This window comes from Actinomadura sp. NPDC049382 (assembly GCF_040677125.1).
Taxonomy (GTDB): Bacteria; Actinomycetota; Actinomycetes; order Streptosporangiales; family Streptosporangiaceae; genus Spirillospora; species Spirillospora geliboluensis.
On record NZ_JBFARO010000001.1, the window covers coordinates 112,974 to 223,885 of the forward strand.

The window sequence follows — 110,912 nt, forward strand, 5'->3', positions numbered from 1 at the left end:
CGGTGAGATGGATGATCTCGGGGAGGTCGTCCAAGAGCGGGTGTGAGCGCGCCCGGTCTGTGCGGTAGGCCCCGCAGAGTGTGACTGCGTCCGCGTCCTCGTCGTCGTGGGCGGTCACCTCGTTCAGGGCGATCCGCTCGTAGGACTGCAGCGGCCTGGACGGGTCGTCGGTCAGGCCGTGGGGGCTGCCCTGGGGCAGGAGCACCACGTCGCCGGGGCTGACCCGCACCGGCTCGCCGGTCGGCGGCACCAGCCAGCCCGTCCCGGCGAGCATCACATGGAACCCGGCGGCGGGCGAGGCGTGGAACCAGCCGCCCCACGGCGCCCGCTTGGCGGACCGGGCCGAATGCGGGAGGCCCGTCCGGACGGAGGCGATCACGTCACTGAGCACGTCCATCTGAGACGCTCACGTATCTAAGGGAGATTGTGGATTATTCACAGTCTCATACCGGGCCCCTAGCTTCGGACCCATGAAGAAGATCGCAATCTACGGCGCGTACGGCTACCAGGGGCGGCTCGTCCTCGACGAGCTGGAGCGGCGCGATGCCGAGGTCGTCCTGGTCGGGCGTAACGCCGAGCGGCTCGCCGCCGTCGGCGCGGGCCGTGAGACCCGTACCGCCGGGATCGACCATGACGAGCTCGTCGCCGCCTTCCGGGGCGTGGACGCGGTCGTCAACTGCGCGGGGCCGTTCACCCCGGCGGGGACGACCGTCGTCCGCGCCGCCATCGCCGCCGGGTGCCACTACGTCGACACCTCGGGCGAGCAGCTCCACATCAAGAGCGTCTATGACGGTTGTTCGGAGGACGCGCGGCGCGCGGGAGTGATCGTCACGCCTGCGATGACCGACGGCGGCGTTCCCGGAGACCTCCTCGCCCGCCTCCTGGCCGATCATCTCGGCGGCGGGCCGCTGGACGAGGTCCTGACCGGGCACTCCGCGGTCGGCGGCGGAGGGATGTCCCGTGGTTCGGTGCGGTCGCTCCTTGGGACGGCGGACGTCGTCAAGTCCGGCGGCCTCGTCTATGAGGGCGGAGTGTGGAGCGCCGATGCCGCGCCTCGGCTCGCCGACCTGGAGTTCCCCGGCCGAGGCGTGGTGCCGATGTCCAGGTTCGCGCTGCCGGAGGTCGCCAGCATCCCCCGGCATGTCCGGGTCGAGAACGTCCAGGGGTTCGTCGAAGCCGATCTGGCCGCGCGGTTCTCCGGGGCGGCCGTGCCCGAGGAGGCCGTCAACGCGTTCCCCGAGGGCCCGGACGCCGTCGCCCGGCAGGGGCAGCGGTGGGCGGTCGTCGTGGTGGCCACGACCCCGGACGGCCGCCGCGCCACAGGGATCGCCCAGGGCTTCGACACGTACGGCACGACCGCGGCGATCGCCGCCGAGGGCACGCTCAGGCTCGACGGTCCTGCCGGGGTCCGGGCGCCTGCCGAGGTGCTTTCGGCGGCTTCGTTCCTGGACGCCCTCGCCACCCACGGAGTCACTTGGAGGATCACATAGCGGCTTCGAGGAGATCGCGCATGGGAGGTGGCACCGGGACGGCCTTCTCCGGGGTGTGCGGGTCTACGCAGACGAGGGTGAGGGTGGCCGTGCTGGCTCGCGTGCCGTCCTCGCAGATGAAGTCGCCGCGCATGGTGAACGACGTGCGGCCCACGCGGGACGCGTAGAGGCGGCATTCGACCTGGTCGAAGAGGGTGATGGTGCGCTCGTACTCGGCGGACGCGGCGCGGGTGACGACGGCGACGCCGAGGCGGGACGGGAGTTCGTCGAAGCGGAGGCCCCGCAGGAACCACCACTCGGTGTGGGTGCGTTCCATCCAGCGCTGGTAGTTGGCGTAGTAGACGATCCCGGCGGGATCGCAGTCGCCGTACGACAGGCGGAACGTCACCCGGTGCAGCGGTTCGTCCGGCACAGTTGCTCCCTTTGCAGATGCTAAGATTTAGATGTTAAGGGCCGTTCGGCCCATCTCACTCATCACCGGGGGAATGGTGAACGGAACGCGCCCGGCGCGCATCCGGCAGCCCCGGCTCGCCGACATGGTCGCCTCCGTCCTGCGCGAGCGCATCGTCAGCGGCGAGCTGGCGGACGGCGAGATCATCGGCCCGCAGGACGACCTGCTCGCCGAGTTCGGGGTCAGCAAGCCGTCCATGCGGGAGGCGCTCCGGATCCTGGAGTCCGAGGGCCTCATCACCGTGCTGCGCGGCAACAAGGGCGGCGCGGTCGTGCACGTGCCGCGGACGGAGACGGCCGCGCAGGCCATCGACCTGGTGCTGCGGTCGCGGCAGTCGGCGCCCGATGACATCGCGGTCGCGCTGGTGCGGCTCGAACCGGTGTGCGCGGGGCTGTGCGCCGAGCGTCCCGACCGGGCGACCAGCGTGATCCCGGCGCTGGAGGCGGCGCAGCGGGACGTCGAGGCCAACCTGGACGACCTGATCGGGTTCGTGCGGGCGGCGCGGGAGTTCCACGCGCAGCTCGTGTTCGGGTGCGGGAACGCCGCGATGGCGGTCGCGGTGGGCGCGCTCGAACGGCTCTGGACCACCGCCGAGCAGGAGTGGGCGGGCGCCGCCGCCGGGCGCGGCGAGTTCCCCGGGCTCGACCAGCGCTCCGACGGGGTGCGGGCGCACCACCGGCTGATCAAGCTGATCGCGGACGGTGACGCCGCGGGCGCCGAGCGCGCCGCGCGGCGCCACCTGACCGCGGCCCAGTGCCACGTCCTGAACTAGTCACAGCGCCTGAACTAGTCACACCGACCAGGCGATCGGCAGCGCGGACGGCCCCCACATCATGAAGGAGTCGACGCGGGTCGGCTCGCCGTCCAGGCGTAGGTCGGGCAGGCGCTCGCCTAGGAGGCGCAGAGAGATGCGTGCTTCCAGGCGGGCGAGTGCAGCGCCGGGGCAGAAGTACTGGCCCACGCCGAAGGAGAGGTGCCGGCGGCGTAGGTCGTTCAGGTCACGGTCCAGGCGGAACGTGTCGGGGTCTTCCCACGCGTCAGGGTCTCTGTTGGCGGACGCGTAGAGGCCCTGCACCTTGGAGTTCTCCGGGATCTCCACGCCGTGCAGGACGACCGCTCGTGTGTTGGTGCGGTACAGGCCGAGGACGGGCGGGTCGTAGCGGAGGCTCTCCTCTACGGCCGCGTCCACCAGGTCGGGGTTCGCTCGGACGTCCTCCCATAGGCCGAGGTCTAGAAGGCGCCACACCGCGTTCGCTATGAGGGACGTTGTGGTCTCGTTGCCTCCTACTAGGAGCAGCAGGATGAGCGGCAGCAACTCCTCGTCGGTGAACGGGCGGCCGTCGTTCTCGGCGGTGAGGAGGGCGGTGAGCAGGTCGTCCGGCAGCGCCTCGGGTCCGCCGGCGGCCAGGGTCTCGCGGCGCTCCGCCAGGATCCCGCCGAAGTAGGCGTCGATCTTGGCTCGGGCCGCGCCCTGGACGGCCGGGTCGGCGGCGTTCTGCCCGGCCATGAACTGGTCCGACCACGCCTTGAAGTCGGCCCGGTCGGCGGACGGCACGCCGAGGATCTTCGCGATCACCAGGACGGGCAGCGGCACCGCGAACGCCTCGCACAGGTCGGCGCGGCCGTCCGCGGCGAAGCCGTCGACCAGGCCGGCGGCGGTCGCGGTGATCCAGTCCTCCAGCGCGGCGGTGCGTCGGGCCGTGAACGCCGAGGTCACCAGCTTCCGGTAGACGGTGTGCTCCGGCGGGTCGGACTTCAGCCCGCCCTCCCGCACGTAGATCGGGCCCTGCCCCCACTCCGACGACCAGAGGCCCCAGTCGTCGAAGAACGCGGTGACGTCGGCGTGCCGCGACAGCGTGTAGAAGCCGCCGTCGCCGAACCCCGCGTGGTGGTGCACCGGGCACTTCTCGCGCAGCGCGCGGTGTGCGGGGGCGGGGGCCTCCAGCACCTCCGGGGAGAACGGGTCGTACTCCCCGGAGGCGCCGGAACCCGCTGGGCGCATGACGGTCATCAGAACGCGTTCGGGTCGGCCTGGACCTCGGCCGGGACGGGGTGCCGGTACAGCTCCGCCGCGTTCTGCCAGGTGAAGCGGCGCACGTCCGCCTCGGGCAGCCCGCCGATCTCCGACTCGATGACCGCCTGGGTGTCCGGCCACGTCGAGTCGCAGTGCGGGTAGTCGCTCTCCAGCAGGATGTTCTCCACGCCGATGCGGTCGCGCAGCGCGAACGACGACTGGTCCTCGACGGCGCAGAACCAGAAGTTGCGCTTGAGGACCTCCGCCGGGGTGAGCCCGATGTCCTTCGTCCACGTCCCGTACATGTCGTGGTAGCTGAGCATGTGGTCGAGGCGGTCCATGAGCCCGGCGACCCAGCCGATGCCGCCCTCGCTCAGGCAGATCTTCAGGTCCGGGTAGCGGACGGGCAGCAGCGAGTACAGCCAGTCGACGGCGGCGAACATCGCGTACCCGAAGAACAGCACGCCGACCGTGTCCGGCGGGGCGTCGTCGGCGGTCGCCGGAGACGTCCCCGACGACCCGATGTGCAGGTTCACGACCGTGCCCGTCTCCGCGCACGCCCGCATGATCGGGTCCCAGTACCCGGTGTGCAGGGACGGCAGCCCGAGCTTCTGCGGCGCCTCGGAGAACGTCACCGCCTTGAAGCCGCGCTCGGCGTTGCGGCGGATCTCCTCCGCGCCGAGCTCGGGGTCCAGCAGCCACGGGATCTGGCACGGGATGATCCGGTCCGGGTAGGAGCCGGCCCATTCCTCCAGGTGCCAGTCGTTCCAGGCCCGCACAGACGCCAGCGCCAGCTCGTTGTCGGACGTCGTGAGCTGGAGCCGCTGCCCCGCGAACCCCGGCAGGAACGACGGGAAGTTCAGCGACGCGTAGATGCCGGCGAGGTCCATGTCCTTGATGCGGTGGTGGATGTCCCACGCGCCGCGCCGCATCTCGTCGAACCGGGACGGCTCGAAGCTGTACTCCGACACGGGACGCCCGACGACCGCGTTGAAGCCGACGTTCGGGAAGTCCTGCCCGTCGTACACCCACACCTCGGCGCCGCCGTCGCGCTCCACGACCTTCGGCGCGCGGTCGGCGAACTTCGCCGGCAGGCGGCCCTCGAACGTGTTCGGCGGCTCCACGATGTGGTCGTCCACGGAGATGACGGTGTACTTGCGGTCGCGCCGCTCGGGCTCCGGCAGCCAGGTGGGCCCCTCGGCGCCCTTGCCGCCGGTCGTGAAGCTCGTGTTGGCGGCGAGGTCGTCGATGTTGATGCTCATCAGTCCACCACCTCCGGGTGGTCGCGGAGCAGTGCGCGCACCGCCCCGTTCCAGAAGAAGTCGGTTCCGCGTTCGAGGAGCGACGCCTTCATGCTGCGTCGCAGGCTAGGGGCCACGAGCGTGTGATCGCGACCCGAGACCAGCACGTCGTACATCAGCCGGCACTGCCGGTCGAGGGTCGCGGACCGGTACGTCGCCTCCTCCACCGACGGACCGGTCACGATGACGCCGTGGTTGGCGAGCAGCACCACCGACTTGTCGCCGATCCGGTCGGCGAGGTCGGCGCCGAGGTCGGCGGTGGCGACCTCGCCGGTGTACTCGTCCACGAAGGCCAGGTCGCCGTCGAACATCGACCCGGTCTGGTGCAGGAACTCCGGCAGGACGCCGAGCGCCGCGAGCACCGTCGCGTAGTACGGGTGGTTGTGCACCACGGCCCGCACGTCGGGGCGGCGGCGGTGCAACTCGGTGTGGATGTGGATGGCGGGGGTGACGTCCCACTTGCCGTCGAGGACCTCCGCGTCCGGCGACACCCGGCAGATGTCGGACGCGGAGATCTCCTCCCACCACAGGCCCCACGGGTTGATCAGCAGGTCCTCGGTGCCGTCCACCCGGACGGTGATGTGGCCCGCGATGTTCTCGCTGAACCCCGACCGCCCGAGGATGCGGAACGCGCACGCCAGCTTCTGCCGGTCGTCGAGGTCCCTGCCGATCGGCGGCATCACCCGGGGCGTCCACTCGGCGGCGCCTCCGGCGACCGGCCGCGGCGCGGGGCGAGGCCCGACGTCCAATGTCACGGTTCCTCCCATCTGTCAGCCGCAGGCCGGCTGGTACACCGGCCACTGCCGACCCGGCTGGCTGTTCTCGAACTGCATGAGGATCAGGCCGCAGAGCCCGTCGGTGCCGCTGTGCTTGCCCGGCTTGAACGACAGGGTGTAGCCCTTCTGCCCGAAGGACGACGGGTACCCGGACACCTTCTCCAGGCCCGTGTTGATGGCCTCGCCGTCCGGCTTCGACCCGGCCTGCTCGATCGCCTTCGCGAGCATCCCGATCGCGTCGTACGCCTGCGCGTCGTAGGCCGTCACGCTGACCGCGCCGCCGCGCTTGCCGGACAGGAACTTCGCCAGCGCCGCCGTCTTCTCGTTCTCCTGCGTGATCGACCCGACGAAGACGAGCTTGTCGAGCGCGCCGGGCTTGGCCTGCTTCCACAGGTCCGGCTGGTTGCCGATGGACGCGAGCGAGAACCGGTCGGCGTCCGGGATGAGCTGGTGCGTCGTGTTGTGGACGAGCACCTCCATCTGCCCGCCGAGCGCCGCGACGAGCATCGCGTCCGGCTTCGCCTGCTTGATCCGGGTGACCTGCGCGGTGACGTCGCTGGTGTCGACCGGCGCCGTCTCCGTCGCGACGACCTGGATCCCCGCCTCCTTGATCGGGGTCATCAGCGCCTTCTCCATCCCGGCGATGGACGCGCTGTCGTCCTTGAACAGGGCGAGCCGCTTGTATCCGGCCTTCGTGAACGCCTCCGCGTAGACCTTCCCGAAGTCCTCGGTCGGGTTCGCGAGCGAGTACGTGTAGGCCGAGTTCGGGCCGTCCCCGATCCCGGGCGTGATGTTCACCGGCGCGATCGCGGGCACCTTCTGCTGCTTGAGCAGGGCCTGCACCTGCAGCACCGACTGCCCGCCGGAGTTCATGATGATCGCCTGCGCGCCCTGGCTGAGCAGCTGCCGGACGACGGTCGGCGCCTTCGTCGCGTCGTTGTCGTCGCTCTTGACGATCAGCTTGAGCTTCTTGCCGCCGATGCCGCCCTTGTCGTTGACCTCGGCGACCGCGTCCTTGATCGTCTTGCCGACGATCCCGGCGTAGGCGGCGGCGCCGCCGGAGGTGTCCTGGTCCATGCCGATGACGATCGTGCCGTCGTCGGCCTGGACGGAGCCGGAGCCGGACGCGCACGCGGCCGCCGCGAGCGCGGGCAGCAGCGCCGTCGCCAGCGCCGCGGCCTTGCCCGCTCTGCCGCGCGGCCTCGGGAAGTTTCCTGCCATGGGGTCCCTCCTAGGGGTGGGGTGGAGGCGGGGGGACGGGATCGGGAGTGATCACGACGCTGACCGCGCCGCCCGAGGCGCCGCCGGGGGCGGCGAGGGTCTCGATGGCCCGGGCCGCGTCGGGGAGGGCGAAGGTGTGGGTGACGAGGCGGTGCAGCGGCCGGTCGCCCGCCGCGATCAGCGCGACCGCCCGCCGGAACGAGGCGTGCCCCGCCGCCCGGACGCCCTGCACGCGCAGCCCCTTCAGGACCACGTCGTCGCTGACGAAGCCCGGTACGGGCCGCCCGTTCTTGAGCCCGGCGAGGACCACCGTCCCGCCGGGCCGGACGATCGCCATCGCGTCCAGCACGGTCGTGGGGTCGTTCGACGCGACGTCGACCACCACGTCCACCGGGACGCCGCCGGTCAGCGCCCGGACCCGCTCCGGGACGCCGCCGCCGTCGGCCACCACGGCGGCGGTCGCGCCCAGCTCGAGCGCCAGGTCCAGCTTGTGCCGGTCGGCCGCCAGCCCGGTGACGATCACCGGGTCGGCTCCCGCCGCCCGCGCGGCCAGCAAGCACGCCAGCCCGCGCTGCCCGGCGCCGAGCACCACCACGCAGTCGCCCGCGCGGGTGCCGGGCACCTCGACCGCCCACTCGACGCCGGCCGCGAGCGCGTTGAACGTGGCGGCGACCGTCGGGTCCACGTCGTCCGGCAGCCGGTGCAGGACGCTGTTCGGATGCAGGTACATGCGGTCGGCGAACCCGCCCCACAGCGCGGGCGGGATCTTGGCGGGGACGAACCCGTAGCTCATCGGGAAGTGCTCCCAGCCGGCGCACAGCACGTACCGGCCCGACCGGCAGTCCCGGCACGCCCCGCACGGCAGCGCCGGCTCGACCGCGACCCGGTCACCCTCCGCGAGCCCCCAGCGCGCCGCCGCCCGCGCCCCGATCGCCGCGATCCGCCCGACCGGCTCATGGCCGGGGACGAACGGCGAGGTCGGGCCGATCGTGTCGAGCAGCGCGCCGCTGTACTCCTCGACGTCCGTCCCGCAGATCCCGCACGCCTCCACGGCGAGCAGCGCGTCGTCGGGGCCGACGTCGGGGAGCGGCAGCTCCACGAGGTCGAGGGTGCGCGGAGCCCGCTGCAGCACGGCGCGGGCCGCCCCCGCTCTCGTCATTTGGCGATGCTCCGGGTCATGCGGTGATGCCGGGTCATGTGGCGATGCCGGGTCATGTGGCGATGCCGGGTCATTTGGTGATGGTCCGGGTACCGCCGAACACGCGGCGGACGCGGGGCGCGAAGTGCTCCAGCGTCGGCGTGTCGAAGCCTGGGTCGAACGCGACCTGGTCCCACTCGTCGGCGAACCGGATCGCGTCGGCGTACCAGGGCTCGTCCTTGAACATCTCCCGCTCGGCCGGGTCCCAGCCGAAGTGCTCGCCGTAGTGCGCGGCCTCGAACGTCTGGTGCGCGTGGACGATCCGGTAGACCTCCTCGCACACGTACGGCCGCAGGATCTCCGCCGCGACCGCCGCGTGGTTCGCCGTGGAGATCACCTTGCCCATGTCGTGGCACAGCGCCGCGACGACCAGCTCGTCGTCCGCGCCCGCCGCCTCCGCGTGCGCCGCCGTCTGCAGCGAGTGCTGGAGCTGGTCGACCGCGTACCCGTCGGTGAACGCCGCGAGCGCGGCCAGCATCGGCAGCACCCGCTCGGGCGCCCGCTCCTGCGTCTTCAGGGTCTCCCCGCGGATGTGCAGCCACTGCTCGCGGGTGCCCTGGTCCATTCGAGTGAACATGTGCCTCCTTACCGGTAGCGCGGCCGGAAGTCCGGATCCGCGGGATCGAGCCCGTTCTCGTGCTCGGCGAACCACCGGGTCCGCACCGCCCGGGTCAACCGGGCGTCGACGAGCACCGGGCCGGACGGGTCGGCGATCAGTCCCTTCAGGTCGTCCAGCTCACCGGGCGTCCGGACGGTCGCGGCCCGCGCCCCGAACGCCCGCGCCACCGCGGCGAAGTCGGGCCGCGGGATCAGCGACAGGCCGGTGTCCATGCCGCGGTGCAGCATGTTGTGGTACTCGTAGCCGAACGCGGCGTCGTTCATGACGACGACCACGAGCCGCACGCCGCGGCGCACCGCCGTGTCCAGTTCGGCGAGGTTCATCATCAGCGCGCCGTCCCCGGTGACGGCCAGCGTCACCCGCTCGGGCCGCGCCGTCGCCGCACCGATCGCGGACGCGAGGCCGAGCCCGATCGAGCCGAAGTTCACCGGGAACACGAACCCCTGCGGATCGGGCACCGACAGGCCGCGGGACGGCTCGGACAGCGCCGCGTGCCCGCCCTCGACGACCACCGTCCGCTCGCGCGGGACCATCCGCTCCAGCGCGGCGACCACGGTGTGCAGGTCGAGGCCGGTCTCGTCACCGCCGTCGGGGTACTCGGACCCGTAGACGTAGTCGCCGAGCCGTTTCGCGATGTCGTCCGTCCGCCAGCCGGTCTTGGGCTCGGCCGTCTCGGCGAGCATCGCGGCCAGCGCCCCGGCGTCGCCCAGGACGCGCAGGTCGGCGGGTGTCTCGAACGCTTCGGGGCGGACGTCGTTGTGCACGATGACCGGGTTCCCGGCGAGCATCCGGCCGCCGTCCAGGGTGAACGAGTTCAGGGATGCGCCGACCGCCAGCAGGAGGTCGGACTCGCGGATCAGCTCACGTCCGAGCGTCGTGGCGAAGCCTCCGCACACGCCGATGTCGAACGGCTCACCGGTGAAGAAGCCCTTGGCCTTCAGCGTGGTGGCCAGGAGGGCGCCCGTCCGCGCGCCGAGCGCGACCAGCTCGTCCCGCGCGTGCATGGCGCCCCGTCCGGCCACGATCACGGGACACTCCGCCTTCCCGAGCAGCTCCGCGACCCGCGCGACCTCCTCGGCCCTGGGCGGCGGCGCGGGCGTGCGATCCTCGCGGAACGTTCCAGGGTCGTGCCCGGCCTCGCGATCCAGCAGCGGCGTGGGGACGTTCAGCACGATCGGCCGCCGCTCGGTGAACGCCCGCCGCACCGCCCGCACGGCGTCCGCCACGGCCGACTCCGCCGAGTGCACCCACTGCACGCCCGCCCCGGTCGGGCCGACCACGTCCTCCTGGTCGATGGCCTGCGGGTTGCGCAGGTCGCCCGGCGGGGTGTCGGCGGCGACGAGCAGCAGCGGCGTCCGGGCCCGCGCGGCCTCCGTCAGCGCGGTCACCGCGTTGGTCAGCGCCGGCCCGTGCGTGACGGTCGCGACCCCGAGCCGCCCACCGGCCCGCGCGTACCCGTCGGCCATGAGCACGGCCCCGTCCTCACGCGCCGCCGCGACGTAGTCGGCCCCGTGCTCGCGGACGAGCACGTCCACGATCGGCAGGTTCCCGTCGCCGAGCACCCCGAACAGGCACGAAACGCCATGCGCCGCGAGCACCCCCGCCACCGCCTCGGCCACCCGCATCCGCGCCTCCCAGCACTCTCGGCACTGGTAGGGACTATCTTATAAAAGAAAGCATTCAGTCAAGAGTCCCCCGAGCCACAGTTGGCCGGCAAACACCCCGCTCCCACGCACGCCCAAGGGCGCATGACATGCGCGAAGAGGACGAGAAGCCGGACCAAGAGGCGCTGCACAAGGCGCGTGAGCAAGGAACTGGACGCGTGAGTGAAGAGCTGGACGCGTGAGTGGGGAGCTGGGGGCGACCGCTGGCTGAGCGCGTGGGCGCGGGGCTGGGCGCGTGATCGCTGGCTGAGCGTAGGAAGCAGGGGGTGGGTGCCGTGCGCGAGGGCTGGGCGCTGGCGTGGCGGGGAGAAAGGGGCGGGGGGTGCGCGGAGCTTGGGCCGTGGAGGGAGCGGCCGGTGGGAGCGGGGCCCTCGCCGTTGAAGGCGCCCGTCCCGGAGGCGGGGACCGGTTAGATGAGGCCCTGGGCGAGCATGGCCTCGGCGACGCGCTCGAAGCCGGCGATGTTGGCGCCGACGACGTAGTCGCCGGGGGCGCCGTAGCGTTCGGCGGTCTCGTAGCAGGTGTCGTGGATGTTCGTCATGATCGTCGACAGCTCCTCCTCCACGCGGGAGAAGGACCAGGCGGCGCGGCTGGCGTTCTGCCGCATCTCCAGGGCGCTGACGGCGACGCCGCCGGCGTTGGCGGCCTTGCCGGGGCCGAACGCGACGCCCGCGTCCTGGAAGATGTGCACGGCCTCCGGCGTGGTCGGCATGTTGGCGCCCTCGGACACCGCCTTGACGCCGTTGCGGACGAGGATCCGCGCGGCCTCCGCGTCCAGCTCGTTCTGGGTCGCGGACGGGAGCGCGATGTCGGCCGGGACGTCCCATACTCGGCCGCCGGGGACGAACCGGGCGGACGCGCCGCGCGCCTCGGCGTAGTCGGAGACGCGGCCCCGGTCGACCTCCTTGACGTGCTTGAGCAGGTCGAGGTCGATGCCCTTCTCGTCCACGACGTAGCCGCTGGAGTCGGACACGGTGACGACGTTGGCGCCGAGCTGCTGGGCCTTCTCGATCGTGTAGATCGCGACGTTGCCGGAGCCGGACACGACGATCTGCTGGCCGTCGAGGTCCTCCTTGCGGCGGCGGAGCATCTCGGCGGTGAACATGACGTTGCCGTAGCCGGTGGCCTCCGTCCGGCCGGCGGAGCCGCCCCACAGCGCGCCCTTGCCGGTCAGCATGCCCGCCTCCCAGCGGTTCGTGACGCGGCGGTACTGGCCGAACAGGTAGCCGATCTCGCGGCCGCCGACGCCGATGTCGCCGGCGGGGACGTCGGTGTGCTCGCCGACGTGGCGGTACAGCTCGGTCATGAACGACTGGCAGAACCGCATGACCTCCTCGTCGGAGCGGCCGTGCGGGTCGAAGTCGCTGCCGCCCTTGCCGCCGCCGATGCCGAGGCCCGTCAGCGCATTCTTGAAGATCTGCTCGAAGCCGAGGAACTTCACGATGCCGAGGTTCACGGTCGGGTGGAAGCGGAGCCCTCCCTTGTACGGCCCGAGCGCGCCGTTGAACTCGACGCGGAAGCCGCGGTTGACGTGGATCACGCCGTTGTCGTCCTGCCAGGGCACCCGGAACATGATCTGGCGCTCGGGCTCGATCATCCGCTCGACCATCTTGGCGGCGGCCAGCCCCGGCCGGGCCGCCAGCACCGGGCCGAGGGATTCGAGCACCTCGTGGACGGCCTGGTGAAACTCCGGCTCGCCCGGGTCCCGGTGGAGGACCCTGTCATAGGACTCCTCCAGGATGGCCAGGGTCTCGGGTGGCGCCGGCAGACGGGGGGCCAGTGGCATGGTGTGGTTCCTTCCTTCAGACCCCTCCACTCTAAAACCTGTGTTTCACCGCCTGAGACCGCCTGTCCGCAGGTCGGAACCCGTCCCCGGCCGACGAGGCGCCGGGCCGCGTCCTCCCTGGGCGGGGACGCGGCCCGGCGTGTCGCGGGGACGTTCCGGTCAGGCGGGGCACCGCTTCCACGCGAGGTGGCAGGTCGTCTTGACGCCGGCATCAAGTCGCGCCGGAAATTCAAAGCATCGTTCAGAGCGCCCGCGCGTCGGGGTGCGCCGCGGTCGCTGAAGGGGTGGGCGGTGGTCAGCCTGGGGTGCGGAGGTGGGTGGCCAGGACGGCGGCCTGGCTGTGGTCGATGTCCTTTGTCGCGGTGAGGAGGGTGATCGTGCCGCGGGCGGCGAGGGCGCGGAGACGGTCGAGGGCGGCGGCGCGGTCGGGGTCGCGCAGCTCGGCGTCGTAGCGGGCGGTGAACTCCTCGAACCTGTCCACGTCGTGGCCGTACCACTTGCGCAGCTCGGTCGAGGGGGCGACGTCCTTCTCCCACTCGTCCAGGCGGGCCTTGTCCTTCGACAGCCCGCGCGGCCACACGCGGTCGACCAGGATCCGCTTGCCGTCCTCGGACGACGCCTGGTCGTACACCCTGCGCAGCCTGACCTCCGTGCTTCCTGCCATCACGACCTCCTCAAGCCCGTCCTATACCCTGCCCGCCGCCGTGATGCGCGGATTCTGTCGGTGCCGGGCCGTAGTGTCGCCGCGTGGCGGAGGCGACGGACGCGACGCGGACGCCGTTATGGCGGCTCACCCCGGTGCAGCGGCTGCTCGAAGGGGGCGCGCTGCTGAACTCGCTCGCGTTCTTCGCGGCGATGCCGTTCGCGCCGCTGTACCTGAGCGAGCACACGGGGTTCGGCAAGCCCGCCGTGGGCGCGGTCGTCGGAGCGGTCGCGCTCGTCGCGGCGTTCGGCGGGCTGCTCGGCGGGATGGTCGTCGACCGGCTCGGGGCGGTGCCGCTGATGCGGGCCGGGCTCGTCTGCTACGTGGTCGTGTACGGGCTGCTGGCCACGGTCCGCGGCGCCGCGCCGATCGTGGTGCTGTTCCTGCTGCTGGGCGTGGCGCGGCTGATGGTGGAGCCGGGCGCGAAGAAGCTGCTGTCGCACGCGGCCGACGACGAGGGCCGCATGTTCCGGGTGCGGTACATGACGCTGTGCGCGGGCGCCATCGGCGGGCCCGCGATCGGCGGCGCGCTGTACCACGTGGGCCCGGTGGCGTTCTTCGCCGTCCCCGCGTTCTTCTACGCGTCCTACCTGGTCCTGGTGCTGGTGCGGAACCGCGACCTGGTCGCGCTGCAACCGCGCGACGGGGCGGGGCCGGGCTCCGGGCCCTCGGCGCGGCAGTCGGCGGCGGCCACCCTCCGCGACCGGCGGCTCCTCGCGGTCGTCGCCGGCGGCATCGTGGTGTTCTTCGTCTTCTCGCAGCTCGAGTCGATGATCCCGCTGTACATGAAGGCGCGGTACGGCGACCGGACGGAGGGGTACTTCGCCGTCCTGTTCATCACGAACGCCGTGCTGGCGCTGGCCCTGCAGCTGCCGATCGACCGGGTGTCGGGCCGGGTCGGCCGCACCGCCATGACCGTGCTGGGGGCGGCGAACTTCACGCTGGCGTTCGCCTGCTTCTGGGCGAGCCCGTCCGGCCTGGCGTGGCTGTACGCCGGGATCGTCTTCTGGACGGTCGGCGAGGGCATCCTGCTGCCGATGCCCGACATGGCCGTCCACGAGATGGCGTCCGACGAGCACAAGGGCGCCTACTTCGGCCTGTCGGAGGTGCGGCAGCTCGGCTTCTTCCTCGGCCCGTTCGCGGGCGGGTTCCTGCTGGACGCCGGCACGGCGCCCTACTTCCTCGTCATGGGCACGGCCGTGTTCCTGTGCGTCCCGCTGCTGGCCCGGCGGGGCGCCGGCGCGCGGCGGGCCGTCGGCGAGGGCGCGGTGGAGCCGGCGTCCGCCGGGTGAGGGGCCGTCACGGCGCGGGGCTGCGCGGCGGTTCCGGGGCGCCGGGCCGGGCCGCGGTGGTGCGGCGGGCGAACTCGGCGGCGGCGGTGCGCCGGGCGAACTCGCCGGCGAGGGCGCGGCCGAGGACGTCGTCGTCGGGGCGGTGCCGCTCCAGGTACTCCAGGGCCTCGGCGAGTTCGCCGGTGGTCAGCCGGCGCACCGGCTTCCCGGCCCAGCGGGGCGGCCGCCGGTCGGCGGCGCCCGGTGCCGCGCGCGGTGCTGAGTTCATGTTCCTGCCCTTTCAATTCCGGTGTCGGTAATGGCGCGGCGCGGCGGCGGGTGCCGCATTCACCGCGTCGAATAGGATCGCCGCGTGCATTGGTGGAGCCAGCAGGCGTGCGACGCGGCCGCGGAGGCGCAGGCCGCCGACCCCTCCCCGGGAAATCTCATGGCGGCCGCCCAGGTGCAGGCGCTCGTCTCGCTGGCCGAGGCACTGCACCGTATCGCGGCCACCCTGGAGGAGCGGGACGACATCGATTCCGCCCCGGGCCCCCTCCGGTCGAAATAGCACGTCCTGCCGGAATGGCGCGGCCCGCGAAAAAGGGCGCCCTTCCGCGAAAAATACCGGTGCGCCCGCTGGCGGACGCACCGGTATCTCCCGGGGTGTCAGACGTCGCTGAACGACTTGCGCTCCGTCCGGCCGCCCGTGCTCGCGGCGAGCCGGGAGGTCTTGGCGACGGGCGGCCGCGGCGGCGGCACGGTCTCCACGAGGTGGTCGGTGTCGTGCGCCGGGGCGCGCTCCTCCGGCGCGGGCGGGCGGGGCTCGTCCCGGGGGCGGTCCCGCAGCCGGCGCGCGGCCTGCCGGAGGGCGCGCTCGCCGACCAGCCGGGTGAGCTCCAGGCCCCAGCAGTCCAGCTTGTCGGCGTCGGTGAGGTCCTCGCGGCTGCTCAGTTCGGCGGCGAGGCCGCCGAGCCGCTGCGCCTCGGCCAGGTCGAACTCGCGCATCAGGTGGCAGCACAGCTCGGCGAGGGCCGCGTGGTCGCGTTCGAACGACAGCCCCGACAGGTCGTTGTGCGACAGCCTGCTGAGCGCGCGCTTGCGCTCCAGTTCGGTGTCGGTGAGCCGGAGGATGCCGTTGAGGACGGAGACGGGGCCGGTGCCGGCGGTCCGGCTCTGGGCGGGGGCGAACGACATCCGCAGCACGGCCGCGGACCCGAGCCCGGCGGCGATCACCCGGACGACCATGAGGCTCGCCGGGGGCGTGGTGTCGGGCAGCCCGAACGTCCAGCCGGCGGCGGTGACCGCGATCAGCGCGACGATGGACGCGCTGCCGTTGACGAAGACGAACAGCAGGCCGCCCGGCGACAGGGCGGCGGAGACGGGCTTGTCGCGGTAGCGCGCGACCAGTTCGGCGAGGCCGATCGCGCCGCCGATCAGGGCGGCGAGGAGCATTTCGAGGGTCATGGCCGTCCTTTACGCGCTGCGGGCGGTGAGCCGGCCGAACGGGGAGTCCTCGCGCCGGTCGCGGCGGGGCAGCACGGCGGCGGCGGGACGGCGCCGGGCGGCCAGTTCGGTGCGCTCGACCTCCAGGAAGACCAGCAGCCATTCCGCCGGGCCGGCGGCGAGTCCGGTGTGGGTGCGCAGGGCCTGCTCGCGGGCGCCGAGAAAGGCCAGCAGCCAGCCGGTGGGGCCGGACGCCCCGGCGGCGGCACGAATTCGTGAATGCATGGGGGAGACCATTTCGCAGCCGGCCCCGGAAGTCGACTTCCTTCGGGTCAAGTCTTCGCGGCGCGGGGCGAATGACCGGCCATTGTCGGTACGTCGGGAAGGTCCGGTAGACGATACCGATCTCCGCCCTATTGGGAGGTAATCCGTCGCGGTTTGGCCCGTCCGGGGAATAGCTTTGCGAAGAATTCCGGTTCGGCGCCCGGAGGTCCGCCGCAGGGAGATCGTTTTTCCCGGCGCGGGCGTCCGGGCGGGCCCGGGAGAGGCCGTGCCCGCGGGCCGCGCGACACGCCGGGCGGCGTGTCCGCGACTGTCAGCCGGGTGACAAGCGGGGGCCGCCGAAACTTTCCGTGCCCGTCTATCGCCGGACCGTCGCCGCGCCGGACCCTGGTGGCCATGAGCCGGAAGAGGACGTCCACCGCCGCGGACATCCCGCTCGCCGCGCTCCCGGTGGAGGTCGCGAGTCCGATGCTGCCGCATCTGGAGGCGGCGGCGGTGGAGATGGTGGAGGAGATCCAGGGCCTCGTCCCGGAGTACGCGCGCCCGCCGGAGAGCCGCTACGGGCGGCGGATGCGGTGGGCCGTGGAGGAGACCGTCCGGCAGTTCGTCGACGCGATCGGCCGGCCCGGCATGGAGTGGGAGAAGGTCACCGGCATCTTCGAGGAGATCGGCGCGTACGAGGCGCGCAAGGGCCGCAGCCTGGACGGCCTGCAGACCGCGATCCGGGTGAGCGGGCAGGTCGCGTGCCGCCGGTTCATCAAGGACGCGCGCCGGCTGGACTGGTCGCTGGACACCCTCGGCCAGATCACCGAGTCGCTGTTCGTGTTCCTGGAGCGCATCGCGGGCGCGGCCGGGCAGGGCTACGCGCGGGCGCAGGGCGAGCTGGCGGGCGAGCGGGAGCGGTTCCGGCGGCGGCTCCGCGACCTGCTGGTGATGGACCCGCCGGCCAGCGCGGAGGCGATCGAGGAGGTGGCGCGGTCGGCGGGCTGGCCGGTGCCGCGGACGCTCGCCGCGGTGGCGGTCGCCGTCCGCCCGGACGCGGACGGGGCCGTCCCGGTGCTGCCGCCCCCGTTCCTCGCCGACTGGGACGCGGCCGAGCCGTACCTGATCTGCCCGGACCCGGACGGCCCCGGCCGCGACCGGATGCCGGCGGCGCTCAAGGGGACGCTGTCGGCGGCGATCGGGCCGGCCGTCCCGCCGGCGAGGGCGGCGATGTCGCTGCGCTGGGCACGGCGGGGGCTCGCGCTGGTCGAGCGGGGCGTCCTGCCGGGCAAGGAGCCGCTGCGCTGCCTGGACCACCTGCCGAGCCTGGTGGCGGCGCAGAGCGAGGAACTGCTCGACCTGGCGCTCGACGGCCGGCTCGCGCCGCTGATGAAGTTGCCGCCGCACCGCAGGGACGCGCTGTCGCGGACGCTGCTGACCTACATGGAGTGCCGGGACAACGCGGTGGCGGCGGCGGAGCGGCTGCTGGTGCACGAGCAGACCGTCCGGTACCGGATCCGGCGGCTGGAGGAGACGCTCGGCGGGGTGATGCTCGACCCGGACCGGCGCATCGAGCTGCTGCTGCTCCTGCACCATCTCGTCCGGCTCGCGCCGGGCGACCGGCGGCTGTCCCCCGGCGGCGCGTGAGCCGCGCACGAAACCGCGAAAGGGGGGACGGAGGGGCCACTCCCCCCGAAGTGACCCCTCTCCCCCCGTTCCGCCGTGCCGGCCCCGGGTGCTCTCACAGGACCGGCCGCTCCCCCCGAAGCGGCTCGCAGCGGCCGGCGGCGGATGGGAAGAAGGTAGCGAGGAAGCTCCGGCCGGTTCGAGGATTCGACCCGCCGCATCGACAAGCGGGCGACTGTGTGCGACGAACGGACCACGCTTCGCGTTCGGCCGGGATGCGGCGGCCCGAAACGGGGCGCGTGCGCCGGGTGTACGCACGGTGTGATCGCGTCTGCGTAGGCTTGTCCTCCGGAGACCGTTGCGGGACGCGGGTCCGGGCGGGCCGCGGGAGCCGGTCCGGCCGGCGGGGGAGGCGCGAGACGATGGCGGGACGCGTGCGGCCGATCACGCTGGTGGGGACGCCCGTCCTGCATCAGGCGTGCCGGCCGGTCGAGGAGTTCGACGAGGCGCTGCGGGAGCTGGCCGACGACATGTTCGCCAGCATGTACGAAGCGGACGGTGTCGGCCTGGCCGCGAACCAGATCGGCGTGGATCTGCGTGTCTTCGTCTACGACTGCCCTGACGCGGACGGTGAGCGCCGCAAGGGCGCTGTTGTGAATCCCGTCCTGGAACTGCCGGCGCTGGGCGACCGGCGGTTGGACGACGATGAGGAAGGGTGCCTTTCCGTACCGGGCCCTCATGCGCGTCTGGCGCGTCCTGACCACGCGACCGTGCACGGCTTCGACATCAGGGGTGCGGCCATCACGGTAGAGGGGACGGGGTTGCTCGCACGCTGCCTTCAGCACGAGACAGACCACCTTGAGGGCAAGCTCTACATCGACCGGCTCTCGGCCAGGTCCCGCAAGAAGGTGCTCAAGGAGTTCGAGGCACTCCGCGCGGAGAACGCCGCAGGCTGACGGCGCGCTAGCCGCGCCATACGGGGAGATGGATCGCGGACGGGTGGTCCTCGTCCCGCAGGATCTCGAACCGGGTGCGGCGGGACGCGACGGCCTGGCCGGCGGGCTCGCCGGTGCCGTGGTTGCGGGCGAAGCGGGGGAACGCGCCGCCCGCGAGCATGACGCGCAGCCGGTGCCCGCGCAGGAACCGGTACGCGGTCGGGTGCATCTCGATCTCGGCCCGGACCACGCCTTCGTCTCTGATGCGGAGGATGCCGTCGGTGACGTTGCGGGAGACGCCGTCGCGGTCGACGTCGCAGAGGCGGATGAACAAGTCGCCGTGGCCGGTGCTCGTCCGGACGTGGATCGTCGCCGCGACCGGGCCGATCAGGTCGAGGTCGCCGTCCAGGGGCGCGCTCGTCAGGACGGCCACGTCGTCGCGCTGCTCGATGCGCGTGTTGTCGCGCTGCCCGCCCTTGCCGGGTGACAGGAGCGGCCCGCCGACGGTCGGAGTGGGGTCGAGAGGGTCGTAGGTGAACGTGGCCGGGTCACTGTTGGGCGGGACGTCCCAGACGAGGCTGCGGGACAGGTAGAGCGGCGTGGGCTTGGTCTCGGGCGGGGGCCATTGGTCGAAGTCCAGCCACTGGTCTGCCTTCTGCAGGTGGAGCCTTACCGGCGCCCTGCGCAGCTGGGCCTTGTCGCCGTTCAAATGAGCGTTCAGCCAGGACACCTGGTCGGCGACCATCGCGCGGAGGGCTTTGGTGTCATGTCCCCATGGGCCGATGGTGATGCGCACCTGCCGTCCGGCTTCTTGGAGGGCGGTGAAGTCGCGCAGTTGGCCGCGTAGGAAGAGGTCCCACCAGCCCGTCACCATCGTGGTCGGCGTGGCGGTGCCGGGGACCGCGGCGCTGTGGTCGGTCTCCTCCCAGAACGTGTCACCCGGCTCCGCGTGGGCGGTTACCTCGCGCAGGAACGATTCGGGACGTCCGATGGCGGCGGTGTCGGCTTCCCCCACGGGGAGGTAGCGCATCGCCTGCCGGACGCGCCTGTCGTGGGCCGGTTTCTGGAACGGGGTCCTCTTGTCGTCCTGCGTGCCCATCAACGACGACCAGACGAGCGTGTTGTGGAGGGCGAGCGCACCACCCGGATAGAAGGAGCTCACGAATTCGGACGCGGTGATGCCGAGCCCCAGCGCCTCCAGCGGAGGGTCTGCGTAGGGCGCGACGGCCCACTCGGCGAAGCCGAGGTAGCTCGCGCCCACCATGGCCACCTTGCCGTCGCACCACGGTTGGTCACGGAGCCACTTGAGCGTCGCCAGGCCGTCCTCCTTCTCGGTGTGGAAGGCGTGGAACTCGCCGCCCGATCCGAGGACGCCGCGCACGTTCTGGATGACGACCTGGAAGCCGCGCCTCGCGAGGACCCCGGCGTACAGCCGCATCACGGGCTGCCGCTTGCCGTACGGGGTGCGGATGAGGACGGCGGGCATCGGCCCCGCCCCGCGCGGCCGGTACAGGTCGGCGACGAGTTCGACTCCGTCCGGCATGGGGACGCGCAGGTCACGGGCCATGCGTACGTCCGGTGAAGGCACCTCTGGGAGCCCGAAGAGGCGGTCTACGAGTCGTCCCATCACAGCCATGCGCGCGCCCTCCCGGTTCCCTGCCTAAGGAGAATGATCGCAGCGCTAGGGAGTCAGGTGGCGTTCGTACTCGTAGAGGACGCCCGCGAACTCGCCCGTCGGCATCTCGCAGGCGTGCCCCGGCAGCCACAGGTGCTCCAGCCGGACGGTCTGGACGTCGACCCGCAAATGGCACGCGTTCCCCGTGTGCTCCCAGCCGGGACGCGCGGAACGAACGACCTCCAGATGGTGCCGGTGGCTCTGCACGTCGTGGAGCAAGAACGCGGTCAGGACGTGGCGCGGCCCGTGCACGGTCTGCGTGAACGTGCTCGCGGTGGACGCTGCCGTCTCCAGGTCGACCCCGGAATCGGCCAGTTCGGGGAAGAACACCCGCACGTGCCGGACGACACCCTCGATCTCGATCGGCTGGCAAGGGAGCCGTAGGACGGCATCCGGGTCGATGTAGCCGTGCACCGGAACACCAGCGATGACGCCCGCCCACGCCCCCGGGATGGCGCTGACGAAGCGGGCCTGGGTCAAGGTGTTGCCCAGTTCCGCCATGAGGCGCTCCGGGTCGATGCCGCGCGGCATGAAGGTCTTGGTGCCTCCGCGCAGCCGCGTACCGGCCTCGTCAAGGACGGCCAGGTCGGCCCAGCACGGGCCTGAGGCCGTCTCCAGGACGCCGTGCGGGAGGCAGGCGTCCGGGTGCGGGGTCAGCCCGGCCATGTCCTCCAGCATGGCGCGCGGCGACTGGATGAGCCCCCAGCCCTGCGTCCGGTGGGAGACCGAGCCGAGGGCCAGGGAACTCGCCACCGGTTCGCCGTTGCGCGGCTCGCCGAGGACCCGTTCGAGGCTCCGCCGGCTCCGCAGCGAGCCGATCTGGTGGAGGTACTCGTCCAGGCACCGCCGCAGGACGTCCGGGTCGAGGTCGCAGGACGCCCACCCGCCGACGTCCCGCACGTGGACCATCGCGCCGTCGAAGTCGAGGCGGTGGTAGCGGTACTGCTCCTGCCAGGGCGCGGACGAACCGCCGCCCAGCCGGCCCCGGGCGCGGGCGATCGCGGAGACGTCCTCGCCCAGGTCGTTGAGGAGAAAGTCGCGCAGCGGGGCGTGCAGTGGATCGGTCTCCACCGCCACCCGCCCGCCCTCGCTGCGGAACCGCACCGGAAGCGACATCACCATTTCCGTGATTATGCCGATAAGCGAAGATCATCACGGAATGTTCCTTCCGATCGAGGGCGATCAGACGGGTTCGTCGGCCAGGTACGGCGGCGCGGGGTCGTACTGGATGTAGCGGCGCACCGCGCGCGCGTGGTCGCGGCCGTGGGTGCGTCCGATCAGCCACAGCGCCATGTCGATGCCCGCGGAGACCCCCTGGCTGGTGACGAGGTTCCCGTCCACGACGTAGCGGGCGTCGCGGACGACCGTCACGTCACCCTGCGCTTCCAGGGTGTCCTCCTCCGACCAGTGGGTCGCGACCCTCCGCCCCTTGGCCGGGCCCGCCGCGTGCAGCAGGAACGCTCCGGTGCAGACGCTCGCCACCCAGTCGGCCTGTTCGGCGGTCTTCGCTATCCAGCCCGTCACCGCCCGGTTGTGCGGCTGGGTCAGCCTTGCGCCCCGCCCACCGGGGACCAGGAGGACGTCCAGCTTCGGGTGGTCGTCCAGGGTGCGGTCTGGCAGGACCCTCATTCCCTTGGCGCAGCGCACCGGCTCCGTCCGCTCGGCGACGAGGAACGCCTCGTCGCCTTGGCCGCGCACCATCGCCGACGCCGTGAACACCTCCCACGGCCCCGCGAAGTCGAGTTCCTCCGCGTCCTCGAACACCAGCAGCCCGTACGTGGTCATGCGTACTCCCTCGTCCCTCGGAATCGGTCCCTGTAGTCGGACGGCGCGACACCGACATGCCGGTGGAACGCCCTGCGCAGCGTCTCGCCCGTCCCGAAGCCGAGCCGGCGGGCCAGCGTCTCCACGGGCTCGTCGCCCTCCACGAGCGCCCGCTGCGCCGCCTCGATCCGGATCCGCTCGACGTACGCGGCGGGCGGCACGCCCACCTCGGCGGTGAACCTGCGCTGCAGGTGCCGCGCGCTCAGCCCGGACCGCTCGGCCAGGTCGGCGATCGTGTGCCGGGCGCCCGGATCGGCCTGGACGGACGACACCGCCGCCCGGATCGGGTCCGTCGCGGGCTGCGCCGACCACAGCGGGACGCTGAACTGCGACTGGCTGCCCGGCCGCCGCAGGAACATCACCAGTTCCCGCGCCACCGCGTGCGCCGCGTCCCGGCCGAGGTCGTCCTCCACCATGGCGAGGGCGAGGTCCATCCCGGCCGTGACGCCGGCGGACGTCCAGACGTTGCCGTCCCGGATGAAGATCGGGTCGCAGTCGACGTCGAGCCGCGGGTACTCCGCCCCGAGCTGCCGCGCGCGGGCCCAGTGCGTGGTGACGCGGCGCCCGTCCAGCACCCCGGCCTCGGCGAGCAGCAGCGCGCCGCTGCACACGGACGCGACCCGCCGCGCGGTGGCCGCGGCCTCCGCGACCCAGCGCACGAGCGCCGTGTCCCGCCGCGCCCGGTCGACCCCGGTACCGCCGGCCACGACGAGCGTGTCGACGCTCCCGGGCGCCAGGTCGGCGATGCCGAGGCCCGCGTGCACCGGCAGCCCGCCGGACGACCGCACCGGCCCCGGCCGCGGCGCGGCGACCAGGCATTCGTACCGGCCGGTGTGCTCGAAGACCTCGTGCGGCCCGGCCAGGTCCAGGACCTGGAACCCGTCATAGATCACGAACGCGACGCGCATGCCTCCAGGGTGGGTGCGCGCCGTTCATGGCGTCAACGACGGGCACCCCACAGATCACGCCACCTTCTCGCACACGGTGTCGCTGGCCCGGCTCTCCCCGCGCTGGACGGGGATGCCGCCGGACGTCCGGATCTGGGTGAAACCCGTCCCGATGACCAGGTCGACGGCACCGGCCGGCGTCTTCGCGCGCAGCGCGACCTTCGCACCCGGCAGAAGCCCGGTGAGCGCGCGCGCCTGCGGCTCCGCACCCGTTCCGTACCGGACGTAGGTCGCCTGCGTCCCGGTGGACAGGTTGCCGACCCCGGTCACCTGCCAGCCTTCGTCCCGGAGCTGCGCCGCGACCTGCGCGGCGCGCCCCTCCACGCCGGACGCGTTGAGCACCCGCACCTTCCCCGGCGGCGCGCTCGGTTTCGGCGCCTTCGATTCGTTCTGCGCGGGCACGACCTTGTCGTTGCGGATCGCCTCGAAGAACTGGTCGGACGCCGGACGGGCCAGCGCCACGCGGTTCTTGTCCAGCGGGTAGGCGCCCGACGGCACGGTCACGAAGCGGAGCTTGCCGGCGCTCAGCTCGCGCATCCCCTGCGCGATCTTCACCATCTCCGAGGCGGTCAGCCTCTTGTCCGTCGTCAACGACTCCGCCGTGGCGCTGAGCAGCTCGTTCAGCCGCCCCGGATCGGTGAGGACGCCCGCGCTCATCGCCTCCTTGGCCAGCGCACCGAAGAAGTGCTGCTGCCGCTTGATGCGCGCGGTGTCACTCTTGTCGCCGAACCCCTTGCGGCTGCGCACGTACGCGAGGGCCTGCTCCCCCTTCAGCCTGTGCGGGCCCTTGGTGAGGTCGAGCCCGGAGTCCTTGTCGTGGACGTCACCCAAGACGCACACGGGAACGCCGCCGACCGCGGTGGCGATCCGCTTGAACCCCACGAAGTCGACCTGCACGAAGTGGTCGATGTGGATCCTCGTGAGCTGCTCGATGGTCTTCACCGTGCAGGCGGGTCCCGCGTGGGCCATCGCCTCGTTCAGCATGGCGACGCTCTTGCCGGGCGCCTTCGTCCCGTCCTTGCGGGTGCACGCCGGGATGGGGACCATCAGGTCGCGCGGGAAGCTGACGGCCAGCGCCTGCCCGCCGCCCGGCGACAGGTGCAGCAGCAGCATCGTGTCGGACGCCGGCGGCTTGTTCCGCAGGCCCCGCCCGTACTTGGCGTTGTCGCCCGCGCGCGTGTCGGAGCCCATCACCATGATGTTCCGCGCGCTGTTCAGCTTCTTCGGCCGGTTGCCGCCGAGCAGCTTGTCCACGTCCTCGTGCTGGACCGCGTTCTGCAGCTTCCAGTAGTACCCGTACGCGGACAGGCTGCCCGCCACCATCACCACCGCCGTCGCGACGGCGAGCCATGCCAGCAGCTTCATGACGCCTCCCGGAGATGTATCTCCCTTCGCCGCCGTCCACGTTCACGGCGCATGGCACGACCACTTCGCGACCGGACGGGAATTCCTGATTGACACCGCCCGGAATCTATGGCTAACTATTCCGCATGGAGCTTTGATACCTCTTCGGTCGAGCCGCCCCGGCACCGCGTACCGGCATCGCGCACGGCACTGCGTACCAGCACTTCGTACCAGTTTCGTACCAGCACTGCCCGCCGCCGTGACTCCGGGCCCGCTCCCACTCCTCCCGTAGCGCACTTCTCCGCACCCGCGGGTCTCCTGACCTGCGGTGCCGTCGCGCGCTCCCCTTTTTCCATCGTCGGTCCTTTCGCGGCCGAATTCACGACCGCCCGGAGGTGCTGTCTTCATGCGTGCCATTAACAACCCCGAAAGCGACCCCTTCGCCAAGTTCCAGAAGAAGGGCAAGCGGAAGAACTCCGATTTCAGGTCGGCCAATCTCGCGAACAACCGCCGCAACACCCGGCAGCTGCCCACCCGGCAGCTCAACCGGGGCCGCTGACCGGCGCCGTCCGCAGCCCTCATCCCCCGCCTCCGCCCCGGCCCCGCGCGGCCGGGGCGGGGGCGGGGAACTCCGCCCACACCACCGTCCGCGGCCCGTCCGCCCGGAACCCCCACCGCGCCGACAGCGCCGCCACGATCCGCATCCCGCGGCCCGTCTCGGCCCCGGCCTCGTCCCGCACGTGCGGCCGCCCGCCGGCCGCGCCGCCGTCGGCGACCTCCAGCCGGACCAGCCCGCTCCCCGCCGCGAGGACGACCGTCACCCGTCCGCCCGCCAGCCCCGACGCCGTGTGCGTGACCGCGTTCGCGACCAGCTCGCTCACCACCAGCACCAGGTCGTCCACCGCGGGGAGGCCGGCCGCCGCGTCCCGGACGAAGCCCCGCGCGACCCCGACCGACCGCCGCGTCCCCGGTAGCGTGACCGCGCCGATCACGCGCGCCCCGCCTCCGGCAACGGCTCCGCCGCGCCGGGCGGAACCGGGTCCGAGGCCCGGCCCGCCGGCCAGAGCGGCCTGCGACACGTCGTCGACGCCCACCGCGGCAACTCCCTTCACGTCCGGAAAGTCGCCCGTCACCCCGGCAGTACGGTCCCGCCCCCGCCGCGCGTTCAGCCTGATCAGGTGCACCCGGCCGGATGACTACGCTGAGCAGTGGAAGATGACGGTGAGTACCGCCCGGGGGATCGGCTGTGACGACGGAGAGGCGGGAGCGCGCCCGCCGGTGGCGAGCGCGCCTGCTCTTCTCGGTGCGCGGGCGCGCGACCATCCTCACCGTGGCGGTGTCCGCGCTGGTCCTGGCCGTCGTGTTCGTCCTGCTGATGCTCCTCGCCCGGGACTGGGCGCGGAACAGGGTCTCCGACAACGCGCAGCGGACCGCCGAGCGGATCGCGTTCGACATCACCACGGGCGCGAACCGCGGCGATCTCACCGTCCGCCCCGGCGAGGCGCCCCTGGTGCAGGTCGTGACCCCGGACGGGCGGGTCGTGGCGGCGAGCGAGGCCGTCCGGGGACGTCCGGCGCTGGTGCGGGCCGAGCTGAGGCGGGGCGTCCTGCTCGTCGACGAGCGGGTCTGCCCCGGGTTCCGCGACGGCTGCGTGTGGGCGTTCGGCATGCGCCTGCGGGAGTCGCCGTGGGGGCCGGGCGTGATGGTCGTGGCGGCGGCGCCGATGCCGACCCTGCTGAACGTGTGGCTGCTGCCGCTCGGCATCGCCCTCGTCCTCACCGCGCTCCTCGCCCTGATCGCCTGGTGGACGTGGCACACGGTGGGCCGGACGCTGGTCCCGATCGACCGGCTGCGCACCGAGCTCGCCGCCGTCGGCGCCCACGGCCTGGACCGGCGGGTCCCCGTCCCGGGGACGTTCGGCGAGATCCAGGCGCTCTCCGAGACGGTCAACGCCACGCTGGCGCGGCTGGAGGAGGCGTCCGACCGGGAGCGCCGGTTCGTCTCGGACGCCTCGCACGACCTGCGGAACCCGATCGCCGGGCTGCAGACGCGGCTGGAGGTCGCGCTGGACGAACCGGACGACTACCCGTGGAAGCCGATGGTCCGGTCGGCCCTCGGCGACGTGCGGCGGCTGAACGACATCGTGGTCGACCTGCTGGAGCTGTCCCGCCTCGACGCCCGTACCCCGCGCCCCCTCGAACGCGTCGACCTCGCCGAGCTGGTCCGCCGCGAGGTGGCGCGGCGCGACGACCGCGTCCCCGTGGAGACCCGGCTGGCGCCGGGCGCCGTCGTCACGGCCAACACGGTGCGGCTCGGCCGGGTGCTCGGCAACCTGCTGAACAACGCCGAACGGCACGCCGAGTCGCGCATCCGGGTCACCGTGGACCGCGACGCCGGCGACGCCGTCCTGGAGGTGCTGGACGACGGCGCCGGCATCCCGCCGGAGTCGCGCGAGCGGGTCTTCGAGCGGTTCGCCCGGCTTCCGGAGTCGCGCGCCCGCGACCCGCAGGGCACCGGGCTCGGCCTGCCCATCGCCCGCGAGATCGCCGAGATCTACGGCGGCACGCTCCGCGTCGCCGACAGCCCGCGCGGCGCCCGCTTCGTCCTGCGGCTCCCGCTCGTCACGGACGCCGCCGGATCGCGGTGACGACCGAGGCGAGTCCGTCGGCGCCGTGGCCGGCGTCCACGGCGCGCCAGAACAGGTCCCGGAGCGCGCGGGGCCAGGCGGTGTCGATCCCGGCCTCCCGCGCCGCCTCGACGACGTGGTCGGCGCCGACCGCCTGCATCCGGAGGCTGTTCGCCTCGCCCGGGAACGCGCCGGCGTCGATCTCCTCGGCGAGGATCTTCAGGAAGCCCATCGGGCCGTCCGCGGCCAGCTCGCGCAGGGTCGTCGCGGCGAACGGCTGGAACTGCCGGGCCGACACGCCAGCGGTCTCCAGCAGGGCGATGGCGTGCATGTAGGCGGTCAGCGTCGACCAGAACAGGAACAGCTGGGACTGGTAGTACAGCATCGCCAGACCGGGGTCGGTGCCGACGAACGTGACGTCCCCTAGCTCGGTGAGGGCTTCCTTGTGGCGGTCCAGTTCTTCCTCTGGGCCGCTGTAGAAGACGTACGAACCCGGCTGGCCGATGCCAGGCGGCGGCACCATGATGCCGCCGGTAACCAGGACGCCGCCGTTCGCGGACGTCCATTCGCTCGCCCGGCGCAGTTCGTCCGGGCTGCCGGAGCTGAGGTTGACGACGACGCGCCCCTTGAGGTCGACGCCGTGCAGGGAGTCGTACATCGCCTGGTAGTCGGTCTGGCTGACGACGACCAGTTCGGACGCCGCGACCGCTTCGGCGGCCGTCGGAGCCAGGGTCGCGCCTGCCTCGACCAAGGGCGCCGCCTTGGACGCGGTCCGGTTCCACAACGTGGTCGGGTGGCCGTTCTTGAGGAACGTCCTGGCCATCGTCGCGCCCATGGGGCCGAGGCCGATGACCGTCACTGGAGACTTCACGGGTTCCTCCTGATAGTGCGTTCTGCAGTGCGTGGCCTTCACCTTCGTCTTGGCCGCTACGGAACGGCTGCGGGTCCGTCCGTAGCGGTGGCTACGCTGGCGCCGTGCGTTTCGGGGTGTTGGGGCCGCTCGCGGTGTGGACGGACGACGGGACGCCCGTCCACGTCCCGGAAGCGAAGGTCCGCACGCTCCTCGCCGTCCTGCTCATCGATCCGGGGCGTCCCGTCTCCGCTGACCGGCTCATCGACGCGCTCTGGGGCGACGCGCCGCCGCGCAACCCGTCCGGAACGCTCCAGGCCCGGATCTCCCAGCTGAGGAAGGTGCTGGACGGCGCCGAGCCGGGGGCGCGGAGGTTGGTCGTCCTGCGTCCACCCGGATACGCGCTCGACGTCGCCCCGGACGTGGTGGACGCCGCCCGGTTCACCGCGCTCCACGCCCACCCGGCCGCAGATCCCCTCGCCCGCAAGCGGCGTCTCGGTGACGCGCTGGCGCTGTGGCGCGGCCCCGCCTACGCCGACTTCGCCGACGCGGAGTTCGCCCGGCCGTCCATCACCGCGCTGGAGGAGGGCCGACTCGCCGCGCTGGAGGCTCTTGCCGAGGCGCGGCTCGAACTGGGCGAGCACGCCGCGGTCGCGGCCGAGCTAGCCGAAGCGGTGGCCCTGCATCCGCTGCGCGAACGGCTGCGTGCCGCACACCTGCGCGCGCTCCACCGGGCCGGACGGCAGGCCGAGGCACTCGCGAGCTACCACGATCTGCGCGCGCGCCTGGCCGACGAGCTGGGCGTCGATCCGAGCCCCGAATTGGCGGCGCTCTACCAGTCGATGCTCGAAACCGAGGCCGTCCCGCCGCAGCGCCCAGCCCCCGCACCGCCAGCCCCGCTCGGCGAACTCATCGGGCGCGAGGACGACGTCCGGCACACCCGCGCGCTGCTGGCCGAGCACCGCCTGGTGACTCTGACCGGGCCCGGCGGCGTGGGCAAGACCAGGCTGGCGCTGGAGACGGCCGCGCGGTCACTCGCCGACCACCCCGACGGCGTGTGGACGGTCGAGCTGGCCACGGCCGGCGACGTGGCCGGGCAGGTCGCCCGCGTGCTGGGCCTTCGCGACGAGTCCGCCGAGCGGCCGTTGGCCGACGCGCTGCGCGGGCGGCGGGCGCTGCTCGTCCTGGACAACTGCGAGCACGTGCTCGACCCGGTCGCGGAGCTGGCCGGGCGGCTGCTCGCGGACGCGCCGGGCTTGCGGATCCTCGCGACGTCCAGGGAGCCACTGGGCGTGCCCGGGGAGCGGCTGCAGATCGTCCCGCCGCTCGGGCTGCCCGGCCCGGAGAGCGCACCGGAGGCGCTGCTGGAGTCCGCCGCCGTGCGGCTGTTCGTCGCGCGGGCCGCCGCCGCGTCGCCCGGGTTCGCGCTCGACGCGGGCACCGCGCCCTGGGTCGCGTCGATCTGCCGGCGGCTGGACGGCCTGCCGCTCGCGCTGGAACTGGCGGCGACCCGCGTCCGCGGGCTCGGCGCGCGGGACCTGGCGGCGCGGCTGGACGACCGGTTCCGGCTGCTGGCGGGCGGGCGGCACGGCGGCCCGGCCCGGCAGCGGACGCTCCGCGCGGTGATCGACTGGAGCTGGGAGCCGCTGCCCGAGCCCGAGCGGCGGGCGCTGCGGCGCCTCGCCGTGCACGCGGGCGGCTGCACGCTGGACGCCGCCGAGGCCGTCGGCGATACCGACGCCGGCGTGCTCGCCCGGCTCGTCGACCGGTCCCTCGCCGTCCGGACGGACGACGGCCGCTACCGGCTGCTGGAGTCGGTCGCCGCCTACAGCCTGGAGCGCCTGCGCGAGGCGGGCGAGGAGGACGAGTTCCGCCGCCGCCACGCCGCCCACTACACCGCCCTGGCCGAGCAGGCGGCCGAACAGCTGCGCGGCCCGGAGCAGGGCCACTGGTTGGAGCGGCTCGATCAGGAGGCCGCGAACCTGAACGCGGCCCTGCACACCGCCCCGGGATTCCAGCTGGTGAACGCCCTCGGCTGGTACTGGTACCTACGCGGACGGTTCGGAGACGCACGACGTGCGCTCGCCAAGGCACTCTCTGCCGACCCACAGGCGTCCCCGGCCAGAACTGAAGCCGAGACCTGGCTGACCGCCTTCACCATGCTGGTCGGCGAAGGCACCGATTCCGAAGAGCTGCGCAGAGCGGCGCTGAAGGACGACAGGGATCCGCTGGCCAGGGCCAAGGCGGAGTGGCTGCTGAGTCACGTCCACTGGGCATACGGCGATCTGGCCGCGAACGAGGAACGCGTTGAGCGGGCCCTCGCCGTGTTCCGCGCGCGCGCCGATCGCTGGTTCACGGCCGCCGCGCTCGCGACCCGGGCCAAGTTCGCCCTGGGCCGCGGTGACCTGCCCGCCCTGGCGCAGGACGCCGCCGAGAGCATGGCGATCTTCGATGACCTCGGCGACCCGTGGGGGCGGCTGGAGGCCGCCGACGCCCTCGCCCGCCTGGCCGAGACCACCGGCGACTACGACGCGGCGGCCCGGCACCTGCGGGACGGGCTCCGGCTCGCCGAGGAGCTGCGGATGTGGCCCGAGGTCTCCTTCCGGCTCGCCGGCCTCGGCCGCGTCGCGCTGCTCACCGGCGCCCTCGGCGAGGCCCGCGACCTGCACGAGCGGGCGCTCGACCTCGCGCGCCGGCACGCCGCGCGGTCCGCCGAGGAGTTCGCCGAGGTCGGGCTCGGGCTCGTCGCCCGGGCGCGCGGCGACCTCGACGCCGCCGAGGCCCATCTGCGGGCGCGGCTCGGCTGGCTGCGCGGCATCGGTGGGACGGCCGGCATCGCGTTCGTGCACGCCCAGCTCGGGTTCGTCGCCGAGGAGCGCGGCGACGCGCGCGCGGCCCGCGCCCTCCACACCGAGGGCCTCGCCGCCGCCCGCGCCATCGGCGACCCGCGCGCGATCGCCCTCGCGCTGGAAGGGCTCGCCGGGGCCCGCTCCCTGGCCGGCGAGCACGAGGCCGCCGCCGGTCTGCTGGCCGAGGCGGCGGCGCTGCGCGCGGACTCCGGCGCGCCGCTGCCGCCGGGCGAACGACGCGACGTCGACCGGATCGCCCGCCGGATCCGGGACGCGGGAAAGATCCGCGCCGCGTCCGGCGTTACCCCTGAAACCGGCGAGGGAGAGTCATGAGCGAGGATCTCGGTTACGGGTGGCAGGGCGAGCTGCTGGACCTGCCCGCCTACCTGAAGCGCGTCGGATACGACGGCGATCTGGCGCCGACCGAGGCGACGCTGCGGGCGCTGCACCGGGCGCACGTCACGTCCATCCCGTTCGAGAACCTGGAGATCATGCTCGGGCGGCCCGTCGAGATGTCGCTTGAGGCCGTCCAGGCGAAACTGGTCGGGCGGTCGCGCGGCGGCTACTGCTTCGAGCACAACCGGCTGTTCGCGGCGGTGCTGGAACGGCTCGGGTTCGAGGTCGCGGCGCTCTCCGGACGGGTCATGCTCGGCGCGGAGCGCCTCCGGCCGCCGACGCACGCGCTGCTGCACGTCCGTCCCCCGGAGCAGCCGCGCGACGAGCCCGCCTGGCTGTGCGACGTCGGGTTCGGCGCCGGGCCGCTGGAGCCGCTGCCGTTCACCGACGGCGCGGAGGCCGTCCAGGACGGCTGGGCCTTCCGGCTCCAGCGGGGCCGCGTCGCCACGGCGCTCGGCCCCGACAAGGCCGACTGGGAGATGCACCAGCGCGGGACGGACGGCTGGATCCGGCGGCACATGTTCGCCCTGAACGAGGTGTTCCGCGTCGACTTCGACGTGCTGAACTACTACGTCTACGCCAATCCCCGGTCGCCGTTCACCGCCCGCCCGTTCGTGCAGCGTTTCTCCCCCGAAGCCCTCCGCGTCCTGGACGGGACGACGCTGTCGATCACCCGGCCGGACGGCGCGTCCGAGTCCCGCGAGCTGGCCCCCGAGGACCTGCCCGAGACGCTCGCCCGCGACTTCGGGATCGTCCTGGACGGCGACGACGTCCCCCGCCTCGTCGATTTCGTCCGCGGCCGGGCCGCGCCGGCGTGAGCCGGGGTTGAACTCCGCCCTCCGGGTATCGCCTCCCTCGAACCATGACGAGGAGGATGACCATGGCCGAGAAGGCCGAGAACGTCGTCGACCTGCTGCTCGCGCAGCACGATGAGATCCGCCGGCTGGCGTCGACCGTGGAGAGCAGCCGCGGCGAGGCGCGCAAGCGCGCCTTCGACGAGCTGCGCCGGCTTCTCGCGGTGCACGAGACCGCCGAGGAGGAGATCGTCCACCCGTTCGCCCGCCATGCCATCGGGAACGGCTCCCATGTGGTCGACGACCGGCTGCAGGAGGAGAACGAGGCCAAGGGCGCCCTGGCGGAGCTGGAGAAGATGAACACCGACTCCCCGGACTTCGAGGAGAAGTTCGCCCGGTTCCACCGGGACGTGGAGGCGCACGCCACGCACGAGGAGCGCGAGGAGTTCCCGCGCATCCGGCAGGACGCGACGCCCGAGCAGCTGCGCGGCATGGCGGCGGCCGTGCGCGCCGCCGAGGCGGTCGCGCCGACGCACCCGCACCAGGGCACCGAGTCGGCCGCCAAGAACCTCGCGGTCGGCCCGGTGGCCGCCGTCGCCGACCGCGTCCGCGACGCCATCGGCAAGGTCCGCAGCTGACGATCGCCGGGGCGGCCCCGGCGCCGGGGCCGCCCCGCCCGGCCCGCGAGGAGGGGCGAAATGACCGACAAGAAGAGGGACGAGGACAAGCCGCTCGCCGACCGGCGCGCCGAGGCCGACGCGCCGCAGGAGGAGGACGCGGACTTCGCGGACGAGCACGCGCCCGGCCCGACCGACCCGCCGATCGCCGAGGCCGAGACCCCGGGCGGGGAGGACGACGGCTACAGCCCGCAGACGCGCGTCCCCTAGCGGCGCGCGCCCGGCCGGGCGGCTACTCCCGGTCGTCGTCGTGGTCGGCGCCGACCGTGACGCCGACGACGTCGTCCAGTTCGCTGAGGTGCGCGGTGAGGTCCGGGATCGAGCCGGTGCCCTCCAGCACGATCGACACCACGGCGTTGCCGAGCCGCCGCCGGTCGTCCGGCTCGCGGCGGTCGCGGCGCTCGTCCCGGCCGCGGTCGGAGTCGTCCGGCAGGTACTCGCGGTCGATGCTGACCTCCAGGATGATGAAGCCGCGCCGCGTGCACTCCATCAGGACCCGCCGCAGCGCGCCGCGCCCGTCCCGGTAGACGAGCCGCATGCGGGCGAGCCCCGCGGGGCGGAACCGCTCCAGCGGCAGCCGCCGCGTCACCGCGCTCAGCCCGTACACGACGAGGAAGTGGACGCCCGTCACCGCCACCGCGAGGATCGGCAGCCCGCCGCCCGCCGCCATGCCGACCGCCGCCGTCACCCACACGACCGCCGCCGTGGTCAGCCCGCGCACCGCGTCCCGCCGGACGAAGATCAGCCCGCCGCCGATGAAGCCGATGCCGGACACGATCTGCGCCGCCACCCGGGACGGGTCGAGCGACACGTTGCCCGGCACGTCCTCGAACCCGTACTTGCTGACCAGCATGAACAGCGCCGCGCCGACGCCGACGAGGGTGTGCGTGCGCAGGCCCGCGCTCTTGTTGCGCAGCCCGCGCTCCAGCCCGATCGCGGCCGACAGCACCATCGCCAGCAGCAGCTCCCCGATCTGGACGAACCCCTGGCCCGGCGATAGCTCGATCACCTTTCGTCCCTACCCTCCCGCCGTGTCCCACAAGCCGCGCACGCGTGCGCGGGCCGCCCCGGTCGTCCACCGGGGCGGCCCGCGCGACCGCTCAGTCGGGGTGCGGCGGCCGCTGGCCCGGCGGGACCCCGCCGCCCTTGCCGCCGCCCTTCTTCCCCTTGTCGGTGCCGTGCGCGTGGCCCTTGCGCCGCGTCATCTTCGGGTCGGTGGCCTCCGGCGCCGGCTCCTCGGTCACGGCGGTCCGCTCCGACCGCCGCATCTCGGGCTGCTGCGGATTCGGCATGATCACGCCTCCTATGCGGTGGACGGCTCGGGCCGGAGCGGGTCGTGCCCCACGCTCATCAGCTCGTGCCGCCACCCGTCGTCCCGTTCCGCGTTCGGCGGACGGTTGTCGAGATGGTCCTCGACGAAGTCCACGACCTCCTGCATCAGCTCGGCGTCGCTCTCGGTGAGGTCGACCTTCCGCTTGCGCAGCACGTCGACCACGCGGGCGCCGAGTTCGTTCACCCCCGGGCCGGGGCCGGGCTCGGGGAACGCGGTCTCGCCCGAGGCGTCCGTGAGCAGCCACGTCCGCAGCTCGTCGGAGGTCATGTTGACGAGCCGGTGGAAGTCCTCCCAGGCCAGCTCGACCTCAGCCGGTATGCGATCGTTCATCGGTCACTCCCTCTCGGCCGTTCACGCCCCGCCCTACCCGTTGATTGGCGTCGCATTCGCCCTCTTTGTCCGCGCGTTACTCGGCGGGCCTCCCGGGAAGCACCCCGCCATGGACCACTCGCACGCCCCCGTCCTCGACGCCCTCGCCGCCTACCACCGCGAGGACCAGCTCCCCTTCACGCCGCCCGGCCACAAGCAGGGCCGCGGCGCCGACCCGCGCGTGCGGGACGTGCTGGGCGACGCGGTGTTCCGCTCGGACCTGCTGGCGATCTCCGGCCTGGACGACCGCATGTCGAGCGGCAAGGTCCTGGAGCGGGCGCAGGAGCTGATGGCGGACGCCGTCCACGCCGAGCAGACGTTCTTCTCGACGTGCGGCAGCTCGCTGTCGGTCAAGAGCGCCATGCTGTCCGTCGCGGGCCCCGGCGAGAAGCTCGTCGTCGGCCGGGACGCCCACAAGTCGGTCGTGTCCGGCCTGATCCTGTCCGGCGTCCGCCCGATCTGGGTGGACCCGCAGTGGGACGCGTCCCGGCACCTGGCGCACCCGCCGACCGCCGAGGCGTTCGCCGCCCGCCTCGACGAGCACCCCGACGCGCGCGGCGCCCTCGTCACCAGCCCCACCCCGTACGGGACGTGCGCCGACCTCACCGCGATCGCCGTGGCCTGCCACGACCGCGGCAAACCGCTCATCGTGGACGAGGCGTGGGGCGCGCACCTGCCGTTCCATCCCGACCTGCCGACCTGGGCCATGGACTCCGGCGCCGACGTGTGCGTCACGAGCGTCCACAAGATGGGCGCCGGACTCGAACAGGGCTCGGTCTTCCACCAGCAGGGGAGCCTCGTCGCCCCGTCCGTGCTGAAGGCCCGCGAGGACCTGCTCGGCACCACCAGCCCGTCCGTCCTGCTCTACGCAGGGCTGGACGGGTGGCGGCGGCAGATGGTGGAGCACGGCCACGCGCTGCTCCAGGACGCGCTCCACCTGGCCTCCCGCGTCCGCGCGGAGATCTCCGCGATCCCCGGGTTCGACGTCCAGGGACCCGACGAGTTCACCGGCCCCGGGCTCGCGCACGACCTCGACCCGCTGCCCGTCGTCATCGACATCGCCGGCCTCGGCGTCCCCGGCTACCGCGCCGCCGACTGGCTGCGCGAGCACCACCGCGTCAACCTCCACCTGTCCGACCACCGGCGGATCAGCGCGCAGCTCACCTTCGCCGACGACGCGGACACGGCCGCGCGCCTCCTCACCGCCCTGCACGACCTCCACGCGCACATCGGCGACCTCGCGGGCGCGCCGGCCGTCGAGGTGCCGTCGCCGGCGGAGCTGCGGCTGGAACTGGTCGTGCTGCCGCGCGACGCGTTCTTCGGCCCGGCCGAGCAGGTGCCGGCGTCCGAGGCCGCGGGCCGCGTCAGCGCCGAGATGCTGACCCCGTACCCGCCGGGCATCCCGGCCGTCCTGCCGGGCGAGCGGATCACCTCGCCCGTGCTGGACTACCTGCGCTCCGGCGTGTCCGCCGGGATGGTCGTGCCGGACGCGGCCGACTCGTCCCTCAAGAGCGTCCGGGTGTTTATCGAGGAGTGACGCGAGTGACGTAGTCCTCAAGGCGTGCGGCGGCGAAGCCCTGCCGCCGGATGCGCTTCAGCATGTTGGCGAACATCTCCGTCATCGTCGCGCCCTTGAGCTGCTCCGGGCCCCGGAAGTGAGCCAGCAGGATGTCACCCGGGTGCAGCTTCTTGTTGGCGTCGTCGTACTGCATGTCGTGGATCTGCATGGACGCCCGCCACATGACGATCCCGTCGATGCCGCACTCGCGGGCCGCCTGCTGCGTGGCCCAGTTCCAGCGCCCGAAGGGCGGCCTGAGCAGGGTGGGTCTCGTCCCGTACTGCTTGGCGAGCACCTTCTGGGCGCCGCAGATCTCGCGCTTCTGGCCGTCCAGCCCCAGGGTCGGCAGGACGGGATGGGTCATCGTGTGGTTCTGGACGTGGTTCCCCAGCGCCTGCAAGGGCTTGAAGTAGCCGTAGTCGTCCTGGATGACGTTGTCGGTGAGGAACATGGTGACGGGCACCCGGAGGTCGGTCAGCATCTGGACGAACCGGGGGTCCTTCTCCTGCCCGTCATCGATCGTGATGAAGACGACACGCTGATCGGTCGGGACCTTGTCGAAGACCGTCACAGGCCCTTCGCCGCCGAGCTTGAGCGGCCTCTCCGGCGGCGGGGCGGGCGCGGGCGGCAGCGGTTTGAGGCCCCACTTCGCCCACTCGGCCGCCTCGTCCCGGGCGGCCGGCGTCGCGGCCGGCGCCGGCTCCCGCTCCGCCGGCGGGGCGGCGCCGCCGTCCCGCCCGGACGCCTCGCAGCCCTTGGCCCCCAGCAACGCCAGCAGCACCGCGGCGGCGACGGCCGCACGCAACGCCCCCACAGCCCGAAAAGCCCGCACCCCGGAGCCTCCCCCACCCGACTGATCAGAACCTATCGGCCCTCGTGGGGGCGCCGGGCGGCACTGTGCCAGACTCCTACCGGGCAGGACCGCTAGCTGAGGAGCGACATGGAGCTGATCCACTCGGGGAAGGTCAGGGACGTCTACGCGGACGGCGACGAGCTGATCCTGGTGGCGTCCGACCGGGTGAGCGTCTACGACGTCGTCCTGCCCACGGAGATCCCCGACAAGGGCAAGATCCTCACGCAGCTGTCGCTGTGGTGGTTCGAGCAGCTCGCCGACGTCATCCCGAACCACGTCGTGTCGGCGACCGACGTGCCGGAGGAGTGGGCCGGCCGCGCCATCCGCTGCCGCCGCCTCACCATGCTCCCCGTCGAGTGGATCGCCCGCGGCCACCTCACCGGCCTCGGCCTCAAGGAGTACGAGAAGAACGGCACCGTCTCCGGGATCGCGCTGCCGGAGGGCCTGGTCGACGCCTCCCGCCTCCCCGAGCCGATCTTCACCCCGACGACGAAGGCCACCGAGGGCCACGACGAGTTCATCACCTACGCCGACGTCGTGCGCGAGATCGGCGAGGACACCGCCGCCCGCCTCAAGGACGTCACGCTGGAGATCTACCGGCGCGGCGCCGCCCTCGCCGCCGAGCGCGGCATCATCATCGCCGACACCAAGCTGGAGTTCGGCCGCGCCGCCGACGGCACGCTCGTCCTGGGCGACGAGGTCCTCACGCCCGACTCGTCCCGGTTCTGGCCGGCCGACGAGTGGGAGCCGGGCCGCCCGCAGCACTCGCTCGACAAGCAGTTCGTCCGCGACTGGAGCAGCACCCTCGACTGGGACCGCACCCCGCCCGGCCCCGCCATCCCGCAGGACGTCGTCGACGCCACCCGCGCCCGCTACACCGAGGTCTACGAGCGGCTGACCGGCACCCCCTGGACGTCCTGACCGGACGCCCGGGGGCGGGGGTCAGAAGGCCGGCCCCTGCGCGTCGCGGGACGAGACGATCTCGTGGCCGAGCGGCAGCAGCGAGATCGGGATCAGCTTGAAGTTGGCGATCCCGAACGGGATGCCGATGATCGTGATGCACAGCAGCAGGCCGGTGAACAGGTGGCCGAGCGCCAGCCACCACCCGGCCACGATGATCCAGATGATGTTGCCGAGCATCGAGCCCGCGCCCGCGCCGCGCTTCGGGACGGTCGTCCGGCCGAACGGCCACAGCGCGAACGCCGCGATGCGGAACGAGGCGATCCCGAACGGGATCGTGATGATCAGGATGCAGCAGATGATCCCGGCGATCGCGTAGCTCACCGCCATCCAGAAGCCCGCCAGGACCAACCAGATCACGTTCAACAGCGTGCGCACGGCGCCCTCCCGACGGTAATGGACCCGTCACGAGCATAGGGGGCGCCGTGCCCGAACGTGATCAGCGCACGGGGGTCAAATGTGGCCGTCGAGCGCGGCCAGCAGCTGCCGCTTGGGCTTCGCGCCGACGATCTGCCGGACGACCTCGCCGTCCCGGTAGAGGTTCAGCGTGGGGAAGCCCATCACGCCGTACCGGGACACGATGTCCGGGTGGTCGTCACCGTTGATCTTCGCCACGGTCAGCCGGTCGCCGTGCTCGGCCTCGATCTCCGCCAGGATCGGCGCGATCATCCGGCACGGCGGGCACCAGTCCGCCCAGAATTCGACCAGTACCGGCTTGCCGCCGCCGAGCACGTGCCGGTCGAAGTTCGCGCTGGTCAGTGTGATCATTCGTCGCCTCCGGTGCGAGCGCGCACCCCGGGCAGGCGCGCGTCAACTGGTCGGCCACGTCCGCGCGGAGCCGGATCAGGGCGCGGATCTCCGCGTCGATCTCCGCCAGCTTCCGCCGGTACACCGCGACGGACTCGGGGCAGGCGGCGCCGTCGGCGTGCCCGGCGCGCAGGCAGTCGACGAACGGCCGGGTGTCGTCCAGGGTGAACCCGGCCGCCAGCAGCGACCGGATCTCGGCGACGAGCCGCACGTCGGACTCCTCGTACTGCCGGTACCCGTTGGACGCCCGCCGCGCCCGCAGCAGCCCCTGCTGCTCGTAGTAGCGCAGCGTGCGGGTGCTGACGCCCGCGCGCTCGGCGAGTTCCCCGATCCGCATCCGCCCTCCTCCGTGGCCGATCGCGACGCTATGCCCTGACACCGGCGTCAAGGTCAAGCCCGGCCCCGGGGACGGTCCCGGTTCCGGGGGCGGGCCCGGCGGCGCGGTGCCGGGCCCGCCCCCGCACTTCACCGGGCCGTCACCGGCCCTGGAGGCCGCGGACGTTGTCGCCGAACGTCCAGCCCTTCGAGCCGTCCCAGTTGATGGACCAGGTCATCAGTCCCTTCAACTGGCCGTTGAAGCGGTTCCATGCCTGGCCGACGAGGCCGGTCGACATGTAGCCGCCGCCGGCGCCCGGCTGCGCGGGCAGCCCCGGCACCTGCTTGTCGTACGGCACCCGGATCGTGGTGCCCTGCACGACGAGCCCGTTGTTCAGGCACTCGGTCTGCTTCACGAAGCCCTCGACCGTCCCGGCCGAGTAGGAGTCGCCCGAGCACCCGTACATGCTGCCGTTGTAGTACTGCATGTTCAGCCACCACAGCCGGCCGTTGTCCGCGTACTTCTTGATGATCGGCAGGTAGGCGCCCCAGATGGAGCCGTAGGTCACGCTGCCGCCGGTCACGTACGCGGTCTCGGGCGCCATCGTGAGCCCGAAGTTGGACGGCATCTGCGCGAGCACGCCGTCGATGATGCGGATCAGGTTGGACTGCGACGCCGACAGCTGCCCGATGCTGCCGCTGCCGGTCAGGCCCGTCTCGATGTCGATGTCGATGCCGTCGAAGTTGTACCGCTTCAGGATCGGCACGACCGTCGCGACGAACCGGTCCGCGACGCTGCTGGAGCTGAGGTCGATGCCGGCGGCGGCGCCGCCGATCGACATCAGGATCGTCGCGCCGGCGGCCTTCGCCGCGCACATCTCGGCGGGCGTGGCGACCTTGACCGTGGAGTCCATGCCGTCCTCCCACAGGACGGTGCCGTCGGACCGGATGACGGGGAACGCCGCGTTGATGACGTTGTAGCCGTGCTGCTTGATGACGGGATTGTCGATGGGCGTCCAACCGAAGGGCGGGTGCACGCCGTTGGACGAGCCGTCCCAGTTCTCCCAGTACCCCTGCAGCACCTTGCCCGCGGGCCGCGACTTGACCGCGCAGGTCTCGTCCCCGGGCGGCTGAGTGGTCGGCGGTGTCGTGGGCGGCGTGGTCGGGGGCGTGGTCGGGGGCGTGGTGGGCGGCGTGGTCGGCGGTGTGGACCCGTCGCACGCTCCCAGGTCGCGCCACAGCGTGGGCGTGGACGCGGGGTTCCAGTTGGCGCCGGGGTAGGCGGTGTGGGCGACGATCGCCTCGTAGCCGTGGGCGCTGTAGGTGACCTTGTCACCCGCCTTGTAGCTGGTGCCCTCGGCCCAGGCCGGATACGTGCAGGCGACCAGGACGTTGGGCTGCGCGGACGACGGCGCGGAGAGCACCACCACCGCGCCGAGCGACAGGACCAGCGCCGCCAGCGCCGACGCCAGCGCCGCGACGGCGGGGGACCATCGCTTGGACGTGATTCTCACGGAACGACTCCTCCAGAACGGGGACAAGAGGAGCCGGTGCAGAGCCAAACAAGTCCCGCGGACGGGACTCTCCCAGGCGCAAGGCGCATACGACCGGCGTGGACGCCACAAGCAGACTAACCGCCCGGCCCCGCCCCGTGAAGACCGGTGATCCGGGCTCCTGCTCAGGAGGCTTCGGCGCTGAGCGTCCGGGCGATGGACCGGCGGGCCGCGAGGCGGGCGGGGACGGCGGTGAGCGCCGCCGTGACGGGAAGCGCCGCGAGCGCGGCCGCGAACAGCACCCAGGCGGGAGGCATGGGTGTCTCGCCTGGGCTGAAGAGCCAGCACACGAACATGCCGAGGGGGACGCCCGCGAGGGCGCCCGGCAGGGTCGGGAGGAGCTGCGCTGTGGAGAGCCCGGCTGTGATCTGACCTGGCGTGGCGCCGAGCGTCCGCGCGACGGCCATGGTCGGACGGGCTTCGAGCGCGGTCGTCCAGGTGACGGTGACGGTGTTGACGGCGGCGAGCGCGACCAGCCCGATGGTGACGGCCAGAAGCATGTGGCGGCCCTGCTCGACCCGCACGTTGCCCAGGTCGGACGAGCCAAGCCCGTAGCTGAAATCGGGCTGCGCGTGGAGGATCAGCAGGGCGGTCGTTCCCATCACGGTGACCGCGATGCTGGACGCGTGCAGCACCGCGCGCCCCGGACGGCGGGCGATCAGCCGCAGCCCCAGCAGCAGCGGAGTCGGCAGCAGCGCCGACACGCGGGTCAGCCGGGACCGGTGCGGGGGCCGCTGGGCGGCGTCGGCCAGCGCGGCGACGGTCGGGGTGCGCAGCGCCCGCAGGGTCGGGCCGAGGGTGGTGAAGCCGGCCATGGCGAGCGCGACGACCGTCGTGAAGAAAGCGGTGTCGGCGGACGGGCCCGCGGACGCGCTGAGCAGGCTCGCGGTGGGGTTGGCCGCCACCGGCACGGCCAGCCGCGCGATCCCGAGCCCGAGCGCGTCGGCGGCCAGCGCGACGGCCAGGTACTCGGCGAACAGGACGGCGGCGATGAGGCCGGGCGCCGCGCCGACGGCCTTGAGCAGCCCGACGCGGCGGGTCTGCTTGGCGGCGCGTCCCGCGGCGAGCACGGCCACGCCTGCGACGGCCAGGAAGCTGAGCAGCCAGCTGCCGATGACCAGGATGGGCTGGCTGTCCCTGAGGACCCTCGCGCCGTGCCCGGCCATGAACTGCCAGCTGAAGGGGCGCACTGCGGGGTCACTGTGGGCGGCCATGAAGTCGCCGGTGGCGGCGGGGTCGCGCAGCTTCAGGTAGATGAGCGAGGTCACCTCCAGACGCTCGGCCGCCGCCAGCGCGCGGGCCTCGGATCCGCCCATCCAGACCAGGCCGCTGTAGTCCACCGGGCCGTCGCCCGGCCCGATCAGCTGCGCACCCGGGTAGACGTTGCTCGCCGCGGTCACGGCCGTCCCGACGACGGGGAGCGAGCGGCCCGCGACGGTGACGCGGTCGCCGGCGCGGACGCCCAGGGCGGCGGCGAAGCCCCGCTCGACCACGACGCCGCCGGGGCGTACCCAGGTGCCGGACGTCACCAGCGGGCGGTCGACCGGGCCAGGCGTCTCGGGGGCGCCCAGCACCACGGCGCGCGACTTGAGACCGTGCGCCGCAAGGGTTGTGTAGTACTGGCGGTGCGGGCCGCTGTGTGCGACGACCTGCGGATCGTCCAGCAGCTCGGTCAAGGGGGTCTGGTCGGTGCCGGGGGTCAGCACCACCATGTCCGGCCCGGCCGTCGCCGCGCGCGTCTTCCGGTAGAGCGAGTCGGTCGCGCCGTGCAGCGACAGGCCCAGCGCCAGCGTGGCGGTGGCCGCGGTGATCGCGACGAGGAGCATCGCCGCCTGGCCGGGATGCCTGCGCAGGTCGGCCAGGACGAGGCGGAGCACCAGCAGGGCGCTGCCCATGGCGGTCAGCCGTCCAGCCCGAGGAGGCCGCCGAGCCCGCGGCTGCCCGCGAGGCGGGTGTCGTCGACGAACATGCCGTCGCGCATCGAGACCAGCCGGTCGGCGGTGGCCGCGACGCGCTCGTCGTGCGTGACCAGCACGAGGGTCTGCCCGGCGGCGCGCAGGCCGTCGAACAGCCTCAGCACGTCGCGGGTGGCGGCGCTGTCGAGGTTCCCGGTCGGCTCGTCGGCCAGCAGGACGAGCGGCTCGTTCGCCAGGGCACGGGCGATGGCGACCCGCTGCCGCTGCCCGCCGGACAGCTCCCACGGCAGGTGCCGGGCGCGGTCGGCGAGCCCGACCCGCTCCAGCAGCTGGGCCGCGCGGCGGCGCGCCGCGCGCGGCGAGCGGCCGGCGAGCAGCGCGGGCAGCTCCACGTTCTCCGCCGCCGACAGCTCCTCCACCAGGTGGAACGCCTGGAAGACGAAGCCGACCGCGCGGCGCCGCAGCCGGGCCAGGCCCCGCTCGCTCAGGGCGTCGATGCGCCGGCCGTCCAGCCGGACCTCCCCGCCGGTGGGCCGCTCCAGGCCGCCGAGCATGTGCAGCAGCGTCGACTTCCCGCAGCCGCTGGGGCCCGTCACCGCCAGCACCTGCCCCGCCGGGACGTCCAGGTCGACGTCGTCGACCGCGCGGACCAGGCCGTGCCCCTGGCCGTGCTCCTTGCGCAGGCCCCGGGCCTGCAGCACGAACTCGCTCATGCGTCCTCGGTTCCGTTCCCGGCCCGCGACCACAGGCGTTCGCAGGCCTCCAGCCAGCGCAGGTCCGCTTGGAGCCGCAGCGCGACCCCCTCCAGCAGCAGCCCGGCGGTCGAGCCGTCCGGCTCGGCCAGCGCCGCCCGCTGCACGTCGGACAGCCGCCGCAGCAGCTCGCGGCGCTGCGCGTCCACCAGTTCCACCGGGTCGGCGAGCCGCGCCGCCGCGGCGGCGGCGAGCTTGAGGTGGAACTCCGCCAGGTTCGGCTTCGGCCAGGTCACCTCGGACAGCCAGGCCGCGACCCGCTGCTGCCCGGCCGGTGTCAGGGCGTAGAACTTGCGGTCCGGGCGGTCCGGCAGCCCTTCGGCGACCTCGCAGACGACGAGCCCGGCCTTCTCCAGCCGGGCCAGGGTCACGTAGACCTGGCCCGCGTTCATCGACTCCCCGAGTGGGCCGAGGGCACGCCGCAGGCGCGCGCGCAGGCCGTACCCGTGCGACGGCTCCTTCGCCAGCAACGCCAGCACCGCGTCCTGCATGCACCACCCCTAACGGCTAGGTAATAGATAGCGGTTAGCCATAGGACCGGTCAACACGAGACAGGTGATGTCCGGGCGTGTTCAGGGAAGGCGCGTGTGCTCAGGCAGGCGCGTGCCGGGTGGCGGCTGCTAAGTCCCACAGGCGGACGGTTCGGTCGCGGCCGGCGGTGGCGACGGTCTTGCCGTCCGGGCTGAACGCCACCGCCTCGACCGAGTCCGTGTGGCCGGTGAGGGGGCGGCCGATGGCCTTGTGGGTGGTGACGTCCCAGAACCGCAGGTGGAGCATCCCGACCGAGCGCGCCTCCCGCTCCATGCGCGCCACCAGTTGCTCGCGGACACCGACCTCCAGGGTCAGCGGCAACTTGAGCTGCTTGAGCGCCACGTCCCGGCGCATCCGCTCATCGTGCGCACGCCAGACGGCGCCCATACCGCCCTCGCCCAGCACCTCGACCAACCGGTACCGGCCGAGCACGACGTCTCCCGGTTCGCCCGCCACAGCGGCACATTAACGGCACCGCCCCGCGAATCGATACGGTCCGGTGGCCAATTGTGATCAGCGTTTCACCGGGCGGCGCGGGCGATGGGCATGAAGGTCGGGGCCGGGTCCGTGGTCAGGAAGCCGTGCACGAGGGAGCGCACCGTTTCGGGATGCTCCATCAGGAGCAGGTGGCTGGCGTTCGGGACGACGGCCAGTTCGGCGTTCGGCAGGGCCCGGTAGAACGCCACCGTGTGGTCGAGGGTGACCAGGTCGTCGTCACCGGCCAGGACGAGCGTCCGGGCGGTCACCGCGCGCAGCTCGGACGGGTCCAGCGGGGGCTCGGTCTCGACGGCGTCCACGATCTTGCGGAGGACGACCGGGAAGTGGTCGCGCCCGTCGGGCGACACCTCGGCGTAGGCGTCCACGACCGGGGCGGGCGGCTCCCCGTCGGCGGACGGCTTGTAGATCATCCCGTCGAGGTCGTAGGCCGCGCTGATCAGGACGAGCCGCTCGACCAGGTCGGGGCGGCGCATCGCGACCAGCAGCGCGACCGTCCCGCCGGCGCTGTAGCCGACCAGCCGGGACGGGCCGCCGACGACCCGCTCCAGGAAGTCGATCGTGTCCCGCGCCATCAGCTCCATGGTGATCGGGCCGGGCGCGTCGGGCGTGCGGCCGTGGCCGCGCCGGTCGGGCAGGTAGAGCGTGAAGGTGTCGGCGAGGCCGTCGAGGTTGCCGGTGAAGCAGCGGCTGTCGGTCAAGCCGCCGTGCAGGAGCACCACCGGGTCGCCCGCGCCGCGCTCGTCATGCCACATGTGAACGATGTCGGTCATGTTCTATGTACGGGACGGGGGCCGCGAAGTCATCGGCAGCCCGAACATCGGGAACAGGGACGGGTCCAGGTAGGTGGTCATGGTGGCGAGCAGCCCGTCCCGCGCCTCGAGGACGACCAGGCTGAACGCCTCCCCGTCGCGGTACTGCGCGAAGGCCGGGGAGCCGTTCGCCGCCGTCCGGACGAGGCGGTCGTCGGCGCAGTCGCCGCCCGCGCCCACCAGCGCCGCCCGGACCGCGTCCCGGCCGCTGAGCCACCAGGCGAACGGCGGCATCGACATGGCGACGTCCTCGTGGAGCAGCGCGACCAGGCCGTCGACGTCGTAGGAGGTGAACGCCTCGACGTACCGTTCGAGCAGCGCCTCGTCGACGTCGCCGCCCGGCGCGCGGCGCTCGGCCACGGCGGCGCGGGCCCGCTGCAGGGCGCTGTTGACCGCGGCCGGTGTGCTGCCGAGCAGCCCGGCGACCTCGTCCGCCGACCAGCACAGCACCTCGCGCAGGATGAGCACCGCCCGCTGGCGCGGCGGCAGGGTCTGCAGGGCGGCGACGAACGCCAGCCGGATCGTCTCTCGCGCGGCGGCCAGCTCGGCGGGGTCGCCCTCCTCGGGCAGGACCAGCCGGTCGGGGATGGGCTGCACGAACGCGCCGGGCCCGAGCGGCGCGCCGAGGAACCCGCCGGGCGCCGCGGACGGGCCGAGGTCCATCGCCAGCGCGCGCCGCTGGACGCTGCGGGCCATGTCGAGGCAGACGTTGGTGGCGATGCGGTACAGCCAGGTGCGCAGGCTCGCCTTGCGCTCGTCGAAGCGGTCGGCGTTCTTCCAGGCGCGCAGGAAGGTCTCCTGGACGGCGTCCTCGGCCTCGGCGGCACTGGCGAGCATGCGGTAGCAGTACCCGGTCAGCTCGACCCGGTGCGCTTCCAGCCGCTGCTCAAAGGCCATCCGGCCACACTAGATCAGCCCTCTGACAGCTCTTGCGCGGGTGCCGCCCGCCGGGCGAAGGCGGCGATGTCGGCGAGGGCGGGCCGGTAGCCGTCCGAGGTGTCCACGATGAGGGTGGGCAGGTCCATGCGGAGGGGGACGTAGGAGTCCAGCGAGTGGCGTCCGGCGGCGATCGCCTCCAGCAGGTCGCGGTCGCCGTGGGCGGCCCGGTGCCCGTGTTCGACGCGCTGGACGATCCGTTCGCGGGCGATCTCGCTGTCGACCGTGCAGCGGACGACGCGGATGTCCGCCAGTGCGGTGAGGGGCTCCAGGTTCGGCCGCCACACCTTGTCCTGGAAGGCCGCTTCGGCGACCGCCGTGACGCCCGCTTCGAGCAGCAGCCTCAGCACGCCGAAGAAGGCGCCCAGCGTCGGGAGGTTGAGCGGGTCGGCGCCGCCGCCCCGGTAGCCGGGCGTGGCGAGCACCATGCCCTGCTTGATCTCGTCGCGGACGACGGCGGGGCATCCGAGGTCCTGGGCGAGCCGGTGCGCGAGGGTCGTCTTCCCCGTCCCCGGACCGCCGCTCACCACGACCAACGTCGGCAAGGCCATGCCCCAACCCTCGCACGGACGGGGCGGGCGAGGCGCGGGGCCGCGATACTGGCGCGATGGAGTTCTTCGTCTACCACCGGGACCGGGCGGGTTCCCTGCCGCTGCGCATGGAGCTGCTGGAGGAGCACTGGTCCTACATGGACGGGTACGGGACGGAGATGATCGCCCGCGGCCCGACGCTCGCGGACGACGGTGAGGCGCCCACCGGCAGCGTGCACATCGTCGACCTGCCCGATCCCGCCGCCGCCCGCGCGTTCGCGTTCGACGAGCCCGGCTGGCAGGCCGGCGCGTACCGGGACGTGCTGGTGCGCCGGTGGCGCAACCTGCTGGGCCGCACGATGTGGGACTTCCCCGGCGGGCGCGAGGGCGGTGCCCGCTTCCTGGTGCTCGGCCTCGGGTCGGGGCCGGGCGCCGACCTCGCCGTCCCGCCCGGGCGGGACGGCGATCTGGTCGCCTACGGGCCGCTGCTGTCCGACGACGGCGGCGCCTGGCTGGGCACGGCGGCGCTCGTCCGCGCCCAGGACGAGGACGCGGCACGCGCCTTCCTGACCGTGGACGCGTATGCCTCGATCGACGTCCTCCCCTGGGAGTTCGGCGGCCGCCGCTAGCGGAGGCCGGTCCCGGGGTTGAGCCGGGGCCGCGCGTCAGAAGGCGGAGGTGTGGGCGGGCTGGCGGCGGTGGCCCCGGCCCACCCGGGCGCCGTGCTCCTCGGCCGGACCGGCGGGCACGCCCACCGGAGGCATGCGGACCTCGACGCGCCCGTTCTCGATCCGCGTCTCGTAGCAGGGCTGCGGCGTGCTGGCCGGGCCGCGCACGACGCCGCCGTCCGAGAACCGGAAGGTGCTGCCGTGCCAGGGGCAGGTGACGCAGCCGTGCTCGAACGTCCCCTCGTTGAGCGGGCCGCCCATGTGGCCGCAGGTGGCGTCGAGGGCGTACACCTTGCCGCCCATCCGGTGGAGCAGGATCTGCACGCCGCCCGCCTCGGCGATGCGGTGGTCGCCTTCGGCGAGGTCGTGCTCGCCGAGCACCGGCGTCCACTCCTCCGGGCCTTCCTGCCACGCGTTGCGGTTGACGTTGACGCCCCGGACGAACGACAGGTGGCCGCCGAGGTAGGCGCCGATCGCCATCATCCCCAGCCCGGCGTACCCCAGCGCCTTGCCCGTCTGGCGGTCGCCCTTCATGCGCGTGATCAGCGACGCGATGTACAGCGACAGCGCCGCGGAGTTGCCGAGGGCGTGGACGAGCCCGACCCGCCGCTCCTTGCCGAGCGTGTCGCTCCAGTCGTTCAGCCCGGTGAGGGCGGTGGGCACCGCCGCGGCGATGCCGGTCCCGATCAGCAGGTCCGCGGACGGCTCGGCGTCGCGGCCGCCGGCGGCGTCCAGCAGCGCGGCCATGGTCCACGCGCCGATCGGCACGTCGGTCAGCGTGGGGTGCAGCGGATGCCCGAGGTTCGTCCCGCTGAGCGTGTTGCGGACGGGACGCGGCCGTACGATCTTCTGGGCCGCCTTGGCCACCGGTTTCGCGACCCCGTCGAGCGATTTCGCCCGCTCCAGCCGGCGCACCATCTTCTGCGGCATCCTCATCACGATCATCCCGGCCTCCCCAAGGCACGACTGGCACTGCTCCGCTAGTCGCCTCTCTATCCCAGGGAATCCCCGCAAAACGTCCGCCCGCGGACGGTCGGCGCAGGTAGGTCACCTTCGGGGCATCCGGTTCGTCATGAGGGTGATGCCGTCCATGAGAGGTTGCTCCATCGTGAACGCCCCAGATTTCCTCGCCGTCCGGTTCGAGGAGCACCGTCCCCATCTGAAGGCGGTCGCGTACCGCATGCTCGGTTCGCTGGCCGAGGCGGACGACGCGATCCAGGAGACGTGGCTGCGGTTGACCCGGTCCGGCGACGCCGAGATCGACAATCTCGGCGGCTGGCTGACCACCGTGGTCGGGCGGGTCTGCCTGGACATGCTCCGGACCCGCAAGAGGCGCGGCGAGGAGCCGCTGGAGGCGCGGCTGCCCGACCCGGTGATCAGCCGGACGGACGGCACCGACCCCGAGCAGCAGGCGATGCTGGCGGACTCGGTCGGGCTGGCGCTGCTGGTGGTGCTGGAGTCGCTCACCCCGGCGGAGCGGCTCGCGTTCGTCCTGCACGACATGTTCGGGCTGCCGTTCGAGGAGATCGCGCCGATCGTCGACCGCACGCCGGCGACGGCCAAGAAGCTGGCGAGCCGGGCGCGGCAGCGGGTCCGGGGCGCGACCCCGCCGCCCGACCCGGACCCGGTCGGCCAGCGCCGCGTGGTGGACGCCTTCCTGACCGCCGCGCGCGGCGGCGACTTCGACGCGCTGGTGGCCCTGCTCGACCCGGACGTGGTGCTGCGCGCGGACGGCGGCGAGCTCACCGGCGGGCTGCGGGTCATCCGCGGGGCCGCCGCCGTGGCCGGGCAGGCGCCCACGTTCCAGCGGATGGCCACCGCCGCGACCACGCACGCCGCCCTGGTCAACGGGCTCGCGGGGCTGGTCAACACCATCGACGGCCGGCCGTTCTCGGTGATGAGCTTCACCGTCGCGGACGGCAGGATCGCCGCGATCGACATCCTCTCCGACCCCGACCGCCTGGCGCGGCTCGACCTGGCGTCCACCGACGGCTGATCGGCCCGGACCCGCGTCCTCCGGCCCCCTTGAGATGGCTTCGCGCCGTCCCAAGGGGGCCTTCTCGTGGATGGGGCAGAAAAAATCGCTCGGATCGGTCACCTTCTCCGGATGCGGGTCGTCAGTGCAGTGAACGAGCCGATGAGGCGGGCGAGAAAAGGCCCGCACAACCTGGAAAAGGAAACGCTCATGACCGCGACCGCGAACGAATTCGACGCCTCGACCCTCACTTCTCGCCTTTCCGACCCGCAGCAGCTCGTCCCCGAACTCGGCGACGCCGGCGCCGCGCTGTTCAAGATCGCCGGGAACGGGGCGGTGCCGCGCGGCACCATCGCCCTCGTCCACCTGCGCGCCGGCCAGCTCGTCGGGAACACGTACCTGACGATGCTGCACACCGGCAACCTGCGCCGCGCGGGCGTGCCGGAGGAGAAGATCACCGCGGTGGCGTCCTGGGCGGACGCCCCGTACTTCACCGCCGCCGAGCGGGTCGCGTTGGAGCTGGTCGAGGCGGTGCTCACCCCGAACCCGCACGGCGAGCGGGTCCCGGACGCGCTGTACGCGCGGGCCGCCGAGCACTACGACCCCACGGCCCTCGCGACGCTCGCCATGGTGATCGGGCAGGTCAACTTCTTCATCCCGCTCGCCCTGATCGGCAGGCCGCTGCCCGGCGTCTCGCCGGCCGAGCAGTGGCGCGCGACCGCGGCCGAGTGATCCGCCGGCCCGGGGCGGCCGCCGCCCCGGGCCCGCAATTCCTCCCGCATTTCCCTTCCCATCGCCGCCCCGCCCGGGATCGACGCGCGTGACCGCACCGCGCCCCGGCTCGATCCCGGTTCTGGCGGGCCCCGGCCCCTTTTCGGCCCCTCGGCCGCCTCAGCGAAAGAAATGGTCATGACCCATGCCTCCAGGCGGGGGCTCGCACTCGCGCTGCTCGCCGCCACGCAATTCGTGCTGGTGCTGGACGCCTCGATCGTCGGAGTGGCGATGCCGTCGATCGGCGCCGACCTCGGGTTCGCCCCGGACGACCTGTCCTGGGTCGCCAACGCCTACACGCTGACCTTCGGCGGGCTGCTGCTGCTCGGCGGCCGCGCCGCCGACCTCGTCGGCCGCCGCCGCATGTTCATGATCGGCATGGCGCTGTTCGCCGCCGCCTCGCTGGCCGGGGGCCTCGCGGTCACCGGCGGGATGCTCGTGGCCGCCCGCGCCGCCCAGGGCGTCGGCGCCGCACTGGTGTCCCCGGCCGCGCTGTCGCTGGTCATGACGGTCTTCCCGGCCGGACCCGACCGCAACAGGGCGATGGGCGTGTTCGGCGCGGTCGCCGGGGCGGGCGGCGCCGCCGGGTCGATCCTCGGCGGGATGCTGACGCAGTGGCTGGGCTGGGAGGCCACGCTGTACGTGAACGTCCCGCTCGGGCTGGCGGCGATCGCGCTGGCGCCGAAGCTGCTGCCCGAGGCGTCCGACCGCACGGCGCGCGGGTTCGACCTTCCCGGCGCGCTGACCGCCACCGGCGGGCTGGCGCTGCTGGTCTACACGCTGGTCGAGGGCGACGACGCCGGCTGGACCTCGCCGCGCACCCTCGGCCTGGGCGCCGTCGCCACGGCCCTGCTCGCGGTGTTCCTGCTCGTCGAGGCGCGCACCGCCCACCCGCTGCTGCCCCTGAAGATCTTCCGGCAGCCGGTGCTGCGCGGCTCCAACCTCGCCGCGGTCCTCACGCTGATGGCGATGGCCCCGCTGTTCTTCTACCTGACCTTCTACATGCAGCAGGTCGTCGGCTTCGGCCCGGTCCGCGCCGGGCTGGCGCAGCTGCCGCTGGCACTGGCGATCGCCGTCACCGCGGGCGCGGCGGGCGCGCTCATCGCCCGGCTCGGGCTGGGCACCGCGATGGCGGCCGGGCTCGTGATCACCGGCGCCGGCCTCGCCTGGTTCTCCCGCATGTCGGCGGACGGCGGCTTCCTCACCGACGTGCTCGGCCCGACGCTGGTGATCGGCGTCGGCGCGGGGCTGGCCTTCGTCACCACCACGGTCGGCGCGACGTCCGGCACCCGTCCCGAGCAGGCCGGGCTGGCGTCCGGGCTGTTCAACACCGCGCAGCAGGTCGGCGGGTCGCTCGGCCTGGCCGCCGTGGTCGCGATCTCCACGTCCCGCACCGCCGGCGCCGTCGCGGGCGGCGTGCGCGACCCGGCCACCGCCCTCACCGAGGGGTACGGCGCCGGAATGCTCACCGCCGCCGGCATCGCCCTCGCGGCGGGACTGCTCGCCGCCGTCCTCGTCCCGCGCCGCCCGGCCCCGGCACCCGGCCCCGAGGCGGCCGAACCCGCCGCCCGGCCGTCCGCCGAGACCGCCGCGTCCTGACCGCACACCCCGTCGACCGCTGGAAAGAGCGTCCGATCATGAACTCCCCCAAGAACACCGAGCAGCTGACCACCACCGACGCCGACACCCGCACCGTCTGGCACGGCGCCTGGACGGCCGCGGTCATGCGCCCGTCCGCCGCGCCCTGGTTCCCCACCTGGGCGGAGCAGGGCTTCACCGACCAGTCGGTCCGGCAGATCGTGCGCGTGAACGCCGGCGGCACCCAGGTCCGGATCCGGCTGTCCAACGCCTACGGCGCCGCGCCCCTGCGGGTGACCGGCGCGAGCATCGGGCGCACCGCGGGCGGCGCGACCGTGCGGCCGGGCACGCTCCACCCGCTGCGCTTCGCGGGCTCGCCGTCGGCCGTCGTCCCCGCGCGGGGCCGGATCATCAGCGACCCGGTCGCCCTGCCCGTCCGGCCACGGGAGCAGCTCACGATCACGCTGTACTTCGCGGACGCCACCGGCCCGGCCACCCACCACCAGCTGTCGATGACCACGTCCTACCGCGCCGCCGGCGACCGCCACCGCGACCCGTCCGCCACCGCCTACACCGACAGCATCGAGCCCGGCTTCGGCTCCTGGTACTACCTGGAGGGCGTCGAGACCTCCGGCGGGCGCCCGCAGCCTCCTGCGGTCGTCGCCTTCGGCGACTCCATCACCGACGGGTTCGGCGCGAACGTCGACGGCGACGACCGCTACCCCGACGCCCTCGCCGAGCGCCTCGCCGCCGCCGGGCGCCCCCATCCGGTGCTGAACGCCGGCATCGGCTCCAACAAGCTGCTCACCGACTCGGCCTGCGGCGGCGACTCCGGGATCTCCCGGTTCGCCCGCGACGTCCTCGACCAGCCCCGCGTCGGCACCGCGATCGTCCTGATCGGCATCAACGACATCCAGCTGAACGACGACCGGATGTGCGGCGTCGACCTCGACGACCCCCCGGTCACCGCGCAGCGGCTCATCGACGGCCACCAGGCGCTGGTCCGCGCCGCCCTCGCCCGCGGCGTCGCGGTCATCGGCGGCACGCTCACCCCCTTCCAGGGCTCGGCCGGGTGGACGGCCGAGGGCGAGGAGATCCGCCGCCGGGTCAACCGGTGGATCCGCACCTCCGGCGCCTACGACGCCGTCGCCGACTTCGACCGGGCCCTCGCCCCGGACGGCACCGGCCGCATCCCGGAGGCCCTGCACATGGGCGATCACATCCACCCCAGTGCCGCCGGGTACCGGGCCATGGCCGACGCCATCGACCCGGCCGACCTGGGGCACGGCTCCGACCACCGTTGACGGGGGTGACAGGAGCGAGCCCGGCCGCAGGGCTCGTTCCCGTGCCGTTCGCGAGTTCGGCGGCGTCCCGCGCGCCGGGCCGTCGTAGGCTGAACCCGCCGGTGATGGACGGGAGGCTGGGATGACCGAGACGACCGTGGGCGAGGTGATGGCCGAACTCGCCGCACTCGACGACCCGAAGATCCGGGCGGTGAACGAGAAGCACGGCGACGACCACGGCGTGAACCTCGGCAAGCTGCGCGCGATCGCGAAGCGGCTGAAGACGCAGCAGGACCTCGCGTGCCGGCTGTGGGAGACAGGCGACTCCGCGGCCCGGCTGCTGGCGCTCCTGATCTGCCGTCCGAAGGCGTTCGAGCGCGACCGGCTGGACGCCATGGTGCGCGAGGCCCGTACCCCCAAGGTCCACGACTGGCTCGTGAACTACGTGGTGAAGAAGAGCCCGCACGCCGAGGAGCTGCGCCTCGCCTGGTTCGCCGACCCGGACCCCGCGGTCGCGAGCGCCGGCTGGGCGCTGACCACCGAGCGCGTGACCAAGAAGCCCGACGGCCTCGACCTCCCCGGGCTGCTCGACATCATCGAGGCGCAGCTCAAGGACGCCCCGGAGCGGCTCCAGTGGGCGATGAACAACTGCCTGGCGCAGATCGGGATCGACCACGCCGAGCACCGCGCCCGCGCGATCGACATCGGGGAGCGGCTGGAGGTCCTTAAGGACTACCCGACTCCCCCGGGCTGCACATCCCCGTTCGCCCCCATCTGGATCAACGAGATCGTGCGCCGCCGGCAGGACGCGTAGGGAGCGTCACGCGTTCGCTCGTTCCGCCGCGCCCGTCCTGTCGAAGGGATGCCCGGTGGACGTGGTGACCGGGCCCCGGCGGGCCATGGCGACGGCTAGGTAGAGCAGGCCGACGGTGAGCGCGGCCAGCATGCTCCCGTACCAGGGCGCGGCCCAGTGGGCGTTCGTCAGCGCCAGGTGGGCGAGGAGGACGAGGACGATGCCGCGTCCGACGATGGCGATCGCGGCGATGAGGCGTTCGTCGCGGTGCGGGCCCCGTCCGGTCGAGAGGGCGCGCAGGAGCAGCAGCGCGGCGGCGAGGAACACGGCGTTGACGGCGATCAGCGGGACGGTGGGGTGGCGGACGGTCGCGAGCAGCAGAAACGTCCCGGCGGTCCAGCAGACGGCGCTGAACAGGCAGGTCCAGTCCCGGCCGTGCCGGACCAGGAAAGTGCGTTTGCCGAACATCTCATCGCCGCGGACATCGCGGAAGTCCTTGAGCACGATCCGGCCGATGAAGCCGACATAGAGCCCGGCGAGCAGGAGCAGGTCGCCCTTCCGCAACGTGCCGCGCACCGCGAATATCCCGGTCAGGTAAGGCACGGCGACATAGCAGGCGGGCAGTACGAGGGGAGCCACCACGCCGCGGGCGGCCAGCCGTACGGGACGCAGCGAATAGTTGGCGCTGATGGCCAGCCCCGCGACGGTCACCACGACGGCCGGCCAGTGCAGGGTGAAGCTCGCGGCCAGCGCCAGGACGGCGGCGGTGACCCCGGCAACGAGCATCTCGCGGCGGTACGCGGTCCCGGTCACCAGGGGACGCCCTGGATCGCCGGGCAGGTTCACCCGGTCGATGAGCACATCGGCGAGGTCGTTGCAGGCCACCGAGAACACCAGGAACCCGAAGACCACGACGAAAGCCCGCAGCAGCAGGACGCGGTCTTCGCCGTGCCCGGCTTGGGCCAGTCCAGTGGCGGTGAACAGCGCCAGCAGCACGATGACGGGCGGGCGCGCCAACCGGACCATCAGGAGCAGCCGCCGCGTCATTTGTTGCTCCCGAAATTGGCCATCCCGAAGACGATGAAGACGAAGGCACCGACGACGGCAAACCCGCAGATGATCAGAATGACCGCGGCCACGGTCGCCAGCAGCGCGACCAGCAGGCGGTCGGTGTTGCGCTCAGGCGGTCGGCCCATGGGGCCGATCCTGCGCCCGTCCGGCGGGCCGCGCATGGGGGGAAGTACTCAGTGCGTCTGAGTACCCGTACTCAGATTCCGGGCATGCCGGCGCGGGCCCGCAGCGGGCCGTGCGGGCCGTCCGCGACGTGGACGGCCCGCACAACCGCATCGGGCTTACTTGAACGCGGGCATCAGGTGCTCGTGGATGAGGCGGAGCTGCCCGTCCACATCCGGAACGCCGGTGAGCTCGCGGCCGGTGAAGGTCTTCACCAGGCCGGGGTCGGTGATCGCGCAGATCATGTGGTTCACGCCGGTCGGCGCGATGTCGCTCTCGATCTTGGCGCGGACCTCGTCCGGGGTGCCCGCCAGCGACAGCCGCTCGGTGATCTCGGGCGTGGTCAGCTCGATGGCCTTGGCGAGGTCGCCCGCGCCGATGGCCTCGATGACCGGGGCCATCTCGGCCGGGTCGACGCCGTTGCGCACCAGCTGCTCGGGCGGCATCGCCGACGCGTACAGGCCGACCATGCTGCGGGCCGCCTCCTTGGCCGCGGCCGAGTCGGGGCCGACGGCGAACACGACCCAGGCGCCGATGTCGAGCGTCCGCCAGTCCTTGCCCGCGCGCTCGGCGCCGGCCTTGACGTGCTCGACGGCGTACTCGTACGCCTCGCGGGAGTAGCTGAGCGCGTGGTGGACGCCGTCGGACAGCTCACCGGCCGCCTCGAACGACTTCGGCCCGCGCATCGCGCCGATCTTGACCGGCAGCCGCTCCTGGACGGGGCGGGCGAAGGTGAACAGGCCGTCGTAGGAGTAGAACTCGCCGTCGCGGGTGATGGTGCCCTCGTCCAGCAGGGTCCGGACGACGGCGACGGCCTCCTTGACCCGGGTGAGCGGCTTGGTCCGCGCCCAGTCGATCTTGTACTGGGCGAGGACGCCGAAGTTGCCGCTGCCGAGGACGACCTCGGCGCGGCCGCCGGTGAGCTCGTCCAGGGTGGCGGCGGCCTGGGCGATCAGGGACGGCTCGCGCAGCGTCACCGCCGACACCGACGGGCCGAGGCGGATCTGCGAGGTGCTCGCCGCGGCGGCGGCGAACACCAGCCACAGGTCCTTGTGCCACGGCTCGTCGGCCGCGTACACGGCGTGGAAGCCGAGTTCGTCGGCGAGCCGGATCGAGGCCAGCGACTCCGTGATGGGGTAGTCGGGGAGCATGGCGTAGCTGAACTTCACAGGGGACGTCTCCTTGCCGTGCGCACCCTCGCGCACGATTGGGGATAGCGAAGATCGTAGGTAGTGGACCGTGGCGATGGGGTCACTATCCGCTACTTTCCTCCGATTTGTTCAACATCCCGGGGCGTCCGGCGCTCCTTCCCGTGCGTCGTTCCAGGTCGTCCGGCCATAGGGGCCCGCGCCGGCAGCAGGAGCGGGGTGGCGAGCAGCAGGACCCCGGCGACCGCGATCGCGGCGAGCGGCCCGGTGAACGACGCGACCACGCCCCAGACCACCATGAAGGTCGCCTGCGAGAGCTTGCTGCTGACGCTCCACGCGTTGAGGACCTGCGCGACCTGCCCGGCGGGCGCGCGCTGCAGCCGCTCGGTCGCGGCGATGGGGTTGAACAGGCCCATGCTGGCGATCACCAGAGCCTCGACGACCAGCACCGTGACGACCCCGGGGAGACCCGGGCCGGTCAGCGCCAGCCCGAGCGGGAAGACCGAGCGCAGCCAGCCGGAGACGAGCATGACGCGGTACCGGCCGTGGCGCGCGACGAGGCGCGCGGAGAGCCGGGCGCCGGCGAGGCCGCCCAGCGCCGGGACGCCGAACGCGAGACCGTACTGCCAGGCGGGGACCCCGTACTCGCCGAGCAGGAGGACCGCCAGGATCGGCCCGGTGGCCATGATCAGGCCGTTGACCGTCATCGCGTTGAGGAACAGGCGCCGCAGGACGGGTTCGCCGAAGATGGACCGCCAGCCGTTCAGCAGGTCGGCGGCGCGCGTCCGCCGGGCGCCCGCGCCGCGCGGCGCCGCCGTGTCCCCGCCCCGGATGCGCAGGACCCCGAGCGCCGACAGCAGGTAGCTGAAGGCGTCGGCGGTGACGGTGACGACCGGGCCCAGCACGCCGATGAGGGCCCCGCCGAGCGGCGGGCCGACCGCCGTCGACACCCAGTTCGTGCCCTCGAACCGCGCGTTCGCGACGAGGAGTTGCCGTGGCTCGACGAGGTGCTTGAGGTACGCCCCGGACGCGGCGGTGAACGCGATGCCCGCCGTCCCGCAGACCACCGACACGGCCAGCAGCTGGCCGTACGAGAGCACGTCGAGCACGTACGCGATCGGGATGCTGGCCATCGCGAGGAAGCGGACCACGTCCATCACCACCATGACGGGACGTTTCGCCCAGTGCTCGATCCACGGTCCGAGCGGCACGGCCACGACCGCGGCGACCGCGAGCCCGGCGCCCTCCAGGAGCGAGACGGCGAACGCGGACGCGTCCAGCACCTGGACCGCGATGAGCGGGAACGCGCCGAACGCGATCCACGTGCCGTAGGTGCTGACGGCGTAGGCCGACCACAGCCACCCGAAGCCGGGCCCCAACCTCGCGCGCACACGACTCCTAGCGACAGCCGACCGTCTGGACGCTCGAAGCACACCAGCGCCGCCGACGCGGGATCAAACAACGAACGGTCTCCGAGCCACAACCAGCAGTTGTGCGCCCATAGGGTGACCGCCGTGGACACCGAGGCATTGCGATCGTTCGTCCGGGCCGCCGAGCTCGGGCAGCTGCAGCACGCCGCCGACGAGCTGGGCGTGACGCAGCAGGCGGTCTCCAAGCGGATCGCCGCCCTGGAGCGCACGCTGGAGGTCCGGCTGTTCACCCGCACCGCGCGCGGGGTCGAGCTGACCCTCGACGGGCAGGCGTTCCTCCCGCACGCGCGGAGCGTCGTCTCGGGCGTCGAGCGCGCCGTCGCCGCCGTCCGGCCGGGCTCACGGGCCCTCCGCGTCGACGTCCTCGGGCTGCGAAGCGCGCAGGCGGCCGTCCTGCACGACTACTGGCGGTCGCATCCCGGAACGGACCTCGACGTGGTCGTCCTCCGGGTCAACGATCCGCGCGTCGTCGTCGCCGCCATTCAGGCGGGCGATATCGACGCCTCGTTCCGCACCATTACCGACCCCACCGCACTGCCGGCCGACGTCCGCATGATCCGCGCGTTCGAATTCCCGCTGGAACTGCTCGTCGGCCCGCGGCACCCGCTCGCCGCCGCGCCCCGGCTGACGCCGCGGCAGCTGCGCGGGCACCGGATATGGATGCCGGGCATCGCGCCCCGGAGCGAATGGGCGGAGTTCTACGACCGGCTCGCCACCGAGTTCGACCTGCGCATCGACGCGACGGGCCCGCATTTCGGCGACGAAGTGCTCCAGGAGACCCTCGCCGACTCGGCGGACGTGGCCACCCTGGTCGGGGCGCGCGACCGGTACGTCTGGCCGGCGAACTACGACCTGCGCCGCATCCCCATCGTGAATCCGGCGCTCGGATATCCGCTCTCGCTCCTTCTCCCCAGTGCGAATCCGCATCCCGGACTGCGCGGACTCATCACCCACCTCAGGAATCAGCCGGGGCTCCCCGAACCGTCCTGGCTCCCGTCCTGGCGGAACGGGTCCGGGAGGTGACCGCGCTCACCTCCCGGCTGGACGTCCTCCCCTTCGAGGCCAGTCGCAACTACCCGCGCGCCCGGGAGGGCGGGGCGGTGAGGGCGTAGATCAGCAGGACGCACATCGCGATGGTCAGCACGGACCAGAGCGGGAAGGCCCGCAGGAACGCCAGGTGCCCGATCGCGGCCAGGACGGCGAACACCACGCCGGTCGCGCGCGCCCACGTCCGTCCGGCGAGGATCCCCCCGCCGACGGCCAGCTGGATGACACCGAGGATGAGCCAGAACCAGCCCCAGGCGGTGTAGTCGAACACCATGATCTGGTTGGCGCCGACGAGGTAGTACTTGTCGTTGAACAGGCCGACCAGGCCGTCGATGACGTTGAACGCGCCGATCACCATGGCCAGGGTGCCCGCGAACGTCAGCCACCCGGACCTGATGTGCGGCCGCCGCACCATGCTCGGGCCGGCGTCGTGGGCCGTTCTGGACGTCATGTGACCTCCTCACCTACCCGGCGGTGTCCGGGTTGTCTGTGGATGCCCCGGAAAGTCCCCGTTGAGCGGTCAACGGCAACCATGCGGGTCGCGCTTTTGGCGAGCAGCGGACGGAAACGTGGCCCCCGGTTGGCGAAGCGCCCGGACACGCCGAGCGGCGAGGCCCGTTCGCCTCCGGCGGCCGAACGGCCCGCCGCCACCGGGCTACCGTTGCCCGGGATGACGCATTCCAAGATCGAGATCACCCCCGAGCTGGTGCGGGGCCTGCTGCGCGACCAGCACCCCGACCTCGTCCACCACCCGGTGCGGCTCGGCGCACGCGGCTGGGACAACCAGCTGTGGCGGCTCGGCGACGACCTCGCCGTCCGGTTGCCCTGGGCGACGGAGTCCGCGGACGCGCTGCTCCGCAAGGAGCACACCTGGCTGCCCGCCCTCGCCCCGCGCCTTCCGCTGCCGGTACCCGTCCCGCGGCGCCTCGGCGAGCCGTCCCCGCTGTTCCCGCGCCCCTGGATCGTCACCACCTGGGTGCCGGGCGAGCCCGCCGACCGTGCTCCCGCCACCCGCGCGGCGGAGTCCGCCGACGCGCTGGCCGCCTTCCTGTCGGCCCTGCATCGGCCCGCCCCCACCCAGGCGCCCGCCGGCCGCTTCGGCCGGGGAGGTCCGCTCGCCCACCACGCCGCGGGCTTCGCCGAACAACTCAACGCGGCGGCCGACCTCGGGCTCGTCCCCGAACCGGACGCCGTCCGCGCGGTCTGGGACGACGCCGCAGCCGCGCCCGGCTGGGACGGCCCGGCGCTATGGCTGCACGGCGACCTGCATCCCGCCAACGTCCTCACCACGGACGGCGCCCTCAGCGGCGTGGTCGACTTCGGCGACCTCTGCACCGGCGACCCGGCAGGCGACCTCGCCGCCGCCTGGATCCTGCTGCCGGACGGCGCCATCGACCGCTTCCACGCCGCCTACGAGCACCCCCTGGACACCGCGACCTTGCGCCGGGCCCGCGGATGGGCGGTGCTGCGCGCCCTCACCGGCATGCTCATCGGGGACGCCGGCGTCCACGGCCGTCCGGGCGGCAAACCGACCTGGGGCCCGCCCGCCCACGCCTCACTGCAACGCCTGATCGTCGACCACACGAAAGGCCGAGACCGCCCTCGTCCGTAGCCGGATCCGTCGTCATGGCGGACGGCGCGAGGCAGCGGCGCGGCCGTCCCGCCGCTGCGGTCAGATGGCGCCGCCGAGAGGATCGGCGGCGAGTTCCCAGAGCCTTCTGGCCACGGGGTGCTGGAACCCCGGGTCGATGGCCTGCGCGAGTGCGGCCAGTTGGGCGGGAGGGAGCATGGCCCCGCCGCGGGCCGGGTCGCGCAGCCACATCTTGGCCGGCGCACGTCCGGGTACCTGCACGACCAGGCGGGGCAGGACGCCGCCGCGCCAGTTGGTCCACACCGGTTGGGCGCTGTCCGCGCTGACATGGGCGGCGGTGAGGTCGTACCGTTTCCGGCCCCGGACGCCCCTCCGGACGAGGACCCTGCCGTCGAGCCAGTACGTGTTGCGGTAGTGCTGGACGAGTATCAGGCCGCAGAGCGCGTCAAGAAGCAGGATCGGCAGCAGGATCAGGACACCGAGCGCCTTGTCCTCCGATGAGAGGAACATCCAGCCGACCGCCCCTATCACCGCGCTCAGCAGGGCGAGAATCGGCACAAGGCACCCCAGCCAGAGGACCCACATCGCCGCCGGAAAGCCGACGTTCAGCCGGATCATTCGTCCATCACCCTCGCGAGGTCGCGCTGAGCGTGGACGGGCAGGTCGACCGGCCGGGTCCTCGTCGGGCCGGTAAGGGCGCGTCGTACCGTTCGGCCACCGCCCGCCTCCCTGATCAGTTGCTCGACCCGGAGAGCATACTTTGCCGCGAAATAAGGGGATCGACGGCTCTCCGGAGGGCGCCTCCGGAGTCCCCATCCCGGCTGCTCTCGCCGCTCAGGGCATCGGACGCTCGGCCGGCTTGCCGGGCCCGGGGCCGAACGGCGCCATCCCGGCGAGCTTGCCGCCGTCGATCGGCAGGGCCGCGCCGGTGACGAACGACGCCGCGTCCGAGCACAGCCACACGGCGGCGGCCGCGACCTCCTCGGGGCGTCCGATCCGCCGCATGGGCATCGCGCGTCCCGCCATCCGCCGCGCCTGCTCCCCGGCGCGCTCGAGCTGCTCGGTGTGGATCGGGCCGGGGGCCAGCGCGTTGATCCGCACACCGGCCTCGGCGTAGTCCAGCGCCGCCGTGCGGGTCAGCCCGATCAGGCCGAACTTGCTCGACACGTAACCCGCCAGGCCGCCGACCGCCTGCAGGCCCGCCGAGGACGCCATGTTCACGATCGCGCCCCCGCCGGTGTCGAGCATGGCGGGGATCTGATGCTTCATGCACAGGAAGACCCCGCGCAGGTTGACGGTCAGCGCGCTGTCGAAGTCGGCGACGGCGACATCGGCGAGCGGCGTGGGCGGGTGGCCGCCGCCGGCCGCGTTGTTGACCGCCGCGTCCAGCCGTCCGAACTCCTCGACCGCGCGGTGGACGAGCCGCTCGACCGCGTCCGGGTCCGTCACGTCGGTCGGAACGGCCAGCGCGCGGCCGTCGGCGGCGCCGATCTCGGCCGCGAGCTCCGCCAGCGCGGCGCCGTCCCGGGCGGCCAGGACGACGGCGGCCCCGGCCTCGTGCAGCGCGCGGGCGGTGGCCGCGCCGATGCCGCGGCTGGCGCCGGTGACGATGGCGACCCGGCCGCTCAGAGGACGTTCACTGCTCATGACCTGCTCCTTCTCACGGGATACGGGTACTGCTAGAATTCTTTGGACAGACTGTAAATCCAATCTCTGGAGCGGTCAAGGACATGAGCCCTCGCGAGTACCGGTCCGACAAGCGCCGGGCCGCCGCCGAGGAGACGCGGCGGCGGATCCTGGACGCCGCCCGCGCCCTGCTGGCGGGCGATGCGACGCCCCGGCTGTCGGTGGACGCGGTCGCCAAGGCGGCCGACGTGTCCCGCCAGAGCGTCTACAACGCCTTCGGGTCCAAGTCCGGGCTGCTGGAGGCACTGTTCGACACGCTCGCCGACCGGGCGGGCATGGGTTTGGCGGACGCCTTCACCGCATCCGACGCGGCGGAGGCCCTCGCCGAGTTCGCCGGGACGTTCTGCCGGTTCTGGGCGAGCGACCGGACAGTCCTGCGCAGGCTCCGCGGACTCGCCCTCCTCGACCGCGACCTGGAACACCTACTGCGCCGCCGCGACGAGATGCGCCGCACCGCCCTGACCGAACTGCTCCGCCGCTTCCCCCCTCCCCCGGACGACGCGACGATCGACGTGATCTGGCAGCTGACCTCGTTCGAGACCTACGACGCGCTCGCCACCCGCGACCAGACCCGTACCCCCGAGGACCTCGCCCGCATCATCGGAACCGCCGCCACCGCCGTCCACCGGCCGTAGGCGGCCGGCGTAAAGGGGTCAACCGAAGTCCCATGCGTCCCTGTAGAACCAGACCCACCCCGTCGTGAGCGCGGCGACGGAAATGATGACGATGGGAAAGTAAGGGAAGTCCAGGAAGCTGAGAACGCCCGGCGACACTGGAGAGACCTCTTGTACGCGTTCCTGCGCGGGCCCGAAAGCCAACCCGTATGCGGCCGCCGGTATCAGCACGACCGCCAAGACCATCGGAAGCTGGAACCGGCGGGCCCGGAACGCACCCGACAGGCACACGACGGCGGCGGCGTAAAGGGCGATGCCGACCGTGCCGAGGAGCTCGACACCGAAAATCCATGCTTTCGAGACGGCGGTGTCCTCCATGGACTCCTTGGCCTCCTCGTAGGAGACACCTCCGCCCATGGCGGGCCCTCCTCCGTAGGAGGTCACACACTCGGTCCCCGGGATCTGGACTTCCTCCCCGCACCTCGGTTCACCCGCGTCCACCGCCTCATCGGCCGTGTAGGCGTTCTGCAGGCTGAACACGGCGGCGACCACGCCCAGCAGGAGGAGACAGGTCCCCACGCTCATCGAGATGGGTCGCATCAGTCTCTCCTCGGGGATCGGCACACGAAACCGGCGAGCGAGGCGTGCCCCGAACACGTCGCTCCAGGACACGCTTCCCTTCATCATCAGGCCGCCAGAGCCGGCACCTCAAGACCAAGCCCGCTGCTTCCAGCTCCACGGTCGCGATGAGGTTCCCCAGACGCCGCCTGCTCATACTCGTCGCGAGCATCCAGCCATGCGCCGCCGGCACGCACCTTCGCGAACGACCGCACAACAGGTAGCCGACGTCCTGCCTCAGGCGAGGCCATCATCTGGTGCTCCTTCATGGTGCTCCGGGGCACCGAGCCAGAGACCCTGCACGGCATCACCCGACCAGTTCGGTCAGCGGGTGACCATGAGCAGCGCCACAAATCCGAAACCACGAACCGCTGCAGATGTCGAGAACGCGACACCGGCTCCGTCCCCGGTGCACGAGCAGCCGTATGGACCGGCCGCAGACGAAAGCCCTGAAGGAGGAGCAACCATGCGACCGAACGAGATCACCGAGCTTCTGAACCGGCCGATCAGCCGGGAACTGCTGGCCCGGGACCTGACCCGGCTGGCCTACGTCGCCAAGGACGGCACACCGCGGGCCATCCCGATCGCGTTCGCCTGGAACGGCTCGGAGATCGTCATGTGCACGGCGAAGAACGCTCCGAAACTCGGGGCCCTGAGAGAGAACCCGATGGTCGCGCTGACGATCGACACCGAGGTCCACCCGCCCAAGATCCTGCTCATCCGGGGCCGCGCCGAACTGGACTACGTCGACGGCATCCCGGACGAGTACCTCCAGGCGAACACCACCTACGAGATGACACCCGAGCAGCGCGTCGAGTGGGAGGCGGAGGTGCGCTCGCTCTACAGCGACGGCATGGTCCGAATCGTCGTGACCCCGACCTGGGCCAAGCTGATCGACTTCGAAACGACCCTGCCGAGCGCAGTCGAGGAACTGGTCCAGCAACGAGCACAACGCCAACACACCTGACCCCACACGGTCCCCCAGACGCGGCGCGCAAAAGCCGCAAAGGAACAAGGAGGGCAGGGCAGCCGCTGAGGAGTCACTGACACTGGGCCTTTTTCGTTCACCGGCCACTGTGCCCGCTACGCGCCCAATCCTTCGGGCGCTGCTTCTTGCTCTTGTCGCTCTAGAAGGGCGGGTGGCGTCTTTCAGGCTCCAGCGGCGCGGGCCACGCCGCCGCCATCACCACAGAGGTCGCGCGCTTTCAACACTCCATGCGACTTGATGACACAACCGCGTTGTCGATCAGGTACGGCACCTCGTTTCGGTGGAATATTGGGAAACGTCCCCTTCTGCGCCCCTCGCCGGGACAAGAGCTAACCGTGACCTGCCTGTGGCTTTTTCTCTCTCCGACGCGGGGACGGTGCAGGAGCATCGCTGCGTTCGGAGCCTGCGCCTTGGCGGCGCGCGGCACGGTAGCCGGGAGAGGAACATGGGTCGGACACGCAAACGCCGGATGGTCATGGCGGGAGCACTCGCCAGCGCATTCGTCACCTTGGCGATGCCTCCTGCGGCCGCCGCAGGTCGAGCCGCCCCAACGCCGTCAGGCGACGTCGCCGCTGTGAGAGTACCCAGTGGACCCACTCCACGACCGCCCCAACTCCCGCGTAACTTCCAGGGGACCGGCAAATGGATCGTCCGGGATCTGGGCATAACGGTGCCGTTCACCTGGACCGGAAGAGACGGCGACAGCCAGATGGTCGCAGGAGGTCCGCAATACCCGATCTGGTTCACGAACCTCATCTATCGGAACTCGCTCTACACGCTGACCTATAAATGGCCTGGCCTTAATGACCACGAGTGCTCGCGAATCCCAGGGTTCAACCTGAACACTCTGAACCAGAAGCTAAGGACGGCACGGTTCGTCGGGCGAGGGATCTTGCAGTCCAATCCGCAACGCCATGTGAACCACTGGAGAGTCGGCGTCGTCGTACCCCAACTACCTCCGGGGAAGTTTCTTCGATTTCCCATCGCGCTCGGCGATATCTACGTCGATCAACGGGATCCAGCGACCTTCTGGCAGGTTCTTCAGTTCGGCGTCCAAAACCTTTACGACCCCGAACTGGACGAGTGGCTCAAGATGAACACGTTCAAGCACACCCCGGGCAGAGTCAGACTCCCCGACCAGTGCCGCTGAGACCACAACTGAACTAGACGAGCTCCACACACGGTCGCGACAAATCGCGAGTCGGGTTCACCGGGCCAGTGCCGTCCCACTCCTGCTCACGCGCAACCCACCTGACCGTCCCGGAGAGTGCGCCCGCACGAACGGCGGGACGGTGTGACAGACAGCTTCGCGCGAGCACGTCTCCACCTCACGGGAAGCGGGGACTGCGCAGCCCCCCGATTGGGGCAGGTTCACCCCATAGACCCGAGAGCTGAAAGCCGCTGCCTGGACCTTGGCTCAGGCCGGCCCGACAGGACCGCCCTCAACCAACTCAACCTCGTTTCTCGGGATCCGCGCTGTCACGATGAAGATGTCCTCGGGGTCGTGAAAGAAGTCGCTCACGACCTCAAGCCCCTCTCTTTCCTCGGGCGAAGCGCGGACGGCCGTGAAGAAGACGAAGTCGTCGGTCAACTCACTGTAGGCATCAGCCCAGACCACGAGCATTGAGCCGCTCTTCAGAGTTACGTCCCAGCGGCTGTGCTGGCGGAAGGCGAACTCCATGCCGAAGACCTTATCGTCCCGCGTCGACTCCATGCCGCCTCCCTGCCAGTCCCTGCCGGCTGATAGCTCCACACTCCGCTGTTAGGCGCCATAGGCGGCGCCGTTGAAGACGTATTGGAAGCTCTCATCCTGTCCCGCCCGCGGCGGGCGGGCGGCGCTGGGTTACCGCCACGGTCCGACGGCGACCAAGTCATCGCCGAGGGCCTTGGTGCCCTTGGGCGAGGAGCACAACCACCACGACGATGTGCAGGGCTGCGGAGCCAGAGCATCGCACCGCCCAGGTACAGCCCGGCGGAGGCATTGATCAGGGGCCACTGCTCGTCGGCATACTGGCCTGAGCCCTATGAGTGTTGAGGCTCATGGGGTTCAGGCTCGAAAGGGGCTTCCCGTGTTCTTGTCGCTGCCCACCGGCGCATGGGTGCTGATCGCGGTGGGCGCCACTCTCGTCAATCTCGGCGCCATGCAGTGGATCATCCAGATACCGGAGTACCGCAGGAAGCAGTTCTGGCTCCCGGTCATCGGCATCATCGCGGTCGGCGGGCGAGGTCTCGCCCAGAGCCACACACTGGCCGAGACTCTGTACCTGTACGTGGCAGTCCTGATCATGTTCCCGGTGATGCTCGCCCCGGTTCGACGTCAGATCACCCGCGATTACTACCGATGGGTCGAAGACCCGACCACGAAAGTCAGCGGGGGTGTGATGACCTGGATCGCCACCTCCATGATCGTCATGTTGCTGGCGATCGGTGCCGTCTGGGCGGTGGGCATCAGCACCTCGACCTGAACCGAGGTCCCGCACCACCCCGGCCAGGGGCTGAATTCCCGCGCACAAGCAGCGCGCGCACCCAGCATAAGGTGTCGCGTTGTGGCAGCCGAAGTCACATGCTCCGCGAACACGAGTCATTCGGTCACGGGTCATGCTTGACACTTGTTCGAGGCGCCCGGGCGACCCGGCACGGCGGGACCGGACGGAACAGGCGGCCCGCCCCGGCGCACCGAGGTGAACGGCTGCGGAGCGGGCGCCCTGAAGACATAAAGAAAGTTGTCATCCGGGACGGGATGTCTCAGAGGGGCACGGCTGACCTGGTGTACCGCGTACCGCGAGTGACCGTGACTGCCCTCTGATCACCGTGGCTAATCGCTCGCCGTGGACCGCCTGAACTGCGGCGGCCTTAGGGTCCCGTCGCTGGCGTGACCACCAGACACCCATGCCTGAGCTTCCCGTCTTTAGTCCCACCCGTCAGGGAGGCGGGCCAGGGCCAGAGCCATTAGGCGGAGCTCCCCACAGCAAGGGCCAGGAGCACGCACACTTGCTGTCCGTTTGTGGCGGGTCAGGATGCTGTCGCGAGCAAGACGAGCACCACCGCCAGGGGCACGGCGCACAGGACACCGATGACTGCGAACACGAGCCGTTGCTGATGCCGTTCCGACGACGACAACAGTCCCGGATACGTCTGGTCGAATTCTTTGGCGCTCCCGAAGTGGTGGGGCCCACTGCACGGCACGGCGAGCATCTTGACCAGCCGGTCCACGTCCTGGCGCTTGTAGTAGGTGACCCTCATTCTGAGGAGCAGCGTGTCATGCGCATCGAGCAGGAACAGGCTTTGGTCGGGCAACCCCCTGTGCGTGTCGAGGGGTTCGATGGTTGCGCGCACAGCTTTTGTGATGCGCCAGCGTGGCCGGCGCCGACGGATAAACGGCCCCCGCACGACGACCTCGTCGGAGGTCAGGGTGATGCGGGCGGTGAGGAAGGCCCATGCTCCCAGGATGATCAACACGGCAACGATGGGCCCCATGATCAGGGCGGGCACCGTGGGGGCGTCGCTGATCAGGATCACGGCGACCTCGACCACGGCGCCCAACCCCGCGGCGGTCGCCACCATCAGCGCTGACCGGGAGCCTGGGCGCAATTCCAGGGTCCCTCGAACGTCAGGCATACCACTTCACCTTCCGCCAGCCCGGCGACAGAACGCCATATCGATGGCACCCCTGAACACGCGGAGCGGTTTGGTAATCCCGTTGATGAGTGATACTAGATGCTCGCGCCATTAGGACACTTCGCGAGCGCCAGCCGACGCTGGAGGCGGCCAAGGCTGTTCCCCCTGCCTGCGTCAGGTTGCCTGCGAGGATCCTTCCTCACGGTCGCCAGTCGCCTGCGAGTGGCAGGCCGGCCGGGGCGGGACCGACCCGGAGAGGCCGCACGCCCGGTCCGGACCGACGATCACCAGCACCACCACTGACCTGCCCTGCGTGCTCTCATCCCCGCTGGCGACCGCTCGTGCCCGTGGGCGTCCCCTCCAACGGGCACGTAACGGGCACGCCCCCTGCCATCAGCTCAGACCTTGGATCAGAACAGACCGTCCTGTTTGGGCTCCCCAACGTTGCGAAGTGTTCTGAGAACAGGAGCCAGTTGCCTCCACACCTGGTCGTATCCACCCGCTTCGTACCACTGCTCGTACAGATCGCTACCGGGTGAATGGGCTCGCTCCACCGCGACCACAGCATCCGCAGCGAGCTCCGCCAGAAGGCCGGTCGGCAACGACGTCACCCACGGCTCATCCTCGGTGCCCGGCATCATGCCCGCGAGCAGTGAGGCCGCAACCACCGCCTCCGTGCCCTCGGCGAACCCAATGTGCTCCTGAGTCCTCGACACTCGCAGAATGGCCGACTTCAAACGTTCAGCGCGCACCACGGCATCACACAGCTCAAGGTCATCGAAGAAGTCCATTGCACTGTCCTCGTCAAATGGCCCCTTGCCCCAGGTCCCCATGCGCCACATATCTACCTCAAGACACCCGCGAGCCGCTTCCGCCTGGAGCTTCCCGTCCCTAAGGAGTCCAACGGCGTCGACCACAGCCACGCCCTGGTGCTCGTCGCGAACGGGTGTAGGGGCTCCGGCATCTAATCGACAGGGCGGTGGCGCGCCCTTACGGCGAGCGGTCGAGACGGGCCCGGCGGGCGTGGCGGGGTGCGAGGCCCGGCGCGGCTGTCCGGTGACCGGCGCCCACGCCGCACGCTCCGGGCGGCCAGGCGCGGGGCCGCGCGGCGGCCTGAGCGCCGCCGCCCCTTGACTCCGGGACGGTCCGGGTGGACGAAACCGTCTATGAGCTGGGGCCGCTGGTGAAGGGAACGCCCAAGCTGGAAGCCAGCCGGCGCACGGTCGTCCTTCCCGACCTGATCATTCCCGGCCTGCGCAAGCACCTGGACGAGTACGCCCAGCCCGGCCCCAAGGGGTTCGTGTTCGTCGGCGTCCGGGGTGGGCAGCTCCGGCGGAGCAACTTCTCCGAGGTCTGGGCTCGGGCGCTGGAGAAGGCAGAGCTGGAGGTCGGTGCGATCCACGTCCATGACCTTCGCCACACGGGCAACACCTACGCGGCCGTGTCGGGGCCGTCGCTGGCTGAGCTGATGAACCGCATGGGGCACTCGTCCACGCGGGCCGCACAGGTCTACCTTCACGCGCGGCAGGATCGTGACCGGGAGATCGCCTCGTCGCTCGGCAGATGGCCGCGCGGGAACTCAAGAAGAGCAAGAAGAATAAGGACAAGAAGCGGCGCAAGCCCAAGGGATCGGGCACGTAGCGGGCACGGTGGGTGGTGAACGAAAGAGGCCCAGAGTCAGTGATGAGTCACTGGCCTGGGCCTTCACCTTGGGAGCGGGTGACGGGAATCGAACCCGCGCTGTCAGCTTGGGAAGCTGAAGTTCTACCATTGAACTACACCCGCGTGGGGCCCTTGGGGGCGTCCATGCTGTGGATACTGTACCGGATCGCCGGTGTGGGTGTGGGGTGGGATAGCTTTTCAGGCGTGCTGCTCTCCGATCGCGACATCAGGGCCGAGCTCGAGTCAGGGCGGGTGAAGATCGACCCGTACGAGCCCGGCATGGTCCAGCCGTCCAGTGTGGACGTGCGGCTCGACCGGTACTTCCGGGTTTTCGAGAACCACAAGTACCCGCACATCGATCCCGCTGTGGAGCAGCCGGATCTGACGCGGCTGGTGGACGTCGAGTCCGATGAGGCGTTCGTGCTGCATCCCGGGGAGTTCGTGCTCGCGTCGACGTACGAGGTGTTCGGGCTGCCCGACGACCTCGCGGCGCGGCTGGAGGGGAAGTCGAGCCTCGGGCGGCTCGGGCTGCTGACGCACTCGACGGCGGGGTGGATCGACCCCGGGTTCTCCGGGCACGTGACGCTGGAGCTGTCGAACGTGGCGACGCTGCCGATCAAGTTGTGGCCGGGGATGAAGATCGGGCAGATGTGCCTGTTCCGGACGAGCTCGCCGGCGGAGTACCCCTACGGGTCGGCGAAGTACGGGTCGCGGTACCAGGACCAGCGGGGGCCGACGCCGTCGCGGTCGTACCTGAACTTCCACCGGACTAAGGTGTAGCCCATTTGTGACCTGAACGTGACGGAACTCACCAAAAGATGAAACATGTTCTCTGGGCGGGTAGTTTCAGGCGACGCACAGCTTTGGCGTCTGGTTGACAGTCTCTTTGCCTGAGGCTCGTCGCGTCCGGGCGTCTGGACGGATTGAGCGAGCCGTTTCCGCGTACGCACGTGGAAACCCGGAAGGAGATCGTGTCAGTACTCCGCGCGGAAAGCGTCACCAAGCTCTTTGGTCGCAAGACGGCTGAGGCACAGCGGAAACTCAAGGCGGGCGCCGATCTGAAGGCGGTCCGCGACCTCGGGGTCACACCGGCGGTGGTGGACGCCTCGTTCGAGGTCCGGCAGGGCGAGATCTTCGTGGTCATGGGCCTGTCGGGGTCGGGGAAGTCGACCCTCATCCGGATGCTGAACGGGTTGCTCGGGGTCACCTCCGGAAGCGTCGAGATCGACGGCCAGGACATCGCGAAGATGTCGCCGAAGGCGCTGCGGGCGCTTCGGCAGAACAAGATCAGCATGGTCTTCCAGCACTTCGCGCTGTTCCCCCATAGGACGGTTCTGGCCAACGCGGCGTACGGGCTCGAGGTCCGCGGTGTCCCGAAGGAAGAACGCGAGAAGAAGGCCCGGGAGTTCCTGGGACTGGTGGGACTTGAAGGCTGGGAGGACAAGCTTCCCAGCCAGTTGTCGGGCGGTATGCAGCAGCGCGTGGGGCTCGCGAGGGCGCTCACGGCGGGCACCGACATCATCTTGATGGACGAGGCGTTCAGCGCCCTGGACCCGCTCATCCGGCGGGAGGTCCAGGACCTGCTGCTCGACCTGCAGGGCAGGTTCGGGAAGACGATCGTCTTCATCACGCACGACCTGAACGAGGCCATGCGCATCGGCGACCGCATCGCGGTGATGCGCGAGGGCCGGATCGTGCAGATCGGCACGGCCGAGGAGATCCTGACCGATCCCGCGAACGACTATGTCGCCCAGTTCGTCGCCGACGTGGATCGTGCCAGGGTGCTGACGGCGTCGTCCGTCATGGAGAAGCCGCTGGTCACGGTGCTGGCGTCGACCGGGCCGCGGACGGCCCTGCGGACGATGCGCGAGCACCAGACGTCGGCGGCCTTCGTCGTCGGGCGCGACCGCAAGCTGGTCGGGCGGGTGCGCGCCGCGCGGATCGCCGACGCGGTGCAGGAGAACGTGCAGAAGCTGGACGGCCTGATCGACCCCGAGGACCTGGAGCCGGTGCCGCCGGACACCCCCGTCGCGGACCTGTTCACGCGCTGCGCGGAGAGCGACCTGCCGGTGCCCGTCGCGGACGAGGACGGAACGCTGCTCGGCGTGATCCCGCGGGTGACGCTGCTGGCGGCGCTCGGCGCGATCAACTCGCACGAGGTCGTCGAGGCCGAACCGGAACTCGCGCTGGCGAAGGAGGGCGGCGACGGTGAGTGAGCTGATCGAGCTGCCCCGGACCCCGGTCGGCGAGTGGTTCGACAACCTGGTGAACTGGTGCACCGACCACCTGTCGTGGCTGTTCGACGGGATCGGCACGGCGATCGAGTCGTCGGTGGACGCCCTCACGGACGTCCTCACGGTGCTGCCGCCGCTCGGCCTGACGCTGGTGCTGGCCGTCATCGCGCTGGTCATCAGCGGCTGGCGCCTCGCTCTGTTCACGATCCTCGGCTTCGCGCTGGTCGACAGCATGGAGCTGTGGGAGGCGTCGATGGACTCGCTGGCGCTGGTACTGGTGTCGGCGGTGGTCGCGACCGTGCTGTCGATCCCGATCGGCATCGCCGCGGCGCGCAGCGACGTGGTGAGCCGGATCGTCCGGCCGGTCCTCGACTTCATGCAGACGATGCCGGCGTTCGTCTACCTGATCCCGGCGATCTTCTTCTTCAGCATCGGCTCCGTGCCCGGCGTGGTCGCGACGGTGATCTTCGCGATGCCCCCCGGCGTGCGGCTGACCGAGCTCGGCATCCGCGGCGTCGACCCGGAGATGGTGGAGGCGGGCGAGGCGTTCGGCACGCCGCCGAACCGGATCCTGACCCGCATCCAGATCCCGCTGGCCATGCCGTCCATCATGGCGGGCGTCAACCAGCTGATCATGCTGTCGCTGTCGATGGTCGTCATCGCGGGCATGGTCGGCGCGGGCGGCCTCGGCGGCGAGGTGCTGGAGGGCATCAACCGGGTGGACGTCGCGAAGGGCTTCGAGGGCGGCATCGCGGTCGTCATCCTGGCCATCTACCTGGACCGCCTCACCGGTGCGCTCGGCGAGGGGCCGAGCCTGATGCGCGGCCTGTGGCGCCGCGGCATGGCCAACCCGGTCTGATTCCACGGCCTGCGCCTCCGGCCGGACCGGCCCGTCCGGCCCGCGGGGCGCCGTTCCCCCCACCACCGTGCAAGCCAACGAAAGGATGGGCATGCGTTTCAAGTTGAAGGGTCTGACGGTCGCTGCGTTGACGCTGACGCTGGGACTGACCACCGCCGCGTGCGGCGACTCCGACTCGGGTGGGGGTGAGAACGACAAGAACATCACCATCGGCGTGGTCTCGGGCTGGGCCGAGGGCGAGGCCGCGACGGCGCTGTGGCAGCGCCTGCTGACCGACAAGGGTTACAAGGTCGACGTGAAGACCCTCGACACCGGCCCCCTGTACGCCGGCATGTCGAAGGGCGACGTGGACCTCTTCCTGGACTCCTGGCTCCCCGGCACCCACGAGGACTACTGGAAGCAGTACGGCGACAAGCTGGAGAAGGTCGGCAGCTGGTACGACTCGGCTCCGCTGACGATCGCGGTCCCGAACTACTCGCCGCTGCAGTCCCTGGAGGACCTGAAGGGCAAGGGCGGCCAGTACGACGGCAAGATCGTCGGCATCGAGAAGAGCTCCGGCCTGTACCGGGTCTCCCAGGAGGAGATGCTCCCCGCGTACGGCCTGAAGGACGAGTTCAAGGTGACGACGTCCTCGACGGCGGCGATGCTGACGGAGCTGGACAAGGCCATCAGCGCCAAGAAGGACATCGTCGTCACGCTGTGGCGCCCCCACTGGGCGTACGCGAAGTACCCCATCCGCGACCTGAAGGACCCGAAGGGCGCGATGGGCAAGCCTGACACCATCTACACCGTCGGCCGCAAGGACTTCGGCAAGGACCAGCCCGAGGTCGCGGGCTGGCTGAAGAAGTTCAAGATGGACGACAAGCAGCTGGGGTCCCTTGAGGACCTCATGGAGAACAAGTACAAGGGCAAGCCCGAGCAGGCCGTCGACGAGTGGCTCAAGACGAACCAGAGCTACGCGACGTCCCTGACGAGCTGACCCGTCGGCGCAAGCCGAGCCCGTAGCGGGTGCTGACCCCGTAGCGGGTGCTGACCCCGTAGCGGGTGAAGGGGCCGTCCGGCATGGCCGGGCGGCCCTTCGCCGTTCGCGGCCCTTCGCCGTTCGTGGGCCGCCTCACCCGGCGAAGCCCGCGATGAACAGGACCGCGACGAGCCCGGCGCCCGTGGCGCAGAGGGTCATGACGCGCGGGTGGACGCTGTGCGCCTCCGGCAGGATCTCGGCGGCGGCCAGGTACAGCAGGACCCCGGCGAACGTCCCGAGGTAGGGGCCGAGGACGGCGTCGGGGACGGTGGCGAGCATGCCGAGCGCGGCGCCAGCGATGGGCGCGGCGGCGTCCAGGAGCAGCAGCAGGACGGCGGGACGGCGGTCGGCGCGGTGCAGCGACGCCGCGGTGAAGGTGTTGAAGCCGTCCGCGAAGTCGTGCGTGATCACGGCGAGCGCCACGAAGATCCCGACGTCGGTACCGGACTGGAAGCCGAGGCCGATGCTGAGGCCGTCCACCAGGCTGTGCAGGACGAGCGCGGACGCGGCGAGCAGCCCGCCCGCCCCGCCGGCCATGCCGTGGGCGTGCACGTGCGGCGCGTACTCGTCCTCGTGGGCGCGGTGGATCGCGACGGCCTGCTCGACGACGTGCAGCAGCACGAACCCGGCCGCGAACCCGATCATCGGCGCGGGGACGCCGAGCGGGCGCTGCCGCGTCATCGCCAGCGACTCGGGGATCAGGTCGAAGGCGACGACGCCGAGCATCAGCCCGCCGGCCAGGCCGAGGACGAGATGCCGCCGGTCGCGCACCCGCATCGCGGCGAAGCCCCCGGCGAGCGTCATCACGAACGCGAGGACGGACACGAGCACGGCCATTCCCGTGTCTTACCAAGCCGCCCGCGTTCAGAACCTCGCCGCTCCCTCGCGCGCAAAGGGGTGCCGTCCGCCCGGCGCGGGCGCCCGCGGCCCCGGGCGCCGCCGAGCGGACGGCCGTTCAGTGGCCGGTCAGTCGAACGCGCTCTCGTCGACGATGCTCCCGGCGGGCGGGCGCTGGACGGTCACCGGCTTCCCGTAGTCGGTGTACTCGATGCGGTTCTCCGGGCCGCCCGCCAGCGCCAGCACGTACGGCTCCCCCTGCGTCGCGACGTGGATCTCGTCGGCGGCGCCCGCGGTGGTCAGGCTCAGCGCGGGGGTTCCCCCGACCGTCAGGGTCTTGCCCTTCCGCCAGGTGTCCGCGGACTTCACGGCCTCGTTGAACAGGGCCGTGCGGTAGGTGAAGATCGACAGGTCCTTGAAGTCGGCGGCGGTGTTGGACGTCTTGAGGTACTTGCCGGAGAAGAGCTGCAGCGCGCCCTTCCCGCCGATCGACTTCCAGAACGCGTCGTTGCCCTTGAGGTAGACCTCCTTGCCGATCCTCGTGATCTCGACGCGCTGGTTCCCCTGCTGGAACCAGCCGGTCGACTTCGTCGCGCCCTCGTAGCGGAAGTCGAGCGTGTACGTGTCGCCGCCGTCCTGGACCTGCCCGCGGACGCGCAGCGACCGCGCGCCGTCCGTGGCCTTGCGGGCGCGTCGCAGGATCTCGTCGGCCCCCAGCTTCTCCACCCCGTTGGCCGGCGCCGCCGCGGGACCGCCGGCCGTGCCCGTCGCGGGCGTGGTGGACGTCTTCGCCGTCGCCCCGGCCTTCTCCGTCGTTCCGGTCTTCTCCGCCGGCCCGCAGGCCGCCGTTCCGGACGCGACCGCCAGGACGAGCACGGCCGTCACCCGGCCTGCCCGCAGTCGGTGATGAGGCACCCGGGCCCCCTCTCTCTCACACGCTTGGTGGGACATCGCCCCCGATGTCCACAAAGAGCCTGTTCCAGGCGGATGCCGGATCACTGTCGTTATGCTGCGGTCAACTGCGTCCGGGCTGCCGAACGGCTGCCGCGGCGCCCCGGGGCGGGTGAGTGGAGGTGGTCGCGCTGCCGGACGAGGGGCCGTCGACGCGCTTCGAGATCCTGGGCCGGACGGCCGCGTGGCGGGACGGGCGGGAGCTCGATCTGGGCCCGGGCAAGCAGCGCGCGGTCCTCGCCGTACTGCTGCTGACGCCGGGCCGGCCGGTGCCGACGGCGTCGATCGTGCGGGCGGTGTGGGGGGACGAGCCGCCCGACAACGGGGCGAACGTCGTGCAGAAGTACGTGGCCGGGCTGCGCCGCGTGCTGGAGCCCGACCGTTCGCCGCGCGCTCCGGGGCGGCTGCTGGCGCTGACCGGCGCCGGATACGCGCTGCACGTCCCGCCGGGCGGTCTGGACGCCGAGGTCTTCCAGGACCGGGTGAAGGCGGCCCGGTCCGTGCGCGACGAGGGCGACGCGGCGGGAGCCGAGGCGATGCTGCGCGAGGCGCTCGCCATGTGGCGGGGCCCGGCGCTGGCGGGCCTGCACGGCGCGTTCTTCGACGCGGCGCGCGACCGCCTGGAGGAGACGCGCGCGGCCGCGCTGGAGGCGTGCGCCGAGGCGGGGCTGGACGTGGGGGAGCACGCGCGGCTCGTCCCCGAACTGCTCCGGCTGGTCGCCGAGTTCCCGCTCCGGGAGGGGTTCCGGTACCTGCTGATGCTGGCGCTCTACCGGTGCGGCCGGCAGGCCGAGGCCCTCGCCGCCTACCGGGACGCGCGCGACTTCTTCGCGGCCGAGTTCGGCGTCGAGCCCGGCGAGCGCCTGCAGAGCCTGCACCTCGGCATCCTGCGCTCGGACCCGTCCCTGGCAGGCCCGTCCCTGGCCGGCCCGTCCGTGGCGGGCCCGTCCGTGGCGGCCGAGCAGCCGGCGCGTCCCGAAGCGGTCGCACCGGCCGCGCCGCCCTTCGCCCCGCCCGACCCGGCGCTCGATCCGCCGCTGGATCCGCGCCCGTCGCCCGCGGTGGGAGTGGCCCCGTCAGCACCGATGGCGGCCGCTCATCCGCACCTGCCCCACCTCGGCGCGCATGCCGCGCCTCACCTCGCGGCGGAGCACCCCGTCTGGGCACCCCCGGTCGGACGGCCCGTGCCGTGGCCGCTGCGGGCCGTCCTCGCGGCCCTGCCGGTGCTGAGCTTCGGGATGCTGACCTCCGCCCTCGTCGCCTACTACGCGGCACGGCGGCGGAGCCGCCCGCTCGCGCTGATGGCGGGCGGCTACCTGGCGCTTTCGGCCTTCTTCGTGACCGGCATCCTGAGCATCACCTCGGAGGAGCCGACCCTGTGGGACGGCCCGGTCTTCTTCGCCCTGATCCTCACGATGCTCGGCGGCGCCGTCCACCTGGCGGTCCTCACGGCCGACCCGTATCCGAGCGCCGGCCCGCCCGTGCCGGACGTCCGGCTGATCGAGGGGCGGGTCCGCAGGGCGCAGGCCCGGTCGCTGGCGGCGCACCACCCGTCGATCGCCCGCACGCTCGGCATCGGCCGCCCCGACCTGCCCCGGACGTTCGACGACGGCGGGCTGGTCGACGTGAACGCGGCGCCCGAGCACCTGCTCGCCGCGCTGCCCGGCGTGGACCCGCACCACGCGAAGCTGATCGTGCTGGCCCGGGCGGCGCACGGCCCGCTGGCCTCGGTGGACGACCTCGCGACGCGGAACATCCTGCCCTACGAGACGGTGCACGCCCTGCGCGACATGCTCATCACCGTCCCGCCGGCGCCGGACGCGGCGGACGCCGAACCGGAGCCGGCGCCCCCGTCCGTGGAATCGGCCTCCGGGGCCTGACCCCTGCACCAAACGGGAAGGACCCCGGAGCCGTGCCCGGCCCGGGGTCCTTTCCTTCTTCGTGCTTCGTGCTTCGCGCGGTGCCCTATTCGGCGGCGACGGGCTCCTTCTCCTCGGCGGCCTTGCCGCCGTCGCCCTTGATGGAGCGGATGAGGAGTTGGGAGACGTCCACGACTTCCAGGGTCTCCTTGGCGGCGCCCTCGTTCTTCTTCTCGTTGATGGCGTCGCCGAGCATCACCAGGCAGAACGGGCAGGCGGTGGAGACGGTGTCGGGGTTGGTCTCCAGGGCCTCGTCCACGCGCTCGGTGTTGATGCGCTTGCCGATGCGCTCTTCCATCCACATCCGCGCGCCGCCGGCGCCGCAGCAGAACCCGCGGTCCTTGTGGCGGTGCATCTCCTGGGTCTTGACGCCCGGGACGGTGGCCATGATGTCGCGCGGCTGCTTGTAGACCTTGTTGTGGCGGCCCAGGAAGCAGGGGTCGTGGTAGGTGATGTTCTCCTCGATCGGGGTGACCGGAGTCAGCTTCCCGCTCTCCACGAGGTGCGCCAGCAGCTGGGTGTGGTGGACGACCTCGTAGTTCCCGCCGATCTGCGGGTACTCGTTGGCCAGGGTGTTGAAGCAGTGCGGGCAGGTCGCCACGATCTTCTTCACCCCCGCGTCGTTGAGGGTCTCCACGTTCTGCTGGCCGAGCATCTGGAACACGAACTCCATGCCCAGCCGGCGGGCCGGGTCACCGGTGCACGCCTCCATCGGGCCCAGCACCGCGAACTTCACGCCCGCGATGTGCAGCAGCTCGGCGACGGCCTTGGTGGTCTTCTTGGCCCGGTCCTCCAGGGCACCGGCGCAGCCGACCCAGAACAGGTACTCGGTGTCCTCGGAGACCTTGTCGTCGACGACCTCGACTTCGAAGTCCAGCTCCTCGATCCATTCGAGGCGCTTCATCTCCGACATGCCCCACGGGTTGCCCTTGTTCTCCAGGTTCTTCAGCATCACGCCGGCCTCGCTGGGGAACGAGGACTCGATCATGACCTGGAAGCGGCGCATGTCCAGGATGTGGTCGATGTGCTCGATGTCGACCGGGCACTGCTCGACGCAGGCGCCGCAGTTGGTGCAGGACCACAGCACGTCGGGGTGGATGACGCCGTCGTCGCCGACCAGCTCCTTGTCCACCTGCATGGCGAGCTTCTGCTCGTCGGTGAACTTCTCCCGCTGCTCCTCCGAGGCGGTGAAGTAGGGGGCCTTGGCAAGCGCGTGGTCGCGCAGCTCCAGGATGAGCATCTTCGGCGACAGCGGCTTGCCGGTGTTCCAGGCCGGGCACTGGGACTGGCAGCGACCGCACTCGGTGCAGGTCGCCATGTCGAGGAAGCCCTTCCAGGTGAAGTCCTCGATCTTGCCGCGGCCGAAGACGTCCTCGTCGGGGTCGGCCTCCTCGAAGTCGAGGGGCTTGCCGCCCGACATCATCGGCTGCGCGGCGCCCAGGCCGTCCGGCTGGCGCTTGAACATGACGTTCAGCGGGGCCAGGAAGATGTGCAGGTGCTTGGAGTGGACGACGAACACCAGGAAGACCAGCGCGACGCCGATGTGCAGCAGCAGCCCGACCGACTCCAGCACCTCCAGGGTGCCGTCGCTGCCGATCCCGTCGAACAGCTTGCCGGTGAGGTGGGAGAAGTAGGCGGCGCCGCCGTAGCCGAAGTTGTCGCGCGCGACCTCGACGCCCCGGAAGAAGAACATCGTCCAGATCACGTTGAAGATCATGAACAGCGTGATCCACGCGCCGGACAGGTGCGAGCCCTTGAACCGCGACTTGCGGCCCAGCCGCTTCGGCGAGTTCTTCACCCGGATCACGGTGAACACGATCAGGCCGGCCAGACACGCCAGCGCGATGGTGTCCTGCACGAACCCGATCGGCCCCCAGGTCTGCAGGCCCGGGATGTGCGCCTCCAGGCCGAACAGCAGCTGGACGGCCGCCTCCAGGTACACGGTCGCGAGCAGGAAGAACGCCCACATCACCGCGAAGTGCGCGGCACCGGCCACGGTCCACTTCAGCAGCTTGCGCTGCCCCAGGACCTCCACGGCCTGGCCCTCGACCGCCTTCTGCGGCTCCCGCTTGAGCTGCAGCGTCCGCTCAGGGTCGGGCTGCCCGCTCTTGGCGATGGTGTACAGGAACAGCACCCGCCGCGCGGCGAGCGCCAAAGCGACCGCCGTACCGGCGAGCCCGATGACCAACGTGATCCAGAACACTGTTCCGTCCTCCTGGGGTACGGGTGCTGGCAGTCAGCGTAGGGCTCGCGACAGACTGCTCTTCACCCGGGGCCCGAATACTACTCGGTAGTAGCTTATGCGTCACCTGCGCTGGTCAGGACGCTCCCGGCCCCTTCCTCGCACCCCGGAAGCGTCACGACCCGCGGCCGTGCCGCCCGTCCACCTTAGAGATCTCGTGCACCGATGAGAATCAGCGGGTTCCCGAGTCCATACCAGGAAAGCCCGCCCGTCCAGGGCGGTTCCCAGCCACCGGTACGTCGAACGGAGTCCTCATGACCTCGACGCCAGACCTCACCCCCGCCGCCCGGCGGATGGCCGAGCTGCTCGCCGGCGTCAGCGACGCCCAGCTCACCGCCCCGACGCCGTGCGAGGACACCCCGCTCGCCGCCCTGATCGGCCACGTGGACGGGCTGGTCCTCGCCTTCACCCAGGCCGCGACCAAGGACATCCCGGAAGGCGGCTCGCAGCCCCCGTCCGCCGCCTCGTCCGACCTCCCCCCGGACTGGCGCACCCGCATCCCCGAGCAGCTCGACGCGCTCGCCGCCGCCTGGCGCTCCCCCGACGCCTGGCAGGGCATGACCGAGGCCGGCGGCATCGCGATGCCCGGCGCGGACGCCGGGAACGTCGCGATGAACGAGCTGGTCGTCCACGGCTGGGACGTCGCCCGCGCCAGCGGACAGCCCTACACGGCCGGGGCGGACGAGATCGAGTCGTGCCTCGCCTTCGTCTCCCCGGCCGTCGAGCAGAGCGGCGGCAAGGGCGTCCCCGGCCTCTTCGGCCCCGCCGTGCCGGCCTCCGGTGACGCGCCCGCCCTCGACCGCCTCATCGCCATGACCGGCCGCGACCCGTCCTGGACGCCCGACGGCGCTTGACCCCGCCGCCCCCGGCGGGGTCGAGGTTTTACCTCCCTCGCCTGGTCCCCGATCAGGCGGTTTGTGAGGATTGTGGGTGGGGTGCGTCCGGTCCCGATCCGAGGGGGGATCATGACCGAGACCACCGGCATCCCGCGCTGGCACGTCGCCGGCGACTGGTTCGATGTCTGCAAATGCACCATCCCGTGCCCGTGCACCTACGCGCAGTCCCCCACGTACGGCGACTGCGACGGCGTGCTGGCATGGCGCATCCGTGAAGGACGGTACGGAGAGGTCCCGCTCGACGGCCTCAACGTCCTGATGCTGGGCTCGTTCGTCGGGAACGTGTGGGGCGAGCACTCCGACGCCTACGCGGCCGTCTTCCTGGACGAGCGCGCCGACGACGCCCAGCGCGCGGCGCTCGGGAAGATCTTCGGCGGGGAGGCCGGCGGCTGGCCGGCCCAGCTGGTGGGGATGCTCGCCCCCGAGGTGCGCGGGCTGGAGTTCTCGCCCGTGACGATCTCGGTCGACGAGGACCTCGCCACCTGGGGCGCGGAGGTGCCCGGCCGGGTCGTGGCGCGGGCCGAGGCGCTGACCGGGCCCACCACGCCCGAGGGCGCGCGGGTGCAGACCCTCAACCCTCCCGGTGCGGAGACCGGTCCGGGCCAGGTCGCCACCTGGGGCCGCGCCATCACCGACCGGGCCGACGCCTACGGATTCAGCTGGGAGTGGGACGGCCGTTCCAGCAAGCACATCCCGTTCGACTGGACCGGACCCGACTAGGAGCCCGCCGATGCTGACGCATGAGCGCCACCTCGGCCACGTCCCGCCGCGACGGCGCGGACCCGGCGCCGAGCACGCGCACGATGTTCCTGCCGGTGCGCGCGGGCGGATGCAGGAGGGCCTGTTCGTCCTGGTCCTTCTCGTGCTGTCCGCGCTCGCCTGGCTGGCGGTCCACCGGCTGGCCATGCCGGACATGCGCGCCGGGATCCTGACCGGCGGCGCCGGACGCTCCGGGGACGGGATGGCGGGAATGCCGATGGACCGGTCCATCGGCGCGGGCCTGTTCCTCGGCACCTGGCTGGTGATGATGGCCGCGATGATGCTGCCCGCGGTGACACCGGTGATCGTCCGGATCGACCGGCTGATGCGGCGGCGCGGCGCGGGGAGGACGACCGCCTACCTCCTCGCGGCGGGCTACCTGGCCGTGTGGGCGGCGGCCGGGGTGGCGGCGTACGGGCTGTTCCTGGTGTTCCAGCCGGTGGCGGCGGCGGGCGACCCGGCGACCGCCGTGCGGGCGGGCGCCGCGGTGCTGCTGTTCGCGGGCGCCTACCAGCTCAGCCCGCTGAAACGGGCGTGCCTGCGGCTGTGCCGCTCGCCCCTCGCCGTCGTCGTGCGGCACGGCGAGCGGATCACCGCGGGCCCCCGCGGCGCGCTGCTCGCCGGCGTCCAGCACGGGGCCTTCTGCCTCGGCTGCTGCTGGGCGCTGATGGCCGTGCTGCTCGCCGCCGGGATGATGAGCCTGGTCTGGATGGGGGTCATCGCCGCGGTGATCCTCGCGGAGAAGGTCTGGCGGCACGGGGAGCGCCTGAGCCGGCCGCTCGGCGCCGCGATGATCGTCTTCGGGCTGGTGCTGCTCGCCGCTCCCGGGGTCGCGCCGACGCTGACCTAGCCGGCGCCCACGCCGGACGGCCGGGCTAGACGCGTTCGAAGACGGCGGCGAGGCCCTGGCCGCCGCCGATGCACATGGTCTCCAGGCCGTAGCGGGCGCCGCGGCGGTGCATCTCGCGGGCGAGCGTGGCGAGGATGCGGGCGCCGGTCGCGCCGACGGGGTGGCCGAGGGAGATGCCGGAGCCGTGCACGTTGACGCGGTCCCAGTCGGCGTCCTTCAGGCCCCATTCGCGGGTGACGGCGAGGACCTGCGCGGCGAACGCCTCGTTCAGCTCGATGAGGTCGATGTCGGCGAGGGTGAGCCCGGCGGCGGCGAGCGCCTTCGCCGTGGCGGGGACGGGCCCGATGCCCATCGTCGCCGGCGGCACCCCGGCACGGCCCCACGCGACGAGCCGGACGAGCGGCCGCAACCCGAGTTCGGCGGCGCGCTCGGGAGTGGTGACGACGCAGGCGGCGGCCGCGTCGTTCTGGCCGCTGGCGTTGCCCGCGGTCACGGTGGCCTCGGCGTCCTTCTTACCGAGGACGGGACGCAGCTTCGCCAGGCTCTCCATCGTGGTGTCGGGGCGGGGGTGCTCGTCAGTGTCGACGACCGTGTCCCCCTTCCGGGACGCGACGGTCACCGGGACGATCTCCTCCGCGAACACGCCCGACTGCTGGGCGGCGACGGCGCGGCGGTGGGAGCGGACGGCCAGCTCGTCCTGCTCCTCGCGTCCGATGCCGTACTCGCGGCGCAGGTTCTCGGCGGTCTCCAGCATCCCGCCGGGCACCGGGTGGTTGACCCCGCCGGCGGTGACGCGGCCCTGCGCGAGCGCGTCGTGGAGTTCGAGGGACGGCCCGCGCACGCCCCAGCGCGCCTGCGTCGTATAGAAGGGCGCGCTGCTCATGCTCTCCGCGCCGCCCGCGATGACCACGTCGCTGACGCCGGTCTGGATCTGCATGGCCGCGTCCAGCACCGCCTGGAGCCCGGACCCGCAGCGCCGGTCGACCTGCGAGCCGCCGACGGAGATGGGCAGGCCGGCGTCGAGCGCGGCGACGCGTCCGATGGCGGGGGCGTCGGCCGTGGGGTAGCAGTTCCCGAGGACGACCTCGTCGATCGCGTCGCCGGGCAGCCCGGTGCGCTCCACCAGGGCGCGGATGACGGTGGCGGCGAGCTGTCCGGGCGGAACGGTCTTCAGCGCCCCGCCGAACCGGCCGATCGGGGTCCGCAGCGGCTCGCAGATCACCGCGTCGCGCATGGTGGCTCCTCCAGGCTGTGCTACCGGGTACCCCGCAGGCTACGGCCTCCGTTCGGCAGGGCGGCCTCCGGGCTTGCGTCCGATGGAGGGTTGAATGCGGTGGAGGCGGACGAGCGAGGAGGCGACGGTGGAGGACTGGGCGCGGCGGGTCACGACGATCCGCGTCATCGGCACCGGGGCGATGGGGCGCGGGATCGCGCAGCTCGCCGCGGCGGGCGGGCTGACCGTGGAGCTGGCCGACATCCGCATGGAGGCCGTGGTCGGCGCGGCCGAGTACATCGGCGGCATGTTCGACAAGCTCGCGGGCAAGGGGCGGATGACCGCCGAGGAGGCCGCGGCGGCGAAGGGACGGCTCCGGCCGGTCGGGGAGCCGCTCACCCCGTTCCAGGACTGCGATCTCGTGGTGGAGGCCGTCCGGGAGGACATCGACACCAAGCGGGAGCTTTTCGCCTCCCTGGAGAAGGTCTGCCCGGAGCACACGGTCCTGGTGACCAACACCAGTTCGCTGCCCGTCACGGCGATCGCGGCGGCGCTGGAGGATCCGTCCAGGGTGGCGGGGCTGCACTTCTTCAATCCGGTGCCGCTGATGCGTCTCGTCGAGGTGATTCCAGGGGCGCGTACGGCGGAGTGGATTCCGGGTGCGCTCGCCGACCTCGTCCGGCGCCTCGGTCACGAACCCGTGCTCGCGCCGGACGCGCCCGGGTTCCTCGTCAACCACGCTGGGCGCGGCCTGGTGACGGAGGCTCTCCAGATCCTGTCCGAGGAGGCCGCCGAGCCCGTCGACATCGACCGCATCGCGCGGGACGTCCTGGGCCTGAAGATGGGGCCGTGCGAGCTGCTCGACCTCACGGGCATGGACGTGTCGCACCCGGTGATGGAGTCCATCTGGACGGGGTTCTACACCGAGCCCCGGTTCCGTCCGTCCAGGCTCGGACGGGCGCGTCTGGAGGCAGGTCTGCACGGACGCAAGACGGGCGAGGGCTTCTACAAGTACGTGGACGGTGCCAAGCAAGAGCCGCCGGAGGTCACCGTGCCGGCGGTGGAGCCGCGCCCTGTGTGGGTGCACGGGGACGTCCGTGACGCGCTCGGCGCATTGCTCTCCACGTCCGGCGTAGAGGTCGAGTCGGGCGACGAGCCGTCCGACCGGGCCGTTGTTCTGGTCGCGCCCTTCGGTCAGAGCACGGTCAACGCCGCTGAGGGGCTGCCCGTAGAGCGCACCTTGGGCGTGGACCCGCTCGGCGGGTTCTTCACCCGCCTGACCGTGATGGTGCACCCCGGCCTCGACAAGGACGCGGGCCGCGCCGCGCTCGCCGCCCTCGCGGCCACGGGACGGTCCGTGACGGTCGTCCGCGACGCCCCGGCCCCGGTCGCCCAGCGGCTCCTCGCCTCGATCGTGAACGTGGGCTGCGGGATCGCCGAGCAGCGCCTCGCCCGCCCGCAGGACGTCGACACCGCCGTCCGCCTCGGCCTCGGCTACCCGCGCGGCCCGCTGGAGTGGGGCGAGCACGAGGGCGCCGACCGCGTCCTGCGGATCCTGCGGGGCCTCCAGGCGAGCACCGGCGACCCCCGCTACCGTCCGAGCACCTGGCTGACCGAACGCGCGGCCCTCGCCCTCCCCCTCACCGACCCCGGCACCGCCCCGTCCGACCTCACCGGCTGACGGGACGAGCGGGCGCCCTCAGGTCCTGACGGGCTCGGGGGCGCCCGCCGGAACCGGGCGGCGCGGGCGGAGCACGACGCAGGCGAAGAGGGCGGCGGCCGCCATCGCCCCCGCCGCCGCGAAGGAGGCGACCGAGACCGCGTGGGCGAAGGCGTCCCGCGCGGCGGCGGCGAGGGCGGGGTCGCCGAGCGCGAGGGCCTCGCCCAGGGAGTGGCGGGCGGCGCGGGCGGCGGTGTCCGGGAGGGCGGCGGCGTAGGCGGCGGAGACGACGCTGCCGAGGACGGCGACGCCGAGCGCGCTGCCGAGTTCCTGCCCGGCGTCGTTCACCGCCGACCCGACCCCCGCCTCCTCCGGCGGGACGGCGGCCATGAGCGTGCTGTAGGCGGGCGGGGTGCCGAGTCCCGCGCCGAGGCCGAGGACGGTGAGCCCGGCGGCGAGCGCGGCGTAGCCGCCGTCCGCTGAGGTGAGGCCGAGGGCGCCGAAGCCGGCCGCCACCGCGGCGAACCCGGAGACGAGGGCCGGGCGGGCGCCGAACCGCGACTCCAGGGACGCGCCGACGCCGTTGCCCACGGCCGCGGCGACGGCGACGGGCAGCAGCGCCAGCCCCGCCTTGAGCGGCCCGTACCCGAGGACGAACTGCAGGAGCTGGGTCAGCGCGAACAGCATCCCGGCGAGCGCGAAGCCGAACAGCGCGATCATGGTCGCGGCGCCGGCGAAGTTCCGGTCGCGGAGCAGGCGCAGGTCCAGCATCGGCTCGGGGTTGCGGTGCTGCCACAGGACGAAGAGGGCGAGCGCGGCGATCCCCGCGGCGAGGCCGCCGACCGTGCGGGCGCCCGTCCAGCCGTGCGCGGGCCCGGAGATGATCGCCCACACCAGCGCCGCCATGCCGGCCGTGGACAGCACGGCACCGGGCACGTCGAGGCGGCGGCGCGGCCCGCGGGACTCGGGGACGAGCAGCAGCAGCCCGGCCACGGCGACCACCGTGACGGGCACGTTCACCAGGAAGACCGAGCCCCACCAGAAGTGCTCCAGCAGGAACCCGCCGAGCGTCGGCCCGGCGGCGAGCCCGACCATGGACGTGGCGCCCCAGATGGCGAACGCCTTGGCGCGCTCGTCCGGCCCGAACACCTGCGCCATGATCGACAGCGTTCCGGGCATCAGCAGCGCGCCGCCGGCGCCCATGAGGCCGCGCATCGCGACGAGCTGGGCGGGGCTCGCGGCGAAGGCGGCGAGCAGCGAGCCGGCGCCGAACAGCGCGAAGCCGATCAGCATCGCGCGGCGGCGGCCGTGCCGGTCGCCCAGGCTGCCCGCGGTGATCAGCAGGCCGGCGAACACCAGCGAGTAGGCGTCGATCACCCACTGGACGTCGGCGGTGGTGGCGTCCAGCTCCCGGAGCAGGGACGGGATCGCCACGTTCAGGATCGTGTTGTCGACCACGACGACGAAGAGGCTGAGGCACAGGACGCCGAGGATCTGTCGGCGGCGCGGATGCGGTGCCATGCGTCGCCCCCTTTCTCGTACACCGTTCGATTAGGCTCGCACACTGTACGACTCGGATCGCACGGTGTTCAAGTCTCGTACCCTGTGCGAGAACGGAAGGGAGGCGCCCGTGCCCGAGGAGAAGCCGTCCGGGGAGCAGGTGCCCGAGGAGAAGGTGGCGTCCGTCTGGGTGCGTCCCGAGCGGGCCCGGCGCGGGCGGCCCGCGCTCAGCCGGGCGCAGATCGTGGACGCCGCGCTCGGCCTGCTGGACGCCGAAGGGCTGGACGGGCTCAGCATGCGCCGCCTCGGCACCCGGCTGAACTCCGGCGCGACCTCGGTCTACTGGCACGTCGCGAACAAGGACGAACTGCTGGAGCTCGCCCTCGACCGGGTCATGGCGGAGGTGGAGGTCCCGGCGGGCGGCGACTGGCGGGCGTCCGCCACCGGGTACGCGCGGAGCCTCCGCGCGATGATCCACCGGCATCCGTGGACGGTCACGCTGTTCGGCAGCCGCCCGATGATCGGCCCGAACGCGACCCGCGTCCTGGACGAGGTGCTCGGCGCGTTCGGCGCCGCCGGGTTCACCGGGTTCGGCCTGGAGTACGCCTGGTCCGCCGTGGTCGACTACGTGATCGGCGCGGCCGGGAGCGAGGCGAGCTGGCAGCGCAGGCAGTCCGGGACGTCCTCGGCCGACTGGGTCCGCGGGCTCGGCCCCTACCTCGCGGAGCTGGACGCGCAGCGGCCCGCCCTCGCGTCCCACATCCGCGAGATCTGGATGAAGGAGACCGGCGACGTCCTGGAGGGCCGGTTCGCGTTCGGGCTCGCCTGCGTCCTCGACGGCCTCGAAGCCCGCCGCTCCTAGAGGGGTTCATGCACGATTAGAGGGGTTCAAGCACGATGCCCTCCGCCCGGACGGTGGGCGGAGGGCATCGGCAGGGGGAGGCGGTTTCTCGCCACGGGATAACGGCAGCGCTCACCCCCAGTCCGGAGGCATCAGAACGGCAGTTCCGCGGGCGGCTTCGGCTTGGTGTCGGTCCAGCCCGACGACCGGACGGCCACGTAGTTGATGATGAAGCCGGGCTTCATCTCCGCGTACGGCCCGCCGGGCTTGGTCAGCGTGTCCTGGACGGACAGGACGCCGCCGGTCTTCTCGTCGAAGACGATCACCAGCCGGTGGCCGTAGCCGCCCTGCTCGGCCTTCGGCCCGCCGTACTCGCCGGTGATCTCCGCGGTGCGCTCAAAGGCGGCCAGCGCGACGCCGTCGCGGCCCAGCGGGTCGGCGACGCGGCCGATCGCCTGGATGCCCGGCCGGGAGGCCAGCGCCCGCATCAGGCCCGCGCGCACCTTCGGCGGGACGGGGGTGCCGCCGAGGATCCCCGACGTCCGCCAGATCCCGGCGGAGGCCGTCGCCTCCTCGGTCGGCTTCCGGCCGCGCTTCGCGAGGGGGCCCATCCCCCGGAGCATCTCCTCGCCGCTCAGGAACTTCTCGGCGAGCGCGGCCGGGTCGGTCGGCAGGTTCTGCCACTCCTCGGCCGGCTCGCCGAGGAACTCGCCGCCGCCCTCCGGATCGATGCCGACCTCGGGGCCGTCCGACCGCCACTTCGTCGCCTCGGCGCTGTAAGTGTAGTAGTGGTCGTTCGACCAGACCCGGAACTTCGACGGCGACCCGGCCTTCTTCCAGAGCGCCTCGTCCTGCGCCGTGAGCGGACGGGCGGGCAGGTCGCGCCCGTAGTAGGCCTCGCCGGTCCCCTTCTTCACGCCGGTCCAGTTGAACGACTCGCTCGCCGCGCCGACGATCGCGTACGTGCCGGTCTTCGCCCGGATGATGTACGACTGCCCGTCGATGCGGTCGGTGTACCAGTACTTGCCGGTCGGGGTCAGTTCGACCTTGGCCGCCGCCGCGAGCACCGCCTGCTTGTTGAGGTCGACGCCGCCGGGCGTGTCCGGCGACCCGGGCGATCCGGGCGTCCCCTGGCCGGTGAGCGCGACCGCGACGGCCGCCGCGGCGCCGGCGGCGACCAGCCCGGCCCCCAGCCCGGCCGGCCACCCGAACCCGAGCCGCCGCCGTCCCGCCCGGACGCGCAGTCCCGCCCGGACGCGCCGGCCCGCCATCTCGTCCTCCAGCAGGGTCAGCGCCTTCGCCGTGCTCGTCGCCGACGGGGGCGGGGGCTCGCGCAGCAGGTCCCGGACCCGGTCCATCTCGTTCGTGCTCATGCGGGCGTCTCCTCAACGATCAGCGCGGGGTTGGTTCCGCCGAGCGACTCCCGCAGGCGGCGCCGGGCACGGTGCAGGCGGGACGCGACGGTGCCCGTCTTGAGGCCGAGCGCCTGCCCGACCTCCTCGTAGGACAGGTCGGCCAGCGCCACCAGCAGCAGGACGTCCCGGTCCCCGCGCGGCAGCCGGGCCAGCGCGCCAGCCAGCTCCGCGCCCGCGCCGCCGGCGGTGACGCGCGCCGTGACGAGGTCCTCGTGGCCGTCGTGGGCGTACTCGGCGGGCGTGCGCGCGAGCGCCCGGTAGCGGCGGCCCTCCGCGCGCCGGTGCGACCCGATCAGCCGGGTCGCGATGCCGAACAGCCAGGGGCGGACGGTCCCGCGCTCCGGGTCGAACCGGTCCCGCTTGCGGAACGCGGCGAGGAACGTCTCGGCGGCGACGTCGTCCGCCGCGTCCCCGCCGAGCCGCCGTGCCGCGTAGCCGTGGATCGCGGCGAAGTGGCGGTGGAAGATCTCGGCGAACGCGGCGGGGTCGCGCCGCGACCGGACGATCGCCTCCGCGTCGGGGTCGTCCCCGCCGGGGTCCGGCGGGCGTTGCTGGGCCATGGAGTGATCCTCGCTGTGGGGGTGCTCGGTTGCTCGGTCACCCGGTTCTCAGCCGATCCCCCGATCCGCCTTCACGGCCGCGCCGCCCTCCACCGGACATCGGCGGAGGGCGGCGCGTCCCCCGATCAGAAGGGCGGCTTCGCGGGCGGCTTCGGCCTGGCGTCCGACCAGCCGGAGCCGCGCTGCGCCTCGTAGGAGATGACGAAGCCCGGCTGCATCTCCGCGTACGGCCCGCCGGGCCTGGTCAGCTCCTCCTGCAGGGACAGCGGCGCACCGGTGCGCTCATCGAAGACGATCACCCTGCGGTAGGCGTAGGTCCCCTGCTCGGCCTTCGGCGTGCCGAAGTCGGCGCCGACCGTGGCGCTGCGGTCGCCGGTGGCCAGCGCGACGCCCGGGCGGCCCAGCGGGTCGGTGACGCGGCCGAGCGCGTGGACGCCCGGTTGCGCCGCCAGCGCCCGCATCAGCCCGCCCCGGGTCTTCGGCGGCAGCGGGCCGGTCAGGATCGACATCGCCCGCCGCAGCTGCATGTGGGGCAACTCCTCGTCGGAGATGTCGGATGCCCTCTTCCGCGGTGGCTTCGCCTCCGCCTGGCGCGGGCCGCCGATCGCCGTCCGGCTGAGGAACTTCTCGGCGAGTTCGGACGGGTCGGACGGCAGGTTCCGCACGTCCTCGACCGAGGAGCCCCCGTGTCCGAGTTCGTAGAACTTCCCGCCGCCCTTCGGGTCGACGTCGGCTCCCGGCCCGGACGACCGCCATCCCGTCGCCTCGGTGGTGCAGGTGGCGTAGTGGTCGTTCAGCCAGACCCGGAACTCCGACGGCGACCCGGCCCTCTTCCAGAGCGCCTTGTCCTGGGCGCTCACCGGGCGGGCCGGAAGGCGGCGGACGAAGAACGCCTCGCCCATGCCGCGCTTCTCGCCGATCCACTGGAACGTCTGCGTGCCCATGGCGCTGATCGCGTAGGTGCCGGACTTCGCGCGGATGACGTACGACTGGCCGTCGACCGTGTCGGAGTACCAGTACCCCCGGTACCCGCCGGCCGGCTGCGCCTCGGCCCGCTCCGCCGCCGCCAGCACGGCCCGCCGGCCCGGGTCCGCCGCGGCGGGGGGCGAGGGTGGGGCGGGCGAACCCGACCCGACGGCCGTGATCGCGACCGCGGCGGCCGCACCAGCGGCGACCAGGCCGATGCCGGCCTTGAGCCGCCACCCGAACCGGACGCCCGTGCGCGGCGGCGTCCCGAGCATCGCGGCGCGGGCCTCGGTCATCTCCTGCGGGGTCGGCGGCTCCGGCTCCCCGTACGCCTCGCGGATCATCTGCAGCTCATCCATGGTCGCCGTCCCCCTCGCGCATCGGATTCGTCCCGCCGAGTGCCTCGCGCACCTTCTTCCTGGCCCGGCTCAGCCGCGAGCCGACCGTCCCGTACGGGACGTCCAGCGCCGCCGCGACCTCCTCGTGGGTGAGGTCGGCGAGGGCGACGAGCAGCAGGACGTCGCGCTCGCCGTCCGAGAGCCGGGCGATCGCGCCGGCGAGCCGCCCCCGCAGGCCCTCGGCGCTGACGCGGGCGTCCACCCGGTCGGCGTGCCCCTCCTCCGCCGGGGCGGGGCCGAGCCGGGCGCGGGCCCGCAGCCCGCGCACCTCGCTGCGCCGGTGCTTGCCGATGAGGTTGGTCGCGATGCCGTACAGCCAGGCGCGCACGTTCGCCCGCGCCGGGTCGTAGCGGTCCCGGTTCCGGAACGCCTCCAGGAACGTCTGCGACGCGACGTCCGACGCGGCGTCGGGGCCGAGCCGCTTGGCGGCGTACCCGTGGATCTCGGCGAAATGGGCGTCGAAGACCTCGCCGAACCCTTCGGGATCGTGCAGGGACGACCGCGGAGCGGCCAGACCGGCGCCGAGCCGGTCCAGCCGCTCCGCGGCGAGGGGGTTCCCCGTCATGTGGTGCCTTTTCGTCTCACGGATGGCGGTCACAGACGTATCACCCGAACCCCCTCGCCACTTTCGCTCCGGGACGCCTACCGGACGCGGTAGGCGCGGATGATGCTCTGGTCGATGCCGCTGCCGCCCGCGTCCTTGGCGCTGACCCGCAGCGACACGGCCTGGCCCTTCACGGGCGCGGGCAGCGGAGCGCTGTACCGGCCGCCGCCGAGGTCGGTGACATCGGCGTCCTGCCAGGTCTTGCCGTCGTCGACGGACGTCCAGAACCGCAGCCCGGTGACCTTCGCCTCGCCCGAGCCCACCTGCCGCGCGACAGTGAACACGGCGTGCTCACCGGCGGGCTGGTTGCGCATGTCGAGGTTCAGGTCGTAGTCGACGAGCAGGAGCGGGAGGTTGGCGCTCTCGTTCCCGCGCGGCGCGCGCGAGCGGAACGTCCAGGACGTCGAGGTGCGGGTCGACACCGGGAGGACGGCGGACGCGTCGTTCTCGTACGTCAGCCGGTAGTCGGCCGCGCCGGACGGGACGGTGAAGTCGCCGAACGGGCCGTCCTTCTCGCCGAGCTTCTGATCGCCGGCGAACAGCTCCAGGTGCCCCTTCACCTCGTGCATCGAGCAGTCGAAGCCGTCGGGACGGACCTGGAGGTCCACCAGCGAGATCCGCATGTTCTGCCCGGTGCGGGCCGTGGGGTAGCGGGCGCAGAAGCTGGGCGTGACGCCGGTGCCGGAGTAGGGGCCGGGCCGCAGCGGCTGGCGACCCCAGCGGTGCGCGACCTGCTCGCCGGGCTTCAACTCGGTGAAGGCGCCCTGGTCGACCCAGTCCTCCTCGCCGAACCTGACGAATCCCAGGTCGCCCCAGAGCATGCCGGAGCCGGCCGAGACGTAGTCGGTCCGGGACGTGCCGGGCTCGACGGGGCCGCTCGCCTCGAAGTTGAGGAGGCCCTCCGCGCTGATGCCGTACCGCTTCTCGCTCATGGGCGCGCCGGTGTCGCCGTCGAACGCGGCGAACTTCTGCTCGACGCGGGCCATCCGCTTGAGTTCGGCCGCGTTCACGGTGTGCGTCGGGTCGGCGGGGATTCCGTTGCCCAGCGGGTGGACGATGTCGTACACCGCGCCGGGCGCGGTCAGCCGGTGCTGGGTGGCCGCCTTGAACGTCCCCTTCGTCACGCCTTCCATCGGCTGGACGTAGACGGGCGCGTTGGCGGGGTCGAAGGCGAACACGGAGTAGTACCAAAGGCCGTCGCCGGCGTCCTGCACCATGTCGGCGGCCGCCATCGCCGTCGTGGTCTCGACGCCCTCGACGCTCGCGCCGACCTTGACGGCGGCGGCGCCGTCGAGCGTCACGGTCACGTCCCGGTCGACGACCACTTCGGGGTCGCCGACGAGCGCCGAGCGCCAGTCGCTGAAGTCGTCCACGTTGCCGAGCACGGCGTAGCGGCCCGCCGGAACGCGGAGCTTCGTCTCGCCCTCGGACGCGTCGACCCACTCGGAGTACAGCGAGTGGTCGCCGAGGTTGACCACGGTGGCGGAGGCGGAGAAGTTCGCGGGGTCGGTGTCCGGCAGCGGCGTGGCCTTGACCGTGAGGGTGTGCGCCGGGGGCTCGACGTAGAACGTCACGGGCGTCTCCAGGACGGCGCCGCCGCCCTTGGCCGTGACCACGGCCGTGTAGAGGCCGGGACGGTCACCGACGCGGGAGGCGTCCACGGTCAGCGGCACCTTCGCGGTACCGCCCGCCGGCACGGTGACACTGGCCGGGACGGCCGCGACGCCGTCCGCGGTGCGGCCCTTGCGGTCGGTCACGGTGACGCTGAGCCGCAGGTCGATGGGACGGCCGGTGTTCGACGTCCAGCCGAGTTCCGTGGACAGGCGGGGATGCGCGGGGAACTTTGAGGTCCCGAGACCGGCGATGCCCTGCGCCGCGAGGACGGGGCTGCGCACGGCCTCGCCGACGTCGAGCCGTCCGGCGCCGAGCTGGTAGACGTCGCCGCCGGTGGCCGGGTCGGCGGTGCCGACGAGGGCGGCCTTGATCCGGGCGGGCGTCCAGTCGGGGTGCTTCGCGGCGAGCAGCGCCGCCGCCCCCGCGACGTGCGGCGTCGCCATCGACGTGCCCGACATCCTCGTGTAGTGCGCTCCGGTCGGGGTGCCCTCGGCGGTGCCCGCGGCGCGGGCGGCCTCGATGTCGACGCCCGGCGCGACGATCTCCGGCTTGGCGGTGACGCCGACCGGGCCGCGGCTGGAGAACTCCGCCAGCCGGTCGCGGGCGTCGACCGCGCCGACCGTGAGCGCGGCCTCGGCCGTGCCGGGCGAGCCGACCGACGCGAACGTGCCGTCGTTGCCCGCGGCGACGACGAACAGCGCGCCGTGCTCGGCGGTGAGGTTCGTCAGCGCCAGGGAGACGGGGTCGTCGCCGTCGGTGGGGGCGCCGCCGAGGCTCATGTTGACGATGTCGGCGCGCGGCGCGGCCCACTGCATCCCGGCGATCACGCTGGAGTCGGTGCCGTACCCGTCGTCGTCGAGGACCTTGCCGATGAGCAGGTCGGCGTCCGGTGCGACGCCCTTGCGCTCGCCGGCGGAGGCGGCACCGGTCCCGGCGATGGTCGAGGCGACGTGCGTGCCGTGCCCGAACCGGTCGACCGTGTCGGGCGACTCGGAGAAGTTCTCCGCCTCCGCCACCCGCCCCTTGAGGTCGGGGTGCCCGGCGTCGATGCCGGTGTCGAGGACGGCGACCTTCGCGCCCTTCCCGGTGTACCCGGCGCGCCATGCCGCCGGGGCGCCGACCTGCCGCAGGTTCCGGTCGATCCGGTGGGTCTCGGGCGCGGCCGCGGTCGGGGCGAAGCTCGCCTTGACCTTGCCGTCCAGCCAGATGTGCCGGATGCCGCCCGTCGCCTTCAGGGACGGGCCGCGCATCGCGGCCAGGCTCTTGCCGAGGCCGGACGCGCCGTCCTTGGGCTGCCGCACGGCCACGGCGCCGATGCTCGGCAGGTCCCTGCCCTCGCCGAGCGTCCCGCCGAGCGCCGACAGGGACCGGGCGCCCTTCTCCCGCTGGACGATCAGCGGCAGGTCCTTGCTGCGCGCGTCGTCGTAGCCCTGCGCGATCAGCGCGGTGACGTCGAACAACTCGGGATCGAGGACGCGGCCGACCAGCCCGGCGACGTCGACCGGGGTGACGACGACGTGCCCGTCCGGCCGGATCTCCTTGCGGAACGAGCGCTTCTCCCGGCCCGGCGCGGGGGTCACCGACACGAGCGGGGGCTTGCCCTTGACCGTCCGGACGCTGACGGCGTCCCCGGTCAGCAGCGTGACCTTCCATGCCTTGCCCGGGTCCAGGCCGCCCGCCGGCGGCGGCGCGGCCTGCGCGGGCGGGGATACGGCCGCCAGCGCCCCGGCCGCGAGCAGGAGGCCGAGCAGGGCCCGGCTCCGGCGTCTGTGCGTCATCGAGTCTCCTCTGCGATCGCCGTCCCGCACCGGGACGGTCGATGTTGATCACCCGCAGCGGCCGGTCGTGTTCGCCGCCCCGTCATGCCGGGGTCGGAGAACGGGTTTCGACCGTGGTCGGATGACCGGGAGGCGCGGGCGGCCGAAGCTGGGCGCCATGACTGCACAGACGAAGGCCACCCCGGCCATCAGGGTGGAGGGGCTGACGAAGCGGTACGGGCGGCGGACGGTGGTCGACGATCTGACGTTCAGCGTCCGGCCGGGCGCGGTGACGGGCTTCTTCGGCCCGAACGGCGCCGGCAAGACGACGGCGATGAAGGCGCTCGTGGGGCTGGCGCGGCCGTCCGCGGGCACGGTGTCGGTGCTGGGCAGGCCGGTGGCGTCGCTCGCGCCGGACGCACGCCGGATCGGCGTCCACATCGAGCCGTGCGGCGCGCACCCCGCCCGGACGGCCCGCGCGCACCTGCGGGCGCTGGCGCTGGCGGCGGGGCTGCCGCGCCGCCGCGTCGAGGAGGTCCTGGAGACCGCCGAGCTGACGGCGGCGGCGGGCCGCCGGGTCGGCGCCTACTCGCTGGGCATGCGGCAGCGGCTCGGGCTCGCCGCCGCGCTGCTCGGCGACCCGGAGATCCTCGTGCTGGACGAGCCGGCCAACGGCCTCGACCCGCAGGGCATCCGCTGGCTCCGGACGATGCTGCGCGACAGGGCCGCGAAGGGCGGCACGGTGCTGCTGTCGAGCCACCTGCTCGCGGAGGCCGCGCAGACGGTGGACGACGTGGTCGTCATCGACCGTGGCAGGCTGGTCCACCAGGGACCGATCAGTGAGGTGGAGTCGCTGGAGGACGTGTTCCTCCAGCTCACCGGAGGGTTGGAGCGATGATCGGCCTGCTTCGCGGGGAACTGCTCAAGGCGGTGACGACCCGCGCCGTGTGGGGGTTCGCGGTCGGCGGGGCGGCGTTCGCCGCCCTGAACGCGGTGCTCGTCGCCAAGGCGTCGGGCACACTCGACGAGATACCGGAGAAGAAGGAGGCGCTGGCGGGGCTGCCCGTCCTGCTGCTGCTGTGGGGGCTGGTCGGCGCGGCCGGCGAGTACCGCCACCGGACCGCCGCGCCCACGGCGCTGGTGGCCCGGCGCGGGCGCGGGAGCGTCCTGGCGGTGCGGATCGCGGCGTACGCGCTGACCGGGTTCGGGCTGGCGCTGCTGATCAACGCCGTCGCGGCCGGGGTGGCGCTGCCGCTGCTGGCGGACCAGCCCGGCCCGGACCTGACGTCCGGCCAGGTGACCGAGGTCGTGGCGGGCAACGTCCTGGCGCTCGTGCTGGCGACGGTGCTGGGCGCGGCGCTCGGCGCGCTGATCCGCAGCCCGGTCGTCGGCGCGGTGGTGCTGCTGATCCTGGCCCTGGTGGTGCAGCCCCTGGTGAGCGGGGCGTGGGAGGCCGAGTCGAACCTCTCGCCGTTCGGCGCGGCGGGCGTCATGACGGGCGGAACCCACAACACGACCCTCACGGTCGCGGAGGCGGGCGCGGTGTTCGCGCTCTGGACGGTCCTCGCGGTACTGGTCGCGGTCGCGTGCGAACGACGGCGCGACCTGGCGTGAACGTCGCGGCGAGGATCCGGGCGGTGCGGGGCCTGCGGGCCGCGCACCGCCCGGTGCTGTTCGACATCGCGCTCGCCGCGGCCGCGACCGTCGTGGAAGTGGGGCTGCTGTTCAACGACGGCACCGAGGCCGTGCCCCTGCCGATCGCGGTGACCGTCCTGACCGGCGCGATGCTGCTGGCCCGCCGCCGGTTCGGGGTGACGGTGATCGCGGTGACGGTCGCGTCCGCCGCCGCGCTGACCGCCGCCGGGTACTCGCCCGGCGGCGCGCTGCCCGTCGTCGCGCTGTGGTCGCTCGCCGAGACCCGCGACCGGCGCGTCTCGCTCGCGGTGCTGGCGCCGGTGGCCGTGTTCCTGGAGGTCGACAGCGTCTCCAGCCCGCCCGTGTCGATCGGGGCGTGGATGCTGGGCGCCTACATGCAGACGCGCCGCCGCTACGTCCGGGCGGTGGAGGAGCGGGCCGCCACCCTCGAACGCGAACGGGAGCAGCTCGACCTGATCGCGGCGCAGCGCGAGCGCGGCGCGATCGCCCGCGAACTGCACGACATCGTCGCCCACTCGGTGACGGTGATGCTGATCGGGGTGCGCGGCGCCCGCGACGTCCTGGAGACCGAGCCGCGCGTGGCCGCGGAGACGCTGGAGCGGGTGGAGACCAGCGCCGAGCAGAGCCTGGCGGAGCTGCGCCGGATCCTCCTCCTGCTGCGCGGGCAGGACCCGGCGGAGACGCGCCCGCAGCCGTCGCTCGCGGACCTGGACGAACTGGTCGCCGGCTACCGCGCGGCCGGGCTGCCGGTCCGGCTGGAGATCGCCGGGGAGCGGCTGGGGCTGCCGAGCGGTGTCGAGCTGTCCGCGTACCGGATCATCGAGGAGGCGCTGACCAACGCCCTGAAGCACGCCGGGGCGACCACGGTCACGGTAGAGCTGGGCTACGGCGGAGCGGACCTGGAGGTGCGGGTGCACGACGACGGCACGGGGACCGGCGAACCGCCCGGCCCCGGCGGGCACGGCCTGGTGGGGATGCGGGAGCGGGCCGCCGTGCTCGGCGGCGAGCTGGAGGCGGGCCCCGCCCCCGGCGGCGGGTTCCGGGTCGCCGCGCGGCTGCCGATCGGGGGCCGCGCATGACGATCCGGGTGCTGATCGTCGACGACCAGGAACTGATCCGGATCGGGTTCCGGCTGTTCCTGCAGACCCGTCCCGAACTGGAGGTCGTCGGCGAGGCCGGCGACGGCCGCGAGGCCCTCGACCGGGCGGCGGAGCTGCGGCCCGACGTCGTGCTGATGGACGTCCGGATGCCCCGGATGGACGGCGTCGAGGCCACCGCCCGCCTGACCGCCGTCTCCGACCCGCCCCGCGTGCTGATCCTCACCACCTACGACCTCGACGAGTACGTGTTCGGCGCGCTGCGCGCGGGGGCGTCGGGGTTCCTGCTGAAGGACGCGCCCCGCGAGCGGCTGCTGGAGGCGATCCGCGTCGTCCACCAGGGCGAGGCGCTGCTGTCCCCGTCGATCACCCGCCGGCTGATCGAGGACTACGCCGGCCGCACCGACCCCGTCCGGCCGGCGCCGGACCTGCTGGCCGCGCTGACCCCGCGCGAGCGCGAGATGCTGCTGCTCGTGGCGCAGGGCCTGTCGAACCAGGAGATCGCGGCGCGGCTCGTCGTCACCGAGGCCACCGTGAAGAGCCATGTCGGCAGCGTGTTCGCCAAGCTCCACCTCCGCGACCGCGTCCAGGCCGTCGTGCTGGCCTACGAGCACGGCATCGTCGTCCCGGGCCGCCGCCCCGACTCCCTGTAGGCCATGTAGGCCCTTCAGGCCGGTCACCGGCCCCGCCGATCAGAGGATCGGGCGGCTTCGTCCTCGCGGAGGACGGGAACCGCGCGGCCCTCCTCCGTCCGGGCGAACTGCGGCCGCGGAGCCGCCGTCCGGGAACCGGAATAGGTGGCTCACTCGTCCTGTTGTAGAGGTCGTCAGCAAAGTTGAGCCGGGTCGACTCAAGTCATTTGACACGGGGGCGCCGGTCCGGGCAACCTTGCGACGGAGAAGACGAACCGGCCGCGCCCTGGGGGCGACCGGGGCTGCGATAACCACCGGAAACGACGGAGGACGAGAACATGGCACGTGCGGTCGGCATCGACCTCGGGACGACCAACTCGGTCGTCGCGATCCTGGAGGGCGGGGAGCCCACCGTCATCGCGAACGCGGAGGGGTCGCGGACCACGCCGTCCGTCGTCGCCTTCGCCAAGAACGGAGAGGTGCTGGTCGGCGAGGTCGCCAAGCGCCAGGCGGTCACCAACGTGGACCGCACCATCCGGTCGGTCAAGCGCGAGATGGGCACCGACTGGAAGACCAAGATCGACGACAAGGACTTCAACCCGCAGCAGATCAGCGCGTTCGTGCTGCAGAAGCTGAAGCGGGACGCCGAGGCCTACCTCGGTGAGACCGTCACCGACGCGGTCATCACGGTGCCCGCGTACTTCTCCGACCACCAGCGGCAGGCCACCAAGGAGGCCGGCCAGATCGCGGGCCTGAACGTCCTGCGGATCATCAACGAGCCGACCTCGGCGGCGCTGGCCTACCACCTGGAGAAGGAGAAGGAGGCCACCATCCTGGTCTTCGACCTCGGTGGCGGTACCTTCGACGTCTCCCTGCTGGAGGTCGGCGACGGGGTGGTCGAGGTCAAGGCCACCAGCGGTGACAACCACCTGGGCGGCGACGACTGGGACAACAAGGTCGTCGACTGGCTGGTCGAGAAGTTCAAGAACGCCAACGGCGTCGACCTGTCCAAGGACAAGATGGCGCTGCAGCGGCTGCGCGAGGCCGCGGAGAAGGCGAAGATCGAGCTGTCCGGTTCGTCCGAGACGCAGATCAACCTGCCCTACATCACCGCGTCGGCCGAGGGCCCGCTGCACCTGGACGAGAAGCTCACCCGGGCCGAGTTCCAGCGGATGACCTCCGACCTGCTCGACCGGACCAAGGCGCCGTTCCAGTCGGTGCTGAAGGACGCCAACATCGGCGTCGACAAGATCGACCAGGTCGTGCTGGTCGGCGGCTCGACCCGGATGCCCGCGGTGTCCGAGCTGGTCAAGGAGCTGACCGGCGGCAAGGAGCCGAACAAGGGCGTCAACCCGGACGAGGTCGTCGCGATCGGCGCCAGCCTCCAGGCCGGCGTGCTGAAGGGCGAGGTCAAGGACGTCCTGCTGCTGGACGTGACCCCGCTGAGCCTCGGCATCGAGACCAAGGGCGGCATCTTCACCAAGATCATCGAGCGGAACACCACGATCCCGACCAAGCGGTCGGAGACGTTCACCACCGCCGACGACAACCAGCCGTCCGTGGAGATCCAGGTCTACCAGGGCGAGCGCGAGATCGCCGCGCGCAACAAGAAGCTCGGCACCTTCCAGCTCACCGGTCTGCCGCCGGCGCCGCGCGGCGTCCCGCAGATCGAGGTCACCTTCGACATCGACGCGAACGGCATCGTGAACGTCAGCGCGAAGGACCAGGGCACCGGCCGCGAGCAGTCGATGGTCATCACCGGCGGCAGCGCGCTGCCGAAGGACGACATCGAGCAGATGGTCCGGGACGCCGAGCAGTACGCCGAGGAGGACCGCAAGCGCAAGGAGGAGGCCGAGGTCCGCAACCAGGCCGACACCCTCGCGTACTCGACCGAGAAGTTCCTGCGGGAGAACGACGACAAGGTCCCCGCGGACCTGAAGACCGAGGTCAACGACGCGGTCGCCGAGGTCAAGAAGGCCCTGGAGGGCACCGACGTCGAGGCCATCAAGGGCAGCGCCGAGAAGCTCGCGCAGGTCTCCCAGAAGATGGGCGCGGCGATGTACGCGCAGAACCCCGAGGGTGCCGCCGCCGGCGCCGAGGACCACGGTCCGACGGCCGACGCGCAGGGCCCGCAGGACGACGAGGTCGTCGACGCGGAGATCGTGGACGAGGACAAGCCGAAGGAGGAGGGCCGATGACCGCAGCGAAGCGAGGATCTTCGGCCCTCCGCTTCGGGGGTCTGGGGGTCGCCCCCCAGAAGGGTGGTGCATCGTGACGTCCTCCTCTGGTGAGGGCGAGGAGAAGGAGGGCCCGGTGATCCGCGACAAGCGGCGCATCGATCCCGAGACGGGGGAGGTCCGGGGGCAGGCGGCGGGTTCGCCGTCCGCCCCGGAGGCCCCGGTGGACGGGGTCGCCGAGCAGGTCTCCGACGAGGAGGTCTCCTCGCTGAAGACCCAGCTGGCGGAGCGGCTCGCCGACCTCCAGCGGCTGAAGGCCGAGTACGACAACTATCGCAAGCGGGTCGAGCGCGACCGGGTCGCGGTCCGCGAGCAGGCCCTCGGCCAGGTGCTGACCGAGCTGCTCCCGGTGCTGGACGACATCGGCCGCGCCCGCGACCACGACGAGCTCACCGGCGGGTTCAAGTCCGTCGCGGAGAGCCTGGAGGCGGTCACGGGCAAGCTCGGCCTGGAGCGGTACGGCGAGAAGGGCGAGCCCTTCGACCCGACCGTGCACGAGGCGCTGATGCACTCGCTCTCGGCGGACGTGACCGAGACGAGCGTCGTCGACGTCCTCCAGCCCGGGTACCGGATCGGTGAGCGGATACTGCGCGCGGCGCGCGTCGCGGTGGCCGACCCCGACCCGGACGCCGGCCCGGGCGAGCCCGGCGACGAGCCGGGCGACGACGGCGAATGAGCCCGCGCGGGCCCGCTCCCGTCCGGGGGCGGGCCCGGTCGGGGGTGTGAAGGACATGTGGCAAGTGGCGAGAGCAGAAGGCGGGGCGCCGTGAGCACCAAGGACTACCTGGAGAAGGACTACTACAAGGTCCTCGGTGTGGCGAAGACGGCCTCGCAGGAGGAGATCAAGAAGTCCTACCGGAAGCTGGCGCGCAAGTACCACCCGGACGCGAACAAGGGCGACACGGAGGCCGAGGAGCGCTTCAAGGAGGTCTCCGAGGCCTACGACGTGCTGTCGGACGAGAAGCGCCGCAAGGAGTACGACACCGTCCGGTCGATGCCGGGCGGGTTCCGCGGCGGCCAGCAGGGCGGCGGCTTCGGGTTCGACCTCGGCGACCTGTTCGGCCAGGGCGGCACCGGGACGCAGACGGGCGGCGCCGGCGAGCGCATCGGCGACCTGTTCGGCGGCCTGTTCGGCCGGGGCGGCGGCGGCACCCGCACCACGGGGACGACGCGGCGCGCCCGGCGCGGCGCGGACGTGGAGACCGAGGTGACGCTGTCGTTCGGCCGCGCGATGAACGGCGTGACCGTCCCGATCAAGCTGACCAGCGAGGCGGCCTGCGACGCGTGCCGGGGCACCGGCGCGAAGGCCGGCACCGTGCCGCGCGTCTGCCCGAACTGCGAGGGCACCGGGCACGAGACCCGCAACCTCGGCAACTTCGGCTTCCAGGAGCCGTGCCACGAGTGCCGCGGCCGGGGCCTCGTCGTCGACGACCCGTGCCCGATCTGCCACGGCAGCGGCCGCGCGACCGGCACCCGCACCATCCAGGCCCGCATCCCGGCGGGCGTCGCCGACGGCCAGAAGATCCGGCTGAAGGGCAAGGGCGCCCCGGGCGAGAACGGCGGCCCGGCCGGCGACCTGTACGTGAACATCAAGGTGCGCCCGCACCCGGTGTTCGGCCGCAGCGGCGACAACCTCACCCTGACGATCCCGGTGACCTTCCCCGAGGCGGCGCTCGGCGGCGAGATCCGCGTCCCGACGTTCCAGGGCCAGCCCGTCACGCTGAGGCTGCCGGAGGGCACGCCCAACGGCCGCAAGTTCCGCGTGAAGGGCCGCGGCGCGACCCGGCGCGACGGCACGAAGGGCGACCTGCTCGTCACCGTCGACGTGCACGTCCCGCAGAAGCTGGACGAGCAGTCCCGCGAGGCGCTGGCCAAGCTCCGCGAATCGGGCGGCGGCGACGACCTCCGCGCCGACATCCTGCAGCAGGCCAGACAGGAGTGAAGGAATGGACCCCTTCGGTGATGACACTCCGGTCTATGTGATCTCGGTGGCGGCGCAGCTGTCGGGGCTGCATCCGCAGACGCTGCGCACCTACGACCGGATGGGGCTGGTGTCCCCCGGCCGCACGGCCGGGCGGGGGCGGCGCTACTCGATGCGCGACATCGTGCTGCTGCGCGAGATCCAGCGGCTCTCCCAGGAGGAGGGCATCAACCTGTCCGGCATCAAGCACATCCTGGAGCTGCAGCGCGACAACGTGCGGCTCCGCGAGGAGCTCGCGAAGGCGCACGCGGCGCTGGAGGAGCTCGCCAACGAACTCGAATCGACCCGGTCCGTCGCGGCGCGGCTGGCGCAGCAGCGGCGGCACGGGGAACCGGGCGCGCCCGGCTCCGACCTGGTGCCGATCCGGCACACGAGCGTCGTGGTCTGGCGCGAGCGCAACTCCGAATAGGACTTTTCACGGGGACTGGGGACATGGACTACAAGCTGACGCAGAAGAGCCAGGAGGCGGTGTCGGTCGCGGTCCGCAGGGCGGCGGCCGAGGGGCATCCCGAGGTGGAGCCGCAGCATCTGCTGGCGGCGCTGATCGCGCTGCCGGACGGGACGGCGGTGCCGCTGCTGGAGGCGGTCGGCGCCGACTGGCAGGCGATCCGGCGGCGGGCGGAGGAGCAGCTCGCGGCGCTGCCGAAGGCGCAGGGGTCGACGGTGTCGTCGCCGCGGCTGTCGGGCCTGCTGCAGCGGTCGATCAACACGGCGGCGAACCGGGCGCAGCAGCTGGAGGACGAGTACGTCTCGACCGAGCACCTGCTGGTCGGCCTCGCCGCGGACGGCGGCCCGGCGGCGGGCCTGCTGAAGGAGTTCGGGGCGACGCCGCAGGCGCTGCTGGACGCGTTCGAGAAGGTGCGCGGGCACGCCCGCGTCACCAGCGAGAACCCGGAGGGCACGTACCAGTCGCTGGAGAAGTACGGCGTCGACCTGACGGCGGCGGCGCGCGACGGGCGGCTCGACCCGGTCATCGGCCGGGACGCGGAGATCCGCCGGGTGGTGCAGGTGCTGTCGCGCCGCACGAAGAACAACCCGGTGCTGATCGGTGAGCCGGGCGTCGGCAAGACGGCCGTGGTGGAGGGTCTCGCGCAGCGCATCATCGCGGGCGACGTGCCGGAGTCGCTGCGCGGCAAGAAGCTCGTCTCGCTGGACCTCGGCGCGATGGTCGCGGGCGCGAAGTACCGCGGCGAGTTCGAGGAGCGGCTGAAGGCCGTGCTGAACGAGATCAAGGAGTCCGAGGGGCAGATCGTCACGTTCATCGACGAGCTGCACACCGTGGTCGGGGCGGGCGCGGCCGAGGGCGCGATGGACGCCGGCAACATGCTGAAGCCGATGCTGGCGCGCGGCGAGCTGCGCATGATCGGCGCGACGACGCTGGACGAATACCGCGAGCGCATCGAGAAGGACCCGGCGCTGGAGCGCCGCTTCCAGCAGATCTTCGTCGGCGAGCCCACGGTGGAGGACTCGATCGCGATCCTGCGCGGGCTGAAGGGCCGCTACGAGGCGCACCACAAGGTGCAGATCAACGACTCGGCGCTGGTCGCGGCGGCGACGCTGTCGGACCGCTACATCACCTCCCGGTACCTGCCGGACAAGGCGATCGACCTGGTGGACGAGGCCGCGTCCCGGCTGCGGATGGAGATCGACTCCCGGCCGGTGGAGATCGACGAGCTGCAGCGCGCGGTGGACCGGCTGAAGATGGAGGAGCTGAACCTCGCCAAGGAGACCGACGAGGCGTCCCGGCAGCGGCTCGACCGGCTGCGCAAGGACCTCGCCGACAAGCAGGAGCACCTGACCGGCCTCGTCGCCCGCTGGGACAAGGAGAAGGCGAGCCTGAACCGGGTCGGCGAGATCAAGGAGACGATCGACCAGCTGCGCGGCGAGGCGGAGCGCGCCCAGCGGGACGGCGACCTGGAGACGTCCGCGCGGCTCACCTACGGCGAGATCCCGGCGCTGGAGAAGCAGCTGGAGGAGGCGTCGGAGGCGGCGGAGAACCGCGACGCGATGGTCAAGGAGGAGGTCGGCCCGGACGACGTCGCCGACGTGGTCGCGTCCTGGACGGGCATCCCCGCGGGCCGGCTGCTCGAAGGGGAGACGGCGAAGCTGCTCCGCATGGAGGACGAGCTGGGCCGCCGCCTGATCGGGCAGGAGGCCGCGGTCCGCACGGTGTCGGACGCGGTGCGCCGCGCCCGCGCGGGCATCTCCGACCCGGACCGCCCGACCGGCTCGTTCCTGTTCCTCGGCCCGACCGGCGTCGGCAAGACCGAGCTGGCGAAGGCGCTCGCGGAGTTCCTGTTCGACGACGAGCGGGCGATGACCCGCATCGACATGAGCGAGTACTCCGAGAAGCACAGCGTCGCCCGGCTGGTCGGCGCGCCGCCCGGATACGTCGGCTACGAGGAGGGCGGGCAGCTCACGGAGGCCGTCCGGCGCCGCCCGTACTCGGCGGTGCTGCTGGACGAGGTGGAGAAGGCGCACCCGGAGGTGTTCGACATCCTCCTGCAGGTGCTGGACGACGGCCGGCTGACGGACGGGCAGGGCCGCACGGTCGACTTCCGCAACACGATCCTGATCCTCACGTCCAACATCGGGTCGCAGTTCCTGGTCGATCCGACGCTGGAGAACGGGGCGAAGCGGGAGGCGGTGTGGAACGCCGTCCGGAACTCGTTCAAGCCGGAGTTCCTGAACCGCCTGGACGACGTGATCCTGTTCGACGCGCTGTCGACGACCGAGCTGACCCGCATCGTGGACCTGCAGGTCGAGAAGCTGGCGGACCGGCTCGCCGACCGGCAGCTGACGCTGGAGGTCACGCCGGCGGCCCGCGAGTGGCTGGCGCTGACCGGCTACGACCCGCTGTACGGGGCGCGCCCGCTGCGCCGCCTCGTGCAGACGGCGATCGGCGACCAGCTCGCCAGGGAGCTCCTCTCCGGCGAGGTCCGCGACGGCGACGAGATCGTGGTCGACCTGGACGAGGCCGCCGACCGCCTGACGGTCGCCCCGAAGAGCGGCCTGACCCTCACCAAGTAACGGGTCCCGACGGGCCGGCGCACCGCGCCGGCCCGTTCGTCTTCCCAGCGTGCGGGGCGGTGAGCAGGGGCGGGAGGCGCCTTCACGGTCCCTTCGAAGATTATTAAAGTTTCTTTAGGGATTCCCCCGCTAGCGTCCGTCGGCATTGCGGCACGCCGAAATCCGGTGGCCGCGGGACGACCGTTGGGAGATCTCCTCATGCGCAGGTCCGTCGCCTACCCCCTCGCCGCCGCGGCGGCCGTCGCGGCGCCGGTGCTCGTCGCCGCCCCCGCCTCGGCGCACGGCTACGTCTCCGCTCCCCCGAGCCGGCAGGCGCTGTGCGCGACGGGCGCCGTCCCCGACTGCGGCCCCATCCAGTTCGAACCGCAGAGCGTCGAGGGCCCGAAGGGGCTGAAGAGCTGCGACGGCGGCCTCGGCCAGTTCGCCGTCCTCGCGGACGAGAGCCGGAACTGGCCCGCCGCGTCCGTCGGCACCAGCGTCGACTTCCGGTGGGTGTTCACCGCGCGGCACCGCACGTCCAACTGGGAGTACTTCATCGGGAACACCAAGGTCGCGACGTTCGACGGCGGCAACCAGCAGCCGGACGCGGTCGTCACGCACAAGGTCGACCTCAGCAAGTTCCCGGGGAAGCGCACCGTCCTCGCGGTGTGGAACATCGGCGACACCCCGAACGCGTTCTACAGCTGCATCGACCTCAACGTGGGCGGTGGCGGGGGTGGCTCCCAGCCGGAGCCCACCACGGAACCGGAACCGGCGCCGAGCCCCACGACGCAGGCTCCGACCGCACCGGCGCCGCCGCCGAGCAGCCGCCCGCCCGCGCCGACCGGCGAGCCCGCGGCCGGCGGGACGTGGCGGGCCGGCGAGACGTACAAGACGGGCGACGTCGTGTCGTTCAACGGCGCGCAGTTCCGCTGCCGCCAGGGCCACACGGCGCTCCAGGGCTGGGAGCCGTCGCAGTTCACGCTGGCCCTGTGGCTGCCGCTGTGACGGCCGGTCGCCGCACGCTCCTGCTGGCCGCCGCGCTCGCCGCGCCCGTCCTGCTGACGGCGTGCAGCGCCGAGCCGGCGAAGACGAAGCCGGCGAGCGCGGCCTCCAGCGCCCCGGCCGCCGGCTACAACGACCAGGACGTGGTCTTCCTGCAGATGATGGTCGCCCACCACGAGCAGGGCCTGGAGATGGTGCGCCTGGCCGCCCAACGCGCCCCGCGCAAGGAGGTGCGGACGCTCGCCGCGGCCGTCGACGCGACGCAGTCGGAGGAGCTGAAGCTCATGAAGGCGTGGCTCGGCAGGTGGTCGAAGCCGACGACGTCCGACGCGGCGACGCAGGCGCACCTGCACCACGGCGCCGCGCCCGCCACCGGCGCCAAGGAGATCGGCACCCTGCGAAAGACGAAGGGCACCGGCTTCGAGCCCGCCTTCCTCAACCTGTTCATCGGCCACCAGGGCAGCGCGGTGGAGATGGCGCGGGCGGAGCAGAGCAAGGGCGCGAGCCCCGACGCGAAGGCGTTCGCGAAGCGCGTCGTGGAGTCGCGCACCGCCGAGATCCGCCAGATGCTGCGCCTGCTCAACACCTGACGGCCCCCCACATCGGACGGCGTGCCCGTCCACCGCGTGCGCGACGGTGGACGGGCCCGCCCGCCGTCACACCTCCAGGTTCTCCTCGATGTCGCGGAGCCGGTGCCTGGCCATGGCCAGGTTCGCGCGGGATCTGTCGAGGGCCATGTAGAGGAAGAGGCCCTTGCCCTTGCGTCCGGTCACCGGGCGGATGACGTGGTACTGGCTGGAGATGCTGATGAGGATGTCCTCGATGTCCTCCTTGAGGCCGAGCTGCTCCATGGTGCGGAACTTGGCCCGCACCACCTCGGTGTTCCCGGCGGCGGCCACCTCGAGGTCGAGGGTCTTGGAACTGCCCAGATGCCCGAGCGCCATGCCGCTGTTGTAGTCGACCACGGCGGCGCCGATCGCCCCGTCGATCGTCATCATGTCCTTCAGCGAGAGGTCGAGGTTGGACACATGCTCCCCTTTCGTTGTCATTGCCTTCGGCGCGGGGTCGACAGGTGGGCGGCGACGGCGCGCGCCACCGGGCGCGACTCCAGATGCAGCCGCCCCACGTTGACGGTCGGTTCCGCGAGGACGGTGAGGGACGCGGTCGGGCCCGCCGCGTAGATCACCACGTAGCCGTCCACCCCGCGGATCACCACCTCGTGGAACGCGCCGCCGTGCGCGGTCAGCGCGATCCGGTGCGCCAGCGACAGGCCCGTGGCCGTCACCGCCGCCATCCCGGTCGGCTCGACGGCCGCGGCCAGGTCGTGCGCGATGAGCAGCCCGTCCGCCGACGCGACCAGGCTGCCGGTGAGCTGCGGGACGCGCGCCCGCAGCGCCCGCAGCTCCGTCGCCACCTCGGCCTCGGGGAGCCGCGCCGCCGTCCCCGTCCCCGCTCGTTTCGCCACCTTCGCCAGCCCTTCGATCAGTCGTTTCACCGGTGGTCCGGTCAGCCGAGCTCCACCAGTGCCGTCCGCAGCCGGTCGAGCAGTTCGTGATCGGGCGCGGCCCACTCGACCGCCCCCGCGTCCCACCCCCGCGGCACCGCGGCCGTGCGCGACTCCATCGCCGCGGGCGGTTCCGTCTCCACGAGCGACGCCGCGGCCAGGCCGCGGACGGCGAGCAGGCAGCCGAACGCCGTCCGCCCGAGGTCGCGGGCCAGCCGCGCGGGCGTGCGCCGCCCGTCGGCGTTGAGCAGGATCTCCGCCTGGACGCCGGTCAGGATGACGCGCTGCCGCCGCACCCGCCGGACCGGCACGACGGGCGCCGCGTCGACGCTCCCGCCCGGCCAGGCCGCGTCGAGCCGGGCGCGGCGGCGCCGCTGCTCGTGCACGAGCGTCGCCACGCCGATCCGCAGCGGGCCGCCCGCCGGGTCCTCCACGCCTTCCGTGAACACCGGCTCGGCCGCCGAACCGAGCAGGAAGTAGGCGGCGTCGAACAGCGCGAGCAGCGCCGGCAGCTCGGGATCGGGCCCGCCCGGCAGCTCGCCGGCGCCAGGCACGTGCCTGCTCTCGGCATGGACGACGGCCCCGCCGGCGAGATGGAACGCGCCATCGTCGCCCACCCGGAGCACACCGGTGCGCCTTTCCCGCTCCAGTGCGGCGAGCGCACCGCAAATGTCGCCGCCCATGTCACCCGTCCGCCATTTCACGGACGAGGCTCCGCATGTGCAGCCGCGCGAGCGCGATATTGCCGTTCTCCCGGTCGAGCAGTAAATGGACGAAGAGATGCCCGTCGACGTCGGCTCCGGAAAGGGCCAAGAGGTGATATCCCGCGGCGCCGCATACGATGATCTCTTCGATGTCATCGCCCGCCGCGGTCGCGCTGAGCGCCGGCGAGGCCAGCACCGCCCGCACCACATCGGTCGCACTCGCCGCGTCCTCATGCTGGTCAACGATGTCCTCGCGGCCCGCCGCCGCGACGGCGAGCCCGCTGGCGCAGTCCACCAGCGTCACCCGCTGGGCCCCCGGGATCGTCATCATCCGGGCAAGGCAGTCGTCGATCCGCACTCATTCCCCCACCGAATGAGAGTTGCAGGAACTCGACCATAGCCACAACTTTGCCCCCAGCAACACCAACTAGGTGAATCCCAACCACATCCCCCGAGTGGGGTATGAATACCGACCCGTATCGAAACCGGTCAGCCCGACTGCACCACTCCCTCCGCAGAATCGGCCCACCCGAACCCGCCAATTCCGCGCCACCCACAACCGCCCAACGCGGCCCGCCGCAGGACGGCGCGGTGATTCCGCTGTGAGCGTGCAGGGGTTCTGTACGTAACGTACGGAAGGCAGAGTTCTCCTCATGAGGCTTCTGATGCTGGGCGGGACGGAGTTCGTGGGGCGGGCCATCACCGAGGACGCCCTTGCACGCGGCTGGGACGTGACCGTCTTCCATCGCGGACGCCACGACCCGCCCGCCGGGGTGCGGTCGCTGCACGGCGACCGAACCACCGCCGACGGACTCAAGTCCCTCGCGGACGGCGAGTGGGACGCGGTGGTCGACACCTGGTCGGGCGCACCGTCCGCCGTCCGCGACGCCGCGCGCCTTCTCGCGGGCCGGGTCGGGCGCTACGTCTACATATCCAGCGTTTCCGTCTACCGGTTCCCTACGCCGCCCGGCCTCACGGAGGAGACGGCCGTGGTGGACGGCTCTCCAGACGCCGGCGACGTGGACTACGCCGCCGCCAAGCGAGGCAGCGAACTCGCTGCACTCGACACCTTCGGAGACAAGGCCCTGCTGATGCGGGCCGGTCTCATCCTGGGCCCTTACGAGAACATCGGGCGCCTGCCGTGGTGGCTGAAGCGCATCGCGCAAGGCGGTGACGTCCTGGCCCCCGGCCCGCGCGACTTGGGCTTGCAGTACATCGACGTACGCGACCTGGCCGCATGGACCCTGGACGCCGCAGAGCAGGGCCTAGGCGGCCCCTACAACCTGGTCAGCCGACCGGCCCACACGACGATGGAGGAGCTGCTCCAAGCCTGCATCCACGTGACCGACTCGAAGGCGAACCTCGTCTGGACGGCCCCGGAGACCATCCTGCAAGCGGGCATCCAGCCGTGGACAGACCTTCCGGTCTGGCTTCCACCCGGCGAGGCCCACGACACCATGCACCAAGCCAGCGCCGACAAGGCCCTCGCCGCAGGGCTGCGTTGCAGGCCCGTCCAGGAGACGGTCGCCGACACCTGGCAGTGGCTCCAGTCGATAGGCGGACGGGCACCGCAGCGTCCTGACCGTCCAGTGGTGGGTCTGGCTCCCGACAAGGAGGCCGAGACGCTGCGCTCATGGGAGATGGGTGGAGATCCGGGTGAGGAGGGCGCGGAGTAGGGCCAGTTCCTCGCGGCCCACCGCGTCCTGGACCCGGGCCCACTCCGCCTCGACGGCGGCGGTCAGGCGGGTGACCTCTTCCTGGCCGCGTTCGGACAGGAACACGAGGATCCTGCGGCGGTCCTCCTCGTCCGGGCGGCGGTAGACCAGGCCGGCGGACACCAGGCGGTCGACCACCTTGGTGAGCGTGGGAGCGGGCAGCAGGGCGTGCTCGGCGATCTCGGTCATCGGATGCCCGGAACCGTCGGACAGCAGGGAGGTGACGCGCCACTCCTCCACGGTCGAGCCGGCGGTCTTGAGGGCGGCGCCGAGCCGGGCGGTGATGTCGCGCTCGACGCGCGCCAGCACCCGCGGGAGGTCCAGCTCGTGCTGCGGAACACCTGTCGTAGTCATCGCAACAACCAAGATTACCGCCTCGTAGAAAGTAATTTCGGCCGCCCATGGGCTACCGTCCCGGATATGGACGACCTGAACGTCGCCCTGGTGGTGCCGTTGCAGGGGCCCGCGGGACTCTTCGGGCCCTCCGCCGAGCTGTGCGCTCGATTGGCACAGGAAGAAATCAATGCCGAGGGCGGCGTGCTCGGCCGCCGGCTGCGGCTGGTCCTCGTGGACGGGGGCGCGCCGCCGCCGGTGGTCGCCGACCGGGTCGGGTCGCTGGTCGGCTCGGGCGCCGTGCACGCGGTCACCGGCTGGCACATCTCGGCCGTCCGGCAGTGCCTCGCGCCGCGCCTCGCCGGGCGCGTCCCGTACGTCTACACCGCGCTGTACGAAGGGGGCGAGCGCTCGCCGGGGGTGTTCCTCACCGGTGAGACGCCCGACGGGCAGCTGCGGCCGGCGCTGCGGCGGCTCGCCGCGGAGTTCGGCATCCGGCGCTGGACGGTCATCGGCGACGACTACGTCTGGCCGCGCGTCTCGGCGCACGCCGTCCGGTCGTACCTGGCGGAGCAGGGCGCGGTGCTGTGCGACGAGATCTTCGTCCGGCTCGGCACGCAGGACTTCAGCGGCCCGCTGCGCCGGATCGACGCGAGCGGCTGCGAGGGCGTCCTCATGCTGCTGGTCGGCGACGACGCGGTGGCGTTCAACCGGGCGTTCGGCGCGGCGGGGCTGCCGCACCTGCGGTTCAGCCCGCTGATGGACGAGAACATGCT

General features: G+C 72.4%; 112 protein-coding genes, 1 tRNA gene and 1 pseudogene (2 of these 114 cut by a window edge). 50 read left to right on the forward strand and 64 right to left on the reverse strand.

Going from position 1 to position 110,912, the window contains the following annotated elements; all coding sequences use genetic code 11:
* On the reverse strand, positions 1-397 hold the beginning of the coding sequence (locus AB0K34_RS00535) for an AraC family transcriptional regulator (RefSeq protein ID WP_364544276.1). Its footprint begins 497 nt before the window's first position; the window shows 397 of its 894 coding nt (coding positions 1-397); it begins with the start codon at positions 395-397; its stop codon lies off the left edge, out of view.
* Between the two features lie 73 nt (positions 398-470).
* Between AB0K34_RS00535 and AB0K34_RS00540 the strand changes: the two genes are divergently transcribed.
* Positions 471-1,490 (forward strand): saccharopine dehydrogenase NADP-binding domain-containing protein, encoded by a 1,020-nt coding sequence (locus AB0K34_RS00540; RefSeq protein ID WP_364544279.1) that lies wholly within the window; start codon positions 471-473, stop codon positions 1,488-1,490.
* Here AB0K34_RS00540 and AB0K34_RS00545 read toward each other — a convergent pair.
* Positions 1,483-1,902 carry an acyl-CoA thioesterase gene (locus tag AB0K34_RS00545; protein WP_171068934.1) on the reverse strand — a complete coding sequence of 140 codons (420 nt, stop codon included), beginning with the start codon at positions 1,900-1,902 and terminating at the stop codon, positions 1,483-1,485. The genes AB0K34_RS00540 and AB0K34_RS00545 overlap by 8 nt on opposite strands.
* A gap of 73 nt (positions 1,903-1,975) precedes the next feature.
* Here AB0K34_RS00545 and AB0K34_RS00550 point away from each other — a divergent pair, with 73 nt between their 5' ends.
* Entirely contained in the window at positions 1,976-2,713 is a 738-nt protein-coding gene (locus AB0K34_RS00550; RefSeq protein ID WP_138635844.1) for an FCD domain-containing protein, read from the forward strand.
* Positions 2,714-2,731: 18 nt separating this feature from the next.
* Here AB0K34_RS00550 and AB0K34_RS00555 read toward each other — a convergent pair whose 3' ends face one another.
* The 9 genes from AB0K34_RS00555 to AB0K34_RS00595 all read right to left on the reverse strand — a co-directional run bounded on the left by AB0K34_RS00555 (position 2,732) and on the right by AB0K34_RS00595 (position 13,184).
* A complete protein-coding gene (locus AB0K34_RS00555; RefSeq protein WP_364544282.1) occupies positions 2,732-3,943 on the reverse strand; it encodes a cytochrome P450 in 1,212 nt (403 codons plus the stop codon).
* An 8-nt stretch (positions 3,944-3,951) separates the two neighbouring features.
* Complete coding sequence (locus AB0K34_RS00560) at positions 3,952-5,217, reverse strand: amidohydrolase family protein (RefSeq protein ID WP_301175676.1); 1,266 nt, start codon at positions 5,215-5,217, stop codon at positions 3,952-3,954.
* Complete coding sequence (locus tag AB0K34_RS00565) at positions 5,217-6,011, reverse strand: class II aldolase/adducin family protein (RefSeq protein ID WP_205719173.1); 795 nt, start codon at positions 6,009-6,011, stop codon at positions 5,217-5,219. Before AB0K34_RS00565 ends, AB0K34_RS00560 begins: the two co-directional genes overlap by 1 nt.
* A gap of 15 nt (positions 6,012-6,026) precedes the next feature.
* On the reverse strand, positions 6,027-7,253 hold the full coding sequence (locus AB0K34_RS00570) for an ABC transporter substrate-binding protein (RefSeq protein ID WP_301175677.1): 1,227 nt from the start codon (positions 7,251-7,253) through the stop codon (positions 6,027-6,029).
* Between the two features lie 10 nt (positions 7,254-7,263).
* Positions 7,264-8,412 carry an alcohol dehydrogenase catalytic domain-containing protein gene (locus AB0K34_RS00575; protein ID WP_301175678.1) on the reverse strand — a complete coding sequence of 383 codons (1,149 nt, stop codon included), beginning with the start codon at positions 8,410-8,412 and terminating at the stop codon, positions 7,264-7,266.
* Positions 8,413-8,482: 70 nt separating this feature from the next.
* A complete protein-coding gene (locus tag AB0K34_RS00580) occupies positions 8,483-9,028 on the reverse strand; it encodes an HD domain-containing protein (RefSeq protein ID WP_138642130.1) in 546 nt (181 codons plus the stop codon).
* Positions 9,029-9,036: 8 nt separating this feature from the next.
* On the reverse strand, positions 9,037-10,695 hold the full coding sequence (locus AB0K34_RS00585; protein ID WP_301175679.1) for a thiamine pyrophosphate-binding protein: 1,659 nt from the start codon (positions 10,693-10,695) through the stop codon (positions 9,037-9,039).
* 448 nt (positions 10,696-11,143) lie between these two features.
* Positions 11,144-12,520: an NADP-specific glutamate dehydrogenase gene (gene gdhA / locus AB0K34_RS00590; RefSeq protein ID WP_301175680.1), complete on the reverse strand. Its 1,377-nt coding sequence runs from the start codon at positions 12,518-12,520 to the stop codon at positions 11,144-11,146.
* A 295-nt stretch (positions 12,521-12,815) separates the two neighbouring features.
* Entirely contained in the window at positions 12,816-13,184 is a 369-nt protein-coding gene (locus AB0K34_RS00595; RefSeq protein ID WP_301175681.1) for a DUF488 family protein, read from the reverse strand.
* Between the two features lie 83 nt (positions 13,185-13,267).
* Here AB0K34_RS00595 and AB0K34_RS00600 point away from each other — a divergent pair, with 83 nt between their 5' ends.
* Positions 13,268-14,515, forward strand: coding sequence for an MFS transporter (locus tag AB0K34_RS00600; protein ID WP_301175682.1), 1,248 nt, complete (start codon positions 13,268-13,270; stop codon positions 14,513-14,515).
* 7 nt (positions 14,516-14,522) lie between these two features.
* Here AB0K34_RS00600 and AB0K34_RS00605 read toward each other — a convergent pair whose 3' ends face one another.
* Complete coding sequence (locus AB0K34_RS00605; RefSeq protein ID WP_301175683.1) at positions 14,523-14,783, reverse strand: hypothetical protein; 261 nt, start codon at positions 14,781-14,783, stop codon at positions 14,523-14,525.
* Positions 14,784-14,867: 84 nt separating this feature from the next.
* On the opposite strand from AB0K34_RS00605, the gene AB0K34_RS00610 reads away from it, so the two are divergent.
* Positions 14,868-15,062 carry a hypothetical protein gene (locus tag AB0K34_RS00610; protein WP_301175684.1) on the forward strand — a complete coding sequence of 65 codons (195 nt, stop codon included), beginning with the start codon at positions 14,868-14,870 and terminating at the stop codon, positions 15,060-15,062.
* A gap of 98 nt (positions 15,063-15,160) precedes the next feature.
* Here the strand turns inward: AB0K34_RS00610 and AB0K34_RS00615 are convergent, their stop codons facing one another.
* Together AB0K34_RS00615 and AB0K34_RS00620 are read right to left on the reverse strand one after the other, a co-directional pair.
* Positions 15,161-15,958 (reverse strand): hypothetical protein, encoded by a 798-nt coding sequence (locus AB0K34_RS00615; protein WP_301175685.1) that lies wholly within the window; start codon positions 15,956-15,958, stop codon positions 15,161-15,163.
* Positions 15,959-15,967: 9 nt separating this feature from the next.
* Complete coding sequence (locus AB0K34_RS00620) at positions 15,968-16,222, reverse strand: hypothetical protein (protein ID WP_301175686.1); 255 nt, start codon at positions 16,220-16,222, stop codon at positions 15,968-15,970.
* 393 nt (positions 16,223-16,615) lie between these two features.
* On the opposite strand from AB0K34_RS00620, the gene AB0K34_RS00625 reads away from it, so the two are divergent.
* Both AB0K34_RS00625 and def read left to right on the forward strand, forming a co-directional pair.
* Positions 16,616-17,848: a helix-turn-helix domain-containing protein gene (locus tag AB0K34_RS00625; RefSeq protein WP_301175687.1), complete on the forward strand. Its 1,233-nt coding sequence runs from the start codon at positions 16,616-16,618 to the stop codon at positions 17,846-17,848.
* Between the two features lie 401 nt (positions 17,849-18,249).
* Positions 18,250-18,783, forward strand: coding sequence for a peptide deformylase (gene def, locus AB0K34_RS00630; protein ID WP_138640586.1), 534 nt, complete (start codon positions 18,250-18,252; stop codon positions 18,781-18,783).
* Positions 18,784-18,790: 7 nt separating this feature from the next.
* Here def and AB0K34_RS00635 read toward each other — a convergent pair whose 3' ends face one another.
* The 5 genes from AB0K34_RS00635 to AB0K34_RS00655 all read right to left on the reverse strand — a co-directional run bounded on the left by AB0K34_RS00635 (position 18,791) and on the right by AB0K34_RS00655 (position 24,573).
* On the reverse strand, positions 18,791-20,329 hold the full coding sequence (locus AB0K34_RS00635; RefSeq protein ID WP_205719583.1) for a CocE/NonD family hydrolase: 1,539 nt from the start codon (positions 20,327-20,329) through the stop codon (positions 18,791-18,793).
* A 114-nt stretch (positions 20,330-20,443) separates the two neighbouring features.
* Entirely contained in the window at positions 20,444-21,559 is a 1,116-nt protein-coding gene (locus AB0K34_RS00640) for a hypothetical protein (protein ID WP_138640587.1), read from the reverse strand.
* A gap of 60 nt (positions 21,560-21,619) precedes the next feature.
* Positions 21,620-22,222 carry a DJ-1/PfpI family protein gene (locus AB0K34_RS00645; RefSeq protein WP_301175688.1) on the reverse strand — a complete coding sequence of 201 codons (603 nt, stop codon included), beginning with the start codon at positions 22,220-22,222 and terminating at the stop codon, positions 21,620-21,622.
* A complete protein-coding gene (locus AB0K34_RS00650) occupies positions 22,219-23,169 on the reverse strand; it encodes a DJ-1/PfpI family protein (RefSeq protein WP_138640589.1) in 951 nt (316 codons plus the stop codon). The genes AB0K34_RS00645 and AB0K34_RS00650 overlap by 4 nt, the downstream gene beginning before the upstream one ends.
* A gap of 54 nt (positions 23,170-23,223) precedes the next feature.
* Positions 23,224-24,573, reverse strand: coding sequence for an LCP family protein (locus AB0K34_RS00655; RefSeq protein ID WP_138640590.1), 1,350 nt, complete (start codon positions 24,571-24,573; stop codon positions 23,224-23,226).
* Between the two features lie 385 nt (positions 24,574-24,958).
* Between AB0K34_RS00655 and AB0K34_RS00660 the strand changes: the two genes are divergently transcribed.
* A complete protein-coding gene (locus AB0K34_RS00660) occupies positions 24,959-25,111 on the forward strand; it encodes a hypothetical protein (protein ID WP_301175689.1) in 153 nt (50 codons plus the stop codon).
* Between the two features lie 19 nt (positions 25,112-25,130).
* Here the strand turns inward: AB0K34_RS00660 and AB0K34_RS00665 are convergent, their stop codons facing one another.
* Positions 25,131-25,664, reverse strand: a complete 534-nt coding sequence (locus tag AB0K34_RS00665; RefSeq protein ID WP_301175690.1) for an ATP-binding protein — start codon at positions 25,662-25,664, stop codon at positions 25,131-25,133.
* A gap of 134 nt (positions 25,665-25,798) precedes the next feature.
* On the opposite strand from AB0K34_RS00665, the gene AB0K34_RS00670 reads away from it, so the two are divergent.
* On the forward strand, positions 25,799-27,199 hold the full coding sequence (locus tag AB0K34_RS00670; protein ID WP_301175691.1) for a HAMP domain-containing sensor histidine kinase: 1,401 nt from the start codon (positions 25,799-25,801) through the stop codon (positions 27,197-27,199).
* Here AB0K34_RS00670 and AB0K34_RS00675 read toward each other — a convergent pair.
* Positions 27,174-28,049, reverse strand: coding sequence for an NAD(P)-binding domain-containing protein (locus AB0K34_RS00675; RefSeq protein WP_301175692.1), 876 nt, complete (start codon positions 28,047-28,049; stop codon positions 27,174-27,176). The genes AB0K34_RS00670 and AB0K34_RS00675 overlap by 26 nt on opposite strands.
* A gap of 104 nt (positions 28,050-28,153) precedes the next feature.
* Here AB0K34_RS00675 and AB0K34_RS00680 point away from each other — a divergent pair, with 104 nt between their 5' ends.
* The 4 genes from AB0K34_RS00680 to AB0K34_RS00695 all read left to right on the forward strand — a co-directional run bounded on the left by AB0K34_RS00680 (position 28,154) and on the right by AB0K34_RS00695 (position 32,954).
* Complete coding sequence (locus AB0K34_RS00680) at positions 28,154-31,210, forward strand: BTAD domain-containing putative transcriptional regulator (RefSeq protein ID WP_301175693.1); 3,057 nt, start codon at positions 28,154-28,156, stop codon at positions 31,208-31,210.
* Positions 31,207-32,091, forward strand: a complete 885-nt coding sequence (locus tag AB0K34_RS00685) for an arylamine N-acetyltransferase (RefSeq protein WP_301175694.1) — start codon at positions 31,207-31,209, stop codon at positions 32,089-32,091. The genes AB0K34_RS00680 and AB0K34_RS00685 overlap by 4 nt, the downstream gene beginning before the upstream one ends.
* 62 nt (positions 32,092-32,153) lie before the next feature.
* Positions 32,154-32,705, forward strand: a complete 552-nt coding sequence (locus AB0K34_RS00690) for a hemerythrin domain-containing protein (protein WP_171069312.1) — start codon at positions 32,154-32,156, stop codon at positions 32,703-32,705.
* A 60-nt stretch (positions 32,706-32,765) separates the two neighbouring features.
* Positions 32,766-32,954, forward strand: coding sequence for a hypothetical protein (locus tag AB0K34_RS00695; protein WP_138640053.1), 189 nt, complete (start codon positions 32,766-32,768; stop codon positions 32,952-32,954).
* 22 nt (positions 32,955-32,976) lie between these two features.
* On the opposite strand, the gene AB0K34_RS00700 is transcribed toward AB0K34_RS00695, so the two are convergent.
* From AB0K34_RS00700 to AB0K34_RS00710, 3 genes are all read right to left on the reverse strand, one after another.
* The gene (locus AB0K34_RS00700) at positions 32,977-33,753 is read right to left on the reverse strand and encodes an MgtC/SapB family protein (RefSeq protein ID WP_364544299.1); all 777 of its coding nucleotides are present in this window, start codon (positions 33,751-33,753) and stop codon (positions 32,977-32,979) included.
* A 91-nt stretch (positions 33,754-33,844) separates the two neighbouring features.
* Positions 33,845-34,036, reverse strand: coding sequence for a hypothetical protein (locus AB0K34_RS00705; RefSeq protein WP_364544302.1), 192 nt, complete (start codon positions 34,034-34,036; stop codon positions 33,845-33,847).
* A gap of 11 nt (positions 34,037-34,047) precedes the next feature.
* The gene (locus AB0K34_RS00710) at positions 34,048-34,407 is read right to left on the reverse strand and encodes a DUF3140 domain-containing protein (RefSeq protein ID WP_301173811.1); all 360 of its coding nucleotides are present in this window, start codon (positions 34,405-34,407) and stop codon (positions 34,048-34,050) included.
* Positions 34,408-34,516: 109 nt separating this feature from the next.
* Between AB0K34_RS00710 and AB0K34_RS00715 the strand changes: the two genes are divergently transcribed.
* The gene (locus tag AB0K34_RS00715; RefSeq protein WP_301173810.1) at positions 34,517-35,983 is read left to right on the forward strand and encodes an ornithine decarboxylase; all 1,467 of its coding nucleotides are present in this window, start codon (positions 34,517-34,519) and stop codon (positions 35,981-35,983) included.
* Here AB0K34_RS00715 and AB0K34_RS00720 read toward each other — a convergent pair.
* On the reverse strand, positions 35,970-36,818 hold the full coding sequence (locus AB0K34_RS00720) for a polysaccharide deacetylase family protein (protein WP_301173809.1): 849 nt from the start codon (positions 36,816-36,818) through the stop codon (positions 35,970-35,972). The genes AB0K34_RS00715 and AB0K34_RS00720 overlap by 14 nt on opposite strands.
* Positions 36,819-36,944: 126 nt before the next feature.
* On the opposite strand from AB0K34_RS00720, the gene AB0K34_RS00725 reads away from it, so the two are divergent.
* Complete coding sequence (locus AB0K34_RS00725; RefSeq protein ID WP_301173808.1) at positions 36,945-37,778, forward strand: phosphoribosylaminoimidazolesuccinocarboxamide synthase; 834 nt, start codon at positions 36,945-36,947, stop codon at positions 37,776-37,778.
* A 21-nt stretch (positions 37,779-37,799) separates the two neighbouring features.
* Here the strand turns inward: AB0K34_RS00725 and AB0K34_RS00730 are convergent, their stop codons facing one another.
* The 11 genes and pseudogenes from AB0K34_RS00730 to AB0K34_RS00780 form a co-directional block, all read right to left on the reverse strand.
* Positions 37,800-38,195 carry a YccF domain-containing protein gene (locus AB0K34_RS00730; protein ID WP_301173807.1) on the reverse strand — a complete coding sequence of 132 codons (396 nt, stop codon included), beginning with the start codon at positions 38,193-38,195 and terminating at the stop codon, positions 37,800-37,802.
* A gap of 75 nt (positions 38,196-38,270) precedes the next feature.
* Complete coding sequence (gene trxA / locus AB0K34_RS00735; RefSeq protein ID WP_301173806.1) at positions 38,271-38,585, reverse strand: thioredoxin; 315 nt, start codon at positions 38,583-38,585, stop codon at positions 38,271-38,273.
* Positions 38,586-38,628: 43 nt separating this feature from the next.
* Positions 38,629-38,961 (reverse strand): annotated as a pseudogene (locus AB0K34_RS00740) (MerR family transcriptional regulator); the annotation flags it as partial.
* Positions 38,962-39,100: 139 nt separating this feature from the next.
* Positions 39,101-40,453 (reverse strand): glycosyl hydrolase family 18 protein, encoded by a 1,353-nt coding sequence (locus AB0K34_RS00745; protein ID WP_301173805.1) that lies wholly within the window; start codon positions 40,451-40,453, stop codon positions 39,101-39,103.
* A gap of 164 nt (positions 40,454-40,617) precedes the next feature.
* Positions 40,618-42,387, reverse strand: coding sequence for an FtsX-like permease family protein (locus tag AB0K34_RS00750; RefSeq protein ID WP_301173804.1), 1,770 nt, complete (start codon positions 42,385-42,387; stop codon positions 40,618-40,620).
* A 5-nt stretch (positions 42,388-42,392) separates the two neighbouring features.
* On the reverse strand, positions 42,393-43,121 hold the full coding sequence (locus AB0K34_RS00755; RefSeq protein WP_301173803.1) for an ABC transporter ATP-binding protein: 729 nt from the start codon (positions 43,119-43,121) through the stop codon (positions 42,393-42,395).
* Positions 43,118-43,651 carry a PadR family transcriptional regulator gene (locus AB0K34_RS00760; protein WP_364544310.1) on the reverse strand — a complete coding sequence of 178 codons (534 nt, stop codon included), beginning with the start codon at positions 43,649-43,651 and terminating at the stop codon, positions 43,118-43,120. Before AB0K34_RS00760 ends, AB0K34_RS00755 begins: the two co-directional genes overlap by 4 nt.
* A gap of 100 nt (positions 43,652-43,751) precedes the next feature.
* Positions 43,752-44,147, reverse strand: coding sequence for a hypothetical protein (locus AB0K34_RS00765; RefSeq protein WP_364544312.1), 396 nt, complete (start codon positions 44,145-44,147; stop codon positions 43,752-43,754).
* A gap of 65 nt (positions 44,148-44,212) precedes the next feature.
* Entirely contained in the window at positions 44,213-44,959 is a 747-nt protein-coding gene (locus tag AB0K34_RS00770; RefSeq protein ID WP_364544315.1) for an alpha/beta hydrolase, read from the reverse strand.
* A 3-nt stretch (positions 44,960-44,962) separates the two neighbouring features.
* Positions 44,963-45,895: a sigma-70 family RNA polymerase sigma factor gene (locus tag AB0K34_RS00775; protein WP_364544318.1), complete on the reverse strand. Its 933-nt coding sequence runs from the start codon at positions 45,893-45,895 to the stop codon at positions 44,963-44,965.
* Between the two features lie 14 nt (positions 45,896-45,909).
* Entirely contained in the window at positions 45,910-46,485 is a 576-nt protein-coding gene (locus tag AB0K34_RS00780) for an AAA family ATPase (RefSeq protein WP_138637417.1), read from the reverse strand.
* A gap of 56 nt (positions 46,486-46,541) precedes the next feature.
* On the opposite strand from AB0K34_RS00780, the gene AB0K34_RS00785 reads away from it, so the two are divergent.
* On the forward strand, positions 46,542-47,093 hold the full coding sequence (locus AB0K34_RS00785; RefSeq protein WP_364544321.1) for a YciI family protein: 552 nt from the start codon (positions 46,542-46,544) through the stop codon (positions 47,091-47,093).
* A gap of 36 nt (positions 47,094-47,129) precedes the next feature.
* Here AB0K34_RS00785 and AB0K34_RS00790 read toward each other — a convergent pair whose 3' ends face one another.
* Entirely contained in the window at positions 47,130-48,077 is a 948-nt protein-coding gene (locus AB0K34_RS00790; protein WP_301173796.1) for a Rieske 2Fe-2S domain-containing protein, read from the reverse strand.
* 163 nt (positions 48,078-48,240) lie between these two features.
* Between AB0K34_RS00790 and AB0K34_RS00795 the strand changes: the two genes are divergently transcribed.
* The 5 genes from AB0K34_RS00795 (at position 48,241) to AB0K34_RS00815 (ending at position 53,553) form a co-directional block, all read left to right on the forward strand.
* Complete coding sequence (locus AB0K34_RS00795; protein ID WP_301173795.1) at positions 48,241-49,128, forward strand: sigma-70 family RNA polymerase sigma factor; 888 nt, start codon at positions 48,241-48,243, stop codon at positions 49,126-49,128.
* Between the two features lie 189 nt (positions 49,129-49,317).
* A complete protein-coding gene (locus AB0K34_RS00800) occupies positions 49,318-49,839 on the forward strand; it encodes a carboxymuconolactone decarboxylase family protein (RefSeq protein WP_364544325.1) in 522 nt (173 codons plus the stop codon).
* Positions 49,840-50,016: 177 nt separating this feature from the next.
* Positions 50,017-51,477 (forward strand): MFS transporter, encoded by a 1,461-nt coding sequence (locus AB0K34_RS00805; RefSeq protein ID WP_301173793.1) that lies wholly within the window; start codon positions 50,017-50,019, stop codon positions 51,475-51,477.
* Positions 51,478-51,515: 38 nt separating this feature from the next.
* The gene (locus AB0K34_RS00810) at positions 51,516-52,760 is read left to right on the forward strand and encodes an SGNH/GDSL hydrolase family protein (protein ID WP_364544329.1); all 1,245 of its coding nucleotides are present in this window, start codon (positions 51,516-51,518) and stop codon (positions 52,758-52,760) included.
* Positions 52,761-52,881: 121 nt separating this feature from the next.
* Positions 52,882-53,553 (forward strand): DNA alkylation repair protein, encoded by a 672-nt coding sequence (locus tag AB0K34_RS00815; RefSeq protein WP_301173791.1) that lies wholly within the window; start codon positions 52,882-52,884, stop codon positions 53,551-53,553.
* 6 nt (positions 53,554-53,559) lie between these two features.
* Here the strand turns inward: AB0K34_RS00815 and AB0K34_RS00820 are convergent, their stop codons facing one another.
* The 4 genes from AB0K34_RS00820 to AB0K34_RS00835 form a co-directional block, all read right to left on the reverse strand.
* Entirely contained in the window at positions 53,560-54,579 is a 1,020-nt protein-coding gene (locus AB0K34_RS00820) for a UbiA family prenyltransferase (RefSeq protein ID WP_364544332.1), read from the reverse strand.
* Complete coding sequence (locus AB0K34_RS00825; protein WP_364544335.1) at positions 54,576-54,764, reverse strand: hypothetical protein; 189 nt, start codon at positions 54,762-54,764, stop codon at positions 54,576-54,578. The genes AB0K34_RS00820 and AB0K34_RS00825 overlap by 4 nt, the downstream gene beginning before the upstream one ends.
* Positions 54,765-54,884: 120 nt before the next feature.
* On the reverse strand, positions 54,885-55,934 hold the full coding sequence (locus AB0K34_RS00830) for an LLM class flavin-dependent oxidoreductase (RefSeq protein WP_138637409.1): 1,050 nt from the start codon (positions 55,932-55,934) through the stop codon (positions 54,885-54,887).
* Positions 55,935-56,026: 92 nt separating this feature from the next.
* Positions 56,027-57,304 (reverse strand): MFS transporter, encoded by a 1,278-nt coding sequence (locus tag AB0K34_RS00835; RefSeq protein ID WP_301173789.1) that lies wholly within the window; start codon positions 57,302-57,304, stop codon positions 56,027-56,029.
* Positions 57,305-57,427: 123 nt separating this feature from the next.
* On the opposite strand from AB0K34_RS00835, the gene AB0K34_RS00840 reads away from it, so the two are divergent.
* Positions 57,428-58,366 carry a LysR family transcriptional regulator gene (locus tag AB0K34_RS00840; RefSeq protein ID WP_301173788.1) on the forward strand — a complete coding sequence of 313 codons (939 nt, stop codon included), beginning with the start codon at positions 57,428-57,430 and terminating at the stop codon, positions 58,364-58,366.
* 49 nt (positions 58,367-58,415) lie between these two features.
* Here the strand turns inward: AB0K34_RS00840 and AB0K34_RS00845 are convergent, their stop codons facing one another.
* Entirely contained in the window at positions 58,416-58,841 is a 426-nt protein-coding gene (locus AB0K34_RS00845) for a hypothetical protein (RefSeq protein WP_301173787.1), read from the reverse strand.
* Positions 58,842-59,060: 219 nt separating this feature from the next.
* Between AB0K34_RS00845 and AB0K34_RS00850 the strand changes: the two genes are divergently transcribed.
* Positions 59,061-60,002, forward strand: coding sequence for an aminoglycoside phosphotransferase family protein (locus AB0K34_RS00850; protein WP_301173786.1), 942 nt, complete (start codon positions 59,061-59,063; stop codon positions 60,000-60,002).
* A gap of 60 nt (positions 60,003-60,062) precedes the next feature.
* Here the strand turns inward: AB0K34_RS00850 and AB0K34_RS00855 are convergent, their stop codons facing one another.
* Complete coding sequence (locus tag AB0K34_RS00855) at positions 60,063-60,599, reverse strand: hypothetical protein (protein WP_301173785.1); 537 nt, start codon at positions 60,597-60,599, stop codon at positions 60,063-60,065.
* A gap of 216 nt (positions 60,600-60,815) precedes the next feature.
* Entirely contained in the window at positions 60,816-61,628 is an 813-nt protein-coding gene (locus AB0K34_RS00860) for a glucose 1-dehydrogenase (protein WP_301173784.1), read from the reverse strand.
* 83 nt (positions 61,629-61,711) lie between these two features.
* Between AB0K34_RS00860 and AB0K34_RS00865 the strand changes: the two genes are divergently transcribed.
* Positions 61,712-62,302: a TetR/AcrR family transcriptional regulator gene (locus AB0K34_RS00865; protein WP_364544340.1), complete on the forward strand. Its 591-nt coding sequence runs from the start codon at positions 61,712-61,714 to the stop codon at positions 62,300-62,302.
* Between the two features lie 18 nt (positions 62,303-62,320).
* Here AB0K34_RS00865 and AB0K34_RS00870 read toward each other — a convergent pair whose 3' ends face one another.
* Positions 62,321-62,953, reverse strand: coding sequence for a hypothetical protein (locus tag AB0K34_RS00870; RefSeq protein WP_364544342.1), 633 nt, complete (start codon positions 62,951-62,953; stop codon positions 62,321-62,323).
* Positions 62,954-63,365: 412 nt separating this feature from the next.
* Here AB0K34_RS00870 and AB0K34_RS00875 point away from each other — a divergent pair, with 412 nt between their 5' ends.
* Both AB0K34_RS00875 and AB0K34_RS00880 read left to right on the forward strand, forming a co-directional pair.
* Complete coding sequence (locus AB0K34_RS00875) at positions 63,366-63,866, forward strand: pyridoxamine 5'-phosphate oxidase family protein (RefSeq protein ID WP_138639584.1); 501 nt, start codon at positions 63,366-63,368, stop codon at positions 63,864-63,866.
* 466 nt (positions 63,867-64,332) lie between these two features.
* Complete coding sequence (locus AB0K34_RS00880; RefSeq protein ID WP_364544345.1) at positions 64,333-65,037, forward strand: hypothetical protein; 705 nt, start codon at positions 64,333-64,335, stop codon at positions 65,035-65,037.
* A gap of 267 nt (positions 65,038-65,304) precedes the next feature.
* On the opposite strand, the gene AB0K34_RS00885 is transcribed toward AB0K34_RS00880, so the two are convergent.
* On the reverse strand, positions 65,305-65,601 hold the full coding sequence (locus AB0K34_RS00885; RefSeq protein WP_364544347.1) for a hypothetical protein: 297 nt from the start codon (positions 65,599-65,601) through the stop codon (positions 65,305-65,307).
* Between the two features lie 355 nt (positions 65,602-65,956).
* On the opposite strand from AB0K34_RS00885, the gene AB0K34_RS00890 reads away from it, so the two are divergent.
* The gene (locus AB0K34_RS00890; RefSeq protein ID WP_364544350.1) at positions 65,957-66,352 is read left to right on the forward strand and encodes a hypothetical protein; all 396 of its coding nucleotides are present in this window, start codon (positions 65,957-65,959) and stop codon (positions 66,350-66,352) included.
* 547 nt (positions 66,353-66,899) lie between these two features.
* Here the strand turns inward: AB0K34_RS00890 and AB0K34_RS00895 are convergent.
* Entirely contained in the window at positions 66,900-67,451 is a 552-nt protein-coding gene (locus AB0K34_RS00895) for a hypothetical protein (RefSeq protein WP_364544353.1), read from the reverse strand.
* A 464-nt stretch (positions 67,452-67,915) separates the two neighbouring features.
* Entirely contained in the window at positions 67,916-68,347 is a 432-nt protein-coding gene (locus tag AB0K34_RS00900) for a DUF4259 domain-containing protein (protein ID WP_364544454.1), read from the reverse strand.
* A 308-nt stretch (positions 68,348-68,655) separates the two neighbouring features.
* Here AB0K34_RS00900 and AB0K34_RS00905 point away from each other — a divergent pair, with 308 nt between their 5' ends.
* Positions 68,656-69,165, forward strand: coding sequence for a site-specific integrase (locus AB0K34_RS00905; protein ID WP_364544355.1), 510 nt, complete (start codon positions 68,656-68,658; stop codon positions 69,163-69,165).
* A 54-nt stretch (positions 69,166-69,219) separates the two neighbouring features.
* Here the strand turns inward: AB0K34_RS00905 and AB0K34_RS00910 are convergent.
* Positions 69,220-69,290 (reverse strand) — tRNA-Gly (locus AB0K34_RS00910).
* Between the two features lie 81 nt (positions 69,291-69,371).
* On the opposite strand from AB0K34_RS00910, the gene dcd reads away from it, so the two are divergent.
* From dcd to AB0K34_RS00930, 4 genes are all read left to right on the forward strand, one after another.
* Positions 69,372-69,947: a dCTP deaminase gene (dcd, locus tag AB0K34_RS00915; protein WP_364544358.1), complete on the forward strand. Its 576-nt coding sequence runs from the start codon at positions 69,372-69,374 to the stop codon at positions 69,945-69,947.
* A 191-nt stretch (positions 69,948-70,138) separates the two neighbouring features.
* Complete coding sequence (locus AB0K34_RS00920) at positions 70,139-71,383, forward strand: glycine betaine/L-proline ABC transporter ATP-binding protein (protein WP_364544361.1); 1,245 nt, start codon at positions 70,139-70,141, stop codon at positions 71,381-71,383.
* A complete protein-coding gene (locus AB0K34_RS00925) occupies positions 71,376-72,260 on the forward strand; it encodes an ABC transporter permease subunit (protein WP_364544362.1) in 885 nt (294 codons plus the stop codon). The genes AB0K34_RS00920 and AB0K34_RS00925 overlap by 8 nt, the downstream gene beginning before the upstream one ends.
* A 91-nt stretch (positions 72,261-72,351) precedes the next feature.
* Positions 72,352-73,239, forward strand: a complete 888-nt coding sequence (locus AB0K34_RS00930) for a glycine betaine ABC transporter substrate-binding protein (protein ID WP_138639123.1) — start codon at positions 72,352-72,354, stop codon at positions 73,237-73,239.
* 135 nt (positions 73,240-73,374) lie between these two features.
* Here the strand turns inward: AB0K34_RS00930 and AB0K34_RS00935 are convergent, their stop codons facing one another.
* Together AB0K34_RS00935 and AB0K34_RS00940 are read right to left on the reverse strand one after the other, a co-directional pair.
* Entirely contained in the window at positions 73,375-74,118 is a 744-nt protein-coding gene (locus AB0K34_RS00935; protein WP_364544365.1) for a ZIP family metal transporter, read from the reverse strand.
* Between the two features lie 129 nt (positions 74,119-74,247).
* Positions 74,248-75,033 carry a hypothetical protein gene (locus tag AB0K34_RS00940; RefSeq protein WP_364544368.1) on the reverse strand — a complete coding sequence of 262 codons (786 nt, stop codon included), beginning with the start codon at positions 75,031-75,033 and terminating at the stop codon, positions 74,248-74,250.
* Between the two features lie 152 nt (positions 75,034-75,185).
* Between AB0K34_RS00940 and AB0K34_RS00945 the strand changes: the two genes are divergently transcribed.
* Positions 75,186-76,949 (forward strand): BTAD domain-containing putative transcriptional regulator, encoded by a 1,764-nt coding sequence (locus tag AB0K34_RS00945; RefSeq protein WP_364544371.1) that lies wholly within the window; start codon positions 75,186-75,188, stop codon positions 76,947-76,949.
* A gap of 85 nt (positions 76,950-77,034) precedes the next feature.
* Here the strand turns inward: AB0K34_RS00945 and AB0K34_RS00950 are convergent, their stop codons facing one another.
* Complete coding sequence (locus AB0K34_RS00950; protein WP_364544374.1) at positions 77,035-79,191, reverse strand: (Fe-S)-binding protein; 2,157 nt, start codon at positions 79,189-79,191, stop codon at positions 77,035-77,037.
* 293 nt (positions 79,192-79,484) lie between these two features.
* On the opposite strand from AB0K34_RS00950, the gene AB0K34_RS00955 reads away from it, so the two are divergent.
* The 3 genes from AB0K34_RS00955 to AB0K34_RS00965 all read left to right on the forward strand — a co-directional run bounded on the left by AB0K34_RS00955 (position 79,485) and on the right by AB0K34_RS00965 (position 81,735).
* The gene (locus AB0K34_RS00955) at positions 79,485-80,084 is read left to right on the forward strand and encodes a TIGR03086 family metal-binding protein (protein ID WP_301173779.1); all 600 of its coding nucleotides are present in this window, start codon (positions 79,485-79,487) and stop codon (positions 80,082-80,084) included.
* Between the two features lie 111 nt (positions 80,085-80,195).
* Entirely contained in the window at positions 80,196-80,846 is a 651-nt protein-coding gene (locus tag AB0K34_RS00960) for a DUF1326 domain-containing protein (protein ID WP_138640621.1), read from the forward strand.
* A 10-nt stretch (positions 80,847-80,856) separates the two neighbouring features.
* Positions 80,857-81,735, forward strand: a complete 879-nt coding sequence (locus AB0K34_RS00965) for a DUF2182 domain-containing protein (RefSeq protein ID WP_301173778.1) — start codon at positions 80,857-80,859, stop codon at positions 81,733-81,735.
* A gap of 25 nt (positions 81,736-81,760) precedes the next feature.
* Here AB0K34_RS00965 and AB0K34_RS00970 read toward each other — a convergent pair whose 3' ends face one another.
* Positions 81,761-82,969, reverse strand: a complete 1,209-nt coding sequence (locus AB0K34_RS00970; protein ID WP_301173777.1) for an acetyl-CoA C-acetyltransferase — start codon at positions 82,967-82,969, stop codon at positions 81,761-81,763.
* A gap of 94 nt (positions 82,970-83,063) precedes the next feature.
* On the opposite strand from AB0K34_RS00970, the gene AB0K34_RS00975 reads away from it, so the two are divergent.
* Positions 83,064-84,629 (forward strand): 3-hydroxyacyl-CoA dehydrogenase, encoded by a 1,566-nt coding sequence (locus AB0K34_RS00975; protein ID WP_301173776.1) that lies wholly within the window; start codon positions 83,064-83,066, stop codon positions 84,627-84,629.
* 18 nt (positions 84,630-84,647) lie between these two features.
* Here the strand turns inward: AB0K34_RS00975 and AB0K34_RS00980 are convergent, their stop codons facing one another.
* Positions 84,648-86,129, reverse strand: coding sequence for an MFS transporter (locus tag AB0K34_RS00980; protein ID WP_301173775.1), 1,482 nt, complete (start codon positions 86,127-86,129; stop codon positions 84,648-84,650).
* 109 nt (positions 86,130-86,238) lie between these two features.
* Between AB0K34_RS00980 and AB0K34_RS00985 the strand changes: the two genes are divergently transcribed.
* Positions 86,239-86,970 carry a TetR/AcrR family transcriptional regulator gene (locus AB0K34_RS00985; protein ID WP_301173774.1) on the forward strand — a complete coding sequence of 244 codons (732 nt, stop codon included), beginning with the start codon at positions 86,239-86,241 and terminating at the stop codon, positions 86,968-86,970.
* A gap of 131 nt (positions 86,971-87,101) precedes the next feature.
* Here the strand turns inward: AB0K34_RS00985 and AB0K34_RS00990 are convergent, their stop codons facing one another.
* The 5 genes from AB0K34_RS00990 to AB0K34_RS01010 form a co-directional block, all read right to left on the reverse strand.
* On the reverse strand, positions 87,102-88,322 hold the full coding sequence (locus AB0K34_RS00990; RefSeq protein WP_364544381.1) for a CU044_5270 family protein: 1,221 nt from the start codon (positions 88,320-88,322) through the stop codon (positions 87,102-87,104).
* Positions 88,319-88,924, reverse strand: a complete 606-nt coding sequence (locus tag AB0K34_RS00995) for an RNA polymerase sigma factor (RefSeq protein WP_301173772.1) — start codon at positions 88,922-88,924, stop codon at positions 88,319-88,321. Before AB0K34_RS00995 ends, AB0K34_RS00990 begins: the two co-directional genes overlap by 4 nt.
* A 125-nt stretch (positions 88,925-89,049) precedes the next feature.
* Positions 89,050-90,249 (reverse strand): CU044_5270 family protein, encoded by a 1,200-nt coding sequence (locus tag AB0K34_RS01000; protein WP_301173771.1) that lies wholly within the window; start codon positions 90,247-90,249, stop codon positions 89,050-89,052.
* Positions 90,242-90,853, reverse strand: coding sequence for an RNA polymerase sigma factor (locus AB0K34_RS01005; RefSeq protein WP_138637343.1), 612 nt, complete (start codon positions 90,851-90,853; stop codon positions 90,242-90,244). Before AB0K34_RS01005 ends, AB0K34_RS01000 begins: the two co-directional genes overlap by 8 nt.
* A 77-nt stretch (positions 90,854-90,930) precedes the next feature.
* Entirely contained in the window at positions 90,931-94,284 is a 3,354-nt protein-coding gene (locus tag AB0K34_RS01010; RefSeq protein WP_301173770.1) for a S8 family serine peptidase, read from the reverse strand.
* Positions 94,285-94,441: 157 nt separating this feature from the next.
* On the opposite strand from AB0K34_RS01010, the gene AB0K34_RS01015 reads away from it, so the two are divergent.
* From AB0K34_RS01015 to AB0K34_RS01065, 11 genes are all read left to right on the forward strand, one after another.
* Positions 94,442-95,161 (forward strand): ATP-binding cassette domain-containing protein, encoded by a 720-nt coding sequence (locus AB0K34_RS01015; protein ID WP_138637341.1) that lies wholly within the window; start codon positions 94,442-94,444, stop codon positions 95,159-95,161.
* Positions 95,158-95,877 carry a hypothetical protein gene (locus AB0K34_RS01020; protein ID WP_301173769.1) on the forward strand — a complete coding sequence of 240 codons (720 nt, stop codon included), beginning with the start codon at positions 95,158-95,160 and terminating at the stop codon, positions 95,875-95,877. Before AB0K34_RS01015 ends, AB0K34_RS01020 begins: the two co-directional genes overlap by 4 nt.
* A gap of 23 nt (positions 95,878-95,900) precedes the next feature.
* Positions 95,901-96,998 carry a histidine kinase gene (locus tag AB0K34_RS01025; protein WP_364544386.1) on the forward strand — a complete coding sequence of 366 codons (1,098 nt, stop codon included), beginning with the start codon at positions 95,901-95,903 and terminating at the stop codon, positions 96,996-96,998.
* Complete coding sequence (locus tag AB0K34_RS01030) at positions 96,995-97,669, forward strand: response regulator transcription factor (protein ID WP_364544389.1); 675 nt, start codon at positions 96,995-96,997, stop codon at positions 97,667-97,669. Before AB0K34_RS01025 ends, AB0K34_RS01030 begins: the two co-directional genes overlap by 4 nt.
* Before the next feature lie 317 nt (positions 97,670-97,986).
* Positions 97,987-99,846 carry a molecular chaperone DnaK gene (gene dnaK, locus AB0K34_RS01035; RefSeq protein ID WP_301173766.1) on the forward strand — a complete coding sequence of 620 codons (1,860 nt, stop codon included), beginning with the start codon at positions 97,987-97,989 and terminating at the stop codon, positions 99,844-99,846.
* 70 nt (positions 99,847-99,916) lie between these two features.
* The gene (grpE, locus tag AB0K34_RS01040) at positions 99,917-100,561 is read left to right on the forward strand and encodes a nucleotide exchange factor GrpE (protein ID WP_138637347.1); all 645 of its coding nucleotides are present in this window, start codon (positions 99,917-99,919) and stop codon (positions 100,559-100,561) included.
* A 90-nt stretch (positions 100,562-100,651) separates the two neighbouring features.
* Positions 100,652-101,827 carry a molecular chaperone DnaJ gene (gene dnaJ, locus AB0K34_RS01045; protein ID WP_138637337.1) on the forward strand — a complete coding sequence of 392 codons (1,176 nt, stop codon included), beginning with the start codon at positions 100,652-100,654 and terminating at the stop codon, positions 101,825-101,827.
* A 4-nt stretch (positions 101,828-101,831) separates the two neighbouring features.
* On the forward strand, positions 101,832-102,275 hold the full coding sequence (locus AB0K34_RS01050) for a helix-turn-helix transcriptional regulator (RefSeq protein WP_089328733.1): 444 nt from the start codon (positions 101,832-101,834) through the stop codon (positions 102,273-102,275).
* Between the two features lie 23 nt (positions 102,276-102,298).
* A complete protein-coding gene (gene clpB / locus AB0K34_RS01055; protein WP_138637335.1) occupies positions 102,299-104,896 on the forward strand; it encodes an ATP-dependent chaperone ClpB in 2,598 nt (865 codons plus the stop codon).
* Positions 104,897-105,094: 198 nt separating this feature from the next.
* The gene (locus AB0K34_RS01060; protein ID WP_138637334.1) at positions 105,095-105,883 is read left to right on the forward strand and encodes a lytic polysaccharide monooxygenase; all 789 of its coding nucleotides are present in this window, start codon (positions 105,095-105,097) and stop codon (positions 105,881-105,883) included.
* A complete protein-coding gene (locus tag AB0K34_RS01065; RefSeq protein ID WP_364544399.1) occupies positions 105,868-106,470 on the forward strand; it encodes a DUF305 domain-containing protein in 603 nt (200 codons plus the stop codon). Before AB0K34_RS01060 ends, AB0K34_RS01065 begins: the two co-directional genes overlap by 16 nt.
* A gap of 66 nt (positions 106,471-106,536) precedes the next feature.
* Here AB0K34_RS01065 and AB0K34_RS01070 read toward each other — a convergent pair whose 3' ends face one another.
* From AB0K34_RS01070 to AB0K34_RS01085, 4 genes are read right to left on the reverse strand one after another with little or no spacing between them, the layout of a single operon-like run.
* Complete coding sequence (locus tag AB0K34_RS01070) at positions 106,537-106,908, reverse strand: hypothetical protein (RefSeq protein ID WP_364544402.1); 372 nt, start codon at positions 106,906-106,908, stop codon at positions 106,537-106,539.
* 17 nt (positions 106,909-106,925) lie between these two features.
* The gene (locus AB0K34_RS01075) at positions 106,926-107,375 is read right to left on the reverse strand and encodes a roadblock/LC7 domain-containing protein (protein ID WP_240807727.1); all 450 of its coding nucleotides are present in this window, start codon (positions 107,373-107,375) and stop codon (positions 106,926-106,928) included.
* 11 nt (positions 107,376-107,386) lie between these two features.
* A complete protein-coding gene (locus tag AB0K34_RS01080; RefSeq protein WP_364544405.1) occupies positions 107,387-108,067 on the reverse strand; it encodes a hypothetical protein in 681 nt (226 codons plus the stop codon).
* Between the two features lies 1 nt (position 108,068).
* On the reverse strand, positions 108,069-108,446 hold the full coding sequence (locus AB0K34_RS01085) for a hypothetical protein (RefSeq protein WP_240807725.1): 378 nt from the start codon (positions 108,444-108,446) through the stop codon (positions 108,069-108,071).
* A gap of 295 nt (positions 108,447-108,741) precedes the next feature.
* On the opposite strand from AB0K34_RS01085, the gene AB0K34_RS01090 reads away from it, so the two are divergent.
* Complete coding sequence (locus tag AB0K34_RS01090; RefSeq protein ID WP_364544408.1) at positions 108,742-109,764, forward strand: NAD-dependent epimerase/dehydratase family protein; 1,023 nt, start codon at positions 108,742-108,744, stop codon at positions 109,762-109,764.
* On the opposite strand, the gene AB0K34_RS01095 is transcribed toward AB0K34_RS01090, so the two are convergent.
* Positions 109,720-110,157, reverse strand: a complete 438-nt coding sequence (locus AB0K34_RS01095) for a MarR family winged helix-turn-helix transcriptional regulator (RefSeq protein WP_138637329.1) — start codon at positions 110,155-110,157, stop codon at positions 109,720-109,722. The genes AB0K34_RS01090 and AB0K34_RS01095 overlap by 45 nt on opposite strands.
* 66 nt (positions 110,158-110,223) lie before the next feature.
* Between AB0K34_RS01095 and AB0K34_RS01100 the strand changes: the two genes are divergently transcribed.
* A protein-coding gene (locus AB0K34_RS01100) for a substrate-binding domain-containing protein (protein ID WP_138637328.1) crosses the window boundary here: on the forward strand, positions 110,224-110,912 show its 5' portion. 358 nt of this gene lie beyond the right edge of the window; the window shows 689 of its 1,047 coding nt (coding positions 1-689); the start codon lies at positions 110,224-110,226; the stop codon falls past the right edge of the window.

Coding starts and splice junctions, on each gene's coding strand:
- AB0K34_RS00715 (WP_301173810.1), top strand. CDS start 34,517: ATGGACCACTCGCACGCCCCCGTCCTCGACGCCCTCGCCGCCTACCAC.
- AB0K34_RS00615 (WP_301175685.1), bottom strand. CDS start 15,958: ATGACCCTCGAAATGCTCCTCGCCGCCCTGATCGGCGGCGCGATCGGC.
- AB0K34_RS00760 (WP_364544310.1), bottom strand. CDS start 43,651: ATGCAGGACGCGGTGCTGGCGTTGCTGGCGAAGGAGCCGTCGCACGGG.
- AB0K34_RS00960 (WP_138640621.1), top strand. CDS start 80,196: ATGACCGAGACCACCGGCATCCCGCGCTGGCACGTCGCCGGCGACTGG.
- AB0K34_RS00750 (WP_301173804.1), bottom strand. CDS start 42,387: ATGGGCAGCGCCCTGCTGGTGCTCCGCCTCGTCCTGGCCGACCTGCGC.
- trxA (WP_301173806.1), bottom strand. CDS start 38,585: ATGATCACACTGACCAGCGCGAACTTCGACCGGCACGTGCTCGGCGGC.
- AB0K34_RS00805 (WP_301173793.1), top strand. CDS start 50,017: ATGACCCATGCCTCCAGGCGGGGGCTCGCACTCGCGCTGCTCGCCGCC.
- AB0K34_RS00965 (WP_301173778.1), top strand. CDS start 80,857: ATGCTGACGCATGAGCGCCACCTCGGCCACGTCCCGCCGCGACGGCGC.
- AB0K34_RS00790 (WP_301173796.1), bottom strand. CDS start 48,077: ATGATCGTGATGAGGATGCCGCAGAAGATGGTGCGCCGGCTGGAGCGG.
- AB0K34_RS00555 (WP_364544282.1), bottom strand. CDS start 3,943: ATGCGCCCAGCGGGTTCCGGCGCCTCCGGGGAGTACGACCCGTTCTCC.
- AB0K34_RS00580 (WP_138642130.1), bottom strand. CDS start 9,028: ATGTTCACTCGAATGGACCAGGGCACCCGCGAGCAGTGGCTGCACATC.
- AB0K34_RS00900 (WP_364544454.1), bottom strand. CDS start 68,347: ATGTGGCGCATGGGGACCTGGGGCAAGGGGCCATTTGACGAGGACAGT.
- AB0K34_RS00865 (WP_364544340.1), top strand. CDS start 61,712: ATGAGCCCTCGCGAGTACCGGTCCGACAAGCGCCGGGCCGCCGCCGAG.
- AB0K34_RS00930 (WP_138639123.1), top strand. CDS start 72,352: ATGCGTTTCAAGTTGAAGGGTCTGACGGTCGCTGCGTTGACGCTGACG.
- AB0K34_RS00785 (WP_364544321.1), top strand. CDS start 46,542: ATGGAGTTCTTCGTCTACCACCGGGACCGGGCGGGTTCCCTGCCGCTG.
- def (WP_138640586.1), top strand. CDS start 18,250: ATGGCGGGACGCGTGCGGCCGATCACGCTGGTGGGGACGCCCGTCCTG.
- AB0K34_RS01030 (WP_364544389.1), top strand. CDS start 96,995: ATGACGATCCGGGTGCTGATCGTCGACGACCAGGAACTGATCCGGATC.
- AB0K34_RS00955 (WP_301173779.1), top strand. CDS start 79,485: ATGACCTCGACGCCAGACCTCACCCCCGCCGCCCGGCGGATGGCCGAG.
- AB0K34_RS00710 (WP_301173811.1), bottom strand. CDS start 34,407: ATGAACGATCGCATACCGGCTGAGGTCGAGCTGGCCTGGGAGGACTTC.
- AB0K34_RS01005 (WP_138637343.1), bottom strand. CDS start 90,853: ATGACGGGGAACCCCCTCGCCGCGGAGCGGCTGGACCGGCTCGGCGCC.
- AB0K34_RS00725 (WP_301173808.1), top strand. CDS start 36,945: ATGGAGCTGATCCACTCGGGGAAGGTCAGGGACGTCTACGCGGACGGC.
- AB0K34_RS00780 (WP_138637417.1), bottom strand. CDS start 46,485: ATGGCCTTGCCGACGTTGGTCGTGGTGAGCGGCGGTCCGGGGACGGGG.
- AB0K34_RS00845 (WP_301173787.1), bottom strand. CDS start 58,841: ATGACGTCCAGAACGGCCCACGACGCCGGCCCGAGCATGGTGCGGCGG.
- AB0K34_RS00620 (WP_301175686.1), bottom strand. CDS start 16,222: ATGCATTCACGAATTCGTGCCGCCGCCGGGGCGTCCGGCCCCACCGGC.
- AB0K34_RS01095 (WP_138637329.1), bottom strand. CDS start 110,157: ATGACTACGACAGGTGTTCCGCAGCACGAGCTGGACCTCCCGCGGGTG.
- AB0K34_RS01050 (WP_089328733.1), top strand. CDS start 101,832: ATGGACCCCTTCGGTGATGACACTCCGGTCTATGTGATCTCGGTGGCG.
- AB0K34_RS01015 (WP_138637341.1), top strand. CDS start 94,442: ATGACTGCACAGACGAAGGCCACCCCGGCCATCAGGGTGGAGGGGCTG.
- AB0K34_RS00595 (WP_301175681.1), bottom strand. CDS start 13,184: ATGGCAGGAAGCACGGAGGTCAGGCTGCGCAGGGTGTACGACCAGGCG.
- AB0K34_RS00975 (WP_301173776.1), top strand. CDS start 83,064: ATGCGGTGGAGGCGGACGAGCGAGGAGGCGACGGTGGAGGACTGGGCG.
- AB0K34_RS00990 (WP_364544381.1), bottom strand. CDS start 88,322: ATGAGCACGAACGAGATGGACCGGGTCCGGGACCTGCTGCGCGAGCCC.
- AB0K34_RS00540 (WP_364544279.1), top strand. CDS start 471: ATGAAGAAGATCGCAATCTACGGCGCGTACGGCTACCAGGGGCGGCTC.
- AB0K34_RS00800 (WP_364544325.1), top strand. CDS start 49,318: ATGACCGCGACCGCGAACGAATTCGACGCCTCGACCCTCACTTCTCGC.
- AB0K34_RS00855 (WP_301173785.1), bottom strand. CDS start 60,599: ATGATCCGGCTGAACGTCGGCTTTCCGGCGGCGATGTGGGTCCTCTGG.
- AB0K34_RS00660 (WP_301175689.1), top strand. CDS start 24,959: ATGCGTGCCATTAACAACCCCGAAAGCGACCCCTTCGCCAAGTTCCAG.
- AB0K34_RS00880 (WP_364544345.1), top strand. CDS start 64,333: ATGGGTCGGACACGCAAACGCCGGATGGTCATGGCGGGAGCACTCGCC.
- AB0K34_RS00860 (WP_301173784.1), bottom strand. CDS start 61,628: ATGAGCAGTGAACGTCCTCTGAGCGGCCGGGTCGCCATCGTCACCGGC.
- AB0K34_RS00550 (WP_138635844.1), top strand. CDS start 1,976: ATGGTGAACGGAACGCGCCCGGCGCGCATCCGGCAGCCCCGGCTCGCC.
- AB0K34_RS00770 (WP_364544315.1), bottom strand. CDS start 44,959: ATGACCGACATCGTTCACATGTGGCATGACGAGCGCGGCGCGGGCGAC.
- AB0K34_RS00640 (WP_138640587.1), bottom strand. CDS start 21,559: ATGGTGATGTCGCTTCCGGTGCGGTTCCGCAGCGAGGGCGGGCGGGTG.
- AB0K34_RS00570 (WP_301175677.1), bottom strand. CDS start 7,253: ATGGCAGGAAACTTCCCGAGGCCGCGCGGCAGAGCGGGCAAGGCCGCG.
- AB0K34_RS00625 (WP_301175687.1), top strand. CDS start 16,616: ATGAGCCGGAAGAGGACGTCCACCGCCGCGGACATCCCGCTCGCCGCG.
- AB0K34_RS00885 (WP_364544347.1), bottom strand. CDS start 65,601: ATGGAGTCGACGCGGGACGATAAGGTCTTCGGCATGGAGTTCGCCTTC.
- AB0K34_RS00650 (WP_138640589.1), bottom strand. CDS start 23,169: ATGCGCGTCGCGTTCGTGATCTATGACGGGTTCCAGGTCCTGGACCTG.
- AB0K34_RS00755 (WP_301173803.1), bottom strand. CDS start 43,121: ATGAGCGAGTTCGTGCTGCAGGCCCGGGGCCTGCGCAAGGAGCACGGC.
- AB0K34_RS00825 (WP_364544335.1), bottom strand. CDS start 54,764: ATGCGCGGCCCGCCGGACGGGCGCAGGATCGGCCCCATGGGCCGACCG.
- AB0K34_RS00585 (WP_301175679.1), bottom strand. CDS start 10,695: ATGCGGGTGGCCGAGGCGGTGGCGGGGGTGCTCGCGGCGCATGGCGTT.
- AB0K34_RS00695 (WP_138640053.1), top strand. CDS start 32,766: ATGACCGACAAGAAGAGGGACGAGGACAAGCCGCTCGCCGACCGGCGC.
- AB0K34_RS00635 (WP_205719583.1), bottom strand. CDS start 20,329: ATGGCCCGTGACCTGCGCGTCCCCATGCCGGACGGAGTCGAACTCGTC.
- AB0K34_RS00705 (WP_364544302.1), bottom strand. CDS start 34,036: ATGCCGAATCCGCAGCAGCCCGAGATGCGGCGGTCGGAGCGGACCGCC.
- clpB (WP_138637335.1), top strand. CDS start 102,299: ATGGACTACAAGCTGACGCAGAAGAGCCAGGAGGCGGTGTCGGTCGCG.
- AB0K34_RS01080 (WP_364544405.1), bottom strand. CDS start 108,067: ATGGGCGGCGACATTTGCGGTGCGCTCGCCGCACTGGAGCGGGAAAGG.
- AB0K34_RS00605 (WP_301175683.1), bottom strand. CDS start 14,783: ATGAACTCAGCACCGCGCGCGGCACCGGGCGCCGCCGACCGGCGGCCG.
- AB0K34_RS00895 (WP_364544353.1), bottom strand. CDS start 67,451: ATGGTGGCGACCGCCGCGGGGTTGGGCGCCGTGGTCGAGGTCGCCGTG.
- AB0K34_RS00875 (WP_138639584.1), top strand. CDS start 63,366: ATGCGACCGAACGAGATCACCGAGCTTCTGAACCGGCCGATCAGCCGG.
- AB0K34_RS00935 (WP_364544365.1), bottom strand. CDS start 74,118: ATGGCCGTGCTCGTGTCCGTCCTCGCGTTCGTGATGACGCTCGCCGGG.
- AB0K34_RS00560 (WP_301175676.1), bottom strand. CDS start 5,217: ATGAGCATCAACATCGACGACCTCGCCGCCAACACGAGCTTCACGACC.
- dnaK (WP_301173766.1), top strand. CDS start 97,987: ATGGCACGTGCGGTCGGCATCGACCTCGGGACGACCAACTCGGTCGTC.
- AB0K34_RS00850 (WP_301173786.1), top strand. CDS start 59,061: ATGACGCATTCCAAGATCGAGATCACCCCCGAGCTGGTGCGGGGCCTG.
- AB0K34_RS00775 (WP_364544318.1), bottom strand. CDS start 45,895: ATGGCCTTTGAGCAGCGGCTGGAAGCGCACCGGGTCGAGCTGACCGGG.
- AB0K34_RS00685 (WP_301175694.1), top strand. CDS start 31,207: ATGAGCGAGGATCTCGGTTACGGGTGGCAGGGCGAGCTGCTGGACCTG.
- AB0K34_RS00820 (WP_364544332.1), bottom strand. CDS start 54,579: ATGACGCGGCGGCTGCTCCTGATGGTCCGGTTGGCGCGCCCGCCCGTC.
- AB0K34_RS00970 (WP_301173777.1), bottom strand. CDS start 82,969: ATGCGCGACGCGGTGATCTGCGAGCCGCTGCGGACCCCGATCGGCCGG.
- AB0K34_RS00575 (WP_301175678.1), bottom strand. CDS start 8,412: ATGACGAGAGCGGGGGCGGCCCGCGCCGTGCTGCAGCGGGCTCCGCGC.
- AB0K34_RS01060 (WP_138637334.1), top strand. CDS start 105,095: ATGCGCAGGTCCGTCGCCTACCCCCTCGCCGCCGCGGCGGCCGTCGCG.
- AB0K34_RS00645 (WP_301175688.1), bottom strand. CDS start 22,222: ATGACCACGTACGGGCTGCTGGTGTTCGAGGACGCGGAGGAACTCGAC.
- AB0K34_RS01010 (WP_301173770.1), bottom strand. CDS start 94,284: ATGACGCACAGACGCCGGAGCCGGGCCCTGCTCGGCCTCCTGCTCGCG.
- AB0K34_RS00815 (WP_301173791.1), top strand. CDS start 52,882: ATGACCGAGACGACCGTGGGCGAGGTGATGGCCGAACTCGCCGCACTC.
- AB0K34_RS00995 (WP_301173772.1), bottom strand. CDS start 88,924: ATGGCCCAGCAACGCCCGCCGGACCCCGGCGGGGACGACCCCGACGCG.
- AB0K34_RS01090 (WP_364544408.1), top strand. CDS start 108,742: ATGAGGCTTCTGATGCTGGGCGGGACGGAGTTCGTGGGGCGGGCCATC.
- AB0K34_RS00980 (WP_301173775.1), bottom strand. CDS start 86,129: ATGGCACCGCATCCGCGCCGCCGACAGATCCTCGGCGTCCTGTGCCTC.
- AB0K34_RS00810 (WP_364544329.1), top strand. CDS start 51,516: ATGAACTCCCCCAAGAACACCGAGCAGCTGACCACCACCGACGCCGAC.
- gdhA (WP_301175680.1), bottom strand. CDS start 12,520: ATGCCACTGGCCCCCCGTCTGCCGGCGCCACCCGAGACCCTGGCCATC.
- AB0K34_RS01020 (WP_301173769.1), top strand. CDS start 95,158: ATGATCGGCCTGCTTCGCGGGGAACTGCTCAAGGCGGTGACGACCCGC.
- AB0K34_RS00655 (WP_138640590.1), bottom strand. CDS start 24,573: ATGAAGCTGCTGGCATGGCTCGCCGTCGCGACGGCGGTGGTGATGGTG.
- AB0K34_RS01000 (WP_301173771.1), bottom strand. CDS start 90,249: ATGGATGAGCTGCAGATGATCCGCGAGGCGTACGGGGAGCCGGAGCCG.
- AB0K34_RS00690 (WP_171069312.1), top strand. CDS start 32,154: ATGGCCGAGAAGGCCGAGAACGTCGTCGACCTGCTGCTCGCGCAGCAC.